Origin of the sequence: Terrimicrobium sacchariphilum (genome assembly GCF_001613545.1) — a bacterium.
Taxonomy (GTDB): Bacteria; Verrucomicrobiota; Verrucomicrobiia; order Chthoniobacterales; family Terrimicrobiaceae; genus Terrimicrobium; species Terrimicrobium sacchariphilum.
Window position 1 is genome coordinate 57,672 of record NZ_BDCO01000002.1, and the last position, 112,290, is coordinate 169,961.

109 protein-coding genes, 1 pseudogene and 1 riboswitch (2 of these 111 running past the window's edge) are annotated in these 112,290 nt (G+C 60.4%); of the genes and pseudogenes, 48 read left to right on the forward strand and 62 right to left on the reverse strand.

Annotated elements, in window-relative coordinates:
- The 6 genes in view from TSACC_RS01005 to TSACC_RS01030 are tightly spaced (at most 48 nt apart) and all read right to left on the reverse strand, a layout consistent with a single transcriptional unit that may run on beyond the window.
- On the reverse strand, positions 1-150 hold the 5' portion of the coding sequence (locus TSACC_RS01005; RefSeq protein WP_075077544.1) for a Txe/YoeB family addiction module toxin. Its footprint begins 129 nt before the window's first position; only the first 150 of its 279 coding nucleotides appear in the window; the start codon lies at positions 148-150; its stop codon lies off the left edge, out of view.
- Complete coding sequence (locus tag TSACC_RS01010; RefSeq protein ID WP_075077545.1) at positions 147-404, reverse strand: type II toxin-antitoxin system Phd/YefM family antitoxin; 258 nt, start codon at positions 402-404, stop codon at positions 147-149. The genes TSACC_RS01005 and TSACC_RS01010 overlap by 4 nt, the downstream gene beginning before the upstream one ends.
- A gap of 48 nt (positions 405-452) precedes the next feature.
- Positions 453-1,967, reverse strand: coding sequence for a uroporphyrinogen-III C-methyltransferase (gene cobA, locus TSACC_RS01015; RefSeq protein WP_075077546.1), 1,515 nt, complete (start codon positions 1,965-1,967; stop codon positions 453-455).
- The gene (gene hemC, locus TSACC_RS01020) at positions 1,964-2,788 is read right to left on the reverse strand and encodes a hydroxymethylbilane synthase (RefSeq protein WP_075077547.1); all 825 of its coding nucleotides are present in this window, start codon (positions 2,786-2,788) and stop codon (positions 1,964-1,966) included. Before hemC ends, cobA begins: the two co-directional genes overlap by 4 nt.
- Complete coding sequence (hemA, locus tag TSACC_RS01025) at positions 2,785-3,807, reverse strand: glutamyl-tRNA reductase (protein ID WP_075077548.1); 1,023 nt, start codon at positions 3,805-3,807, stop codon at positions 2,785-2,787. Before hemA ends, hemC begins: the two co-directional genes overlap by 4 nt.
- Positions 3,804-4,586: a cytochrome C assembly family protein gene (locus tag TSACC_RS01030; RefSeq protein ID WP_075077549.1), complete on the reverse strand. Its 783-nt coding sequence runs from the start codon at positions 4,584-4,586 to the stop codon at positions 3,804-3,806. Before TSACC_RS01030 ends, hemA begins: the two co-directional genes overlap by 4 nt.
- A gap of 59 nt (positions 4,587-4,645) precedes the next feature.
- Here TSACC_RS01030 and TSACC_RS01035 point away from each other — a divergent pair, with 59 nt between their 5' ends.
- Together TSACC_RS01035 and TSACC_RS01040 are read left to right on the forward strand one after the other, a co-directional pair.
- A complete protein-coding gene (locus TSACC_RS01035; protein ID WP_153811188.1) occupies positions 4,646-5,152 on the forward strand; it encodes a 3D domain-containing protein in 507 nt (168 codons plus the stop codon).
- Positions 5,149-5,802, forward strand: a complete 654-nt coding sequence (locus TSACC_RS01040; RefSeq protein WP_075077551.1) for a M15 family metallopeptidase — start codon at positions 5,149-5,151, stop codon at positions 5,800-5,802. Before TSACC_RS01035 ends, TSACC_RS01040 begins: the two co-directional genes overlap by 4 nt.
- Positions 5,803-6,025: 223 nt before the next feature.
- Here the strand turns inward: TSACC_RS01040 and TSACC_RS01045 are convergent, their stop codons facing one another.
- Entirely contained in the window at positions 6,026-6,445 is a 420-nt protein-coding gene (locus TSACC_RS01045) for a secondary thiamine-phosphate synthase enzyme YjbQ (RefSeq protein WP_075077552.1), read from the reverse strand.
- A 115-nt stretch (positions 6,446-6,560) separates the two neighbouring features.
- On the opposite strand from TSACC_RS01045, the gene TSACC_RS01050 reads away from it, so the two are divergent.
- Complete coding sequence (locus TSACC_RS01050) at positions 6,561-6,824, forward strand: type II toxin-antitoxin system ParD family antitoxin (protein WP_075077553.1); 264 nt, start codon at positions 6,561-6,563, stop codon at positions 6,822-6,824.
- A 5-nt stretch (positions 6,825-6,829) separates the two neighbouring features.
- Complete coding sequence (locus TSACC_RS22650) at positions 6,830-7,123, forward strand: type II toxin-antitoxin system RelE/ParE family toxin (RefSeq protein ID WP_075077554.1); 294 nt, start codon at positions 6,830-6,832, stop codon at positions 7,121-7,123.
- 5 nt (positions 7,124-7,128) lie between these two features.
- Here the strand turns inward: TSACC_RS22650 and TSACC_RS01060 are convergent, their stop codons facing one another.
- Positions 7,129-8,091 (reverse strand): cation diffusion facilitator family transporter, encoded by a 963-nt coding sequence (locus TSACC_RS01060; protein ID WP_075077555.1) that lies wholly within the window; start codon positions 8,089-8,091, stop codon positions 7,129-7,131.
- A 93-nt stretch (positions 8,092-8,184) separates the two neighbouring features.
- On the opposite strand from TSACC_RS01060, the gene TSACC_RS01065 reads away from it, so the two are divergent.
- The 5 genes from TSACC_RS01065 (at position 8,185) to ispG (ending at position 13,919) form a co-directional block, all read left to right on the forward strand.
- Positions 8,185-9,069, forward strand: a complete 885-nt coding sequence (locus tag TSACC_RS01065; protein WP_075077556.1) for a phosphatidate cytidylyltransferase — start codon at positions 8,185-8,187, stop codon at positions 9,067-9,069.
- Positions 9,066-10,169, forward strand: a complete 1,104-nt coding sequence (gene dxr, locus TSACC_RS01070) for a 1-deoxy-D-xylulose-5-phosphate reductoisomerase (protein ID WP_075077557.1) — start codon at positions 9,066-9,068, stop codon at positions 10,167-10,169. The genes TSACC_RS01065 and dxr overlap by 4 nt, the downstream gene beginning before the upstream one ends.
- Before the next feature lie 59 nt (positions 10,170-10,228).
- Positions 10,229-10,636 (forward strand): large-conductance mechanosensitive channel protein MscL, encoded by a 408-nt coding sequence (mscL, locus tag TSACC_RS01075; RefSeq protein WP_075077558.1) that lies wholly within the window; start codon positions 10,229-10,231, stop codon positions 10,634-10,636.
- A 113-nt stretch (positions 10,637-10,749) separates the two neighbouring features.
- Positions 10,750-12,156: an RIP metalloprotease RseP gene (rseP, locus tag TSACC_RS01080; protein ID WP_101927809.1), complete on the forward strand. Its 1,407-nt coding sequence runs from the start codon at positions 10,750-10,752 to the stop codon at positions 12,154-12,156.
- A complete protein-coding gene (gene ispG / locus TSACC_RS01085; RefSeq protein ID WP_075077559.1) occupies positions 12,153-13,919 on the forward strand; it encodes a (E)-4-hydroxy-3-methylbut-2-enyl-diphosphate synthase in 1,767 nt (588 codons plus the stop codon). Before rseP ends, ispG begins: the two co-directional genes overlap by 4 nt.
- 678 nt (positions 13,920-14,597) lie before the next feature.
- Here ispG and TSACC_RS01090 read toward each other — a convergent pair.
- The 3 genes from TSACC_RS01090 to TSACC_RS01100 all read right to left on the reverse strand — a co-directional run bounded on the left by TSACC_RS01090 (position 14,598) and on the right by TSACC_RS01100 (position 17,150).
- Positions 14,598-15,338 carry an amino acid ABC transporter ATP-binding protein gene (locus TSACC_RS01090; RefSeq protein WP_075077560.1) on the reverse strand — a complete coding sequence of 247 codons (741 nt, stop codon included), beginning with the start codon at positions 15,336-15,338 and terminating at the stop codon, positions 14,598-14,600.
- A complete protein-coding gene (locus TSACC_RS01095) occupies positions 15,328-16,044 on the reverse strand; it encodes an amino acid ABC transporter permease (RefSeq protein ID WP_075077561.1) in 717 nt (238 codons plus the stop codon). Before TSACC_RS01095 ends, TSACC_RS01090 begins: the two co-directional genes overlap by 11 nt.
- A gap of 290 nt (positions 16,045-16,334) precedes the next feature.
- Entirely contained in the window at positions 16,335-17,150 is an 816-nt protein-coding gene (locus TSACC_RS01100; RefSeq protein ID WP_084400098.1) for a transporter substrate-binding domain-containing protein, read from the reverse strand.
- Between the two features lie 394 nt (positions 17,151-17,544).
- On the opposite strand from TSACC_RS01100, the gene TSACC_RS01105 reads away from it, so the two are divergent.
- The 3 genes from TSACC_RS01105 to TSACC_RS01115 are packed head-to-tail and all read left to right on the forward strand — an operon-like array spanning position 17,545 to position 19,517.
- Positions 17,545-17,856: a hypothetical protein gene (locus TSACC_RS01105; RefSeq protein ID WP_075077562.1), complete on the forward strand. Its 312-nt coding sequence runs from the start codon at positions 17,545-17,547 to the stop codon at positions 17,854-17,856.
- A 47-nt stretch (positions 17,857-17,903) separates the two neighbouring features.
- Positions 17,904-18,470 (forward strand): peptide-methionine (S)-S-oxide reductase MsrA, encoded by a 567-nt coding sequence (gene msrA, locus TSACC_RS01110; RefSeq protein ID WP_202815884.1) that lies wholly within the window; start codon positions 17,904-17,906, stop codon positions 18,468-18,470.
- A 6-nt stretch (positions 18,471-18,476) separates the two neighbouring features.
- Positions 18,477-19,517: a PA0069 family radical SAM protein gene (locus tag TSACC_RS01115; RefSeq protein WP_075077563.1), complete on the forward strand. Its 1,041-nt coding sequence runs from the start codon at positions 18,477-18,479 to the stop codon at positions 19,515-19,517.
- Here TSACC_RS01115 and TSACC_RS21150 read toward each other — a convergent pair.
- The gene (locus tag TSACC_RS21150; RefSeq protein WP_084400099.1) at positions 19,503-20,192 is read right to left on the reverse strand and encodes a L,D-transpeptidase; all 690 of its coding nucleotides are present in this window, start codon (positions 20,190-20,192) and stop codon (positions 19,503-19,505) included. The genes TSACC_RS01115 and TSACC_RS21150 overlap by 15 nt on opposite strands.
- A 95-nt stretch (positions 20,193-20,287) precedes the next feature.
- Between TSACC_RS21150 and TSACC_RS01125 the strand changes: the two genes are divergently transcribed.
- The 6 genes from TSACC_RS01125 (at position 20,288) to TSACC_RS01150 (ending at position 25,894) form a co-directional block, all read left to right on the forward strand.
- Positions 20,288-20,896, forward strand: a complete 609-nt coding sequence (locus TSACC_RS01125; protein WP_153811189.1) for an FMN-dependent NADH-azoreductase — start codon at positions 20,288-20,290, stop codon at positions 20,894-20,896.
- A gap of 22 nt (positions 20,897-20,918) precedes the next feature.
- Entirely contained in the window at positions 20,919-21,788 is an 870-nt protein-coding gene (gene sigJ / locus TSACC_RS01130; RefSeq protein ID WP_075077565.1) for an RNA polymerase sigma factor SigJ, read from the forward strand.
- Between the two features lie 18 nt (positions 21,789-21,806).
- Complete coding sequence (locus TSACC_RS01135) at positions 21,807-22,223, forward strand: hypothetical protein (protein WP_075077566.1); 417 nt, start codon at positions 21,807-21,809, stop codon at positions 22,221-22,223.
- A gap of 290 nt (positions 22,224-22,513) precedes the next feature.
- On the forward strand, positions 22,514-23,593 hold the full coding sequence (gene pdhA, locus TSACC_RS01140) for a pyruvate dehydrogenase (acetyl-transferring) E1 component subunit alpha (RefSeq protein WP_075077567.1): 1,080 nt from the start codon (positions 22,514-22,516) through the stop codon (positions 23,591-23,593).
- A gap of 46 nt (positions 23,594-23,639) precedes the next feature.
- The gene (locus tag TSACC_RS01145) at positions 23,640-24,614 is read left to right on the forward strand and encodes an alpha-ketoacid dehydrogenase subunit beta (protein WP_075077568.1); all 975 of its coding nucleotides are present in this window, start codon (positions 23,640-23,642) and stop codon (positions 24,612-24,614) included.
- A gap of 23 nt (positions 24,615-24,637) precedes the next feature.
- Entirely contained in the window at positions 24,638-25,894 is a 1,257-nt protein-coding gene (locus tag TSACC_RS01150) for a pyruvate dehydrogenase complex dihydrolipoamide acetyltransferase (protein WP_075077569.1), read from the forward strand.
- 50 nt (positions 25,895-25,944) lie between these two features.
- Here TSACC_RS01150 and TSACC_RS01155 read toward each other — a convergent pair whose 3' ends face one another.
- Both TSACC_RS01155 and TSACC_RS01160 read right to left on the reverse strand, forming a co-directional pair.
- Positions 25,945-26,625, reverse strand: a complete 681-nt coding sequence (locus TSACC_RS01155) for a VOC family protein (RefSeq protein WP_075077570.1) — start codon at positions 26,623-26,625, stop codon at positions 25,945-25,947.
- A 161-nt stretch (positions 26,626-26,786) separates the two neighbouring features.
- Entirely contained in the window at positions 26,787-27,653 is an 867-nt protein-coding gene (locus TSACC_RS01160; RefSeq protein ID WP_075077571.1) for an alpha/beta fold hydrolase, read from the reverse strand.
- 52 nt (positions 27,654-27,705) lie between these two features.
- On the opposite strand from TSACC_RS01160, the gene TSACC_RS01165 reads away from it, so the two are divergent.
- Entirely contained in the window at positions 27,706-28,227 is a 522-nt protein-coding gene (locus TSACC_RS01165) for a hypothetical protein (protein WP_075077572.1), read from the forward strand.
- A 160-nt stretch (positions 28,228-28,387) separates the two neighbouring features.
- Here the strand turns inward: TSACC_RS01165 and TSACC_RS01170 are convergent, their stop codons facing one another.
- From TSACC_RS01170 to TSACC_RS01195, 6 genes are all read right to left on the reverse strand, one after another.
- Positions 28,388-29,161 carry a type II secretion system protein gene (locus TSACC_RS01170; protein ID WP_075077573.1) on the reverse strand — a complete coding sequence of 258 codons (774 nt, stop codon included), beginning with the start codon at positions 29,159-29,161 and terminating at the stop codon, positions 28,388-28,390.
- The gene (locus TSACC_RS01175; protein WP_075077574.1) at positions 29,127-29,882 is read right to left on the reverse strand and encodes a PEP-CTERM sorting domain-containing protein; all 756 of its coding nucleotides are present in this window, start codon (positions 29,880-29,882) and stop codon (positions 29,127-29,129) included. The genes TSACC_RS01170 and TSACC_RS01175 overlap by 35 nt, the downstream gene beginning before the upstream one ends.
- 135 nt (positions 29,883-30,017) lie before the next feature.
- Positions 30,018-30,152: riboswitch (cobalamin riboswitch) on the reverse strand.
- A 53-nt stretch (positions 30,153-30,205) separates the two neighbouring features.
- Positions 30,206-33,910, reverse strand: coding sequence for a methionine synthase (metH, locus tag TSACC_RS01180; RefSeq protein WP_075077575.1), 3,705 nt, complete (start codon positions 33,908-33,910; stop codon positions 30,206-30,208).
- Positions 33,911-33,935: 25 nt separating this feature from the next.
- Complete coding sequence (locus TSACC_RS01185) at positions 33,936-34,523, reverse strand: DUF6580 family putative transport protein (protein WP_075077576.1); 588 nt, start codon at positions 34,521-34,523, stop codon at positions 33,936-33,938.
- 165 nt (positions 34,524-34,688) lie between these two features.
- Positions 34,689-35,555, reverse strand: coding sequence for a FecR domain-containing protein (locus tag TSACC_RS01190; RefSeq protein ID WP_075077577.1), 867 nt, complete (start codon positions 35,553-35,555; stop codon positions 34,689-34,691).
- Between the two features lie 3 nt (positions 35,556-35,558).
- Positions 35,559-36,596 (reverse strand): hypothetical protein, encoded by a 1,038-nt coding sequence (locus TSACC_RS01195; protein ID WP_075077578.1) that lies wholly within the window; start codon positions 36,594-36,596, stop codon positions 35,559-35,561.
- 99 nt (positions 36,597-36,695) lie between these two features.
- Between TSACC_RS01195 and TSACC_RS01200 the strand changes: the two genes are divergently transcribed.
- The 4 genes from TSACC_RS01200 to TSACC_RS01215 are packed head-to-tail and all read left to right on the forward strand — an operon-like array spanning position 36,696 to position 38,816.
- Complete coding sequence (locus TSACC_RS01200; protein ID WP_075077579.1) at positions 36,696-36,914, forward strand: hypothetical protein; 219 nt, start codon at positions 36,696-36,698, stop codon at positions 36,912-36,914.
- Positions 36,915-36,949: 35 nt separating this feature from the next.
- Positions 36,950-37,621 (forward strand): hypothetical protein, encoded by a 672-nt coding sequence (locus TSACC_RS01205; protein WP_237763878.1) that lies wholly within the window; start codon positions 36,950-36,952, stop codon positions 37,619-37,621.
- Complete coding sequence (locus tag TSACC_RS01210; RefSeq protein WP_075077581.1) at positions 37,618-38,223, forward strand: hypothetical protein; 606 nt, start codon at positions 37,618-37,620, stop codon at positions 38,221-38,223. Before TSACC_RS01205 ends, TSACC_RS01210 begins: the two co-directional genes overlap by 4 nt.
- A complete protein-coding gene (locus tag TSACC_RS01215; RefSeq protein WP_075077582.1) occupies positions 38,220-38,816 on the forward strand; it encodes a type II secretion system protein in 597 nt (198 codons plus the stop codon). The genes TSACC_RS01210 and TSACC_RS01215 overlap by 4 nt, the downstream gene beginning before the upstream one ends.
- A gap of 55 nt (positions 38,817-38,871) precedes the next feature.
- Here the strand turns inward: TSACC_RS01215 and TSACC_RS01220 are convergent, their stop codons facing one another.
- Genes TSACC_RS01220 through TSACC_RS21575 form a run of 3 tightly spaced genes read right to left on the reverse strand, consistent with a single transcriptional unit; the run spans position 38,872 to position 40,314 of the window.
- The gene (locus TSACC_RS01220; protein WP_202815885.1) at positions 38,872-39,378 is read right to left on the reverse strand and encodes a DUF1579 domain-containing protein; all 507 of its coding nucleotides are present in this window, start codon (positions 39,376-39,378) and stop codon (positions 38,872-38,874) included.
- A 34-nt stretch (positions 39,379-39,412) separates the two neighbouring features.
- The gene (locus TSACC_RS01225) at positions 39,413-39,955 is read right to left on the reverse strand and encodes an SRPBCC family protein (protein ID WP_075077584.1); all 543 of its coding nucleotides are present in this window, start codon (positions 39,953-39,955) and stop codon (positions 39,413-39,415) included.
- Entirely contained in the window at positions 39,952-40,314 is a 363-nt protein-coding gene (locus tag TSACC_RS21575) for a hypothetical protein (protein ID WP_153811192.1), read from the reverse strand. Before TSACC_RS21575 ends, TSACC_RS01225 begins: the two co-directional genes overlap by 4 nt.
- 106 nt (positions 40,315-40,420) lie before the next feature.
- Here TSACC_RS21575 and TSACC_RS01235 point away from each other — a divergent pair, with 106 nt between their 5' ends.
- The 4 genes from TSACC_RS01235 (at position 40,421) to TSACC_RS01250 (ending at position 45,148) form a co-directional block, all read left to right on the forward strand.
- Positions 40,421-42,493: a CHASE2 domain-containing protein gene (locus TSACC_RS01235; RefSeq protein ID WP_153811193.1), complete on the forward strand. Its 2,073-nt coding sequence runs from the start codon at positions 40,421-40,423 to the stop codon at positions 42,491-42,493.
- Positions 42,494-42,548: 55 nt separating this feature from the next.
- Complete coding sequence (locus TSACC_RS01240) at positions 42,549-43,091, forward strand: ribonuclease H-like domain-containing protein (protein ID WP_075077587.1); 543 nt, start codon at positions 42,549-42,551, stop codon at positions 43,089-43,091.
- Positions 43,088-44,359, forward strand: a complete 1,272-nt coding sequence (locus TSACC_RS01245) for a tetratricopeptide repeat protein (protein WP_075077588.1) — start codon at positions 43,088-43,090, stop codon at positions 44,357-44,359. The genes TSACC_RS01240 and TSACC_RS01245 overlap by 4 nt, the downstream gene beginning before the upstream one ends.
- A 129-nt stretch (positions 44,360-44,488) precedes the next feature.
- Positions 44,489-45,148: a YcbK family protein gene (locus TSACC_RS01250; protein ID WP_153811194.1), complete on the forward strand. Its 660-nt coding sequence runs from the start codon at positions 44,489-44,491 to the stop codon at positions 45,146-45,148.
- A gap of 41 nt (positions 45,149-45,189) precedes the next feature.
- On the opposite strand, the gene TSACC_RS01255 is transcribed toward TSACC_RS01250, so the two are convergent.
- Complete coding sequence (locus TSACC_RS01255) at positions 45,190-46,110, reverse strand: ArsR/SmtB family transcription factor (RefSeq protein ID WP_075077590.1); 921 nt, start codon at positions 46,108-46,110, stop codon at positions 45,190-45,192.
- Positions 46,111-46,154: 44 nt separating this feature from the next.
- Here TSACC_RS01255 and metK point away from each other — a divergent pair, with 44 nt between their 5' ends.
- Both metK and ahcY read left to right on the forward strand, forming a co-directional pair.
- Positions 46,155-47,327 (forward strand): methionine adenosyltransferase, encoded by a 1,173-nt coding sequence (gene metK, locus TSACC_RS01260; RefSeq protein ID WP_075077591.1) that lies wholly within the window; start codon positions 46,155-46,157, stop codon positions 47,325-47,327.
- A 39-nt stretch (positions 47,328-47,366) separates the two neighbouring features.
- Complete coding sequence (gene ahcY, locus TSACC_RS01265; protein ID WP_075077592.1) at positions 47,367-48,794, forward strand: adenosylhomocysteinase; 1,428 nt, start codon at positions 47,367-47,369, stop codon at positions 48,792-48,794.
- A gap of 284 nt (positions 48,795-49,078) precedes the next feature.
- Here ahcY and TSACC_RS01270 read toward each other — a convergent pair whose 3' ends face one another.
- Positions 49,079-50,053, reverse strand: coding sequence for a hypothetical protein (locus TSACC_RS01270; RefSeq protein ID WP_153811195.1), 975 nt, complete (start codon positions 50,051-50,053; stop codon positions 49,079-49,081).
- A 147-nt stretch (positions 50,054-50,200) separates the two neighbouring features.
- Here TSACC_RS01270 and TSACC_RS22315 point away from each other — a divergent pair.
- The 5 genes and pseudogenes from TSACC_RS22315 to TSACC_RS01290 all read left to right on the forward strand — a co-directional run.
- A pseudogene (locus tag TSACC_RS22315) lies at positions 50,201-50,632 on the forward strand (low molecular weight protein arginine phosphatase); the annotation flags it as partial.
- 21 nt (positions 50,633-50,653) lie between these two features.
- Entirely contained in the window at positions 50,654-51,904 is a 1,251-nt protein-coding gene (glyA, locus tag TSACC_RS01275; RefSeq protein WP_202815992.1) for a serine hydroxymethyltransferase, read from the forward strand.
- Positions 51,905-52,006: 102 nt separating this feature from the next.
- Positions 52,007-52,378: a BlaI/MecI/CopY family transcriptional regulator gene (locus tag TSACC_RS01280; RefSeq protein ID WP_202815886.1), complete on the forward strand. Its 372-nt coding sequence runs from the start codon at positions 52,007-52,009 to the stop codon at positions 52,376-52,378.
- The gene (locus tag TSACC_RS01285) at positions 52,362-53,672 is read left to right on the forward strand and encodes a M56 family metallopeptidase (protein ID WP_075077595.1); all 1,311 of its coding nucleotides are present in this window, start codon (positions 52,362-52,364) and stop codon (positions 53,670-53,672) included. The genes TSACC_RS01280 and TSACC_RS01285 overlap by 17 nt, the downstream gene beginning before the upstream one ends.
- Positions 53,673-53,729: 57 nt before the next feature.
- Positions 53,730-54,167 (forward strand): VOC family protein, encoded by a 438-nt coding sequence (locus tag TSACC_RS01290; RefSeq protein ID WP_075077596.1) that lies wholly within the window; start codon positions 53,730-53,732, stop codon positions 54,165-54,167.
- 50 nt (positions 54,168-54,217) lie between these two features.
- Here the strand turns inward: TSACC_RS01290 and TSACC_RS01295 are convergent, their stop codons facing one another.
- The gene (locus tag TSACC_RS01295) at positions 54,218-54,697 is read right to left on the reverse strand and encodes a hypothetical protein (RefSeq protein WP_075077597.1); all 480 of its coding nucleotides are present in this window, start codon (positions 54,695-54,697) and stop codon (positions 54,218-54,220) included.
- 65 nt (positions 54,698-54,762) lie between these two features.
- Entirely contained in the window at positions 54,763-55,290 is a 528-nt protein-coding gene (locus TSACC_RS01300; protein ID WP_075077598.1) for a hypothetical protein, read from the reverse strand.
- Between the two features lie 114 nt (positions 55,291-55,404).
- On the opposite strand from TSACC_RS01300, the gene TSACC_RS01305 reads away from it, so the two are divergent.
- From TSACC_RS01305 to TSACC_RS01325, 4 genes are all read left to right on the forward strand, one after another.
- The gene (locus TSACC_RS01305; protein ID WP_075077599.1) at positions 55,405-56,217 is read left to right on the forward strand and encodes an NYN domain-containing protein; all 813 of its coding nucleotides are present in this window, start codon (positions 55,405-55,407) and stop codon (positions 56,215-56,217) included.
- A 7-nt stretch (positions 56,218-56,224) separates the two neighbouring features.
- Complete coding sequence (locus TSACC_RS01310) at positions 56,225-56,761, forward strand: AlkZ-related protein (RefSeq protein ID WP_075077600.1); 537 nt, start codon at positions 56,225-56,227, stop codon at positions 56,759-56,761.
- Between the two features lie 55 nt (positions 56,762-56,816).
- Positions 56,817-58,055 (forward strand): LL-diaminopimelate aminotransferase, encoded by a 1,239-nt coding sequence (locus TSACC_RS01315; RefSeq protein ID WP_075077601.1) that lies wholly within the window; start codon positions 56,817-56,819, stop codon positions 58,053-58,055.
- Between the two features lie 214 nt (positions 58,056-58,269).
- Positions 58,270-59,322, forward strand: coding sequence for an alpha/beta hydrolase (locus TSACC_RS01325; RefSeq protein WP_075077603.1), 1,053 nt, complete (start codon positions 58,270-58,272; stop codon positions 59,320-59,322).
- A gap of 478 nt (positions 59,323-59,800) precedes the next feature.
- Here TSACC_RS01325 and TSACC_RS01330 read toward each other — a convergent pair whose 3' ends face one another.
- From TSACC_RS01330 to TSACC_RS01365, 8 genes are all read right to left on the reverse strand, one after another.
- A complete protein-coding gene (locus tag TSACC_RS01330; protein WP_075077604.1) occupies positions 59,801-60,484 on the reverse strand; it encodes a hypothetical protein in 684 nt (227 codons plus the stop codon).
- 282 nt (positions 60,485-60,766) lie between these two features.
- Positions 60,767-61,189, reverse strand: coding sequence for a tetratricopeptide repeat protein (locus TSACC_RS01335; RefSeq protein ID WP_075077605.1), 423 nt, complete (start codon positions 61,187-61,189; stop codon positions 60,767-60,769).
- A gap of 224 nt (positions 61,190-61,413) precedes the next feature.
- Complete coding sequence (locus tag TSACC_RS01340) at positions 61,414-62,661, reverse strand: L-rhamnose isomerase (RefSeq protein ID WP_075077606.1); 1,248 nt, start codon at positions 62,659-62,661, stop codon at positions 61,414-61,416.
- Positions 62,662-62,679: 18 nt separating this feature from the next.
- Complete coding sequence (locus tag TSACC_RS01345) at positions 62,680-63,288, reverse strand: LutC/YkgG family protein (protein WP_075077607.1); 609 nt, start codon at positions 63,286-63,288, stop codon at positions 62,680-62,682.
- On the reverse strand, positions 63,285-64,691 hold the full coding sequence (locus TSACC_RS01350) for a LutB/LldF family L-lactate oxidation iron-sulfur protein (RefSeq protein WP_075077608.1): 1,407 nt from the start codon (positions 64,689-64,691) through the stop codon (positions 63,285-63,287). The genes TSACC_RS01345 and TSACC_RS01350 overlap by 4 nt, the downstream gene beginning before the upstream one ends.
- A 2-nt stretch (positions 64,692-64,693) precedes the next feature.
- Entirely contained in the window at positions 64,694-65,452 is a 759-nt protein-coding gene (locus TSACC_RS01355) for a (Fe-S)-binding protein (RefSeq protein ID WP_075077609.1), read from the reverse strand.
- A 2-nt stretch (positions 65,453-65,454) separates the two neighbouring features.
- The gene (locus TSACC_RS01360) at positions 65,455-66,930 is read right to left on the reverse strand and encodes a rhamnulokinase (protein WP_075077610.1); all 1,476 of its coding nucleotides are present in this window, start codon (positions 66,928-66,930) and stop codon (positions 65,455-65,457) included.
- 18 nt (positions 66,931-66,948) lie between these two features.
- On the reverse strand, positions 66,949-67,707 hold the full coding sequence (locus TSACC_RS01365) for a DeoR/GlpR family DNA-binding transcription regulator (RefSeq protein ID WP_075077611.1): 759 nt from the start codon (positions 67,705-67,707) through the stop codon (positions 66,949-66,951).
- 87 nt (positions 67,708-67,794) lie between these two features.
- Between TSACC_RS01365 and TSACC_RS01370 the strand changes: the two genes are divergently transcribed.
- The 4 genes from TSACC_RS01370 (at position 67,795) to TSACC_RS01385 (ending at position 75,862) form a co-directional block, all read left to right on the forward strand.
- The gene (locus tag TSACC_RS01370; protein WP_075077612.1) at positions 67,795-69,984 is read left to right on the forward strand and encodes a bifunctional rhamnulose-1-phosphate aldolase/short-chain dehydrogenase; all 2,190 of its coding nucleotides are present in this window, start codon (positions 67,795-67,797) and stop codon (positions 69,982-69,984) included.
- A gap of 170 nt (positions 69,985-70,154) precedes the next feature.
- Positions 70,155-71,717: an IMP dehydrogenase gene (guaB, locus tag TSACC_RS01375; protein ID WP_084400103.1), complete on the forward strand. Its 1,563-nt coding sequence runs from the start codon at positions 70,155-70,157 to the stop codon at positions 71,715-71,717.
- A 142-nt stretch (positions 71,718-71,859) separates the two neighbouring features.
- Complete coding sequence (locus TSACC_RS01380) at positions 71,860-73,407, forward strand: adenylosuccinate synthetase (RefSeq protein ID WP_075077613.1); 1,548 nt, start codon at positions 71,860-71,862, stop codon at positions 73,405-73,407.
- A 64-nt stretch (positions 73,408-73,471) separates the two neighbouring features.
- Positions 73,472-75,862, forward strand: coding sequence for an ATP-binding protein (locus TSACC_RS01385; RefSeq protein ID WP_075077614.1), 2,391 nt, complete (start codon positions 73,472-73,474; stop codon positions 75,860-75,862).
- Between the two features lie 10 nt (positions 75,863-75,872).
- On the opposite strand, the gene TSACC_RS01390 is transcribed toward TSACC_RS01385, so the two are convergent.
- Genes TSACC_RS01390 through TSACC_RS01405 form a run of 4 tightly spaced genes read right to left on the reverse strand, consistent with a single transcriptional unit; the run spans position 75,873 to position 80,659 of the window.
- Positions 75,873-78,113 carry an MlaD family protein gene (locus TSACC_RS01390; protein WP_075077615.1) on the reverse strand — a complete coding sequence of 747 codons (2,241 nt, stop codon included), beginning with the start codon at positions 78,111-78,113 and terminating at the stop codon, positions 75,873-75,875.
- A complete protein-coding gene (locus tag TSACC_RS01395; protein WP_075077616.1) occupies positions 78,110-78,604 on the reverse strand; it encodes a paraquat-inducible protein A in 495 nt (164 codons plus the stop codon). Before TSACC_RS01395 ends, TSACC_RS01390 begins: the two co-directional genes overlap by 4 nt.
- Positions 78,601-79,233 (reverse strand): paraquat-inducible protein A, encoded by a 633-nt coding sequence (locus TSACC_RS01400; RefSeq protein WP_075077617.1) that lies wholly within the window; start codon positions 79,231-79,233, stop codon positions 78,601-78,603. The genes TSACC_RS01395 and TSACC_RS01400 overlap by 4 nt, the downstream gene beginning before the upstream one ends.
- Positions 79,234-79,264: 31 nt before the next feature.
- Positions 79,265-80,659 carry a family 1 glycosylhydrolase gene (locus TSACC_RS01405; RefSeq protein ID WP_169809499.1) on the reverse strand — a complete coding sequence of 465 codons (1,395 nt, stop codon included), beginning with the start codon at positions 80,657-80,659 and terminating at the stop codon, positions 79,265-79,267.
- 265 nt (positions 80,660-80,924) lie between these two features.
- Between TSACC_RS01405 and TSACC_RS01410 the strand changes: the two genes are divergently transcribed.
- The 3 genes from TSACC_RS01410 to TSACC_RS01420 are packed head-to-tail and all read left to right on the forward strand — an operon-like array spanning position 80,925 to position 83,739.
- Positions 80,925-82,049 (forward strand): Re/Si-specific NAD(P)(+) transhydrogenase subunit alpha, encoded by a 1,125-nt coding sequence (locus TSACC_RS01410; RefSeq protein WP_075077619.1) that lies wholly within the window; start codon positions 80,925-80,927, stop codon positions 82,047-82,049.
- A gap of 2 nt (positions 82,050-82,051) precedes the next feature.
- Positions 82,052-82,333, forward strand: coding sequence for an NAD(P) transhydrogenase subunit alpha part 2 (locus TSACC_RS01415; RefSeq protein WP_075077620.1), 282 nt, complete (start codon positions 82,052-82,054; stop codon positions 82,331-82,333).
- A complete protein-coding gene (locus TSACC_RS01420) occupies positions 82,330-83,739 on the forward strand; it encodes an NAD(P)(+) transhydrogenase (Re/Si-specific) subunit beta (RefSeq protein WP_075077621.1) in 1,410 nt (469 codons plus the stop codon). Before TSACC_RS01415 ends, TSACC_RS01420 begins: the two co-directional genes overlap by 4 nt.
- A 59-nt stretch (positions 83,740-83,798) precedes the next feature.
- Here the strand turns inward: TSACC_RS01420 and glmM are convergent, their stop codons facing one another.
- The 12 genes from glmM to TSACC_RS01480 form a co-directional block, all read right to left on the reverse strand.
- Positions 83,799-85,178, reverse strand: a complete 1,380-nt coding sequence (gene glmM / locus TSACC_RS01425; RefSeq protein WP_075077622.1) for a phosphoglucosamine mutase — start codon at positions 85,176-85,178, stop codon at positions 83,799-83,801.
- Between the two features lie 52 nt (positions 85,179-85,230).
- Complete coding sequence (gene cdaA / locus TSACC_RS01430) at positions 85,231-86,106, reverse strand: diadenylate cyclase CdaA (RefSeq protein ID WP_075077623.1); 876 nt, start codon at positions 86,104-86,106, stop codon at positions 85,231-85,233.
- Positions 86,099-86,935, reverse strand: coding sequence for a dihydropteroate synthase (gene folP / locus TSACC_RS01435; RefSeq protein ID WP_075077624.1), 837 nt, complete (start codon positions 86,933-86,935; stop codon positions 86,099-86,101). Before folP ends, cdaA begins: the two co-directional genes overlap by 8 nt.
- Positions 86,932-88,242 carry a histidinol dehydrogenase gene (gene hisD, locus TSACC_RS01440; RefSeq protein WP_075077625.1) on the reverse strand — a complete coding sequence of 437 codons (1,311 nt, stop codon included), beginning with the start codon at positions 88,240-88,242 and terminating at the stop codon, positions 86,932-86,934. Before hisD ends, folP begins: the two co-directional genes overlap by 4 nt.
- A 66-nt stretch (positions 88,243-88,308) precedes the next feature.
- Positions 88,309-89,052, reverse strand: a complete 744-nt coding sequence (locus tag TSACC_RS01445; protein WP_075077626.1) for an exosortase-associated EpsI family protein — start codon at positions 89,050-89,052, stop codon at positions 88,309-88,311.
- Positions 89,042-90,094, reverse strand: coding sequence for an exosortase/archaeosortase family protein (locus TSACC_RS01450; protein ID WP_169809500.1), 1,053 nt, complete (start codon positions 90,092-90,094; stop codon positions 89,042-89,044). The genes TSACC_RS01445 and TSACC_RS01450 overlap by 11 nt, the downstream gene beginning before the upstream one ends.
- Positions 90,095-90,190: 96 nt before the next feature.
- The gene (locus tag TSACC_RS01455) at positions 90,191-91,258 is read right to left on the reverse strand and encodes a glycosyltransferase family 9 protein (protein ID WP_075077628.1); all 1,068 of its coding nucleotides are present in this window, start codon (positions 91,256-91,258) and stop codon (positions 90,191-90,193) included.
- Positions 91,255-92,019 (reverse strand): glycosyltransferase family 2 protein, encoded by a 765-nt coding sequence (locus TSACC_RS01460; RefSeq protein ID WP_075077629.1) that lies wholly within the window; start codon positions 92,017-92,019, stop codon positions 91,255-91,257. Before TSACC_RS01460 ends, TSACC_RS01455 begins: the two co-directional genes overlap by 4 nt.
- An 8-nt stretch (positions 92,020-92,027) precedes the next feature.
- The gene (locus TSACC_RS01465; RefSeq protein WP_075077630.1) at positions 92,028-93,953 is read right to left on the reverse strand and encodes a WecB/TagA/CpsF family glycosyltransferase; all 1,926 of its coding nucleotides are present in this window, start codon (positions 93,951-93,953) and stop codon (positions 92,028-92,030) included.
- Positions 93,946-94,896 (reverse strand): glycosyltransferase, encoded by a 951-nt coding sequence (locus TSACC_RS01470; protein WP_084400107.1) that lies wholly within the window; start codon positions 94,894-94,896, stop codon positions 93,946-93,948. The genes TSACC_RS01465 and TSACC_RS01470 overlap by 8 nt, the downstream gene beginning before the upstream one ends.
- Entirely contained in the window at positions 94,884-95,756 is an 873-nt protein-coding gene (locus tag TSACC_RS01475) for a sugar nucleotide-binding protein (protein ID WP_075077632.1), read from the reverse strand. Before TSACC_RS01475 ends, TSACC_RS01470 begins: the two co-directional genes overlap by 13 nt.
- 66 nt (positions 95,757-95,822) lie before the next feature.
- On the reverse strand, positions 95,823-96,686 hold the full coding sequence (locus TSACC_RS01480) for a class I SAM-dependent methyltransferase (RefSeq protein ID WP_075077633.1): 864 nt from the start codon (positions 96,684-96,686) through the stop codon (positions 95,823-95,825).
- A 517-nt stretch (positions 96,687-97,203) separates the two neighbouring features.
- Between TSACC_RS01480 and TSACC_RS01485 the strand changes: the two genes are divergently transcribed.
- Entirely contained in the window at positions 97,204-97,890 is a 687-nt protein-coding gene (locus tag TSACC_RS01485; RefSeq protein WP_084400108.1) for a putative nucleotide-diphospho-sugar transferase, read from the forward strand.
- A gap of 87 nt (positions 97,891-97,977) precedes the next feature.
- Here TSACC_RS01485 and TSACC_RS01490 read toward each other — a convergent pair whose 3' ends face one another.
- From TSACC_RS01490 to TSACC_RS01510, 5 genes are all read right to left on the reverse strand, one after another.
- Entirely contained in the window at positions 97,978-98,550 is a 573-nt protein-coding gene (locus tag TSACC_RS01490) for a PAS domain-containing protein (protein WP_237763879.1), read from the reverse strand.
- A 91-nt stretch (positions 98,551-98,641) separates the two neighbouring features.
- The gene (locus tag TSACC_RS01495; RefSeq protein WP_075077636.1) at positions 98,642-99,841 is read right to left on the reverse strand and encodes a glycosyltransferase family 4 protein; all 1,200 of its coding nucleotides are present in this window, start codon (positions 99,839-99,841) and stop codon (positions 98,642-98,644) included.
- Positions 99,842-99,856: 15 nt separating this feature from the next.
- A complete protein-coding gene (locus TSACC_RS01500; protein WP_084400110.1) occupies positions 99,857-100,996 on the reverse strand; it encodes a glycosyltransferase in 1,140 nt (379 codons plus the stop codon).
- Positions 100,997-101,059: 63 nt separating this feature from the next.
- A complete protein-coding gene (locus TSACC_RS01505; RefSeq protein ID WP_153811196.1) occupies positions 101,060-102,343 on the reverse strand; it encodes a glycosyltransferase family 4 protein in 1,284 nt (427 codons plus the stop codon).
- Positions 102,344-102,360: 17 nt separating this feature from the next.
- Complete coding sequence (locus tag TSACC_RS01510) at positions 102,361-103,257, reverse strand: alpha-1,2-fucosyltransferase (RefSeq protein WP_075077639.1); 897 nt, start codon at positions 103,255-103,257, stop codon at positions 102,361-102,363.
- A gap of 98 nt (positions 103,258-103,355) precedes the next feature.
- On the opposite strand from TSACC_RS01510, the gene TSACC_RS01515 reads away from it, so the two are divergent.
- Positions 103,356-104,357, forward strand: a complete 1,002-nt coding sequence (locus TSACC_RS01515) for a CgeB family protein (RefSeq protein WP_237763880.1) — start codon at positions 103,356-103,358, stop codon at positions 104,355-104,357.
- Between the two features lie 16 nt (positions 104,358-104,373).
- Here TSACC_RS01515 and TSACC_RS01520 read toward each other — a convergent pair whose 3' ends face one another.
- Both TSACC_RS01520 and TSACC_RS01525 read right to left on the reverse strand, forming a co-directional pair.
- A complete protein-coding gene (locus TSACC_RS01520; protein ID WP_075077641.1) occupies positions 104,374-105,177 on the reverse strand; it encodes a glycosyltransferase family 2 protein in 804 nt (267 codons plus the stop codon).
- Positions 105,174-106,379 (reverse strand): glycosyltransferase family 4 protein, encoded by a 1,206-nt coding sequence (locus tag TSACC_RS01525; RefSeq protein WP_075077642.1) that lies wholly within the window; start codon positions 106,377-106,379, stop codon positions 105,174-105,176. The genes TSACC_RS01520 and TSACC_RS01525 overlap by 4 nt, the downstream gene beginning before the upstream one ends.
- Positions 106,380-106,506: 127 nt before the next feature.
- Here TSACC_RS01525 and TSACC_RS01530 point away from each other — a divergent pair, with 127 nt between their 5' ends.
- Positions 106,507-107,517 (forward strand): glycosyltransferase family 4 protein, encoded by a 1,011-nt coding sequence (locus TSACC_RS01530; protein ID WP_075077643.1) that lies wholly within the window; start codon positions 106,507-106,509, stop codon positions 107,515-107,517.
- Here the strand turns inward: TSACC_RS01530 and TSACC_RS01535 are convergent.
- The 4 genes in view from TSACC_RS01535 to TSACC_RS01550 are tightly spaced (at most 18 nt apart) and all read right to left on the reverse strand, a layout consistent with a single transcriptional unit that may run on beyond the window.
- Positions 107,486-108,637, reverse strand: coding sequence for a glycosyltransferase family 4 protein (locus TSACC_RS01535; protein ID WP_075077644.1), 1,152 nt, complete (start codon positions 108,635-108,637; stop codon positions 107,486-107,488). The genes TSACC_RS01530 and TSACC_RS01535 overlap by 32 nt on opposite strands.
- Before the next feature lie 6 nt (positions 108,638-108,643).
- Positions 108,644-110,197, reverse strand: a complete 1,554-nt coding sequence (locus TSACC_RS01540; protein ID WP_075077645.1) for an O-antigen ligase family protein — start codon at positions 110,195-110,197, stop codon at positions 108,644-108,646.
- 18 nt (positions 110,198-110,215) lie between these two features.
- Complete coding sequence (locus tag TSACC_RS01545; protein ID WP_075077646.1) at positions 110,216-112,129, reverse strand: HAD family hydrolase; 1,914 nt, start codon at positions 112,127-112,129, stop codon at positions 110,216-110,218.
- Positions 112,126-112,290 carry the 3' portion of an MATE family efflux transporter gene (locus TSACC_RS01550; protein ID WP_075077647.1) on the reverse strand. The gene runs 1,182 nt beyond the window's last position, so the window shows 165 of its 1,347 coding nt (coding positions 1,183-1,347); its start codon lies off the right edge, out of view; the stop codon is at positions 112,126-112,128. The genes TSACC_RS01545 and TSACC_RS01550 overlap by 4 nt, the downstream gene beginning before the upstream one ends.

Genomic DNA, 112,290 nt, shown 5'->3' on the forward strand with positions numbered 1-112,290 from the left:
TTCGCGAAGCGGGAGAGGGCGACCAATGCCCTGAGTCGGATGCTTCTGAATGTCGGCAATCAGGTCGTTAATCCGGCGCAGGATCTTGTGATCTGTCTGCTGCCAGTACTCATAGTCCTCCCAGGCGAGGGCGGAAAAACGGGCCTTCATGCTCCGGCTTCGAGGATGCGCTCCTGCGCCTTGCCTTTGATGGTCGAGGCGAAGGCCTTGGTCAGGCGCTTGGCGTTGGCCGGGCTGCGGAGGAGGGTGGCGGTCTCGAGGAGGGACTCGTAGTCATCCATGGAAATCATCACGACGGCCTGGTCACGATTGCGCGTGATGACGACCGGCTCACGGTCGGTACAGACGGAATCCATCGTCGACGCGAGATTCTCGCGTGCAGCGGTGTAGGTAAGGACCTTCATCTGGACACGATGTTGTCCAGATGAAGGCGCGTCAATCTTTAGCGACGGCTATCCCTCAGAAACCACGTATTTCGTGATCGCCTTCACGAGGCCCGGGATGTCGTGCTGCGGAGCCTCGACGTCGACATCGAGACCGAGCTTGCGCACGGTCTTGGTCGTGACCGGCCCGATGCTCGCGACCTTGAGCTTCTCGGGCAGAGGAAGCTTGAGGGCGGCAAAATTTTCCGCCGTGGACGAGCTGGTGAAGGTAATCATGTCTGCGCCTTCCTCCCGGAAGCGCTTGATGCCGCCGCTCACGTCGTCTGTCTCCGGGACGGTGCGATAGGCGACCGCCTCGTCGACGATGGCTCCGAGCTTGGTCAGTTGGGTCGCCAGCACCTCGCGGGCTCCCTCGGCACGGGCGAGGAGGAACTTCAGGTTCTCCACGCTCGTCTCTTTCTGGAGTTCGTCGATGATGGCCTCGGCGACATATTTCTCCGGCTGGACATCGACCTGCAAATGGAAGGCCCTCACACGGTCGGCGGTGGCGGGTCCGATGGCGGCGATGCGGGCTCCGCCCAGGTCGCGGGCGTCGCGGTAGATTTCAAAGAACGCCTTGAAGAAGGCATCCACACCGTTCGGGCTGGTGAAGACGATCCAGTCGTAGATATGCGCATCGGCCACGAGTTCGTAAAACTCGCGCTTGTTCGGCGCGGGCTCGATGCGGATGGTAGGCATCTCGTAGGCATCGGCCCCAAGTTCGCGGAGCTGCCGGACGAGCTCACCCGCCTGCTGACGCGTACGGGTGACTGCGATGCGCTTGCCGAAGAGGGGGAGCTTTTCAAACCAGTTCAGCTTGTCGCGCAGGTTGACGACCTCACCGAAAACCGCGACCGCCGGGGCTTTGAATTCCAGTACCTTTGCCTTGGCCGCGATGTCGCCCAACGTTCCGGTGAGCGTTTCCTGCTCCGGCGTGGTGGCCCAGCGAATGAGCGCCACCGGTGTGTCCTTCGGCATTCCGGCCTCGGCCAGTCCCGCCGTGATCACGCCCAGCCGCTCGATGCCCATGAGCATGACTTTTGTGCCCGGTGTCTTCGCGATGGCAGAGTAGTCGATCGACGACTCGGTCTTGGTCGGGTCCTCGTGGCCTGTGAAAATGGTCAGCGCCGTATTATGGGCACGATGAGTGACGGGAATGCCTGCGTAAGCCGGTCCCGCGATAGCCGAGCTGATGCCCGGAACGATTTCAAACTTGCATTTCGCCGCCACGAGAGCCTCGGCCTCCTCACCACCTCGTCCGAAGATAAACGGATCGCCGCCCTTGAGGCGAACGACGGTTTTTCCCTCGAAGGTCTTCTTCACGAGGAGGGCGTTGATTTCCTCCTGCGAGAGCGTGTGCGTACCGGCCTTCTTGCCTACGTAGATCTTCTCGGCACCCTCGGGAGCCCATTGGGTAAAGAGCGGATTGCTCAGGTAGTCGTAAACAAGCACGTCGGCCTTTTCGATGCAGGCGCGACCTTTGAGCGTGAGCAGTCCCGGGTCCCCGGGGCCTGCGCCCACGAGGTAACAGATTCCAGATTTCATAGCGTGAGGTTTGAAGCGTATTCGGGTGGGAAGGAACGAAGGGTTATCTTCCCGTTGTCCCAGGTGGCAAGCACGCCAACCGGCAGGCTGCATCCGCCGCCGAGCGAGCTGAGGAGCTTTCGCTCGGCGAAGACGCATTGCGCCGTCGGTTCGTGGTGGATGGCGGCCAGCAGAGAAAGCGTATCCGAGTCTCCGTCGCGGCATTCGATCGCGATTGCGCCCTGGCCAGGGGCGGGGAGCATTTCGGCAATGATGGAAACCAGCAGCCCGGCGGGCACGATGTCGCCGAGGCGATCGAGGCCGGCCTTGGCCAGCACGAGGCCCTGCAGAGTCGGGCTCTCCGCCAGCTTGCGCAGGCGGGTCGGCACGTTGCCGCGTATTTCCTCCACCCGCAGGTCGGGGCGGACATTGAGGAGCTGGGCCTTGCGGCGCGGGCTGGAGGTGGCCACGAGCGCGCCCTCGGGGAGTCCGGCGAGGCCGCCGGGATATTTGGAAACCAGCACATCCGACGGATCGGCGCGCTCCAGGATCGCTCCAAGCGCCAGGCCAGACGGCACCTCGGTCGGCAAATCCTTCAGGCTGTGCACCGCCGCATGAATTTCGCCGCGGAAGAGCGCCTCCTCGAGCTCCTTGGTGAATAGCCCTTTCTCCAGGCTGCCGGGAGCGGCCAAGCTGACATCCAGCCGCGCGTCTCCGGTGGTTTTAATGATGCGGGTCTCGATAGCGAGACCGGGGTGCGCCTTTTGCAGCAGCGCGGAGGCAAGACAGGTCTGGGCCAGCGCGAGATCGCTCCCGCGGGTGCCAAATACAAATGAACTCACAGTCGGGAAATCTCGTGGTGGTGGCGCAGCCAGTTGACGAAGCTGCGGACGTGATGGCTGATCATCTGCTCGCAGCGGATGACTTCACTCCGGCGCGTCTCGATGGATTGACGGACGATCCCCTCCAGCGAATCAATGTCGTAGAGAAACACGCCGTCGAGCTTGTTTACGGCGGCCTCCACGTCGCGTGGCACCGCCAGGTCGATGATGAAAAGGGGACGGCCCGGTCGCGCCTTCATCATGGGCGCGAGCTGGTCATGGCGCACGATGGCATGGGGCGCGGAGGTCGAGCAGATCAGGATGTCGATATCGGCAAAGGCATTCTGCCAGTGGTCGAAATGAATCGCCAGCCCGCCGATCTCCTCGGCCAGCTTTGCCGCGCGATCAAACGTGCGGTTGGAGACAATGACGGTCTTAACCCCGCGCGAGACGAGCGAACGCGCGGTGCGCTCGCTGGTTTCGCCAGCGCCGAGAATCATGACACGCTTGCCGGAAAGGTCGCCGAAAATCTTGCCCGCGAGGTCCACCGCCACGGAGCCTACGGAGGTCGATCCCCGGGTGATCTGCGTCTCGGTGCGGACGTGCTTGGCGACACGGAAGGCGTGCTGGAAGAGCTTGTTCAGGTGCCGTGTGGTCGCGCCTAGCTCGGCGGCGGAGGAATAGGCCTTCTTCACCTGGCCGAGGATTTCCGTCTCGCCGATCACCATGGAGTCGAGTCCGCTGGCGACGCGGAACAAATGCTGCACGCTGCGCGTGGTGTCGTGAATGTAAAGCGGCGCGTCGTATCCCGTGCGCTCACGCATCAGGCCACGCAGGCCGTCGATGGTTCGTACCGGACAGATGCTGGAAGCGTAAAATTCCACGCGGTTGCAGGTGGAGAGGATCACCGCACCGGACAGTCCATCAATGGTGCGCACGGCGTCGAGGGTCTCGGCCAGCTCATGCTGGCCGACGGCGAATTTTTCGCGGACCTCGATCGGGGCGTTTTGATGGTTGAGTCCGGCGCAGAGGATGTTCATGGCCGGGACGAAAGATACTGGATGCCCGGCAGGCTCAGGAGCACGAGCGCGAATCCGCTTACGGTAAACAGCGCCAGCCGCCGGGGCGGGGCGAAGCCCAATTTATGCAGGACGAGGATGAGGGCGTACAGGCCCCAGATCGCCAGCGAGGCGGTGTATTTCACCTGGTTCACCGCCATCTGGCTCAGCATTCCGGCGGCGAAGGAAATGGTCAAAAGCACGATTCCCAACCAGAGCAGCCGAACGATCGCAGCGGCGAGATCGGTGATGGGCGGCAGGTTGTAGAGCAGGGACGACACTTTGTGGGCCTTCAGCAGGCGTTCCTGCAGAAGATACATGATCCCGGCCACAGCGGCCAGTCCCAGCGCGCCATAAGCCACGATCGAGAGTGCGGCGTGGGTTTCGATCCAGGCATTCGTCGCCCGCGCCCTCGGCGTCTGGTCGAGCGGACCCACCAGCGCCACGAGGAGCATGAGAAAGGCGAGGGGAGCGGTGAAGGCTCCCAGCAGGGAAAGCCGGTAGGCCGTGCCCACCAGTAGGTAAATGAGGAGAAACGACCAGCTCTGGAAGATCAGGACGTCGAAGAGGCTGTTCAGCGGGCAGGAGCCCTCGAGCTTGCCCCGCAGGTAGAGAAAGGCGCTCATCAGGGCGAAGGCCGTGAGGATCGCGACCACGTTGAAGCGGCCCGGGCGGAAATTTCCGGCCCCGAGCGCGAAGAGCGTGTACCCCAGGCTGCCGACCAGGCTGAGGATGGCTCCGATGAGCAAAATGCGATCCATGTCCCTCTACTGTGTAAAAAACGTCGCCCGCCGTCTAGTGGAGGCTTACTTTCCCGCGAATGTCCACCTCGCGGATGCTTCTGGCCAGCCTTTCCCTCGCGGCGGCGGTCCTCCTTTCCTCCTGCGCCGGGCGCTCCCTGCCACCCTACGAGAAGCCCATCACGCCCGCTCCGGTGATGAAAATCCGTACCACGGCCTACACCCACAGCGAGAGCGACCACCAGAAATACGCAGCGCGCAACGCCCTCGGCACCCAGCTCCAGCACGGCCCGATCAACAGCGCCGCCGCCGACTGGTCGCGGTTTCCCGCCGGAACCACTTTCCGAATCGTCGCCACCGGGGAGATTTTCATGGTGGATGACTACGGCTGGATGCTCGCCGGCACCAATACCATCGACCTTTATAAGCCCGACGGTCGCTCGATGAGGGAATGGGGTGTCCGGCGCGTGACCATCGAGATCATCCAATGGGGCGATGTGCGCCAGAGCTACGCCGTGCTCAAGCCCCGCGAAAAATACCGCCATGTCCGCCGCATGGTGAAACAGATCGAAGATCGCTACCTATGATCCCGCTCCGCCGCATCCTGGCCCTCGGCCTGCTTGTCCTTTCCAGCCTTCACGCCACCGAACCCATGCCCCACCTCCTCGTCAATCTGGCCACCATCGACCGCCCGCCGCTGGAGGAGATTCGCTACGCGACGACGAATAATTTCACCGGCAGGCAGCTTTATCCCTTTCCCGGAGCCTACGCCCGGCACGAAGTCGCCGCTGCCATCGAGAAGGTCCAGAAGGAGCTTGCCGCCGAGGGGCTGGGCCTCAAGGTCTACGATGCCTATCGCCCGCTCTCCGTCCAGCAGCGCATGTGGGACCTCATCCAGGACGAGCGCTACGTCTCGAATCCCGCGAAAAACAAGGGCCGCCACACCCGCGGCACCGCCATCGACGTAACGCTGGTCGACAAGCTCGGCAACGAACTGCCGATGCCGACAACCTTTGACGACTTCACCACCCGCGCCCACCGGGATTCCAAGGAGTGGACGCCCGAGCAACGCAAGAACAGCCTCCTCCTTGAGGCCGTGATGAAGAAACACGGCTTTATCCCGTATCCCTACGAGTGGTGGCACTTCGACTTCGCCGACTGGGAAAAATACCCACCCCTCGACATCAGCATCAAAGACCTCGCCGATGGGGTGAAGGTGGCGACGCCAGTGCCGTAGGCGAAATACGGGAACAGAAGGCAGTAAAGGGAACGAAAGAGAGCGAGCGGGATACCCGAGGGTCCGCTCACGACCTCATCGCCGCCGGGTGTAGGGCTGGCATCTTGCCGACCCGCTCGTAGCCTCACCTGAATCCGAAAAAGCGACTTACCAAAAAGCTCGCCAAACTCGCAGGCCAGCGGGACGCTGGCCCTACGGCTCAAGGCAAAGCGACCGCAACCTCCTATTCCCCGATGATCTTCACGAGGACGCGCTTGCGGCGCAGGCCATCGAATTCGCCGTAGAAAATTTGCTCCCAGGGGCCAAAGTCGAGCTGGCCCTCGGTCACAGCCACCACCACCTCGCGGCCCATGATGGTGCGCTTGAGGTGGGCGTCGGCGTTGTCCTCGCCGGTGCGGTTGTGGAGGTACTGGCTATGCGGCTTCTCGGGCGCCAGCTCCTCCAGCCATTTCTCGAAATCCGCATGCAGCCCGCCTTCGTTGTCATTGATGAAGACGCTGGCCGAGATGTGCATTGCATTGACCAGACACAGGCCCTCTCGGATTTTGCTTTCCGCGAGGCACTTCTCCACTTCGTCGGTCAGGTTGATGAACATGCGGCGCCGGGGAACATCGAACCAGAGCTCTTTGCGATAGGATTTCATGGCTGTTCCTTAACCGAATTTCTGCGCGCCGAAAATCCTTCCTATCTTTCGACTTACTCGCCCAGCCATCGTCAGTCGGTTTGACGTTTCCGATCCGGCTTCGTATCCTCTTGTCATGACTCAACTGGCGATCAAACTCACCGATGAGTTGACGGACTTTGTTCAGGCGTCGGTTCAGTCAGGCGCGTTTCATAGCGCCAGTGAAATGGTTGCCAACGCGCTTCACGCTTTGAAGTCCCAGGATGAAGCCAAGCTTGCAGCCCTGCGCAGCGAGATTGCTCTTGGTGCCGAACAGGCGCTACGCGGAGAGTTTGTGGAGTTCGACGTAGAATCGATCATCGTGGAACGCCGTAAAAAACTTTCGTCCAAAGCCTCCTAGCCGTCGTGGCTCGCCTTCTTCGTACGCCGCAGTCCCAAAAGGACTTCGAGGAAATCTGGGATTTTATCGCCGATGACAATCCGAATGCCGCTGACTCTCTTCTTCGGCTATTGGATGAAACGGCTTCTTTATTGGCGAGAGCACCGGGACTCGGTCGCAAGCGTCCAGAGATTCTCCCGGAGGTTCGATCGTTTCCCGTGGGAAACTACGTTCTCTACTACTTTCCCATCGCAGATGGGATTCAATTGCTCCGGGTGCTCCACGGAGCTCGTGACATCAACACTGATTACTTTTCTTAAGCCGCCTATTTCTCGCATCCGTGGCAGTCGCCGCCGGCCTCAAACTGGATCGTGGCGTGGGCGATGCCGTGGCGGTGTTTGAGTTCCTGATGGATCTGGGCGAGGAGGGTGTCGTCGAGGGTGGGGTCTTTTTTGACGATGTGGGCGGTCATGGCGACCTCGGTGGTGCTGAGCGGCCAGATATGGATATGGTGCACCTCGGCGACTTCCGGCAGGGACTCCAGGTAGGAGCGCACCTTGGCGGGATCAACATTCTCCGGCACGGCATCAAGGGAGAGATTGAGGGAGTCGATGAAGAGGCTCCAGGTGCTCCAGAGAATGATGGCCGCGACGAAGAGGCTCACCACGGGGTCGAGCCACGTCCAGCTCGTGAGCAGGATCAGTCCACCCGAGATCATGACGCCGAGCGAGACGCCCGCATCCGCCGCCATGTGGAGGAAGGCTCCACGAACATTCAGGTCATCCTTGCGGCCAGACATGAAGAGGAGCGCGGTCGCACCATTGACGAGGATGCCGAGACCGGCCACCCACATCACGGTGCCGCCCGCCACCTCGGCGGGATGATTGAAACGGGAAACCGCCTCCCAGACGATGGCTCCCACGCCGACGAGAAGGAGGAGAGCATTGAGCAGGGCGGCCACGACGGTGCCGCGACGCCAGCCATAGGTCCGGCGCTCGGTGGCGATGCGCTTGGCCATCTCCGCCGCCGCCCAGGCGAGGATGAGGCCGAGGACGTCGGACAAGTTATGTCCGGCGTCCGCCAGGAGGGCGAGGGAATCGGCGAAAAAACCAAAGATGACCTCGAGGACGATGAAGCCGGTATTCAGCGCGATGCCGATGAGGAAGGCTCTTCCAAAGTCCTTCGGCGCGTGGCTATGAGAATGGCCTCCGTGACCATGGTCATGACCGTGATGGTCGTGGTCGTCGTGACCTTCGTGCTCGTGATCGTGTGATGCCTCCTCTGCCATGGCCGCAGAAAGGCCGCGAAGAGGCGTTGTGTCAATCGCTTTGATCTGCTTTTCTCGGCGCGACCCCGCATATCAACGCGTTCCGATCTCTCGATGACTTCCACCTTGATGACGTTCTTTCGCCGGCTTGGCAGTACCCTCGGCCTCTGGGCGATCATCGTCGCCTCGGTGTTTATCGGGAGCGATATCGGGTACTTCGCCATCATCTTCTTCATGGCGATGCTGGCGCTCTACGAGTACTACCACATGGTAAAGGCGCAGGGCGCGCCGGTTTTTACCCTCACCGCCATGCTGTGCGCGGCGGTGTACATGCTCTCGAGCTTCTTCCTCTTTCGTTCGGGAGGTTCGGACTACTCGCTCGACCTGGAACTGGGCGTACTGGTCTTCTTCCTGTTCGTCATCTTTGCCCGGCAGATGTTCCGCGCCGCGGCGACCCGCGAACCGCTGGAGGCGATCGCCTACACGGTCTTCGGCCTGCTTTACATCCCGTGGCTCTTTAACTTCGTTACAAAGATCATCTACCTCATGCCCCGCACCGAGACGGGCGAAACGACGGGGCAGTATTACGTCATCTTCCTCGTGGTCGTAACAAAGTTCAGTGACATGGGCGCGTATGTCTTCGGCAGCCTGTTTGGCCGTCATCCGTTTGCCCCGCACATCAGCCCGAAGAAAACCTGGGAGGGATTCTTTGGCGCTCTCTTTTCCTCACTGCTCGGCGGCCTGTGGCTCTACGTCGCGATGGCCCCGCACTTTGGTGCGTTGCGCCTCGGAGATGTCATCGTCCTGAGCATTGCCCTGGGCGGCGCAGCGGTGGTGGGCGACCTCGCGGAATCCATCATCAAACGCAGCGCCCATGCCAAGGACTCCAGCCAGATCCTGCCCGGCATCGGCGGTACGCTCGACCTGATCGACAGCCTGCTCTTTACCGGACCGATCCTGTATTTCTATCTTCGTCTTGTGGTCGGGGCCAATTCATGAAGAGAAAGCGCGTTGTCGTTCTCGGAGCCACGGGCTCCATCGGCCAAAGTGCCCGCAAGGTGGCGCGGGACATCCCGGATCGCATGGAGATCGTCGGCCTTTCGGCGCATTCCAACGCGGAGGGACTGCGGGAGGCTCAAGCCGAATTTCCAAAGGCTAAAGCCGTGCTTTCCTCCGGCCCGGACGGCGAAGAACGCCTGATCGAGCTGGCGCAAATGCCCGAGGCGGACATCGTGCTCATCGCCATCGTGGGAACTGGCGGACTGCGCCCGGCGCTGGCGGCGATCGAGGCTGGTAAGGACATCGCCGTGGCGAGCAAGGAAATCCTCGTCCTCGCCGGCGAGGCAGTCATGACGGCCGCCGCTCGCAAGGGCGTGAACGTCCTCCCGGTAGACAGCGAACACAACGCCATCTTTCAATGTCTCGACGGCCGCGCTGCGGATTCCGTGCGACGCCTGATCCTGACGTGTTCCGGCGGACCTTTCCGCCAGACCCCCGCGAGCGAGCTCGACTCCGTCACGCCCGAGCGTGCGCTCAAGCACCCGACCTGGTCGATGGGCCGCAAGATCAGCATCGACTCAGCCACGCTCTTCAATAAAGGCCTCGAGATGATCGAGGCCCGCTGGCTCTTCGGCGTGCCGATGGACAAGGTCGACGTAATCGTCCATCCGCAAAGCATCGTCCACTCGATGGTGGAGTTTAATGACAGTTCGGTGCTGGCCCAGCTCAGCCACTCCGACATGTGCTTCCCGATCCAGTATGCCGTGACATGGCCCGAGAGGGTGGCGAATTCGCTGCGCCCGCTGGATTTTGCGCAGCTCGCGAAGCTCGATTTTGAGGCGCCGCGCCGCGAGGTGTTCCCCGCGCTCGACCTCGCGCATCGGGCAGGGTCCGAGGGCGGAACGCTGCCCGCCGTGCTCAATGCCGCCAACGAAGTCGCGGTCGATGCCTTTTTGAATCGCCGCCTCGCCTTCCCGGCCATCTGGCAAACGGTCGAGCAGGCGATGAACGAAGTGCCCTTCGTCGCCCATCCGTCGCTGGACGAACTGCTGGAAGCCGACCGGCTCGCCCGCGCGGCCGCCGCTGCGGCGATCGGGTAGATACCGGCCCGGTCGTGAGGCTTGGCGAAAGCCTTCCCGGTCGGTAAACTGGCCGGACTATGGCCATCTTTCAGGAATTTCGGAAGTTCATCGCCCGTGGCAATGTCGTCGACCTCGCGGTCGGTGTGATCATCGGCGCCGCCTTTGGCAAAATCGTCAGCTCTCTCGTGGCGGACATCATCATGCCGCCCATCGGTCTGTTGCTGAAGGGCGTGCAATTCACGGATCTCCTGATTTCGCTGAACGGCAAAACTTACGCGACTCTGCTGGAAGCCCAGAACGAAGGCGCCCCTGTAATCGCTTACGGCTCCTTTATCAACGCCTGCATCCAGTTTGTCATCGTGGCCGCCTGCGTCTTCGCCATCGTGAAGGTGCTCAATACAGTGTACAAGCAGGAGCAGAAAGCAGCCGGTCCGACGAAGACCGAGACGCTCCTCGAGGAGATTCGCGATCTGCTCAAGAAGTAGTTCGCACTGTTTCACGCTCCTTTTCTCAACCTAGCCCGGCTGCTGGAGCCGGGGTGGGGGAGCGATTCCACCCCTAGGGAGGTGATTGCAATTTGCAAAATCCCGGCGAAGCTATGGCTCCACCCGCCATGGTTTTGCAAATTCTCAAGTTCCTTTTCATCTGCATTGAGGTTGTCCTGTTGTTCAACCTCCTGATTCTGGTTCACGAGCTGGGTCACTTCCTCGCCGCCCGCTGGCGCGGATTGGTTGTCGAAAAGTTCGCCGTCTGGTTCGGCAAGCCGATTTGGAAAAAGACCATCAACGGCGTGGAGTACCGCCTGGGTTCGATCCCGGCGGGTGGATTTGTCGCAATTCCCCAACTCGCCCCAATGGAGGCGCTGGAGGGAGAGACGGAAAACAAGCGAGCCAACCTGCCGCCAGTCAAACCTCTCGACAAGATCATCGTGGCTGCTGCGGGTCCGGCCTTCAGCATCGGGCTCGCCTTTCTTATGGCTGCCATCGTGTGGGTGGTCGGCAAACCGGAGAGCGAATCCAACTCCACCACCATCGGCTACGTGGCCGAGGGCGGCCCGGCAGCGAAGGCTGGCCTGGAGGTCGGTGACAAGATTCTCAGCGTCGATGGGCATCGCGTTTCCCGCTTCCTCGGCGGCACGGACAGCGTTCAATGGCGCATCGTGCGCAGCGAGGGAAAGACCATCCCATTCGTCGTCGAGCGCGATGGCAAGGACCTCACGATCGATTCCGGTTTTTTGAAACAGGAGCGGGCAGGATGGCAGCGTCCGTCACTTCGTCAGGTGCAGATCGGGCCAGAAGTCCCGGCGGGTGTCGGCCTCGTCGTGCGCGGTTCCGCCGCGGACAAGGCCGGGTTCAAGATGAACGATCTCATCACCTCAGCCAACGGCACCACCATTACCAATCTGGCGGAACTCGAGCCGATCCTGAAAGCCAACCTCGGCAAGCCGGTGAATTTCGTCGTCCAGCGTGATGGCAAAGACGTCGCGCTCACCCTCGATTTGCCGACTGCCGATTCCAAGACGCCAGATGCCGTGCCCAATTTCGGCATCGGCTGGGGTCGTGTTTTCTACACCCACCCGACACCCTGGCAGCAGGTCTCTGACGCGGCGACGAGCATCTTCCGTATGGTCGGTGCGCTCTTTTCGCCCGGATCGGACGTGAAGGCGGCCCATTTCAGCGGCCCGGTCGGCATCATGCGCCTGTACTACCAGGTCTTCGAGACCGACTACGGCTGGCAACTCGCCATCGCCCTGAGCGTGCTCATCAACGTGAACCTTGGCCTGATCAACCTCCTGCCCTTCCCGGTGCTGGATGGCGGCCACATCACGCTGGCGATCATCGAGGCGATCCGCCGCAAGCCGATCAATGTGAAGGTGCTCGAGACGGTGCAGACCGCCTGCGCCGTGCTCCTCATCGGCTTCATGCTGTACGTGACCTTCTTTGACGTGAGCGACTTTTTCTCTTCCGGTCAGAAGCCCACTGCGGCAGAGAAGACGGAGAAATGAAGTACTGTTCGAGTGTCTACGGATCACCGCGCCGACTGACGCGCGTGGTTGATGTGGGTGGTGTGCACCTGGGCGGATCGAATCCGGTCCGCCTCCAGTCCATGCTCACCTGCGATACGATGGACACCGAGGCCTGTATCCGGCAGACGCTCGAGCTGGTCGAGGTGGGATGCGAGATCGTCCGCATCACGGCCCCCACGGTCAAGGATGCTGCCAATCTCGAAAACGTCTCGAAGGGCCTGCGGGCGAGGGGATGCCATGTCCCGCTCGTTGCGGACATTCATTTTAAACCCGAGGCGGCGATGGAAGCCGCGAAGTGGGTCGAGAAAGTCCGCATCAATCCCGGCAACTACGCCGACTCGAAGAAGTTCAAGATCATCGAGTACACGGACGAGCAATACCTTCAGGAGCTAGGCCGTATCCGCGAGCGCTTCACGCCGCTCGTCCAGTTTTGCAAGGAGCATGGCCGCGCCATGCGCATCGGCACCAATCACGGCAGCCTGAGCGACCGTATCATGAACCGCTACGGCGACACGCCGCTCGGCATGGTGGAGAGCGCTCTGGAGTTTGCCCGCATCGCCCGCGAGCTGGATTACCACCAGTTCGTCTTCTCGATGAAGGCGAGCAATCCCAAGGTGATGATCGCCGCCTACCGCCTGCTCGTCGCCCGATTGAATGAACTCGGCGACGACTGGAATTATCCGGTACACCTCGGCGTGACCGAGGCCGGAGACGGAGAGGATGGCCGCATCAAGAGCGCCATCGGCATCGGCAGCCTGCTCGGCGACGGCATCGGCGACACTGTGCGGGTCTCGCTCACGGAGGACAGCATTCACGAGATTCCGGTGGCCCGCGCCCTCGTTGAGCTCATCCGGCCTGTCGGCGCTCCTGTGGCGGATGCCGAGCCGTCCTACGATCCCTTTTCCTACGCCCGCCGCCCTACCGAAACGCTCCAGATCGGAGACGCCAGGCTCGGAGGCGAAGAGCTGGTGCGCGTGGCGGTGAGGCAGCAGACCTACGATCAGGTGGCCCACAAGATCGACCGCATGGGCGATTACCAGCCAGAGTTCGTCGTCGAATCCTCCGGCGCCATCGCTGTCGATCCCCGCTCGGATGAGGAAATACAGGGACTTTCCGTATTGGCCTCTCCTGCTTTGATCACGGTGCGTGACGGACTCGATCTGCCCGTGGTGCCAGCCTACAGGCTGCTTGCCGCCCGGGTGCCGGGTCGCCATCCCATCCTGCTCAAGGAAACGCTCGCTCCTGCTACGGAAGCTGGTGATTTTCTCCCAAACCTCCTCGGAGCCGCAGCCAATATCGGCGCTTTGCTCTGCGATGGCATCGGCGACGCTGTGCTGGTGCAGGGAGAGCCCGCTCCAGGCCAGTCTCTACGACTCGCCTACAATATCCTCCAGGCGGCAGGAACCCGCATCTTCAAGACGGATTACGTGGCCTGCCCGAGCTGCGGTCGCACGCTTTTCAATCTGCAGTCGACCACTGCCCGCATCAAGGAGGCCACCAGCCACCTGAAGGGCGTGAAGATCGCCATCATGGGCTGCATCGTCAACGGACCGGGCGAGATGGCAGATGCCGACTTTGGATACGTGGGCGGAGCCCCGGGCAAGATCAATCTCTACGTCGGCAAGACGGCGGTGAAGTTCAACATCCCCGAAGCCGAAGCCGTTGATCGCCTGAAAGATCTGATCCGCGAGCATGGCCGGTGGGTCGATGCCCCCGCGCCTGCGGAACCCGCTCACGTCTAATATAACATCCTTGCTATAAATAAGATATGATCTCTTCGGCATATGCCGAGTGATCTCCTTTCAGGCCACTGCCCTTCGATGGATTTCGCCGAAGGCGTAAAAGAATACCGAACTTACCGCGGGGATTTTGATGCTCCCGACCGGTACGGCGCGGAGATTCCGACTAGGGAGGTGCTGCTGCGGTCAAAAAGCGCGAATGTTTTTGGAGATTTGCGCGAATTATCCGTTACCCCGATATGAGGTGGATGGTTTTTGCGGCAATCCTGCTTGCCAGCTTTCTGCTGGTTTCCCTGGCGGAGGAAGCGGTGATCCTCCGATCCAGGCGATTCAGAAAAAGGGAGGGTCCCAATCTCTGACGGATCGTCCTTCTATACCTTCCGAAAAGACGAGACCTTTGATTCAGGGCCTCTTGGCTCGGGCAGAACGATCTCAGGCTGAAGGCCCCCGGACGAGAGCCGACCCAATCCGGCCTTCGTCGTGGATGGAAAGTGGGGATGGATCATTGGACTTTCCAAGTTTGATGATCATCGGCGAATCGCGTTGATATTCGGCCCGGGAAATATCGAAAGGCTTCGGTAGAGGAAGGCCCGTGGTGTCGCGAGATTTTCCAGTGTTATTTCCTGATCGAGGAACTCGTTCCCCTGAGCAAGCCCTAGGAGCGTGTAGCTATCGTGGCTTTCAGTACCGCAGGATCTTCTCCAGGAATTGTGCGGCCTCGGGAGCTTGGGGTGCGGAGAAGAACTCTCCGGCCGGAGCTGACTCTATGATGCGACCGTCACCGATGAAAAGGACATGATCCGCAATGCTGCGGGCAAATCCCATGGCATGGGTGACCAAAACGAGAGGGCGTCCTTCGTTTCGTAGACCAGAGATTACTTCCAAAATCTCGGCTGTCATCTCGGGGTCGAGAGCGGAGGTCGGCTCGTCCATGAGGAGGAAGGCGGGTTCGATGGCCAGGGCTCGTGCGATGGCCACCCGCTGCCTTTGGCCCCCACTCAGTTCCGCAGGGCGCTTCGCCATATGGTCGGCCAGCCGGAAGCGGGAGAGCGCCGTCTTGGCGCGGGCCTCGGCGTCGGGGAAGTGATGAACCTCCTTGAGCGGAAGCATGACATTCTCCAGGGCGGTGAGGTGAGGGAAGAGATTGTAGGCCTGAAAGACGGTGCCGATCCGTTTGCGGTACGAGGCCAGACCAGATTCCACCTTGGCGAGAACCTGGCTGTTAACCTCCACTGTTCCTGCACTGGGAGCGATCAATCCTCCCAGGACACGAAGCAGGGTGGATTTGCCTCCGCCGGAGGGGCCAATGAGCGCGAGGACGTGCGGTACCCGGATCTCAAAGGTGACATCTTTCAGGACCAGCTGCCCACCGAAGTCCTTGGACACCCCGTGACACCGGATATGGAGACCGTCAGTGCTCATAGTGGAGAAGGTTCTGGAGATAGCGGGAGAGAAAGAGAACCGGGAGGGTCAGGATGAGATACCCCACGCCAAGGGGAAGGAAGCTCTCCAACCCGCTGTAGGTTGCAGAAAACGCCTGCTGGGCGGATTGGGTGAACTCCGCCACCCCGATGACCGACAAAAGGGAGGAATCCTTGATCAGGGAGGCGAATTGACCTGCCAGGGGAGGGAGGATCTGCCGGATGGCCTGCGGAAAGACGACGAAGCGGTACGTTTGCCACTTCGAGAGACCGATGGCCCGGGCGGACTCCCATTGGGAGGATGAAATGCTCTCAATCCCCGCCCGCACCATCTCGGCGATGTAGGCTCCCGAGAAAAACGAAAGAATGAAGACGCCGAAGGTAAATCTTTCCACGTTTCGGGTCACCTCGGCGGGCCCATAGAAGAGCAAGAGGATCAAAACAAGGAATGGGAGGCCCCGAATAAGTTCCACGTAGAACAATGCGAGGTGCCGGAGGGGCAAAATGACTGAACGCAGGGCCAAAGCCGCCAGAATTCCAAAGATACTGCTGACAATGAGCGACATTCCCGCGATTTGGACGGTGGAAAGCCATCCTTTCAGGAATAGATTTCGGTATTCCCAGAAAGCCGCCCAGTTCCGCTGTGTTCCGGCCAGGACGCTCCAGCAGAAGACGGAAAGCACCAAAAGAATGACTAGGACGCTCATTACCCGGGCCCAAAAGGGTGCCGGTGCGTCGGGTCGGTCGTGAAATGCTCTGATCAGCCGTTGCAAGCCTCGCAGCTAACGCCGGGAGCGGGGAGAGTGTCAATCCTTCGTCCTCTGACGTAAATACGGGCGTAGACTGCCCCGTTTACTCTCCACTTGCCAGGGCTGTGCCATTCGGTGGCAATTCCCTACCACACGCGGGTTCGATTCCCGCTATCCGCAACCTCCCCACCTTGGAAAAGGCTCGCCCCGGTACCAAAGGTAAAGTCTCCTACCCCCGAAAAGCTTCCCTAAAACACGAAAGGCACACCCTGTTCAGCAAATGCCTTCTTCTGCGCAGGAAGATACTTGTCGCCCAATGCCTGAAAGCCACCCTTCTGCCGGAAGGTGGTCAGGAAGGCGTCGATCTGACTTTTCAGCTCCTCGTTACCTTTGCGAAGTCCAATAGCCCAATGCTGCTCTTCCACGGGTTGGAGTAAGGCCCTGGTGGTCGTGGGATTCTCCTGGCTGTTCTTCCAGACGCTCATCTGGTCATAGATGAAGGCGTCCGCCCTTCCCTGAGAAACCTCCAGTACAGCAGAGTTTTCCTTGTCCACGGCCAGAATCTTCGCCTGTTTCAGATTCTTTCTGGCCCAGATCTCCCCGGTCGTCCCCTGCCTCACCACGATGGTGCGGCCCGGCTGGTCGAGGTCAGCGATACTTTGAACAGGGGAGTTCTTTCCGACCAAAAGAGCGAGACCCACCGTCACATACGGTGCCGAGAACGATATCGCTTCCCTGCGAGCCGGAGTATCCGAGAGAGAGCTAATCACGCAGTCCAGGCGGCCATTCTGAAGAGTCGGTATAAGTCCGACAAAAGGAATGTTCTCGATCTTCAACTCCCGACCCAGACTCTCAGCCAGAGCCTTGGCCAGATCCACGCTCACCCCGGCGGGATTGCCTGAGGGATCCACCATTTCAAATGGCGGGTAGGAGAGATCCATCCCGACGATCAGGGGTTTCTGGCCTGACTCCCCGCTCTTTCCGCATCCTGCGAGCACAGCCGCTATCGCTCCTCCCGTGTAAAAGAGGAAAGTTCTACGTGGAACATTTTGCGTCAGCTTCATGGGAAGATTTCGTGGATGGATTGTGAAGAACTGTGAAGAATACCTGAGTATTATTTCCAGAGGTACCCCGAAATACCAATAACGTGTGTTGCCCTCAGATGTTGTTCCCAACCTTTCCGACCGTGGAACGCTGATTCCAAGCTGCTGGAACAATGGGGGTGGCGGTTATTCACACGCTTAAGAAGAAGAAGAAAGGGTTAACGTTTAATTTCTTCTCTATTCAAGAAGTGAATTACTTTTGAAATCAGCTGTACCGGATGCCGGAGTGTTCCACAGTCTCTCCTCGGTAGAGTAATTTAATACATTATTAATCAATGATTTAACAATTGTACATTATCATGTACTTTTAGCCGTCCTTGAGTCGCAACACGTTTCCTGATAGAGGGTTGAAACCATGGCCGAGCATGGAGCAGAGGATTCGCCAATTCCATCCGTTTTAAACGAACTGGAGCGATTGAAGGGACATGTCCATGAGACGCTGGTTCACTACGAAAAGCGTTTGGAGGCCGAAATCAACGTCGTCCGAGAAATCCTGGAGAAGCAGCTCCGGCAGCAAAAGCTCTCTCATGCCAAGCTCCGCGACCTTCGCGACATGCTCACCCTTTTGCGCCATGTGCAGCTCAAAGCCGACAAGGGTCGGCGCAAGGATCTCAAGAAACTCGAGTCGGTGGTGAGTGATCTCACCATGCTGATCGAGAATTGGTAATCAGGCGAGTTGCGTTCTTTCCCGGGCTGGCCGAGCTTCCGGGAAAAATGCGGTATCTCATTCTCGCTCTTCTGCTATCTTGCTCCATGGCCTATGCGGAAAAAACAGCGGTGCTCGGAGGAGGGTGTTTCTGGTGTGTCGAGGCGATGTACCAGACGGTGCCGGGAATCGATAAGGTCGTGAGCGGCTATGCTGGTGGCACTACGGAGAACCCGAGCTACGAAGAGGTTTGTACCGGTCGGACCGGACATGCCGAGGTGGTCCAGATTTCTTACGATCCCGAGAAGATCTCCTATGAGAAGATCATCGACCTTTTCTGGAAGGCGCATGATCCCACCACCCTGAATCGACAGGGAGCGGACTCGGGAACGCAATACCGCTCGATCATTCTGTACCAGACCGAGGAAGAGAAGCAGATCGCGGAGAAGTCGAAAGCCGTGGCGCAAAAGGATTTCAAATCCTCCATCGTGACCGAGATCGCTCCGCTGAAGGCTTTCTATCCGGCGGAGACGTACCATCAGGACTTCTTTAAGAACAACCCGAACAATCCCTACAATCGGGCGGTCACAGCGCCGAAGGTCGAGAAGTTCGAAAAGGCCCAGCAGCACCAGTAGCGGCGCATGCACGTTCCGGGGCGGGGCGCGACTATCAATCCGCGCGGGCGCTTCGAGCGTCTCGAGGTTGCGTTGGAGGAAGAGGCCGAGCACGAGGCGGGGCGGCCGCGCACCGTCTACTTGCGCGACGACTCACAATCGATCATCTCGACCAACGACAGTCCAGATATCGGATTCCGGTCGAGCATCAATCCCTACCGGGGCTGCGAGCATGGATGCTCGTATTGTTATGCCCGGCCGTATCACGAGTATCTGGGATTCTCCATCGGCCAGGATTTTGAGACGAAGATCATGGTGAAGCCGGACGCGGCGAAGCTTCTACGCAAGGCACTGTCCTCGCCAAAGTGGCAGCCGGAGGTGCTCGCGATTAGCGGTGTGACGGATTGTTATCAGCCGGTGGAGCGCAAGCTGGAGATCACGCGCCAATGCCTGGCGGTGCTGGCGGAATTTCGCAATCCCTGTGTGATCGTGACGAAGAATCATCTCGTCACTCGCGACATTGATCATTTGCGCGAGCTGGCAGCCCATCAGGCGGCGATGGTGTTTGTTTCCGTGACCACGCTCGATGCCGGTCTAGCGTCGGCGCTGGAGCCGCGGGCGGCGACACCAGCGTTCCGTCTCGATGCCATCCGTCAGCTGGCGGGTGCGGGAATACCAGTCGGCGTATTGACAGCGCCCGTAATACCCGGGCTGAACGAGCATGAAATCCCGGCCATCCTGAAAGCGGCGAGGGAAGCCGGGGCGGGAACGGCAGGTTACACGGTGATCCGGCTGCCGTATGGCGTGAAAGATGTCTTTGCAGCCTGGCTGGAAACGCACCTCCCGGGTTCGAAGGAGAAAATCCTCGATCGTATTCGCGACATGCGGGGCGGTCAGCTTAACCGCAGCGACTTTGCCACGCGGATGAGAGGCGAGGGGATCTGGGCGGAGCAAATCCGCCAGCTGTTTCGAACAGCACGGCAACGCGAGGGGCTGGAAGGTCGACGGATCGAGTTGTCCGTGGACCATTTCCGCCGCCTGGGCGGCGAGCAATTATCGCTTTTTTGAAACCGGTTCTGCCATGACGGGCGCCTCGTAGGCGATGGTCACAGGCGTACCGATCTTCACGAGCTCGAAGAGCTGCTTGGCAGTATCATCTTTCAGGCGCACGCAACCGTGCGAGGCGGCATGGCCAGGAACATAGCCAACGTGAAGGCCCACGCCGGTATCGGTGAGACGCATCCAATAGGGCATGGAGGCTCCGACGAATTGTGCCCCCTCGGGCACTTTGTCGACGCGGCTGTCGGCGTCCTCGACGAGCACGAGCCCGGCGGAATCGAAGATTTTTCCGTAGAGATTGGAATGATAATCCTTCTCCTTGGCCCGGACGGTGAAGCTACCCGTCGGAGTCGGATGCGTTTTCTTGCCAGTGGCCACCGGGAAGTCCATGGCGAGAGCTCCGCGGACCAGCAGATAGCCTCGCTGTTCCTTGATCGAGATTTCGATCGCGACATTTTCCGGAGTGGCCTTCTCCAGCAAAGCCTTGTTGCGGTACGTGCTCCGCTTCCATGCGCCCAGGGAGCGGAAAATGGCGTGCTCGGTCTTGGCCGACGCCTGTAGCGCCTTGTCCTCGCGAGAGACCTTTTTCTGAGCAGGGCTTTCCATCGTGGCGCAGCCTGTGATGGCGAGAGCGAAAGCGCCGAGGAGGAGGCCGGAAAAGCGACCGAGGGAGATTGTCTTCATAGGGAAGAGGCGCGCACGATACGCTGATCCCAGGGAAAATTTCAACTGGTTCCCGCGATGTCACATTTCGTCGGGCTGTCTCGTCATCACCTTTGATGAAAACTCTTTTGCGAATCGATGCGAGTGCCCGGAGGTCGGAATCGTACTCCCGCCGGCTAGGTGACCACTTTGAAACGAGCTGGCGCTCCACCTATCCGGAGGGCGTCGTGCTTACCCGCGATCTGGCACTCGACCCGCCTCCACATCTCACGGATGAAACCATTCGCATTTTTGTTGGCGAGGGTTCCGTCGGGGGCGCGGCGGGCGCAGATTTATCGGAGAGCCTGATCGACGAGATGAGAAAAGCGGACGAGGTTTTGATATGCAGCCCGATCTATAACTTTGGCATGCCGTCGACTCTTAAGGCTTACGTCGATCATGTCGTCCGGTATGGCTATACCTTTACCCAGGATGAGAAGGGCTTTCATGGAATGCTTAATACCAAGGCCGCATGGCTGCTCACCGCCCAAGGAGGCATGGCACGCTTCGGAGTTCCCGATTTCCAAGCTCCCGCGCTTGGAGCCGTCCTGAAGCATATGAGCGTCGCTAATATTCATCATATTGCCCTGGAGGGCACGGTATATCCGGACGGCGCCTTGGGCGAGCGGCTGGCAGGTGCGTTGGCAGGCATTGACCGATGGTTCAACCTTGCGGAGAAAGCTTAGTCTGCCGATTTGTAACCAAGTCATGAGCATCGCGCACGATTTCGAAGAGCATCGCCGTATGCTTGAGGGCCTTGCCTATCGGATGACCGGCGAACTGGCCGAGGCGCAAGACATTGTTCAGGAGACGTGGCTGCGATGGCATCGTGCCGAGTCCGATACGATCCGTGAGCCGAGGAGTTGGCTGACCGCGGTCTGCACCCGGCTTGCCATCGATCGTTCAAAGTCCGCCCGGGTGAGGCGCGAGACCTACGTTGGAGAATGGCTGCCGGAACCACTGGTGGAGGAGCCCGGACCTGACGATCGATTGCAGATCGAGGATTCCGTTTCCATCGCCCTGATGCTGGCTCTGGAGAAACTCTCCCCGGCCGAACGCGCGGCATTCATCCTGCATGAGACATTCGGGTACAGGATGGATGAGGTGGCTGCGATTCTGGACAAATCGGAGGAGGCCTGCCGAAAGCTGGCTTCCCGAGCACGCACGGCTCTCCGGGTGGAAAAACCCAGGTTTCATGCCCGGCCCGAGGAGCATCGGCGATTGCTAGCTGGATTCCTGGCCGCAGCGCGATCCGGGGCTGTTGAGGCACTGGAGGCCCTTCTGGCTGAATCCGTGGAACTTCATTCGGACGGTGGAGGTCGGGTGACCACCGCCCCTGGCATACTGAAAGGCCCCGCAGAGGTTGCCGCGTTCCTGGCTGGAGTCTGGGCGAGGGCTCGGGCGGAAGGGCTGGAGTTTGAGGTGGAAGAGCGCTGGTTCAACGGCGGCCCGGGAGCGGTGGTTTTTGCGGGGGGCCAACCGGTGGCCGCGTTACGACTGGAGGTGGAACCGGGTGCAATCCATCGCATCTACGCCCTCCGAAATCCGGACAAGCTGGTGTCCTTTCATAGGGATTAGCAGTTTTTGCGCTTTTCCATGAATCTCACTTCGATCCTTTGTGCGCTTTTGATGGTCTTCGTTCTGAACCGTGGCGTGAAAGGCTCGGAGCCGGATTTCTACCGAACTCGAGGGTACAAAGTGCAGCCAATTCCTCTGGAATGGTCTCGGGCGAATGGCAGCGGCACGATCCCGGATGTCAGAGATGTGGCGGTAGACTTCCGGTGGCCGGCTGGCCGAGCCTTTGGGGATTTCTCCATCAAGGGGTTCATTGCGCGATACGGAATGCCAGACCAATACTGGGTCCGAGAACGCGGGAAGGGTGATTGGGATTATCTGGTATATGACCGCTCCGAGGGAATTCTCCTGGTATACGTTCCCAAGCCACCTGGAGCGAAATTTGGAGCAGTGGCGATTTGGGATCGGAAAGGCCGATTGCTCGATCTCATCAAGTAGACCCTGATCGCGGGTTGTGTTTGTACCATCAAATATCGCGGTTTACCTACCATATATAGCGGTGGAAGGGACGAGGGGGCGGAGAGGCGGTCAGAAACTGGTTGTTTAGGTCCTTGCCGACGCCTTGAAATCCCTACCAGCTTCGTCGCGAAAAAGCGGTCCATTCTCGCATTTCCAGTTGTCAAAACCGGGGTCTGTGAAATTATCTTCGTTTGTCGTCGTCGCGGTCACCCAGGGGGCTGGACGGATACGACGCGCACCATCGAACAACATCCAACACCTGCTTTCGCATGCCAAAAACTGAAGTTCGCTCAACTGATTACGCCAACGCCCCCATCAACGAAAATCTTTCGAAAGAGGACCGCGTCAAGTTGTTGCGAGAGATGATGCGCATCCGCCGCTTCGAGCAGGTGGCACTCAAGTTTTACAACGCTGGCAAGATGGGAGGCTTCCTGCACCTCTACATCGGCCAGGAGTCCATCGCCGTCGGCACCGTCTCCCTCATGGGCGACAACGACCATGTCATCACCGCCTACCGCGACCACGGTCACGCTCTGGCCGTCGGCATGGGCATGAACGAGTGCATGGCCGAGCTTTATGGCAAGGCCACCGGCTGCTCGAAGGGCAAGGGTGGTTCCATGCACTATTTCGCCCCCGACAAGAACTACTGGGGTGGTCACGGCATCGTCGCCGGTCAGACCCCGCTCGGCCTCGGCCTCGCCTACGGCATCAAGTACAAGGGACTCAAGGGCGCAGCCCTTTGCTTCCTCGGTGACGGCGCGGTCAACCAGGGCGTCGTTTACGAGAGCCTGAACATGGCCTCCCTCTTTGACCTCCCGGTCATTTACGTCATCGAGAACAACAAATACTCGATGGGCACGAGCCTCGAGCGTTCCTCCGTCATCGACAAGTGCCTGGCCCAGCGTGCCGAGGCCTTCAAGGTCGACTGGGCGCTGGCCAACGGCGAAGACGTTTACGAGGTCCGTGCGGTCACCCAGCAGGCTCTCGAGCGTGCATACGAGAAGTCCCGCCCGACGGTCATCGAATTCCAGACCTACCGCTACTACGGCCATTCGGTCGCCGACGCCAAGCACAAGGGCGGTTACCGCAAGGAAGAAGAGATTGAGCGTTACAAGAAGCAGCACGACCCGATCGTGATCTTCAAAAACCGTCTCCTCGCCGAGAAGGCCATCACAGAGGAGCAGTTCGAGGCGATCGAAGCCGAGGTCAAGGCCGAAGCCGACGAGTCCGCCCGCTTCGCCGAGGAGAGCCCGTACCCGACGGTGGAATCCATTTACGACGACGTGTACTTCGAGGTCGACCGCCAGACAGAGGCGGGCCGCACGGGTCGTTTCTTCTTCAACAACTAAGGTCCCCTCGGTACCGACTGATCAACCGACTTACTGCGCATCACGTATGGCACTGATTGAATATCGCGACGCCCTGAACCAAGCCTTCGCCGAGGAGATCGAGCGAGATCCCAATGTCGTCCTCATCGGCGAGGAGGTCGCCCAGTACGACGGGGCCTACAAGGTCACCCGTGGACTCTGGAAAAAATATGGCGACAAGCGCGTGATGGATACTCCCATCAGCGAGGCCGCCTTCATCGGCATGGGCGTGGGAGCTTCCATGCTCGGCCTGCGTCCCGTGATCGAGCTCATGTTCTGGAGCTTCGCCACGGTCGCCTACGACCAGATCATCAACAACGCCGGCCAGATCCGCTACATGAGCGGCGGCCTGATCAACTGCCCGATCGTCATTCGCGGTCCGGCCAACGGCGGCACCAACGTCGGCGCCACCCACTCGCACACTCCGGAGAACTGGCTCGGCGCCATTCCGGGCCTGAAGGTGGTTTCCGCCGCGACTCCTTACGATGCGAAGGGCCTGATGAAGGCCGCCATCCGCGACAACGACCCCGTGATGTTCATGGAGAACACCCTTCTCTATGGCAACCGTGGCGAGGTGCCTGAGGAGGAGTACATCATCCCACTCGGCGTCGCTGACCTGAAGCGCGAGGGTTCCGATGTTTCACTCATCGCTCATGGCCGCGCCGTACTCACCGCCCTCAAGGCGGCGGAGATTCTGGCCTCCGAGCACAACATCCAAGCCGACGTGCTCGACTTGCGCTCGATCCGTCCGCTCGACGAAGAGGCGATTCTCAAGACGGTCCGCAAGACGCATCGCGCCGTGCTGGTCGACGAGAACAAGCCCTTCTGCGGCGTTTCGGCCCAGATTTCCGCAACGATCATGGAGCAGGCGTTCGATGACCTCGACGCGCCCGTGGCCCGCGTGTGTTCGCTCGACGCCCCGGCGATTTACTCGCCTGCGGTCGAGCCGCTCCAGCTCCCCACGCCCGAGCGCGTGATCGAGAAGGTCCTGAAACTCGCCTAATCTTTCCGTTTTTATCTGCTGACATGCCCAATGTAACCATGCCCAAGCTCAGCGACACGATGACCGAAGGGACCATCACTCGCTGGCGCAAGAAGAAAGGCGACACCGTCGAGATGGGGGATATCCTCGCCGAAGTCGAAACTGACAAAGCCACCATGGAAATGGAGGCCTTCGACGATGGCGTGCTCCACGAGATCTTTGTCCCGGATGGCGGCAAGGCCAAGGTGGGCGACCCGGTGGCTCTCATCCTCGCCGAGGGCGAGACGGCGGAGTCCGCTGGCAAGACCCCGGCAGCGAAGAACGACCTGACTACCTCGGGTGGCAAGGAAGCCGCTCCCGCCGCCGCTGCTCCGGCAGCGAAAGCCGCAGCTGGCTCGATTGATTCCGACTCGCGTGTGAAGGCTTCGCCTCTCGCCCGCAAGATCGCCAAGGAAAAGGGCATCTCGCTCGGTTCCGTCCAGGGTTCCGGCCCCGGCGGTCGCATCGTGGTGAAAGATCTCGAGGGGGCTTCCTCCGCTCCGGCTCCGGCCGCAGCAGCAGCCCCGGCTCCCGCCGCCGCTCCGGCCATTCAGGCCACGGCTGGCGCTTCCGACACGAAGGTCCCGCTCAGCGGCATGCGTCGCACGATTGCCGAGCGTCTGGTCGCGAGCAAGCAGCAGAACCCGCACTTCTACCTCTCCGTCGAGGTCGACGCCGGTCCGCTGATGAAGCTCCGCACGGAACTCAACAAGGCCAACGAAGCCGCCGGTCAGCCCAAGCTCACCGTCAACGACTTCGTTCTGCTTGCCATTTCCCGCTCCGCGGCAGCTCATCCGTATGTCAATGCCTCGTGGGGCGGCGACTCGATCATCCAGTACGCGAGCGTCAACATCTCGGTCGCCGTGGCAGTCGATGACGGTCTCGTCACGCCGGTCATTCGCAATGCGGCCAAGCTCTCCCTCAAGGAGATCAGCGCCTCGGTGAAGGATCTCGCGACCCGCGCCCGCACGAAGAAGCTCAAGCCCGAGGAATACCAGGGCGGCACCATCACCGTTTCGAACCTCGGCTCCTACGGCGTCGAGCAGTTCTACGCGATCGTCAACCCGCCGCAGGCCGCCATCGTCGCGGTCGGCGCCATCGTCAAGAAGCCGGTGGTCAATGCGAAGGATGAGATCGTGGTCGGCCAGCGCATGGTGGTTTCGCTCAGCGGCGACCATCGCGTCGTCGACGGCGCGGTCGGGGCGGAGTTCCTGTCCACCCTGCGCAAGCTGATCGAGAACCCGGCGCTCATGCTGTTCTAGGCACCGGTTCGCGAAAGCTAACAAAAAATCTCAAGGGCGGCTGCCGATACCTAGGCAGTCGCCCTTTTGTTTTCACCGGCAGCGCGGGCTCTTAGGAGAGGCGACGGCTCCGACACATAAATACCGATGCCATTAGGATCGCGAACCATAAACAGAGTCTCTCCAGCAGTCGTGAGTGGTCCGGTTTCTATGGCAACACCGCCTGCTCGAAAGCGTTCCAGGTCGCGCCTGACATCATCTGTGCTAAAGGTGAGATAAACGCCTTCGCCTGGGAAAGGACGCAACGAAATCGAATGTTTCGGTCGCGACCCGGGCCGCACAAAGCAGAGCGTCCGAATGCCTCGGGGAGATTTCAAGACCAGCCCGTCGGATTCGTCGACCTGGATGCTGTAGTGAAAGAAATTCAGATAAAACCTTCTGGTTTCTTCCAATCTCTCCGAGATGAAGCCGATGAATTCAAGGTTGGCGGGCGCTGGCGCGCTATTTTCCCGCTCGCGCTTGAATGTCGTCCACGATGAAAATCCCTGGCTCCGTGCGATAATCAACTGCGCATCAGCCAGGGTAAAAGTCCGACCCGCGCTCATGGACGATCCTTCCGGATGGAAGTGGCTGAACTCCGACAGGGCGTATTCCTCTCCGGCTCTCAGGGCGCGAAGAAGAGCGCGGGCGCGATTGCGATGATAAGCGAGATTTGGAGCGACGGAATAAACGGCTGCATTTTTCTCATGCATGATGAAATGGCTCCCCGGCCTGCTTACGGAGTATGATATAGGTTATATAAGTCAGACGGGCGATGCCCTTTCCGCAGGCCGGATGTTCTCTGAATGAACGAGGCTGAGATAGTCCATAGCGTAAGACTTTGTCAAGCGCATGGGTGAAACACCCAGGCAGGCTAATAGACCAGAGCAGAACGCTCGGCGACCCAGCCTGAGATGTCGCGCAGGACGGCGTCCTTTTCCCAGTCGTTCCAGAGGAGGTGGTAGGACTCCGGGTAGTGCAGGTGCTGCTTGTCGGTGGACGGGATCAGGTCATACCAGCGGGCGACCTGCTCGGGGCGGATGAAAACATCCTGGCCGGCGGAGAGGACGAGGGTCGGCACCGTGATGCCGGTGGCGAGCTGCGGAGTGGAATCCATCAGGCGGCTGAAGGCGCTGAGGAAGCCAATGGTGAAGACCGGGATGTAATGCGACGAGGCGCGGATGCGCGCGATGTGCTCCTCGTCCCGGGTGACGGGGATGGGCTTCGACTTGCCGGTGACGAACAGGCCAGGATGCAGCCGCAGGTTGGGTGCGAGACGGGCGGCGAACCGGACGATGGCCCGGACAGGTGGCGGGGTGGGATTCTTCAATTCCACCACGGGGACCGAAAGAATCGCTCCGGCGATATCTGGACCGATCGCCTTGCGGTGGAGCAGGTGGGAGAGAAGGAGCGAGCCCATGCTCTCGCCGCACCAGAAGACCGGGCTGCCCCCTGCGCGGGATCGGACGAAATCGCCGAAGGCCACGATGTCCTTCTCCAAGGCTGCGAGATCGAAAAAGGCTCCCCGCCGACGAGTCACGGGGTCGTGTCCCTGGCCGCGCAGGTTCATCGCGTATACGGAAAGGCCCTGCCCCGAGAGATGCCGGGCGAGCGTCTCAAAGTCGGTGGCCGCACCGCCCAGGCCGTGGATGCAGATGACGGTACCGCGCTCGCTGCCGACGGGCTCCCAGTGATGGCAGGGAAAGGTTACGCCATCGGGAGCGATCCATGGAAATTCCATAAAGGGAGTTTCGGATTGCTTTTCCCATAGCGCCACCCGCATTTTTCAAGAAATGCGAAAACTTCTCACCGCCCTAGCTCTCGTCATCGCTGCCACGCCTGTTTTTGCGGGACGTCTCGATATCGCCGTCATCCAGTTTGGAAGCGAACGGACTCCGGAAGAACTCGCTGCGGCCCTTTCTCGCACAAACCTCAGCGAGATCACCAATTCGGATCGTACGATCACGAATGAGAGTGAGCTGAAAGCTGGCAACGTGCTCTTTGCCCAGTCCTTTGTCGCGTCGCCTGGTGCGCGCTTTGCCACCTCCACCCGGCTGGGCAACCAGCGTGCGGATGTCGAGGGTCAGCTCGGCTCCGGTCGGGTGTCGGTCAACATCGACATCATTGAAGGAGTGAAGCTCGGCCTGCGCAACTACGCAACGTCGAACTACAATGGCTCCGGCCCGGTCTCCTCGGCGCCGCAGATCATCAGCATGAAGCAGACACGTATCAAGGGTCCGCAGGTCGAGAAGGGACAGACCAAGATGCGCACGCTGTATCTCACGACGATCCTCGTGGCGCAGTACCAGCCGTGATCCTCGAATCCTCGCAGGCGAGGGATAATCGCTCCGCCTGATTCTTTCCAAGCCAAGGGCCTGAGCGTTTTGCTAGGCCCTTTTTTTGAGCTCAAGGAAGGGCCGAGACGGTATAGCCGCACTTTGGTGGCAGTAGTCCGGGCAGTTCCCCGAGTTCTTTCTAGTTGTTGTTTGTCTGGTTGAGCAGGTATTTCGTGCTGCCGCTTGGAGCAAAGCGACCGACATTGGCCTTCGGTGCGCGCTGGTCGATCGTCGACGGATCAATGGGTAGAAACCCTGCCGAGCCATTGGCAAAGCCCACCATTGCATACCCTGCATTGCGGCCATGCACTGTCACCTCGCGCTGGTCGATCCCGTAAAACTCCTCCAGCATGGGGTTTGAACCTGAAGCAGGTTTTTGAAACGTATTGACTTGTGCCGAAGTGGTGAAGACGACGATCTCGCCGGGTTTCTCCAGGGTCAGGACATTGATGCGTGGCTCCAGGCCGCTCCAGTTGCCACCCAAAAGAACATTATAGCCGATCCCAATGTATCCAAACTTGTACTTCGGCTTGAAGGCACGCCCGGAGAGCTTGAGTCCTGGATCGGGCCGGATGCTCATCGGGACATATCCGCCCAGCGGCCCGGCCTCCGGTCGGATGATCCGTCTTCCCTCGGGAAGCGATGAACTCCCCGGGGGTTCATAGCCAAACCACCAGGTGACGCCTCGCGGCTCGGGTCCGGCCGCACAGTAGGGCCAAAAGACGTTATTGTTCTCGCCGAGGTAAGCAGCGGCTCCGACGGAAAGCTGCCGGATATTGGAGGCCGAGATGGCCAACGAGGAACGCTCGTAGACTTTCCATCCCGCCGCACCCAGCACCGCCGCGAGGGTCGCGACGATGCCAACGGTCACGATTAGCTCAATGAGCGAGAACCCTCGCGTCCTTTTGAGCATGGCGGCGGCGGATTATGATCAGGAAAGCCACTCCCCCGAGAGCAAGCAGGACAGTTCCAGGCTCCGGTACGGCCGCCGTCGGGGCGTCGAACGTGTAGCCGGTGGCCGTCGGCACATATGGCGCATAGGCAAAGCCATACCATCCCCCGTCCGTCAGAGTGAGCGAGGAGATACCCTCGTCGGCAAATGCAAAGAATGCGTTGAAGGAATCACCTGTTGTTCCGATCAGGAAATTCCAATATCCAGCGTTCGTGAATCCGCTCTGCTCGCGCGTGACACTCGTATAGCCCGGCAACCCGGTCTGATTGTAGGAAATACCTTCCATACTGGTACCCCAGGAAGCAGATTCATTTCCGGTCCAGCTTAGCCGGGAATCGCCGGAAGGATTGGTGGTGGTAGTGGGAATGATGGCGGGAATCTCGCTGGTATCGTCCGGATCGGGTGCGTAAATCGTCACCTGCCCGGCAATGGCGTTGAGCATTTGCTGGACGGAGAGGGTTGCGACTCCATCCCAGCGGAATCCCCAGGCGAGCGATACCGGCGTGTTGCCGTCATTCCATTGAATGACCAGAGCGGCTTCGTTGCTTCCCGTCCCATACCAGGACGTGATGTCCGACATTTGCGTGACGACTACGGCCAGGGCCTTTGATCCAGGGCAGAGCACAGATGTGGCCAGGAACGTCGCGACGATCGCCGCGCGGATTCGTGAATAGTAAAACATGGTTCTTGATCTTGCGAGAACCTGGCGCGCCCAGAGGCGTGCCGATCCTCATTCTTTCTTTGGTGCGAAGAAGGTTTTTAGCGCCCGCGCAGGTCGCACGACCGGACCCGGGCGAATGAGTTTTCCGACAACGAAGTATTCTGGCTCCTGGACGCTTTGTATTGCCTCGGCCCCGGCCTTCACCTTTGTTTCCAAAGATTGGCCTCCTTGCGGATGGGACCTCGTTTCCAGTTACAGCAGCGCAACTGCTCCCGGCTTTCACGGGATTCCATGCACTGTCGGATGAGGATGTTTTTAAGTAATCAGTCGATAGGCGATGAGAGTCAGGATTGTTTGGAAAGGGTGTCGGGATCGTAGGTGAGGTACGACTGGAGCCACTTCTCGACCTCGGCGACGCTCATCCCCTTGCGGGCGGCGTAGTCCTCGATCTGGTCGCGACAAATGCGGTTGGCCGGGAAGTACTTTGCCTGCGCGTGGCCGAAATACAGCCCGCTCACGCTGCTGCCCGGGTACATGGCGAGGCTCTCGGTGAGGCTGATGCCCGTGCGCTTCTCGACGTCGAGGATCTCCCAGATCGTGCGCTTCTCGGTATGATCCGGCTGCGCGGGATAGCCCGGCGCGGGGCGGATGCCGCGATAGCGCTCGCGGATGAGGTCGTCGTTGCTCAGGCCCTCGGTCTTGCCGAAGCCCCAGTTCTCACGCGCCTTCTTGTGCAGGTACTCGGCGAAGGCCTCGGCGAAACGGTCGCCCAGCGCCTTCGTCATGATGGAAAGATAATCGTCGTGGTTGCGCTCGTACTCGTCGGCCACCTCGTGAACCTCCGGACCCGCCGTGACGGCAAAGGCGCCGACGTAGTCTATCACTCCGCTCTCGCGCGGCGCGACGAAATCGGCCAGCGCATAGTTCGGCTCGCCCTTCTTGCGCAGCGTCTGCTGGCGCAGGGTGTGGAGCACAGCCAGCGGCTCTTTGCCTTCCGCATCGCGGTAGAGCTGGATGTCGTCGCCGATGGAATTCGCCGCCCAGAAGCCAAAGACACCGCGCGGCTTGAAGAGCTTCTTGCGGATGATCTCGTCGAGGAGCTGCTTCGCGTCCGCGTAGAGCTTGCGCGCCTCCTCGCCCACGACCTCGTCATCGAGGATGGCCGGGAAACGGCCGCGAAGCTCCCAGGCGTGGAAGAACGGGGACCAGTCAATAAACTCGGCCAGCTCCTCCAGCGGCACGTCGTTGAACTCGACGATGCCGACGGTTTCCGGCTTCGCGATCTCACTGAAGTCGGCTCGGAACGGATTGGCGCGCGCCTGCTCGAGCGAGGCGTATTCGCGCTCGCCGGTGCGGTTGCCATATTCCTCGCGGAGCTGCTGGTAGTCGGCCTTGAGCTGGGTCATGAAGCCCGGCTTCTGCTTGGGGCTGAGGAGCGAGCTCACGACATTGACGCTGCGGCTGGCGTCCAGCACGTGGACGACGCCGGGCTCGTAATGCTGCTCGATCTTCACCGCCGTGTGCGCCTTGCTCGTGGTCGCGCCGCCGATGAGGAGCGGGATGGTGAATCCGGCCCGCGTCATTTCCTTGGCGACGTGAATCATCTCGTCCAGCGATGGCGTGATGAGGCCGCTCAGGCCGATCACATCGCAATTTTTCTCGCGAGCGGTCTGCAAAATCTTTTCGCACGGCACCATCACGCCGAGGTCGATCACCTCGTAGTTGTTACACGCGAGCACGACGCCGACGATGTTCTTGCCGATGTCGTGGACGTCGCCTTTCACGGTTGCCATGAGGATGCGACCCTGGGCGCGAGCGTTGGGATTGGCCGCGCGCTCGGCTTCCATGTAGGGCATGAGCCACGCGACAGATTTCTTCATCACGCGGGCGCTCTTCACGACCTGCGGCAGGAACATCTTGCCTGCTCCGAAGAGATCGCCGACGACCTTCATGCCGTCCATCAGCGGACCCTCGATGACGGTAAGCGGCTTGCCGTATTTCAGGCGGGCCTCCTCCGTGTCCTCGTCGATGAAATCCACGATGCCCTTGATGAGGGCGTGCTTGAGCCGTTCCTCGACGGACTCGTTGCGCCAGGAAAGGTCGACCGTGCTTTCGCGCGTTTTGCCGGCGGACTTGTTCTTGATCTCCTCGGCAAAGGCGACGAGCCGCTCGGTGGCGTCGGGGCGGCGGTTGAAAAGCACGTCCTCGATGAGCTCGAGCAGGTCGGCGGGGATTTCCTCGTACACGCCGAGCTGGCCGGCGTTGACGATGCCCATGTCGAGACCGGCGCGGATGCCGTGGTACAGGAACGCGCTATGCATGGCCTCACGCACGGCGTTGTTGCCGCGGAAGGAGAAGGAAATATTGCTGATGCCGCCGCTCACGCGAGCGTAGGGCAGGTTTTCCTTGATCCAGCGCGTGGCGTCGATGAACGCCTTGGCGTACTCGTTATGCTCCTCGATGCCGGTGGCGACAGTGAGCACGTTGGGGTCGAAAATGATGTCCTCGGCGGGGAAGCCCACCTCCTCCGTCAGGATGCGATAGGCGCGGGAGCAGATCTCTGTCTTGCGCTGGAAACTGTCGGCCTGCCCGCTTTCGTCAAAGGCCATCACGATGACCGCAGCGCCGTAGTCGCGCACGAGTCGAGCCTGGCGCTTGAACTCCTCCTCGCCCGCCTTGAGCGAGATGGAATTGACGATTCCCTTGCCCTGGATGCAGCGCAGTCCGGCCTCGATGACCTCCCACTTTGACGAGTCGATCATGATCGGCACGCGCGAGATGTCGGGTTCGCTGGCGATGAGATTGAGGAAGCGCGTCATGGCTGCCGGGCCGTCGAGCATGCCCTCGTCCATGTTGATGTCGATCACCTGCGCCCCGGCCTCGACCTGCTGGCGGGCCACGGCGAGCGCCTCGTCGTAGTTGTCGGCGAGGATGAGCTTGGCGAAACGCGGCGAGCCCGTGACGTTCGTGCGCTCGCCGATGTTGATGAAAGGAATCTCCGGTCGGGCCTCAAAAGCCTCCAGCCCGCTCAGGCGGAGCGTGCGCGTGCGCTGCGGGATGGTGCGCGGAGCGTAGCCCTTCACGATCTGCGCGATGGCGCGGATGTGGTCCGGCGTCGTGCCGCAGCAGCCGCCGATGATGTTGAGCCAGCCCTGCTCGGCCCACTCGCGCAGCTTGGGCGCGAGTGTGTCGGGCGTCTCGGGGAAGCCGGTCGGCGACAGCGGATCGGGCAATCCGGCATTCGGATACGTGCTGACGAAGAACGGCGCCTTGTTGCTCAGCTCCTCGATGTACGGACGCATCTCCTGCGGCCCGAGGGCGCAGTTGAGGCCGATGGAGAGGAGCGGGAAATGCGAGACGGAATTCAGGAACGCCTCGACCGTCTGGCCGGTAAGGGTGCGGCCGCTCAGGTCGGTGATCGTGCCGCTCACCATCACCGGGAGCGAATTGCCCGATTTCTCGAAATACTGCGCGATGGCGAAGAGCGCGGCCTTCGCATTGAGCGTGTCGAAGATCGTCTCGACCAGCAGGATGTCGACCCCGCCGAGGACGAGATTTTCCACCTGCTCATAATAGCTCTCGACCACCTGGGTGAAGGTCACCTCGCGCTTGCCGGGATCATTCACGTCGCGCGAAATCGATAGCGTGCGGTTGAGCGGTCCGATGGCTCCGGCCACGAAAACGCGTCGATCCGTGCAGGCGTCGGCGGCCTCGCGGGCGAGGCGGGCGGCAGCGCGGTTCAGCTCCGGCACGTAATCCTCCAGGCCATAATCAGCCATGGCGATGCGCGTGTCGCTGAAGGTATTCGTCTCGATGATGTCGGCCCCGGCGGCAACGTACTGGCTGTGAATCTCGCGGATGAGCTCGGGCTTCGTCAGCACGAGCAGGTCGTTGTTGCCCTTGAGATCGATGGGCCATTCGGCGAAGCGCTCGCCGCGATAATCAGCCTCCTGCAGCTTGTAACGCTGCACCATCGTGCCCATCGCTCCGTCGAGGATGAGGATGCGTTGAGACAGGAGGTCGCGGAGTTCTTTTTCGACAGGACTCATGAAATGGAAAGAAACGGGTTACAGCTTAGGCCACCGCCGGCTTGAAGGCGGCGGAGGGGCGCTGCAGACGCAGCACCACGATCACAAAGAGGACCGTGAAAAGCGCATCGCTGAGGAGCGAATTGCGGAAGAACATCCAGGTCGGCGGGAAGCCCGGCTGACCAACAGTCAGCGCCTGCACCCAACCGACGGCGGTCTGCGGGTAGTTCGCGTTACCGATCCAGGCGAGGGAATTCGTCACCACGTAGAAAAGGAGGCTGTTGGCCAGGGTTGCTCCCGCCAGGGCGAGAAAGCCGGAACGACGCAGGTAGCCGCCCGCGGTCGCCGCGATCAGGTAGCAGGCATAGACGCCCGCCATGCTGATGCTCACAAGCGGCATGTGGTAATGGAAATTCAGTACGAGATCGCTTGCGAAGAGAATGGCAATCGGCAGGGCAAATCCCAGCACTCCCGGCAGAGCCATGCCGCAACAAAAGGCCATGGCCATGGCAGGCGAAAAATTCGGCAGGTCCGTCCACCACATGCCCGAGGCGACCCGGTACAGACCGGCCGCCAGCGCCAGCGCTACGATGCCCACCCATTTCGCCCTGTTATCCAAAAGTTCGTGCCTCATGGTTTTTGCCTATCGGTTTTCGTTGATTGGGACAAACCTTCGCGAATTTTCCCAAAACATCAAGATATTTGGATATGTGCATATGTCAGGCAGACAGATGCGTTGAGCCGAAACACAATCGGCGGAGCGTGATGGCGCTCCGCCGATGGCGGGAAGGAGATGATATTACAGAGTCGGTCCCGGCGTCGGGGGCGGCACTGTTGGCATCGGTCTCGGCGGTGGAGGGGGCGGTGCCGGAGTGGGAATCGGCTGCGGCGGTTTCGGCGGAGTGCCCACCGGCTTGGGAGGCGCTTGCGGGGGCTTGTTGGCCTCAATGATCCGACGCGTGATCTGGGCCGCCTGCTGGTTGCGGTTCAGCATGTCCGGCAGGGGACGAATCTTGCCCTGCTGCGAATCCGCGATGCGCAGGAGGAGCCGCTGGCCGGGCAGCGGGCCAAATCCCCCGGCCTCCAGTAACCGGCTGGTGGAGATCAGGCGCATGAGGTCGATCGTCGTGCCGAGCGGAATGGTCGAGGACCCGGGCGGAATCGTTACGAGCTGTCCGGCCACAAACATGCGGCGGCTCTTGGGATTGTTCTTCACGGAAAGCCAGACTCGACCTTCCAGCACGACGAGCTTCACCGTTCCATTCTTGAAGCGGGCGATGAGGAACTGCGTGCCTGTCACGGCAGCAGTCACTGCACCCGCCTGCACCTGACCGCCGCCCTCGCCCTTTTGAGAGGAGAACAGCAACGTGCCGGACTCGAGCTCCATGCTGCGGCTGCCCGCTTCGAAGCTGAAAAGTGAGTTCGCGCCCAGACGGAGTATCGTAAGGTCGGGAAACTTCAGCTCCGTGCGTGAGTCGACCCCCGTGCGAACGAATGTCTGCCCGAGGACGGTATCGCCGACCGAGGCCGGACGCGCCTTCTCGTTTTCCACCAGGGAAACGGTGTTCACTGCGCGCGTGACCTCGGCCTTTTGGAAGGGGTCAGCCATCACGCTTCCCCCCAGGGCCAGGATCGTCAGTGCCAGTACGCTGTGCCGGAGTTTCATGGGCTAGAATCGGATATCGAGCCCCAGCGTGCCGCCGAGGTTCACCACGGTGTAGTTATAAAATGACTCGGTCGACGCGTTGCCGCCGAAGTTCGCCGAGGCGGAAATTTTTGCCCACTTCGTCAGATAGTAATTCAGCGAACCGCCGACGTTTTGCGTCAGATCGACGCGGTTGTCGTCGTCCGGGTAATGAAAGAGCGTGACCACGTAGTAGGTCTGGAGCTCCAGCGGTTCGATGATCCGCCAACGCCAGCCGACCCAGAAGTCGTAGGAGTTGCGCGTTGCGCTCGTGGGCTGAGCATAGACGGACCAGGACCCCTGCCAGCCGACCTGGATGGACTGGGTGTCGGAGATGAGAAACTGCTTCGTCACCAGGACATTGACCGCATTGTTGACGTAGAATTCATCGAGATTGTTTCCGTCGAGATACCGCTCGTACTCGTAGCGCACGGAAACCGTAAGTTGCCCGAGATCCTGGAAGACGTAATCCAGGCCGCCGCCCGCATTGAAGCGGGTGAAGTTCAGCGAGGAGAACTGGGCGTATTGGAAAACCTCCTGCGTCACATGCGCGTCGAGGTACAGCCCATCGACGAGATTCGGATGCACGCCCGCCCCGCCGCGAGCGAGGAAATACATGTCCCCGCGTCCCCCGCCATTCGCCAGGGTCGGGTTGGAGGTGTAGAAGAGCCCCGTATCGGCCACCACGTAGGCCCCGAGCCCGCCGCGTACCATGCTCACCGGCAGTTGCTCGCCGAGATCGGTATCGACCTCCGAGTGGGAGTCAAAGGAAAGCCCCTCGTTTGCGGTGGCTGTGGCCGCATCCACCCGCTGCACGGTGGCAGCCGTTCGGGATGCATTGTCCGCCCTTTGGACCTGAGCCCAGGCGCATGACCCTGCGAGGAGCAAAATCCCCGCCGCTATGAGCGTTACCTTCACGCGGCCAAACGCATCGGATTTCTGGGAAAAGTCAAGCCTCCGCAGGCGATTTTTGATTGTCGGAATGACATGCTTTGTGCCATACTCCTGCACCCGTGAAAGCATCCCCCAAGGCATTCACTACCCCAACACAGCGCAAGACCCCCGCGCCCTCCTCAGCCATGGTTGTGTTCCTCGCCTCCGGCTTGGTCGCGTCGTGTCCGCATGCCTGACCCTCATCCCTCCACCCCCAAGACCGTGACCCATCCCCAAGAATCCCGCTCCTTCCGTCTCATCGGCTGCACCGAGACCCATATCGGCATCGGCCTGGCCATCGCCTTTGCGGCGCTGCTCACCATTCATTTCACGGATCATTCCCGTCCGGAAACCACTCGCCAGCTGACGGCCATGCAGACTGTCACGCAGTCGGCCATCCTGAAGTAGCCCTCCACCGCCGCCCAGCGCGGCTCACCAAATTCATGTGTGAACCTCTCCCGCACCAGCGTGTGGGAGAGGTTTGTTTTTTTCCGCGGCGGTTCAACCCGGGTTTACAGGTGAAGGCTTCAGGCGGCTTTTCGGTGATCGAGGCGGCCGTCGCTGTTGCACTGCTCGTCTTTGTCGGACTCGTAGCGGTGACGCTGCTGGCCAGCGTCCCTTTAAATGGCAGCAAAGGCGTGGCGGCGGAGGCTCTCTACAAAATGAAGCAGCTCCATCTCGCCACCCGGGAGATGACTCTCGACTCCATGGATTATAACAATCCTCGGGAAATCCGTGGTACCTGCTCCAACGCCAAGCCGCTCACTTACAGCGAATGGACCAATCTCCTCGTTCGCCAAAACTATCTCACCAGCGGGCAGGTCGCCGACCTGACCACCGTCACCGAACGCGCCCCCTTTTTCCTCCGGTTTCCAACGACCAACGCCTTTTCCGTTTTTGCCTACGACGACGCGGACCCGGACTCGACGTTGTTCCTCGCCAGCAAGAACTGGCACGGCCTTACCGTCCCCGTCCTGAAAGGCCGCCCCTTCGAGACCAACCTCTTCGTCGTCTTCCGCACCGGCGGAGACGGCGCCATACTCAGGCCAAGTCAATGCCAGGATGCCAGCCTCGTGGGTACTGGAGGGAGGTTTGTTTATCTGCCGTTAAAATGAAGCCGGCCTATCTTTCTTCCCGGGCGTTGACGATCAGGGAGACTCTCCTTGGACTTACGCTGTTGATGGTTCTTCTCGCGATGATTATCCCGCTTTGGCTCCGTTCGACTGTCATCCGGCACGGTGATGGAAGCACTCAAGCGCTCTCCAATCTGAGACAGCTTCAACTCGCCACGTACCAGATGACCTTGGATCTCAAAGGCGATCCCAATTCTCCAGCATGGACCTCGCTTAACGGGAAACCCCTTGCCTACGCGCAATGGCGCTCACTCCTGATCGAAGGGAAATATCTCAATCCGCAGGATTTCACCAAGCTCACCACCCTCACCGACAGGGGAGGCTGGTTCGGCGGCAATAGAGCAGTGTCGAATGCCATCACCGTCTACGCCGTCTGCAAAGACGACCCCGATACGACCCTCCTCTTTACCACGAAGAACTGGCATGGCCTCGATGCAAAATCACTGAGCGGCGCCCCCTTTGAAACACGAGGCTTCGCCGTATTTCGCAAAGGCGGCGATGGTGCCATCCTGTTAAACAAACTGTGCCAGAGAGCCGACCTCATCGGCTCTGGCGGGAAGTTCAACTATCAGCCTCTGCAATGAAAGACCGTCCATTCCCTGCTCTTTTACCAGCCTTCACAGTCCGCGAACTCGTAGTGAGCTTGGCTCTGGTTGGGGTTCTGCTCACGCTGGCTGCTCTGGCCGTGCCCAGCATTTCCTGTGGCCCCGTAAAGGGACGCCTCACTCAGGTCCTTTCCAACATGAAACAGCTTCATCTCGCCACGCAGCAGATGACGCTGGATTCCCAAACCGCCGAAACGCCTCCAAACATCCGCTGGACGTGCACCAACGGCCAGCCGCTCAAGTTCACCGAATGGACCAACCTTCTCGTTAGAAATAACTATCTTACCAAGGAAGACCTGACCAAGCTCCTCAAGAGTCCGCAATCCAACAAGTCGACCAATGTCTTCACCGTCTATGCTGTCGGTGATTTCGATCCGCCGGATACCGTATTGTTAGCCACTTCCAACTGGCAGGGACTAAACGCCGCCAACCTGGGTTATTCTCCGTTAGGGCAACCCGGTTTCCTGATTTTCCGCAAAGGCGGCGATGGTGCGATCTTGCAGCCTCGCCAATGCCAGAGAATGGAGATCATCGGCACCGGAGGAAAATACAACTTCCTCCCGCTGCAATAACACCTCGCGAGCATCGGGATGCCCGCAAGGCGCGTATTGCCTGATCTTACTTAACCTACGCCGTGCGCGTAAAGGTCATGCGGACGAGCTGGGTCCAGCCGCCGTCTGCGCCCTGCACCTCGGAGGTGAGAATGCGCAGGCCATCCGGGGTGAACTCGGTGATGTCGCGATAGTTCGCCGTGCCGCCTGAGCCGCTCATGTCGGGGCCGACGGTGTTGAGGACGAGCTTGTTGCCGCTGTCGTCGACCTGACCCTCATAGACCCAGAGGAATGCGGAGACCGAAGCGACGAAGGTGCCGACGTACGCGCCCTTGGCGGGATCGAAGGTGACCGCAAACAGCGAGGTCGACACGCCGCCGCCTGGCATGGTGCCCTTGGCCTCGGCCTGAACCCAGAGGCCGCCAAGCAGGCGGGCGCTTTCGGTGCCGCTAAAGGTCATCGGCGGCTGATCGGGTCCCATCTGGCATTCGCCTTCAAAGGTCCATTCGCCGACAAATTTGTTCAGCCAGTCGTGCTCAGCCTGGGGTTTGGTGGACATGGGGCAGTCTGTATCCGTGCTCATGGTGTGTGGAGTATGTGTGTTGTGGGTTTTGGGGTTACTGGGGAAGTGGCGCGCGCTGCGCGGCCGCGCTGAGATTGGAGAGGCCCTCCTCGAAGGTGCCGCCCATCATCTTGTCGCAATCCACGATGCAGCTCATGGCTTTGCCAATGAATGTCTGCGGGCCGTACATCGACCACGTCACGCGGGTGCCGCCAGCTTCGGGCGTGAGGTTAAAGTCGGCTGTGCTCAGGCCTTTGAAAGGCTTGAAGAACTCCAGCTTGATCCGCACGAGTTCATTCGGCTTGCTCTCGAGGATCGTCATGCGTCCCGCGCCGACCTTGCTGTTGCCCTCCCAGGCGACGGAGGAGCCAATACCGGAGGCAGGACCGGAATAAGTGAGCTTTTGGTCCGGGTCGAGTTTCGCCCACGGCGACCAACCCTCCCAGAGACGTAGGTCATTGATCAGCGGAAAGACCTTCTCCGGGGGAACGGGTAATACTGCCCTGCGCTCCATGCGGAAAGAGGAGGGGCGTGAGGCGATATAGGCGGCGAGAATGCCGAGCGCCGCGACGACGGCGACGAGGATTTTGATGATCATGGGCTGGTGTGGAGTTGGTGTGGGGAAAAGGGGACGGACGACCACAGGCCGTCGAGGTAGACATGCATCTCGTCGATATTGCGCCTCACGAGGCCGGGGCTGTGGCGGGTGCGGGAAAGCAGGCCGGCGCTTTGCCAGATGCTCTGAAAGATCCACGCCAGATCATGCGGGTCGAAGTTTACACGGGGAGGGGCCTCCCGCCGCGCCTCGCGCAGAAGGTCCGCCATCTCCAGGGCCCAGCCGAGATCCACGGCATCGCACACCGCGAGCAGCTCAAGTTGGCCATGCGCCCGGGCCAATCCGTTAGGAAGCTCCGAACCCTGCCGGCCAACTCGTGATACTGTGAATGTATTTTCCATACCGACCAGTAGGTATGTATGAAACGTTGCAGAATCCGTCAATGGAAAATCGAAGAAAGAGGCGGGCTTGCGCGTATACCGGGACGGCAGGTATTCCTCGGGGACGATGTGGCGATTGAAAGCGCGGCGGGTGATCTGGCAGGCGATTGTGGTTTTTGTGGGTGTGACGGCCATATGGACGTTCAGCGCCCATCGTCAGTACCTCTTCGATTCCGAGCTTCAGGTGCAGGATTATCTCGTGCGCAACGCCGCGACAGTAGTGGACGATCGCATGGTCCTGCTCGCCCTCGATGAGCCGACTCTCACCCTCGGCCAGGTTGAGCCGGAGGAAATCGCGCAGTCCAGGTCTCTCCAGCAAATCCAGACGGGCTATCCGTTTTCCCGCGCGGTTTGCGCCGATGCCATTGATCGCGTCCTGTCCGCTGGAGCGAAGGTCGTGGTGGTCGATCTGGTCTTTCCGAAGCCCCGCGAGGGAGACGAGGAGCTCGCGGCAGTTTTGAAGAAATGGCAGGGTCGCGTGGTGCTCGGGAGCAGCTTCGACATCGGTGACTATGTCCGTGGCGGTGTCGCCGCCTATGTCCCGCCCCTTCCCGAGCTGGCTGAGGCTGCGGGGAATTGGGTGGGGTTTGTCACCCTCCCGCAATCGAACGATTCCGTGGTCCGGTGGTTCTATCCCTATGCGACGTTAACGACATTTTTGAAACCCGGCTTGGGCTATGGAGGCGAACATCCCCTCCCCGCGCTGAGCGTACTCGCAGCCAGGATCTACGGAAGAGACCTCTCTCCCATGCTCTTTCCGGACCGAAAGCGGTTCTCCTATTTGAGGCCGGGCTCGATCACCCGTCATTCGCTCTACGAAGTCTTTGTCCCTGCCCTGTGGCAGAGCAATCTCGGAAATGGCAGCGCCTTCAAGGACAAGATTGTCCTCATCGGAGCGACCGCGACCCGACTCCAGGATACCCATCCCACTCCGTTGGGGCCGATGGCCGGACCGGACATTCATCTCAACATCATCTCGGCGATTCTCCGGGATGCTTGGTACTTCGAACCTCGACAGCTGATTACCGTGCTGAGCGTTCCATTCAGCGGGTTGCTCATCTTTCTCCTGGCCGTCCTGCGCCGGAGGACTCTGGGCTTCCTCGCGGGATGGGTGCTTTTCGTCGCCCTCACCGTTTTTGCCTTCTGGCTGGCCTTTGTTACCCAGGGGTGGTTCCTGCCGCTCGTCCATACGCTGTCGACCCTGTTCCTCTGCGGCTTTGGCGCTCTGGCGGTCGATGTCGCGATGGAGCGGCGCGAGCGGGTGCGACTGCGCAGCACCCTCGACCGCTATGTCTCCCGCGACGTGGTGCGAGAGATCGTGGACAATCCGGACTCCTACCTCCATGACCTCGGCGGCCAGCGCCGCGAAATCGTGGCGCTTTTCTGTGATCTGAAGGGCTTCACCTCCGAGACGGAAAAGATGGAGCCCTCCGAGATGGTGGCGCTGCTCAATGAGTATTTCACCGAAATGACCTCGGTCATTTTCGCCCAGCGCGGCACGCTCGATAAATTCATGGGTGACGCCCTCCTCGCCAGCTGGGGAGGTCTCCGCCCGGAAGACCCCGAGTCCATGTCGAAGCAGGCTGTCCAGGCCGCCCTTGAGATGAAGGACCGGCTCCGCGAGATGAATTCCCGCCGCGCAGTCCATGGTGTGAACACCTGGGAATCCGGCACCGGCATCTGCCTTGGCCCCGCTGTCTTCGGCAATATTGGCTCGCGGGAGAAGATGGACCCGACCGTGATCGGCGACACCGTGAATCTCGCCTCGCGCATCGAGGCCCTTACCCGCGTCTATGGCTGTGACATCCTGCTCGACGAACGCGTAGCTGCCCATGTGCAGGGCATGTGCCCGCTCATCCTTGTCGACGTCGCCCGGGTGAAGGGCCGCAAGGGTCACTCCACCCTCTGGCATCCCAGCCGGGCGGAGAACGCCGCCGAGTGGGCCAAGCGCTTCGACGCCGCCCGCGTGCTTTACGTCGACCAGCAGTTTGCCGTCGCCATGCGGGAATTCTCCGAGCTGGCGCGCGATCCCTTCGTGGCTCCAGGGCTGGCTGAGTGCTACCGCCAGCGGTGCGAGGACTTTCTCCGCCATCCGCCCGCCCCCGAGTGGGACGGCGTCTGGGAGTTCCTGACGAAATAACTCCCGCTTCGCCGGTTGAAATACCGCCGGATTTTTCACATGCTCCGCGGTTCTCATGGACATCGTCTACTTCGATCTCGAAACCCAGCGCACCGCCAATGACGTCGGCGGCTGGGACAAAAAGGACCTCATGGGCATGTCCCTCGGGGTGACCTACAGCTCGAAGGACCAGGCGTACGAGATTTTTTCCGAGAAACGCGCGGGCGACCTCGTGGCCCGGCTTCAGCGCGCCGACCTCGTGGTGGGGTACAATATCGTGAACTTCGACTACCACGTGCTGATGGCCTACACGATCCTCGACCTCGTCCACCAGCTCCCGACGCTCGATCTGCTGCTCGACATCGAAAAAGTGGCCGGCCACCGCATGAAGCTCGAGGACGTGGCCCAAGGCACGCTCGGCGTGGGAAAAGTGGCCGAGGGACTTGACGCCATCCGCTGGTGGCGCGAGGGGAAGATCATGGAAATCGCGGAATACTGCTGCTTCGACGTCAAGGTGACCAAGATGGTCCATGAGTACGGGGCGCAAAACGGCGAGTTGTTTTACGACGACCGTTTCGCCCGCCGTCAGCGCGTGGAAGTGAAGTGGAGCCTCGAATGATCCAGCCGCTCAAATCTTCCAAGACCACATGGTTCGTCTACTGGCTCGATCTCGAGGAGCCGGTGCCGGCCAATGGCGACTACTTTCTCCCGACCCTGCTCATCGTGAGCGACAGCAGCGGCGCGCCGCTTTCCGCACCCGAGGTGCTCGAGGAACTCGACCAACTCCGGGTGGAGAATTACCTTCTGAAGCTTTTCGATAAATTCGGCGCGCCCGACCGGCTCGCCGTCGGCGTGAGCGAGGATTGGGACGACGAGGCCTGGACAGCCTTTGCCCAGGAAAACCGGGTCGAGATCCGCTTCCAGAAATTTGACCGAAACGAGCCCGACGACCTGCATGCCCTGGCGCAATCTGTCGTGCTGCGCTTCAGCGGTGACGCCAAGAGCGAGCCGCAGCGCAAGGATGTCGCGCGCGGACTCGTCAATACCGCGCTCCGCACCCGCTCGGCTCGCAAGAAGCTGGCCCTGCTGCGCACTGCGCTCGACCGCGATGCCGACTGCTCGACCGCGCGAATCGAGCTGGCCGACGTGGAATTTCAAAACGGCAACTGGAAAGCCTGCCTCACCGGCTACGACGAGGTGATCTCCCGTGAGATGCCGCGCTGGCGCGAGCGGACCACCGCATGGTGGATCGACCGCGCGACGCGTCCGCTGCTGCGCGCCATCTATGGCCGCGCCATGACGCTCTGGCACCAGGGCCAGCACTCACATGCCGCCGACCAGTTTGAGGCGCTGCTGGAGCTGAATCCCCGCGACAACCAGGGCGTGCGCTTTTTCATCCCGCTCCTGCACCTGCTGGCGGAGGATCAGGAGGCTGCCACGGCCTTCTTTGAGCGTTACGAGAAAAGCTACGCCAAAGACTACGGTGAACCATCCTTCCTCTTCGGCTGGGCTTTCAGCCTGTTTCAGGACGGCCACGAGGTCGAGGCGAAGCGTCGTTACCAGGAGGCGATCCTCAAGAATATCTACATCGCTCCGATGCTTTTGGAACTCACCGAGCCGAACCGCGCCATCTGGCATCCCAACGACCGCGCCGAACCCAATTACGCAGGGGAATTCATCGATTCCTACGCCGTCCTGTGGGACCGCGAGGCCGGAGCGTTGCGGCTCCTCCGCGAGGTGTGGGAGGAAATGCAGCCTCGCATCGAGCGTATCGTCGCCCATCGCGAGCGCATGATCGATTTCCAGGACCAGCGCTTTGAGCCGGACTACAAGAAGCAGTGGCAGCAGCTCGTCGAGGAGGACGAGAAGCTGACGGTTGTGGAGTAGCCATTTTTGGGGAAAGCGCGCCGGTCAGGACACGACCAAGGGTTTGTTCGTCGTCGCGCCTTCGCGGAAAACAGGCTGCTTGGAAACTTCCCCTTTCGCTTCGGGAAAACCATCGTACTGGTTAAAATCGTGCCCGACGAAGATCCAGCCTCCTCCGCGCCCGAACCCCTGCGTCGTCCGGTGTGTCGACGACGGTTTGTCGCGTTGCTGGGACTGGCTGGAGCGGGCCTGGCGGTCTCGCGATATTCCGACCAGTTGCCGGGGGCGTGGAGCCGGTTGAGGGAATATCTTGATTCCCTCTCGCTAGCGATCAATGACGAGGTCGAGCCGTACAATGATGCCGAGGCGGATGCCTATGCCATCTTCCTTGCGACGGCAAATCTGAAGCATGTCCCGATACCTGTCATTCTGCGGCCCCACCGCAATGTGCATGGCACGGTGCGCAATTCCATCCCGCCCCAGCCGCTCTGGCGCAACATCCTGCCGACTTTGCGGCTGGCGGATCGTCTGGCCGGGGAGATGGGGGAGAAGATCGCGATGAATTCGGTCTACCGTTCGCCCGCCTACAATGCCACCTGCCCCGGCGCAGTGCCATCGTCCCAGCACACGCGGAATCGCGCCATCGACCTTTCGCTGCAAAGCTCGCCCCGCGCTGTCGCGCGAGTGGCCCGCCAGCTCCGCGATCGCAACGTCTTTTGCGGCGGGATCGGGCTTTACACGTCCTTTGTCCACATCGATACGCGCGGGCGGAATGCCGACTGGTGCGGCTCGGGTGTGAAGGACGCGTAACCGGCCTGCGCCTTTTTCTGAGCTGCGATCGTCTCCGACGGCTATTTCACCCCCGTGGCGAGGATCGTCTGGAAATGCGGCGCCTGTTTCTCGCGGGCGACGATGCTCACCTCGATCTGGGAAAACCCGGCGTCCTTGAGCATCTGGTAAAGCTCCGCCTCCGGGAATCCCAGCCATACGTGGGCATAAAGTTCGCGGGCCTGCTCGTAGCTGTGGGCGGCGAGGTCGAGGACGACGATGCGGCCGCCGTCGCGCAGGATGCGGTGGGCGGATTTCACCGCCCGGGCCGGGCTGGCCGCATGATGCAGCGCCTGGCTGAAAAGGGCGAGGTCCACGCTGCCGGAGTCGATCGGTGGGTCCTCGATGTCGCCGACGCGGTACTCGAGATTCTCAAAGCCATTATCCCGGGCGAGAGCGCCGCCGTATTCCACCATCTTCTCCGAGTTGTCGATGGCGATGACGTGGCGGGCCGAGCGGGCGAGGAGTTGCGAAAGGGTGCCTTCTCCCGCGCCGAGGTCGGCAATGACCATGGGCGGCAGCAGGCGGAGCAGGCCATGCGCGAGCGCCTGCCAGGATCGGCCGGGGATGTAGGTGCGGCCAAATTTGCCCGCCAGCTTGTTGAAATACTCCGCGGCCTTGTCCTTGCGCTTGTGCAGGGTGAGGGCGAGGGCGGCGCTGTCGCGGGTTGCCTCGGGGAGTTCCCGGCTGGCGGCGTCGAGGATGGGGCGGATCGCCTCCACCATCTCGGGGCGGGAGGAATAAAAGATGTTTTTTCCCACCCGGCGGGCGGCGGTCAGGCCCTCGCGCTTCAGGAGCGACAGGCTGGCCGAGATGCGGGACTGCCCCATCCCCAGGATCTCCTGGAGCTCGGCCACGGTGACCTCCTCCTCGATCAGGAGCAGGAGAAGCCGCAGGCGGGTCGGGTCCGACAGCGCCCTGAGGGATTTGACAAGTGCTGGCATCTGATCTATCAAGATATCCGTATATTTAAATAAGTACAACTCTTATGCCCCGACGCTACATATTCTCCTCGGAGTCCGTAGGCGAAGGTCACCCCGACAAGGTGGCCGACACCATTTCTGATGCCATTCTGGACGCCTGCCTCGCGCAGGATAAGCACAGTCGTGTCGCCTGTGAGACGTTTGTGAAGAGCAACGTCGTCGTGGTCGGCGGCGAGATCACGACCCAGGCCCAGTTTGACTACAACGCGATCATCCGCCAGGCGGTGCGCGAAATCGGCTACGTCAACAACGACGACATCTTCCACGCCGACCAGATCTTCATTAACAACTACATCACCGCGCAGAGCCCCGACATCGCGCAGGGCGTCGACGCCCGCAAGGCCAAGGGCAAGAAGACCGCGGAGCAGGGCGCTGGCGACCAGGGCCTGATGTTTGGCTACGCCTGCAACGAGACGCCGGAGCTCATGCCCGCGCCGATCATGTTTGCCCATCGCCTGGGCCGCGAGCTCACCCGCTTCCGCAAGAGCGGCAAGGTCAAGTGGCTCCGCCCCGACGCGAAGAGCCAGGTTTCTGTCGTCTATGAAGACGGCAAGCCGGTGGCCATCGCCAACGTCGTCGTTTCGACCCAGCACGCCGCCGACGTTGAGCACGCGGAGATCGAGAAGTTCATCATCGAGAAGATCGTCAAAAAGGTCCTTCCGAAGAACCTCCTTACCCCGCAGACCGAGTATCTCATCAACCCGACCGGACGTTTCGTCATTGGTGGTCCCCAGGGTGACAGCGGACTCACAGGCCGCAAGATCATCGTCGACACCTACGGCGGCATGGGCCGTCACGGTGGTGGCGCTTTCTCCGGCAAGGACCCGTCGAAGGTCGACCGCAGCGCTGCCTACATGGGCCGCTACGTCGCCAAGAACGTTGTCGCCGCCGGACTCGCCGAGAAGTGCGAAGTGCAGTTTGCCTACGCCATCGGCCACCCGAAGCCGGTCAGCGTGCATATCGACACCTTCGGCACGAACGCTGTCTCCGAGGAAAGCATCGAGAAGGCCGTCCTCAAGACCTTCAGCTTCAAGCCGGCCGACATCGTCAGCCAGCTCGACCTCCTGCGTCCCATCTACTCGAAGAGCACGAACTACGGGCACTTCGGCAAGGACGACGAGGATCTCACCTGGGAAAACACCGACAAGGCCGCGGCCTTGAAGAAGGCCGCCAAGTAAGGGGCCTGAAAACTGAACCACTGAAAACTCGTAAACTTTATGTCCACAACGCTTGTTAATCCGACAGACGCTTACAAAGTCGCCGACATCAAATTGGCCGACTGGGGCCGCAAGGAAATCTCCATCGCGGAGCAGGAAATGCCGGGTCTCATGTCGATCCGCAAGAAGTATGCGACCGACAAACCGCTCGCGGGCGTGCGCATCACGGGATCGCTCCACATGACGATCCAGACGGCCGTTCTCATCGAGACGCTCGTCGACCTCGGCGCCTCCGTGCGCTGGGCCAGCTGCAACATCTTCTCGACGCAGGATCACGCTGCGGCGGCTATCGCGGCAGCCGGCGTGCCGGTTTACGCCTGGAAGGGTGAGAGCCTCGAGGAATACTGGGATTGCACCTGGGCGGCGGTTTCGCACCCGGATGGCAAGGGCCCGGAGCTGGTCGTCGACGACGGCGGCGACGTGACGCTCCTCCTGCACAAGGGTTATGAGCTCGAGAACGGCGACGGCTGGGTCAATACCCCGAGCGGCAGCCATGAGGAAAAGGTCATCAAGGATCTCCTCAAGCGCATCCACGCCGAGCAGCCGAACATCTTCCACGAGATCGTGAAAAACTGGCGCGGTGTTTCCGAGGAAACCACCACCGGCGTGCATCGCCTGTACCGCCTCCAGGAGCAGGGCAAATTGCTCGTCCCGGCTTTCAACGTGAACGACTCCGTGACGAAGTCGAAGTTCGACAACCTCTACGGCTGTCGCCACTCGCTCATCGACGGCATCAACCGCGCCATCGATGTCATGATCTCCGGCAAGGTCGCCGTGGTCTGCGGCTACGGTGATGTCGGCAAGGGCTGCGCCCAGTCGCTTCGTGGACAGGGCGCTCGCGTCATTGTCACCGAGGTCGATCCCATCAACGCCCTCCAGGCCGCGATGGAAGGCTACGAGGTCACCACGGTCGAGGACACCCTCGGAGTGGGCGACATCTACGTCACCACCACGGGCAACGTCGACGTCATCACCATCGAGCACATGGCCCGCATGAAGGACCAGGCGGTGGTTTGCAACATCGGCCACTTCGACAACGAGATCCAGGTCGACAAGCTCAACAACTACGCTGGCATCAAGCGCACCAACATCAAGCCGCAGGTCGACAAGTACACCTTCCCCGAAGGTCACGAGATCTTCCTCCTTGCTGAGGGACGCCTGGTGAACCTCGGTTGCGCCACCGGCCACCCGAGCTTTGTGATGAGCAACAGCTTCGCCAACCAGACGCTCGCCCAGCTCGAGCTCTGGAAGAACCGCGAGACCTACAAGGTCGCCGTGTACGTGCTGCCGAAGCGTCTCGACGAAGAGGTCGCCCGCCTGCACCTCGAGAAGATCGGCGTGAAGCTCACGACGCTCACCCCTGCCCAGGCCGAGTACATCGGCGTGCCGGTCGAGGGTCCGTACAAGCCGGAGCACTACCGCTACTAAGGAATTTCCGCCGCTTAAAAGTGGCGAATTTCGCAAGAAAGGCCGGGCCGCAACGCCCGGTCTTTTTTTGTGTCCGGAGCTGACTGGAGGGAGCCCCTGAGAGAAAAGGCGCAAGTCCTTGAAATGTAAGGCCAGCGTCCCGCTGGCTTGCACGAAGGGCAAACTGAAGACCGGAAGGAACGTTATTCGCCGGAAGGCTCGTCTGGCGAGAAGGCTGGCAAGATGCCGGCCCTACGATGGTGCAGGGCGAAAACGCGATGCGCGCGAAAGACGCGCACAACGGCTTATTTCGCCGTGCGGCGGAGGAACTCCTCCATATCCTTCTTCTTGCCCGGGAAGGCGACCATGAAGCACACGTCGTCCTCTTCACGGATGGCCAGCACCATACGGTCGGCCTCCGTGATGCGCCACGACTTCTCCGGCACCACGTCGATCCCGAGTTTTTGCGACGGGAAGGAATAGAAAAACATGGTGTCGTCGCCATTCACCGCCGCCGCCTGGGCCACCGCCTCGCCCTCGTAGCGGAACATGCGCACGCCCACGGCGTCGAAACGGTCAAATCCCGGTGGGAGGCGAAAATTATCAAACCCCTTGAGAATGAACCAGTCCTGCAGACCGCCTGTCTTTTCGGTCACCGGATCAAACTGCTCGGCTCCGGCGCTATTGCCCTGGGTGGCGACCTTGATCGCCTCGTCGGGGAAGGTTCCTGCCTTGCCGAGGAAGTTCCACGTCAGGACGGCTACCATGAGAAGAAACCCGATGCCGACCGCGATGGAGGCGGGATTGCGAATGGAGAACTTCTTGTTGGCATGCCGACCCGCTACGGCTTCCGCCGCCTCGATGAGCTGCTTGTCCTCTTCCGGTGTCGGGAGAAGGTGGGCCAGCGCGTCGGCCAGCGCCGGATTCTCAGGAGCGGCGGGAGGAAGCTTTGTCACATTGAGCAGATGCAGGATCTCCTCGGCATCGAGGGCATTCAGCTCCAGGAGCACTTGGGCCGACCGGTCGGGTTCCGCCAGAGCGTGAAGCTCCGCCAGAGGTCCGGTGAGCTCGCACCGTGCCGGAAAGCGCAGGCAGCGCCGTCGCAGGATGCTGTAAAAGAGCATTTCCAGCCGATGCCGGTCATGCACGCCGGGATGCTGCAGGAGTTCGTCAATGGACTCCTGGATGACCTTGGTGGCGCCTTCTTGGCAACCGGTCAGGATGTAGGTCACCCTCCAGGCGGTAACCAGAGAGGGGCATTTCTGGGCAGCTTCACTCATTCGGGCTCATGCTAGATAGCCGTGCAACCGCCCCGGCACAAGCAGGTTCTCGCATCGCTGAGGGAAGCGCCCGCGGCGAGATTTCATCAAACCTGCCGCCTGCGATTGACTTTAGCCCCGGGTGGATTTCAACTTGTACCCTTCTCGATGAAGCACGTCCTCTTTGTTTGCACTGGAAATGTCTGCCGCAGCCCGATGGCTGAGGCGCTTTTCCGTCAGCTCGTGGCGGACCGGGATGACATCGAGGTGCAATCCGCCGGGGTGAGCGCCGGTCGCGGGCAGCCCGCCAGCCTGGACTCCGTGCGGGCCTTGAAGACCCTCGGCATCGACCTCTCGCGTTTCCGCAGCCAGCCCGTCACCGAGGAGCTGGTCGAGCAGGCCACGCACATCTTCGTCATGACCCGCGACCATCGCCGGTTGCTGGAGCTTTTTTTCCCGGAAGCCTCGGGAAAAACCTATCTCGTCCGCGAGTTTGACAACGGCTCGCCGGACGTGCCGGACCCGATCGGCCTCGGCCGCGAGGTCTACGAGCGTTGTCGCGACGTCCTTCGGCGCTCGCTGCCCGACCTTCTCAACTTCATCGACCAAGACACTTCTTCCATGAGCCACGACTCTTCCACTCCGTCCATCGCCGCGATCGACCCTGAGATCGCCGACGCCATCGCCAAGGAACGCCATCGCCAGTACGAGCATGTCGAGCTCATCGCCAGCGAGAACTTCACCAGCAAGGCTGTGATGGAGGCCCAGGGTTCCTGCCTGACGAACAAATACGCAGAGGGTTATCCCGGCAAGCGCTGGTACGGCGGCTGCGAATACGTCGACACCGTCGAGACGCTCGCCATCGAGCGCGCGAAGCAGCTTTTCGGCGCGGAGCACGTCAACGTGCAGCCCCACAGCGGCAGCCAGGCCAACATGGCCGTGTACTTCAGCGTCCTCACCCCGGGCGACCGCATTCTTACGATGGATCTCGCTCACGGCGGTCACCTCACGCACGGCCACAAGGCGAATTTCTCCGGCAAGCTCTACGAGGTGCACCACTACGGCGTCGATCCCGAGACCGAGACGATCAACTACGACGCCCTGGCGAAGCTCGCGGGCGAGGTGAAGCCCCGCATGATCACCGCCGGAGCCTCGGCCTACCCGCGTACGATCGACTTTCCCCGCATGCGCGAGATCGCGGATTCCGTCGGCGCGCTGCTCTTTGTCGACATGGCCCACATCGCGGGTCTCGTAGCTGGCGGCGCTCATCCGAGCCCGATCCCGCACGCCCACTTTGTCACCACCACCACGCACAAGAGCCTGCGCGGACCCCGCGCCGGCCTCATCCTGTGCAAGGAGGAGTTTGCCAAGAAGGTCGACAGCCAGGCCTTCCCTGGCGTGCAGGGCGGTCCGCTCATGCATGTCATCGCGGCCAAGGCCGTCTGTCTCAAGGAGGCTCTCGATCCGTCCTTCCGCACCTACGCCGCGCAGATCGTCAGCAACGCCAAGGCCCTCGCCGCCCGCTTGAACAAGCTCGGCTACCGCATCGTCTCCGGCGGCACGGACAACCACGTGATGCTCGTCGACCTGCGCTCGCGCGGCATCAACGGCGCCGAGGCCTCCCTCACGCTCGACAAGGCCGCCATCACGGTGAACAAGAACGCCATCCCGTTCGACACCGAGCCGATCTTCAAGACCGGCGGCATCCGCATCGGCACCCCGGCCATGACCACCCGCGGCCTCAAGGAGGAGGAGATGATGGAAATCGCCGACTACATCCACGCCGCGCTCGAGGCCCGCAACGACGAGGCCGAGCTGGCGAAGATCCGTAAGCAGGTCACCGCGCTCACCGCGCGCTTCCCGCTGCCGTAAGCCTTTCCCTTCAAAAGGGGGACGCTGGGACATCCTGGCGTTCCCCTTTCTTTTACCGATTATCATTTACAACTGTAAACGATTGGCTATTTACAGATGTAAATGATCCAGATTTCCGAGGCGGAATGGCAGGTGATGGAGGTGTTGTGGGCGCATCCGGGCCGCAATGGCCGGGAGGTGGCCGTCGCCCTGAAAAACACCGGCTGGACGGAGGCGACAGTGAAGACGCTCCTCAACCGCCTGCTGAAGAAAAAGGCCCTCCGGCATGAACAGACCGATCGGCACTACACCTATTTTCCTGCCGTGCAGCGGACCGAGTGCCAGCAGCGCGAGGCGGTGAATTTCCTGCGCCGGGTCTTTGGCGGTTCCTCCCCGGTTCCGCTGGTGGCGCATTTCCTGGAGAACCAAAAACTGACGGAGGCGGAGCTGGCGGAGTTGCGCCGGCTGCTGGACCGGCATGACGACGCTCATTGACCTCACCCTACGTGGGACGCTGGCCGTGGCGTTGGTGTTTGCCCTCAGCCTGATGCTCCGGCGCTCCTCCCGGTCGGGGGCATTGCGCCTGTGGTGGCTCGTGGCGGCGCTGGTCTTTCTCTGCCCTTTGCGCACGCCGCACCTGGGGTTGTGGGGCGGCGATACGCCCACGGAAATGGCCTCCACCTCCGCTCTCCGGTATGCCCCGGCGGAGTCCGTCGCGTCCCAGGCGAGCCGCGTGGTGCAAAAGGCAGTGCCGGTGCTGCAAATCGTCTGGCTGGCCGGCTTCCTTGTTTCCTGCGGGCTTGTGGTCGGGCGCTCCGCCGTCTTTCTTTCGGCTTGGCGGAGGCATCGCCTGTGTACCGACAGCCGCCTCCTCGACCTGCTGGAGGAGTGCAAGGCCTCCCTCGGCATCACGATTCCCATCGGGCTCATCGTGGACGAAAAAATCCCCGCGCCCGCCGTGCTGGGCTGGCTGCGTCCGCGCCTGTTGCTGCCAGCGGTTTTTACCCGCGAGGCGAGCGAGGACTCGCTCCGCCATGTCCTGCGACATGAACTCGCCCACATCCGCGCCGCCGACATCGCGGCGGGCTGGTTGTTTGCCCTTGTCCGCTGCCTGCATTGGTTCAACCCTGCCGCATATTTCCTGCATCGCGAGTGGATTCGCTCCCGCGAGGAAGCCGCCGACGAGGCGGCGGTGCAGGCCGACGATCGCGCTGGCGCCTCCCGTGCCTATGGCGAGACGCTGCTCGGCATGGCTGCGGAAACCTCATTTGCCCCCAACCTCGCCGGGATCGGCGAGAGCTTCCGCCACCTGCGGCGGAGGATCGACCGGATTATGAAAACCCAGCATCGCAAACCCAGAATGCTCCTCACCGCCCTCGTCGCCGTGATCCTCGGCGGCATCGCGACCCTGCAACCCGGCCACGCTGAAAGCCCCAAGGACCAGGCCGTCGCCGCCATGGAATCCTGGCTTGGCGGCATCGACGCCGGGAAATATCCCGAGAGCTGGCAGGCGGCTTCCGCGGATTTCCAGAAAGCCGTCACCGAGACTCAATGGGTCGAGGCCCTCAAAGCCGTACGAGCCCCGCTCGGCGAGCTGAAGGAGCGCAAGCTCGCCTCCGCCTTGCAGCAAACCGAGGTGCCTGGCCCGAAAGGCACGATCAAGGGCAACTTCGTCATCGCGCAGTTCGAGTCCTCATTTGAAAACTTGAAGTTCGCCCTCGAGACCGTGACCTTCGTCGAGGAGGGCGGCACGTGGAAGGCGTCGGGATATTACATCAAGCCCAGGTAGGCCGGGTATTGCCGCGTCCGGCCTTGACCGTGCTCGCGGCGGTCGTAGGCTTCTCCCATGGCGATTCGGCGTATTGATCATGTAGGTCTCGTGGTCGAGGACCTCGCAACCGTCCAGGATTTCTTCGAGCACCTCGGCCTCGAGGTCGCGGGTGATGCCGACGTGGAAGGCGATTGGGTGGATCGCGTCATCGGCCTGAAGGATGCGAAATGCTCCATGGTCATGATGACGACGCCCGATGGCGAGGCGATGCTCGAGATCATCCAGTTCGAGCGCCCCGTGTCGGAGGAAGGCATCCGGCACACGCAACTGAACGCCCCCGGCCTGCGCCACGTCGCCTTCGTGGTCGACGACGTCGAGGCCACCGCCGCCCGGCTCCAACAAAAGGGCGCGACGCTCCTCGGCGAGATCGTGAATTACGAGGGCGTCTACAAACTCTGCTGCCTCCGCGGCCCCGAGGGCATCCTGCTGGAGCTGGCGGAGGAGCTTTCTTGAATTGAGGAATTTTTGCTGCGCAATCAGTGGTCTGCTTGCGCGCAGGCGCTCTATTTTTTGGCAGGCGTTTGTTTACTGGCGTCTTCGATGACGATGATGTCTCCACCTGAAAAAGGAAACTGCGAGTGATATACCTCCCCGGGAGTTCCTGCGATCTGGACGACGGGTAGGGACTGGTTTGCGCGGTAGACAGCAAGGTGTAATTTTCCCGAATCAGAATAGCCCATATATCTAGATAATATTTCAGGATTTCTGACTTCGCTTATCCGAAAAGCTTGGAAGTAGGGAATACTTAGGATGGTTTCCTTGCCGTCAATCGTTCGGGTTTCAATGTTTCGCACTGGTCCCAGGACGATTACGAGAGTTTTCAGATCGAGATTCGCGGCGAGTCTCTCTTTGGCGAGGGTAGCTGCTTGTTCGTAGTTGAACGGCTTGAGTACATCTACCGGCGGCTGGGAGTATGCGAGAACCGGAACCAGAAGCGAAGCCAGTAGAAGGGAACGGAGTTTAACGGCTAAAGAAGTAAGCATATCTTTATGTTGCTGAAAAAGTGTGGCTGTTCTCAGAACAAGGGAGAGCGACTCATGGTGCTTAACTACCGAACAACCGAAACGACAATGAGGTCGCCGTTCTTGAAAGGGAACTGTGAGTGTTGGATTTCCTCAGCTTTTCCCACTAATTTGAAGGCTGGTTGATTTTGATCTGCATGATACACAAGCAATTGGATTACGTTCCCGCCGTATGGTTGGTTTTCAAATACCTTGGGGAGTAAGGACTCTGGATTGCGTACGAAAGCGGGATCAAGGATGCGGCAATAGGGGATGCTCTTTTGAACTTCCTTGCCGTCAATGAAGTAACTCTCATTGGTTTGCGTCGGCCCTGTAACAAAGATGCCTTCAGGCGCAGATTTTTCGGGCTTCTGACCTTGGGCCAGATCACCGGACGGCGTCCTGAACCGAGGGTCATTGGCCATAGCGGCGCGCTGTTGTTCGAGCGAGACAGCCCGCTCCTTCACCAAAGCCACGGTATCCGCATAGCTGAAAGGTTTGGCCGGGTCAGCCGATTGCGCATGTAACATGAGCGGCAGGGCGCACGCGGCGAGGAGGAGGCGGGAGAGCGGCATGGCTAAGCTTAGAGCAGGAACGCCCGGGCTTGGCAAATTCATCCCACCGGAGCGCTGCCGCCGCCTGCCAAGCTTTTGATCGCCAAGGCGGAAACCTCGGGTAGACTCTGGCGCATGAGCGACTCCACCACGCCGGATGCCACGATGGCTGTGTTCCTTGATTTGGAAAATGTCGCCCTCGGCGCGAAGGAGGCGGCGTTTGAGCGGTTCAGCATGAAGCTCGTCAATGAGCGTCTCCTGCTGCGCGGGCACATCGTGGTGAAGAAGGCGTATTGCGACTTTGACCGCTACAAGGAGTTCAAGCGCGACCTGCACGAGGAGGCCTTTGAGCTGATCGAGATCCCGCACGTGCGCCAGTCGGGCAAGAACTCCGCCGACATCCGCATGGTCGTCGATGCGCTCGACCTCTGCTATACGAAGCCGCACCTCGACACCTTCGTGATCGTGAGCGGCGACTCGGATTTTTCCCCGCTCGTCTCGAAGCTCCGCGAGAACAACAAGACCGTCATCGGCGTGGGCGTGAAGAAATCCAGCTCCGATCTCTTCATCAACAACTGCGACGAATTTCTCTACTACGACGACTTTGCCCGGCGGAAGAAACAGCAGCAGCGCCCGAGGGTGCAAAAGCCCGCCGCCAAGCCGCAGGAGAAGCCCGCCGTGAACGAGGGGCCGACGAAGGAGCAGGCCTTTGAGCAGCTCGTGAGCACGATGGAGGCGCTCACCGAGGAGCGCGGCGACGACCCGATCTATGCCTCGATGGTGAAGCCCGCGCTCAAGCGCCTCAACCCCGGCTTCAGTGAGCGGGCGCATGGGTTCAGCTCTTTCAACGAACTCCTCAAGGCCGCCAAGGCCGCGCGCCTCGTCGACCTCGATACCGAGGGCAAGGCGAGCAACAACTACGGCGTGCGCCTCGTGCGCGAGGCGTAGTACCGGCATGGCAGGCATTCGCACCCTGGCGCAGGCCCGCGCCTTTGTGAAGCGGGTGGGCATTTGCGGCATCTTTGCCGACGTCGAGGGGCATTCGCTCTGGGACGCCACCGACCTGCCCGACCGCCAGCCCGGCGAGCGGGGTTGGGGGCAAAAGGTGAGCGCGGTCTGGACGTGGAAAAACCTCCTGCCCGCGCGGCATCCCGACGAGATTTTTTACGGCAAGGTGAAGGGCGGCAAGGCCGTCCTCATGAGCATGGCGCGGCTGCGCGAGCACTACCCGCAGCACCACCTGCCCGTGCGCGAGTGCAGCCCGGTGGCCCAGCGCATCTACCACGCACTGAAGTTTGACCCCATGACGACGCCCGAGCTGCGGCGGCACCTCGACATGACCCACCCGCCGCAGCGCAACCAGTTCGAGCGCGGGCTGAAGGAGCTGCAGATCACGCTCAACATCGCCCGACGCAACTCCGAGGAGGACGAAAACGACACGTGGGTCCTCTTCCGCGAGCAATATCTGGAAATCGCGGCCGACGAACGATAGCTTTTTCCCTTCCCGCCACCCGGTGGAACATGGCATTACCTCTCGTTTTTCCCGTATGGCTCACCTCAACTCGCACTACCTGAAGCTCAAGGCCGGCTACCTCTTCCCGGAGATCAATCGCCGCGTGAAGGCCTTCACCGACGCCAATCCCGAGGCGGCCGCCCGTCTCATTCGCTGCGGCATCGGCGACGTCACCGAGCCGCTCCCGCTCGCCGTGCGCGAGGCCATGCACAAGGCGGTCGACGAACTCGGCACCAGCGAGCACTTCCGCGGCTACGGCCCCGAGCAGGGCTATGAGTTCCTGCGCAAGGCCATCGCGGAAAACGACTACCGCTCGCGCGGCCTCGATGTCGCCGACGACGAAATCTTTGTCTCCGACGGATCGAAGTGCGACTGCGCCAACATCCTCGACGTGCTCGGCCACGAGAACCGCATCGCCGTGATGGACCCGGTCTACCCGGTCTATGTCGACACGAATGTCATGGCGGGCCACACCGGCGCGGCCAGCGACGCCGGGTTCTACGAGGGCCTCGTCTATCTCCCGTGTACGGCGGAGAATGGCTTCATGCCCGACGTGCCGACGGAGAAGGTCGACCTCGTCTACCTCTGCTCGCCCAACAACCCGACCGGGGCCGTGGCCACCCGCGAGCGCCTGGAAAAGTGGGTCGCCTACGCGCTGGCCAACGACGCCATCCTGCTCTACGACGCCGCTTACGAGGCCTATATCACCGAGCCCGGCGTGCCGCGCTCGATCTACGAGATCCCCGGTGCGCGCCAGTGCGCCATCGAGTTCCGCAGCTTTTCAAAGAACGGCGGCTTCACCGGAGTGCGCTGCGCCTTCACCGTCCTGCCCAAGGAGCTGCTCTGCACCTCCGCCGACGGCGAGAAGCGTCCGCTGCATCCGCTGTGGAACCGCCGGTTCAGCACGAAATTCAACGGCGTGTCCTACGTCACCCAGCGTGCCGCCGAGGCGCTCTACTCCAGCGAGGGCAAGGCCGAGGTGGCCGCGCTCGTCTCCCACTACATGGGCAATGCCAAGATCCTCCGCGAGGCCGTGAGCGGCGCGGGGCTGACCGTCTTTGGCGGAGTCAATGCCCCCTACATCTGGGTGCGCGGCCCGCAGGGCGCGACGAGCTGGGACATCTTTGACCGCGTGCTCAACGAGGCCAACATCGTCATCACGCCCGGCAGCGGCTTCGGCAATGCAGGCGAGGGCTATTTCCGCATCTCCGCCTTCAACAGCCGCGTCAAGGCCGAGGAGGCCGCCCGCCGCTTCGCCGCCATGAAGTGGTAGTTAAAAAACGCTTTAAAAGAATTCCCTCCCGCAGAGATAAAGCCGGTTCTTCGGAACCGGCTTTGTCGTGTCCGGGCGGCGTGATCGGAGGCGCTGCCAGTGAGCCACATGCGAAAGTCGGAACAGCCGATGGAGCAGGTAAAACAGGTGTTGCGAGGATTGCCGAGAGGGATCGCTGGAAAAGTGCGCCGGGCTGGTGGAGATTGCTCCTGCCATGAACGCCACTCCGCCGCTCATCGAGCTTTCGCCCCGAGGACCGTATGTTACCGACCTGCCGGATGCGCCAGGGCGCTCGGTCGTCACCCCATCGGAACCCGCCTTTCCCATCTACCGCCTGCTCTCCGAGCTGCGCTCGCCGCTGGAGCTGCGTGAGCTGATGATCCAGCCCGTACGCACGGGGTATATCGGCAAGCCCGGTGATCCCCCGCCGGCGCATCTGCCGCCCGGCGCGGCGGAGCTCTTCCCCGATGTCGCGGTGGGCGAGATTGCCGTGCACGGCGAGGATGGGCTGGTGCATTGCCGCACATATTCCGTGCCTGCGACGGACGACACGCTGCGGCCCATCGTGCTCTACATCCATGGCGGGGGCTTCACCGTCGGCACCTCAGCCGATACCGCCTCGATCACGAGTCGCATGGCGCACGATACCGGCGCGGTCGTGGTGAGCGTGGATTACCGCATGGCCCCGGAGTGGCCCTTCCCGCACGCGGTGGAGGATTGCTTTGCCGTCTACCGCGCTCTGCGGGAGGAGGCAATGCGCCTCGGGGGCGATCCGGAGAAGATCCTCGTCGCCGGGGACTCGGCGGGCGGCAATCTCTCGGCGGTGCTTCCGCTCGTGGCCCGCGACCGCGACGTGCCGGTTCCGGCGGGAGCCATCCTGCTTTGTCCGATCACGAATTTTTGCGCCGAGGAGCACCCCGGCTTTGAGCGCCTCGCCGCGCGGGGCATCGTGTACGACACGGCCTTCTTTGGCTTCATCCGGGGCGCATACCTGCTCCGCAAGTCCAACTGGACCCACCCCTACGCCAGCCCCGCGCTGGGCGACCTGGGCGGCTTCCCGCGCACATTGGTGGTCTGTGGTTCCGACGATCCTGTCGTTGAGGACAACCGCGCCTTTGCCGAGCGGCTGAAGGCTCACGGCGTCCACGCCGAACTCTTCGAGCGGCCGCATATGCCGCACGGCTACTATTTCTTCCCCGGCCTCGTCCCCGAGGGCGATGAAGCGCTGGCGGCGGTGAGCGACTTCATCCGCGCCTGCACGGCATGAGACCTCGCCGGGGTCGGCTATTGGGAAAAAATCGCCTCTTCGGAGAAGTAAACGAACGGCGCGAGAGAACCGCTCTTTTTGCCGCAGGGGTGCGTTGTGTTCGTTTAGCGGATTCCCGAGGGAAAGTGCCGTTCGTTTCCGGCTCGTTTACCGTTTCGTTTACCTTCATTCAGGAAATATCCTCCTAAGGGTCTGAACGAGGAAACGAACGAGGAGGGGAGGGGGGAAGATGTCTTGGAACGCTGTTCCGTTTCCGGTGTGTGAGGCTGAGGACTGCCCGGGTTGGGAAATCGCTTTCTATGAGAAAACCGATGAAACGAACGGACGGGAGAATGCCCGTTTGTTTCACCTTCCCGTTTCCGGTTCGTTTCACACTCTCCGAGGGGGAATGAACTTCGTTTCAGGCTCGTTTCGCATTTCGTTACGCTTCGTTTCTCGTTTCACTCCCTAGGGGAGATTATCGGAAACGAACGAAATGCTATCCCTGGATCATCCGCTTCAGCGCCTGGCCGATGGTGTCGGAGCCGGGGGCGCAGATTTCCAGCGTGAAGCCCATCACGGCCAGGGCGGCGGCGGTGATGAGCACGTAGAGCCAGGTGCGGCGCACGGCTGCGCCCAGCCAGTGCTCCTCGGCGGCAATGCGGAGGCGTCGATACAGCACGCTGGTGAGGAAGATATCCACGAAGATCTCCGCGATGAGCAGCGGCGCGCCTGCGATGGCCATGCAGATCGTTACGGCGACCGCGGCAATGGCCGCCAGCACGATGGCCAGCCCGCAGCCTTCGTCGGGAACGAAGTCCATCCCATCGAGCCAGTCCCACGTGCGGGATTTGGTAGTCTTTAAAATATACGGGCTGGGAGGGGTGGACTGAAAATCCTCCTGCAGCTCCGCGTCGTCGGGGTTGAACTGCGCTTTCTCCAGTTCCACCCACAGGCGGATGAGGAGGAGAAAGACGCCATAAGCGCCCAGCACGGCCGCGGGATAGCGCACGGCCATGTTGGTGATGCCGAGCTTCAGCAGGCCGAGGGAAAGCCCAAATCCCGCCGTGCCGGTGAAGACAAGGATCAGCCCCAGGGTGAAGCGAGGAAGCGCCCTGCGGGTAAAATAACGCTGCAACGCATGGCGTGCGCGGTCGCGCATCGTCTCCGGGTCGTCCGTCATGGCCGGGACTCCACCAAAACCCGCTAAGCTTAGCGATCAGATATCGCGTGTGTCGGCTGCGCCACTGTAAAAGCAGCGCTGCAATGAGCGGAATGAAAAGTGCGCTTTCGTTTACCTCCCTCATTTCCAGTTCGTTTACCGAATCCCCGAGAGAAAGTGCCGTTCGTTTCCGGCTCGTTTACCGTTTCGTTCACCTTCGTTTCCGAAAAACGCCCCTTAGGAGGTGAAACGAGAAACGAAGGATTAACGCTTGGAAAAGAGGCGTGCAGTAGCTCGGACTCGTCATGTGGTCACACCGCGCAAACCGGAGCAAAAGGCGATGGCCTGCCTTTGAATCTCCAAGCGCCTCTTCGCGGCGGCGACTTCCTTTTCCCAGTCGGGATAGTCCGGGGGAACCGTGGCAAAAAGCTCCAAGGCCTCGGCATACGCCCCGAGATTGATCAGGCAGATCGCGATGGTGAATCGCGCATAAGGCACCTTCTTATGACCAGGAGCTCTTTCGATGAATCGAGAGAGCAGCCTGATGCACCCCAGGTCGTCCTTGTCCTCGTAGATGCAGATCGCTTTGTAAAAGATAACGAGCGGGACAACGTCCTCGATTTCCGTCATGGCGTCGATGAGAGGGCGCGCTTCGCTGTACCTGTCTTCCGCGACAAGGTCGGCGATCCGGCAGACGGCTTCGTAGCTGGCCTCGGGAGTGAACATCACTCTTCCCTGACAGGCTCTTTTCTCCGAGCCAAGGCTCAATCCCGCCGCGCAACGAGAGCAGCGGGAAATCGCCCTTTCGTTTCGCTCCCTTGTTTCCGGCTCGTTTCGCGAATCCCCGAGGGAACGGGCCGTTCGTTTCCGGCCCGTTTACCAGTTCGTTTCGCTTCGTTTCCGAAAATCGCCCCTAGGAGGTGAAACGAGAAACGAAGCGTAAAATTGCCTTAGCGCTTGGAAAGGACGCTGGCCTCGTAGGCCTTCACTTCCTTGATCCAGGCGGGGCCGACGGGGGTGCCGTTGCGTTCGCAGAATTCGTCCCACACCGCGCCGAGCGGGAGCGTTTTGGCTTCCTCAAGGAGGGCGAGGCGGGTGGCGTAGTCACCGGAGTTCTCGGCATCGCGGAGCTGCGCGATGGGTTCGAGCAGGGCGGCGAGGAGGCTCTTCTGGGCGTTGCGGGTGCCGATGACCCAGGCGGCGATGCGGTTGATGCTGGCGTCGAAGAAATCGAGTCCGATGTGCGTACGGCTGAGGAAGCCCCCGCGCACGAGTTCCTCCATGATGGCGCGCGTGGCGTCGTCAAAGAGCACGACGTGGTCGCTGTCCCAGCGTACGCCGCGGCTCACGTGGAGCAGCAGCTCGGGGACGAATTGCAGCGTGGAGCTGATCTTGTCGGCGAGGCTCTCGGTCGGGTGGAAGTGACCCGCGTCGAGGCAGAGCGCCTTTTTGCGGCTCACGGCGTAGCCCATGTAAAACTCATGCGAGCCGACGACGTAGGACTCCGACCCGATGCCGAAGAGCTTGCACTCGACCGCATCGACGTGGTGGCGCGTGTTCAGCTGCTCGGAGAAGAGCGCGTCGAGCGAGGCCTCCAGGCGCTCGCGCGGGCTCTTGCGGTCGACGGGCAGATCCTTCGAGCCGTCGGGAATCCACACGTTCATCACGCTGGGCTTGCCGAGCTGGCGGCCAAACTCCGCGCTGATGCGGCGGCAGCGACGGCCGTGCTCGATCCAGAAGGCGCGGATGCCGGCGTCGGGGCTGGAGAGCGTGTACCCGCTGGCCGAGAGGGGGTGCGAAAAATAGGATGGGTTGAAGTCGAGGCCGAGGCTGCGCTCCTTCGCCCAGTCGATCCAGCTCTGGAAGTGGGAAACCTCGATCTGGTTGCGGTCGGCCTTGCCGCTGGAAAAGTCGCCGTAGATGGCGTGGAGATTCAGGCGGCGGGAGCCGGGGATGAGGGCGAGGGCGGCGTCGAGATCGGCGCGGAGTTCCTCGATGGTGCGGGCCTTGCCGGGGTAGTTGCCCGTGGCCTGGATGCCGCCGGTGAGCGAGCCGCCGGTATTCTCAAATCCTCCCACGTCGTCGCCCTGCCAGCAGTGCAGGGAGATGGCGGTCTGGCCGAGCGTCTGGAGCGCGGCTTCGGTATCCACGCCGAGCTGGGCGTAGGTTTCTTTGGCGAGGGAGTAGGAGGAGGACATGAGGTTTCTGGTTACAAGTTAAATAAAAAAGCTGCCCTGGCGGCCGGGGCCGTGAACGCCCTGGATGAGGATGCCCTCGACGTCGGCGGTCTTCGACGGGCCGGTGATCCAGACGATGCCGGGATCGGCGGGGAAGGCGGTGATGGCTTCGCCGATGGTGCGGACGAGCCCGGTGCGCGGGACGACGGCGATGTGCCACCATGGGGCCAGCGCGGCCAGCCGGTCGGGCGTGCCGGAGTCGGTGAGAATGACGGTGCCGGACTCCGCGATCGCGCCATCGGCCACGGTCACGGCGGCGTCAATACGATCCACCGCGTCGCGCGTGTATTCCGGAACGACCTCAAGGTGCGCGGCGAACTCCGCCGCGAGGTGCGCGACCTGCGGGGCGAGGTAGACGCTTTTGGCCCCGTCCTTCTTCAGCCACGCGGCGCAATCGGCGGGCGATGCAAAGAAAAACCCCCCGGTGCCGGTGAGGCGCTTGCGGAAGAGCGTTTCATTGTCCTCCGCAGCGGGAAGCCAGCGCGGGGTGGTCGTGGCGGCGGTGTCGTAATCCGGGTAGGCCGCGCGCTCCGGGAGCGGGGCGAGGGCTTTGCGGATGCCTTGAAAAATCTGGTCGCGGTGGCTCATGGCTGGCGGTCCTTTCCCTTGGCGGGGCGGTTCTTGTACCAGGAGCGGAATTTCCCCCCGCGCCACGCGGGCAGGGTGCGGATTTTCAGCCACTCCTGGAGAGCGGGGACGGGAATGAGCGCCTTGGGCGTCAGGTCGAGGGCGACGCCTGCGTGCATGGCCGTGCGCCACAGCATCGGCGCGGTGGCGAGCAGGGCAAAGGGGGCCATCGGCGGCGTGCCGGGCGAGGGGAGGTGCTCCTCTTTGGCTCGGTTGCGCAGCTTCAGCAGCAGGTCGGGGATCGGGATGTCGACGGGGCAGACCTCGTTGCACGCGCCGCAGAGGCTGGAGGCCTTGGGCAGGTCGCCGAGCTGGGCAAAGCCCTTCCCAGCCAGCATGGGCGAGAGCACCGCGCCGAGCGGTCCCGGATAAATGCTGCGATAGGCGTGGCCCGACGCCTGGCGGTAGACCGGGCAGACATTCATGCATGCGCCGCAGCGGATGCAGCGCAGAATTTCCCGGCAGTCCGACGCCAGGGTATCGACTCGTCCATTGTCCACGAAGACGACGTGCATCTCGCGCGGGCCGGAAGGCTGGGCGGGCAGGGCAGCGCCGGAGAGAAACTCGGTGTAAACCGTGAGCTGCTGGCCGGTGGCGGAGCGGGCAAGCAGGTTGAGAAAGACGGCAAGGTCGCGGTCGTGCGGGACGAGCTTTTCCACGCCGATGAGGGCGATGTGCACGCGCGTGCCCGCGAGGCAGAAGCGCGAGTTGCCCTCGTTGGTCACCAGCACCATGCGGCCAGACTCGGCCACGACGAAGTTTGCCCCCGTCACGGCGGCGTCGGCCTGGAGGTACTTCTGGCGCAGGAAGGCGCGGGCGCGGCGGGTGATCGTCTCGGGATCGTCGTTGTAATCTCCCAGCCCCTCGCGCTCGAAGCTCTTCGCGATGTCGCGTCGGTTCTTGTGCAGGATCGGTTTGACGATGTGGCTCGGGTGATCGTGGTCGATCTGGACGATGTATTCGCCGAGGTCGGTCTCGACGGATTCCACGCCATTTTCCTCCAGGAAGTCATTCAGGTGGATCTCCTCGGAGATCATGCTCTTGGACTTCACCACCTTGCGGCAGCCGGTCTGGTTGAGGATGTCGAGCACGGCCTGCCGGGCGTCCTGCGTGCTGACGGCGAAGTGCACCTTTACGCCATTGGCGGTGAGGCTGCGCTCGGCCTGTTCCAGATACTGGTCGAGGTGCTCGATGGTGTGCTGCTTGATCGCACCCGCCAGCTTGCGCAGCGGATCGGGATCGCCAAAGTCCGCGCCGAGGATCTGATAGCGCTTCTCGGTGCCGGCGGCGCTGTTGGACCGCACGGCCTGACGCACCTCGGGATCGAGGGTGGCGGCGTAGGTGTCGATCTTCTGGTGAGCCATGGTTACGGGGCCTGGGTGAGCGCATCGCGCAGCACCTGGGCGATGTGGCGGATTTGCAGCGGCTTGCCTTCCTTGTTGGCTAGGCCGGAAAGATGCATAAGGCAGCTCATGTCGCCGGAGACGAGGAAATCGGGATGCGTCTCCATCACGTGTTCGAGCTTCAGGCGGCCCATCGAGCCGGAGATATGCGGGAAGGCCACGGAAAACGTGCCGCCAAATCCGCAGCACTGCTCCGCCTCGCCAAAGGCCGCGATCTTCAGCCCCGGGATCGAGCCGAGGAGCTGCAGCGCCGCCGGGCCGCTCTGCGTGCCGCGCGTATGGCAGGCGCGATGAAAGGCGACGTTGGCCTCCAGGCGGCCCTCCCATTTCGTGATGCCGAGGCCGTTGACGATGAAATCGGCCAGCTCCCAGGTGCGATTGGCGAGGGCCTGCACGGCGGGCGCGTCGGCTTCTTTTTCAAACTCCAGCGGTGCGCCATGGAAGAGCATCGCCGCGCAGGAGCCGGAGGGAATGACCACCGGCGCGTCGCCGGAAAAGGTCTTCACCGTATGGCGCATGATCTTGCGAGAGGCGTCCCAGTCGCCCGAGTTGAAGGCGGGCTGCCCGCAGCAGGTCTGCCCCTCGGGAAACTCGATCTCGCAGCCGAGATGCTCCAGCACCTCGACGGTGGCGCGGGCGACGTCGTCAAAGAACGCATCGCACAGGCAGGTGGCCATGAGCTGCACCTTGCGGCCGGTGACAGGAGTGCGGGTGGTTGCCATGGTTAAGTGGAGATCAGTTGGAGAAACCTTGCTTCCTCATCGTTCCACGATTCCGTGTCGGAGGGCTCGAAGGTTTCAAATTCAAAGGAGTTGCGGACGATTTCGCGGCCTTCCTCCAGCGAGGAGATTTCGCCGCGAGCCATAAGCTGGGCGATGATGTTGCCCGTGGCCGTGGCCTCGATCGGGCCGGCCTCGACCGTCAGCCCCGTGGCGTCGGCGGTCATCTGGTTGAGCAGGGCATTTTGCGAACCGCCGCCGACGATGTGGAGGGTGTCCGGCAGGTCGGGCATCCACGCGCGGAGCTGGTTGACGAGCACGCGGTACTTCAGGGCGAGGCTGCGCAGGATGACGCGGGCGATGTCCCCCGGTTTCTCGGAAACAGGCTGGCCGGTTTTGCGGAGATAGTCGGCGATGGCGCGCGGCATGTCGCACGGACGCGAGAAGCTTGCATCATCAGGATCGACGAGTCCGGGGGCCTTGCTCACCCACGCATGGTCGACGAGTTCGCCATAGTGGAGCTTGCTGCCCTGCGCGTCCCAGTTGCGCTTGCACTCCTGGAGGAGCCACATGCCCGCGACGTTCTTGAGGAAGCGCGTGGTGCCGGAGAGTCCCTGTTCGTTGGAGAATCCGGCGGCAAAGGACGCGTCGGTGATGATGGGCGCATCAAGCTCTCGACCGAGGAGCGACCACGTGCCGGAGCTGAGAAAGAGCGGGTTTTTGGAGCGGGCTGGAGCGCCCGCCACGGCGGAGGCCGTGTCATGGCTGCCGCAGGCGACGACATCGACGGAATCGAGCCCGATCTCCGCCGCGAGACTGGCGATGAGCTTGCCGACCTTCGTGCCGGGAGCGGTCACGGGCTTGAGCAGATGGGCGGGGATGCCGACCTTTGCGGCCAGCTCCAGGTCCCACTCGGCGGAGCCCGCCTTGAGCAACTGCGAGGTGCTCGCAATGGTCTGCTCGATCACGCGCTCGCCGCTCAGCCAGTAGGTGAGCAGATCGGGCACAAACAAAAGCTGCGACGCCTCGCGGAGCACCGCAGGATACTGGCGCGCCTCCGCCGCGAGCTGGAAGATGGTGTTGAAAAATAGGAGCTGAATGCCTGTGCGACCGTAGAGTTCCTCCTTCGGCACGGCTTTGGATACCTCCTCGATCAGCCCGTCGGTGCGGCTGTCGCGGTACATCCACGGCAGGCCGAGCAGGCGGCCTCGCTCATCGATGAGGCCGTAGTCCACGCCCCACGTATCGACTGCCACCGAGACGACCTTGTCGCCATGCGTCTTCGCGGCGGCGGCGATCCCGTTTTTGATATTCGAGAAAAGCTCCGTGATATTCCAGTGCCAGCCCGTCGGGAGCTGGACGCCCTGGTTCGGGAAGCGGTTCTGGTCTTCGAGCTGGAGCTTGCGGCCGTCGAAGTGACCCGCGACGACGCGTCCGCTGCCTGCTCCGAGGTCGACAGCGAGATAGGTCTGATGAGACATGGGGAGGAGAGAAATGGTCTACGCGAGCTCGATGCGAACCCCCTGGGCGGTCAGGGCCGACTCCAGCGCGGGCGACGGCTTTTCATTCGTGATCCACACGTCGACGGCGGAGTTTTGCGAATAGAAATAACTGGAGGCCACGCCCGACTTCGACGAATCCGCCAGCAGGTAGACGGACTCCGCACCCTCGACCACGCGATGCTTCAACCGGGCCTGCTCCTCGCTCGCCTCGCTCAGGCCGCGCTCGGGATCGATGCCGCGGCACGACACGAAGGCTGAGTCAATGCGGTACAGGTTGAGCGTTTGCTCCGCCGCCCATCCCGTGCAGGAGAGAGAACTCGACATCAGGTTTCCGCCGAGGAGCACGACATGGACGGCAGGTTTGTCTGCCAGCAAATTGGCGATCTGCAGCGAATTCGTCACCACGGTGAGCGGGATGTCGGGCAGGGCCTCGGCCAGGTGTTGCACGGTGGTGCTGGGATCGAAGAAAATGGTCTGCCCCTCGCTGATCTTGGCGACGGCGGCGCGGGCGATCTGGATTTTCGCCCCGGAATTTTGCGCGGCGCGCTCGCGCACGGGGAATTCCCGGCGCTGTGTCTCCAACCGCACGGCTCCGCCATGGGAGCGCATCAGCATGCCCTCGGCCTCCAGCTTCTCAAAGTCGCGGCGCACGGTCTCCTCGGTCACGCCGAGAGTCTTGGCCACCTCCGTGGTCCGGACGCTCCCGTGCTTCTTCAGCAGGTCGAGCATTTGACGATGTCGTTCGAGGGCGAGCATGTGGGAATCAGTTTGAATGATTTTTCTTGCCCAATCAATAAAAGAAATTCAGAAGCAAACACAGCTAAACCCACATTCCTCCACTTTATGAGCTACAAGTACGTCAATTACCTCTGGGATGATGCCAAGGCGGCCTCCCTCGATTTCGTTTCCCTCCTCGTGTACCGCTCGAACCTCCTCGGCTCGGACCAGCGCATCACAAACACGGGTGGCGGAAACACCTCGTCGAAGATCGTCGAAAAAGACCCGCTCTCCGGTGAGGACGTGGAGGTTCTGTGGGTGAAAGGCTCCGGCGGCGACCTGCGCACGTCGAAGAAGGAGAACTTTTCCTCGCTCTACCAGAGCAAGCTCATCGACCTTCAGAAGGTCTACGGTTCCCAGCCCGAGCGCGGTCTCAAGACCCAGGCCGAGGACGACATGGTGGGCATGTACCCGCATACGACTTTCAACCTGAACCCGCGCCCGTCGTCCATCGACACGCCGCTGCACAGCTTCCTGCCCGGCAAGCATGTCGACCACATGCACCCAAATGCCATCATCTCCATCGCGGCGAGCCGTCGCTGCGAGGAGCTGACGAAGGAAATCTTTGGCGGCGAAATGGCCTACGTGCCGTGGATGCGTCCCGGCTTCGAACTCGGCCTCGCCATGCAGGAGATCTCCCGCCAGCAGCCTGGCATCAAGGCCATCATGATGGGCCAGCACGGGTTCATCTCGTGGGATGACGACGCCAAGGTTTGCTACACCCTCACGCTCGATCTCATCGAAAAGGCCGCCGCGTATATTGAATCCAAGTACGAGGCCAAGGGCGGCCATGCCGGAGCCTTCGGCGGCGCCAAGTACCAGTCCCTCGAGGAGGCGCAACGCCAGGCCGTGTTTGCCCAGATCCTTCCGTGGCTGCGCGGCCAGGTGAGCCAGCAGAAGCGCTTCGTCGGTACCGTGCAGGACGACGAGAAGATCCTCCGCTTCGTCAATTCCAACGACGCCCCGCGTCTCGCGGAGCTCGGCACCTCCTGCCCCGACCATTTCCTGCGCACCAAGATCAAGCCTCTTTACGTCGACTGGAACCCGCAGTCCGAGGACGTGGCCGCGCTCAAGGCGAAGCTCGCCGCCGGTCTTGAGGCCTACCGCGCCGACTACGCGGAATATTACAACCGCTGCAAGCACGCCAACTCGCCCGCCATGCGCGACGCGAACCCGACCGTGGTGCTCATTCCCGGCCTCGGCATGGTTGCCTGGGGCAAGGACAAGAGCGAAAGCCGCGTCACCGCCGAGTTTTACAACTGCGCCGTCGAGGTCATGCGCGGCGCGGAGGCGATCGACGAATACGTCTCGCTCCCGCAGCAGGAGGCTTTTGACATCGAGTACTGGCTCCTGGAGGAAGCCAAGCTCCAGCGCATGCCCGCCGAGAAGGAACTCGCCCGTCAGGTCCACGTCGTCATCGGCGCGGGCAGCGGCATCGGCAAGGAAGTGGCCCACCGGCTCGTAAAGGAAGGCGCGCACATCGTCTGCGTCGACCTCAACCTCGCCGCCGCGGAAGCCACCGCCAAGGAGATCACCGATAAATACGGCCTCGGCATCGGCGTGGCCGGCACGGGGATCAGCGGATGCGGACCGGCCATCGGGCTTTCCGCCAACATCACCGACCGCGCCAGCATTCGCGCCGCCCTCGACCAGGTGGCCATCGCCTACGGCGGATTTGATTCCATCGAGGTCACGGCGGGCATCTTTGTCCCGAGCGACACGACCGGGCACATCCCGGACGATAAATGGGCGCTCACCTTTGGCATCAATGTCACCGGCAGCTACTTCGTCGCCGACGAGGCCTACAAGATCTGGAAGGAGCAGGGCCTCCGTGGCAACCTCGTCCTCACCACCAGCGCCAACGCCGTCGTCGCCAAGAAGGGCAGCGTCGCCTACGACACCAGCAAGGCCGCCGCAAATCACCTCGTTCGCGAGCTCGCCATCGAGCTTTCGCCGCTCGTCCGCGTCAACGGTGTGGCCCCGGCCACCGTCGTGCAGGGCAGCGCGATGTTCCCGCGTGACCGCGTCATTGGCTCCCTTGCGAAGTACAACATCCCGTACGCCGACGATGAGGCGACCGAATCGCTCGTCAGCAAGCTCGCGCAATTCTACGCTGACCGCACTCTGACCAAGGCGCCGATCACTCCGGCCGACCAGGCGGAGGCGTATTTCCTCCTCGTCACGAACCGTCTCAGCAAGACCACCGGACAGGTGATCACGGTGGACGGCGGACTGCACGAGGCGTTTCTCCGGTAGTTCCCAGCCCGCCCGGTGTGTGGAGGCGGGCTGATCTTGGGGATCCCGCGGGGCGCTGGTGGAACTTTTCCATCGGTTTCCCCGCGGGAGACTACCTCGCTCGCGAGGAAGAAAATCACTCTTCGCAAAATCTCCTTGTGCAAAGGGCGGCACTTCGGTGAAGGTTGCCCATGGAAGACCTGTCAGCCTTTTTTCCGGACGCGGATACGTTCTTTCCCCGGAATCTGCCCGTCGGCTTAACCTTCGACGATATTTCGCTCGCGACTCGCTACACCGAGATCCTGCCCCGCGACGCCAACCTTTCAGTTTCCCTCTCGCCCTCGCTGCATCTGCAGATTCCGATCCTGTCGTCGGACATGGATACCGTGACCGAGTCGCGCATGGCGATTCGCATGGCGCTCAACGGCGGCCTCGGCCTCATCCACTACAACATGACGGACGAGGCGCAGATCAAGGAGGTCGCCCGCGTGAAGAACCACATCCACGGTTTCATCCGCGAACCAATCAAGGTCATGGCCAACCAGACCATCGGCGAGGTGCTCGACCGCATCACCCGCAAGGACTTCGGGTTCCGCACCTTCCCCGTCGTCGATGAGCAAAACCGCCTTCTCGGCCTGCTCTCCAGCAGCACGGTGAAGGAGCGCTATCGCGAGCGTTCGGTCCTCGAGGCCATGACCCCGCGCAGCGAGGTTTACACGCTTCCGGTCAGCGCGATCAAAGACCACCCGATCGAGGTGGCGGACAAGTTTTTCTCCGAGCACATCGGCATTCACAAGCTGCTTATCGTCGACGATCAGGAGCGCCTGTGCGGCCTCTTCACCCTCAGCGACATCGAGCGCATCGAGGACGAGGCCACCCGCATCGTGAAGCCGGCCCGCGATGAGCGCTTCCGCCTCGTTTGTGGCGCGGCCATCGGCTCGCATCGCAAGGCCGACGGTTCTCTCGACGCCGACCGCATCATCAATCACGTCGGTCGTCTCGTGGAGGAGGGTGTCGATGCCATTGCCGTTTCCACCGCGCATGGATTCTCCAAGGGCGTCGGCGACACGGTGAAGCTCATTCGCGGCCAGTTCCAGGATCTCACCATCGTCGCGGGCAACGTCACCAGCGCCGACGGCGTCGAGTTTCTCGCCAAGGCCGGGGCGAACTGCATCAAGATTGGCCAGGGCCCCGGCTCCATCTGTACCACGCGCGTCGTCGCGGGCGTGGGCATCCCGCAAATGACCGCGCTTTACGTTGCCTCCCGCCAGGCGGCCAAGGAAGGCGTGACCATCCTCGCCGATGGCGGCATCACGAAATCCGGCGACATGGTCAAGGCGCTTACCCTCGCCGACGGCCTCATCTGCGGCGGCCTGCTCGCGGGTTGCGACGAGGCTCCCGGCCGCATCATGGAAATCAACGGCAAGCTGTATAAACAGTACCGCGGCATGGGTAGTCGCGAGGCCATGAAGGACGGTTCCGCCGCCCGCTATGGCCATGACAAGAAGGATGCCGTGGCCAAGGCTGCTCCTGAGGGCATCGAGGCTCTCAAGGAAGCCGCCGGTCCGCTGGATGTCGTTCTGCGCGAACTCATTGGCGGTATCCAATCCGGCATGGGCTACCTCGGCGCCGCCGACCTCAAGACCCTGAAGGTCAACGCCCGGTATATCCGCGTTAGCCCCGCCGGCCAGAAGGAAGCCGCTCCGCACGACGTCATCACCGTCAAGACGACGCCCAACAACAGCTCGGAGTAGGCCGAAGGCGGAAGTTTGAAGTGGGAAGTCGGAAGGAATCGCTCCGATGCCGCCTGAGCGTGGCAAAACGGACCTTCCGACTTTCGGGTTCCGACTTCCGACTTTCGCAATCCGTGATTAGCTGTAACATTCCCGCTCCTTCATGGCCCTTACTCCGTTTTCCAGCCTGCTCATCGCCGATACCGGAATCTCCACCGGTGACGAAGGGAAAGGCCGCCTCATCCTCGAAATCATCGACGAACTCCGCGAATCGACCGGCAATCCGGACGCTGTCGCGGCGGTGATGAAAGTCAATGGCGGCTCCAACTCGGGACACTCCGTCGCCGATGTGAAGCTCAACCTCATCCCCGGCGGCGTGGTCGACACCACCCTCCCACACCTGCTCATCGGCTGCGGCGTCGTGGCCGATCCGCGCAAGTTCCTCTGGGAGGCCGCCTATGCCGAGTTGCATGGCTACCCGACCCTGAGCCGCCTGCGCATCGACGAGCGTACCCTCGTTTCCGACCTCTCCCACCGCCTGCTCGATCTGGCCTGGGAGGATTATCGCGTGCATGTCCTCAAGGAGGAGCCGCGTGGGTCCACCGGCCGCGGCATCACCCCGGCCTATACCGACGAGATCGCCCAGTTTCAGATCACCTACGCCGACTTCCGTTCGGAAAAGGCGGTCTTCGCCCGCAAGGTGCGCGCCCGTGCGGATCGCGCCGTGCGTGTGATTGAACATGTCTGCCAGCTCCGCCCGGAGCGCTGGCCGGAGCTTTTCGACACCCTTTCCAACGCCGAGACGCGCGCCAACAAGGAGACGATCGACGCGGGGATCTTCGCGGCGGAGGAGTTTGATTTCCGCAGCTTCAAGGGGCCGCAGCCTTTCACCCTCAATGTCGACCTGCTCGTCGACGCCTACTGGGAGGCGGGGCAAAAGCTCGTCGCCTGTGTGACTGACGTCCGCGAAATCGTCCTGCAAAGCGTCGAGGCGGGCCGCAGCATCATCGGCGAGTTCGGCCAGGCCTACTGGCTCGACAAGCGCCACGGCTTCCCGCCCAACGTCACGGCCTCGCACACCTTCACGCCCGAGTTTTTCCAATCGGCAGGTATTCCCGCCCAGCCTGTGCACACCATTGGGTGCTGCAAGGCTTACGATACGAAGGTCGGCACCCATGTCTTCCTCACCGAGCTGACCGACGAGCACCCGCTCGGTCGTACTCTGCGCCGCATTGAGTTTGGCTCGACCACGGGACGCCAGCGCATGGTCGGATGGTTCGATGCCGTGGAAAAGGGCGACGCCCTCCGCTACGGCGGCTACCAGGATCTCGCGCTCAACAAGCTCGACGCCCTCTCCTACGGCGGCGATTGGACGGAAGGCGAACTCGCCATCTGCGTCGCCTACGAGGCTCCGGACGGCACCCGCGTTTCGCATGTCCCGCGCGACGATGCTTTCCGCCGTACGCTGAAGCCTGTCTACAAGATGCTCCCCGGCTGGAGCGAAGATCTCTCCGGCATCCGCCGTTACGCCGATCTGCCCGCTGCCGCCCGCCGCTACGTCGCGGAGGTGATGGCCGCGATCGTGAATATCGCCTACGGCGAAAACCGCCCGTCGGTATTGCCCAATCTCCGTTATATTGGAGTCGGCCCGCTCCGCAGCCAGATCATCAAGGATGTCCCGACAACAGGGGAACTCCTGAGCTCGCTATAGGGCGTATTCCCTAAGTGGCAAAGGGCTTGAGAGACGATCGAGCCCCGCTTAGCGTGCAAGGTTCATGCCGGGCACGCGATTCACGTCATTCCGCGCACAAGGGCTTCGGGCTATCGCCACTTCGGCGGGGCTATTCGGAGTCCTCGGCGGCTTTTTGACCTTGCTTGGCTGGGCGCTCGATGTCCCATGGATGACGGACTGGCTGCGCAGCGGCATTAGCATGTTTCCGAATGCCGCGATCTGCGGGATGCTTACGGGCACGGCTTTGATCGTCCTGGCTTGGAGTGGGCACAGCCGGATGCTCAGGAGCCTTTCGAGGCTGGCTGCACTGCTTTGTGCGCTCCTCAGCGGGCTGGTGCTTTACCAACACCTTGCCGACGTCAATCTGGGTATCGATACGGCTCTTATCTCCCGCTCGTGGGGGCAAAAAGCCAGCGCCGCCCCGATGCGGATGGGTATTCCGGCCAGCGTTTCGTATCTGATCCTGGGAATAGCTGTGTTCCTGGCATCATGGAATGGGCTCGCCCGACGCATTGCCTCCCTTCTCGCACTGGGTACAGTGGCTGTCGTCTCGCTCTCGCTCATGGGCTACTGGTTTGGCGCGGATCAGCTCTTCGGTATCGCGCACTATACCGCCATCGCCTTTCAGACAGGACTCATCATTTTTGTCCTGAGTGTGGCCATCATCGCCGTGATCCCCGAGTACGGTCTCGCCGAGATGCTCCTGCGAGAGGATGCGGGAGGAGTTGCTGCCCGCCGGCTGCTGCTCCCCATCGTCATCATCCCACCCGTGATCGGATGGCTGCAAATCATCGGCCGGCAGTATGAGATCTACGATGTGGCCTTTGGCACTGCGGTGCGCACGCTGTGTGAGACGGCCCTGTTCTTCCTGCTGCTCTGGTGGACAGTCAATACCATCAGCAGTCAGGCCTCTGTCGCCCGGCAGGCCCGATCCGCCCTGCGAGTGCTGGACGAGCGATTCACCCGCTTCATGGAGTCCGTGCCCGGCCTCGCCTGGATCAAGGATGCCGATGGCCGCTACGTCTTTGCCAACGAATCCGCCCTCAAGGCCTTCCGGTTATCCCGGACCGAACTCTATGGTCGCACGGATGCCGATGTATTTTCTCCCGAGACAGCGGCGACCTTCATGACCAATGACCGCCGGGCGATGTTATCGGGCGAGGGCATTCAGGTGATCGAGAAACTGGAGCACGGCGACGGTGAACATCATTCGCTCGTGGCGAAGTTTCCCATCGAGGAACCCGGCTCGCCCCGCCCATTCGTCGGTGGCATCGCCATCGACATTACCGATCGCATCCGGGCCGAGGAGGCGCTGAAGCTGGCCGACCGCCGCAAGGATGAATTCCTCGCCACCCTCGCGCATGAGCTGCGCAACCCCCTCGCGCCGATTCGCTACGCCGTGCAGCTCATCGCGCAACCCGGGGTGGATCGCTCCACGCTGCAATACGTCCATGGCGTCATCGACCGTCAGGTCGGCCACATGGTGCGCCTGCTCGAGGATCTGCTCGACATGTCCCGCATCTCCTACGGGAAGCTGGAACTGCGCAAGGAGCGCGTCGAATTGTCCGTCATAGTAAACTCCGCCCTCGAGGCCAGCCGTCCTGTCATCCAGGCCGCCGGACATGAACTGATCGTTGAAATGCCGCCAGAGCGCGTCGTGCTCGAAGCGGACCCGGTGCGGCTCGCCCAGGTGTTTTCCAACCTGCTCAACAACGCTTCGAAGTTTACCACGGCCCGGGGACGTATCGTCTTTTCCGTACGTTGTGAAGACGGCGCGGTTTCAGTCTCCGTATCCGACAATGGCATCGGCCTTACTCAGGAGTCGCTGCACACGATTTTTGACATGTTCTCCCAGGTGCACCGCGGCGGTGTGCAGTCGGGCCTCGGCATCGGCCTCGCGCTCGTCAAGGGTCTGCTCGATCTCCACGGATCCACCATCGAGGCCGCGAGCGAAGGTCCGGGGCAGGGCAGCCGGTTTACAGTACGTATTCCCTTGCCCAAGACCCCGCTTGAGATTGCTTCGCCCGATGCGCTGCCCGTGGTGCATGTTTCCCAGACCTTGAAGATCCTCGTTATCGACGACGTGCGAGACATCGCAGACAGCATCTCCAGCCTGTTGCGCAGCATGGGATACGATGCGCATACAGCCTACGGCGGCGATGAAGGACTCGCCGAGGCGGATGCGTTTCGTCCGGACGTCATCCTCCTCGACATCGGTATGCCGGGGCGGGATGGTCACCAGGTCTGCCGGGAGATACGCAAGCAGACCTGGGGGGGATCGATTTACATCATAGCGATCACCGGCTGGGGCCAGGAGTCCGACCGCCGCCTTTCCCGCGAAGCCGGGTTCGACGAACATCTCGTCAAACCCGTCGATGTCTCAAAACTCGTCGACCTTATCGAGCAAGCCCGCGGCTCGCGGGCCACAGGCTGAAAACCGCGCTCTACTTCTGCCGGAGCGGCTTGCCGAGTTCAAAGACCTGGCCGGGCTTGGCCGGAGGGCCGGGCTTGTCGGGATTGCCGAAGGCGATACGGCCTGCGATGCCGGCCAGCGTTGGCGCGTCGACCTTCAGGCGGAGGAAGCCGATCTTGGCTTCAGGTTCGCTGGCGTTCCAGAAGACGGAGTTCTGGCGTACGAGGTCGCGGTACTTCGGATCGATCACGACGGTCAGGAGGACGCGATCGTTGTCGGGTGACAGGGTCTTGGTCGTGACATCGCCCACCTTCACATCGCGGTAGAGGACCTGTGCACCGAGGCCGACAGTCGTGGCCGGAGTGGATATCTTGATCGTGAAGCCGCTGGCCTCGGCCAGGGAGGGATCCGTGATCATGCGGCCGGAGAAGACATTCCCATAACCGCCGGAGCCGGGGATGCAGTCAATATACACTCCGCTGATGATGGTCTCGAGACCGGAGATGCCTTGCAGGGAGATCTGCGGCTCCACCAGGGAGAAGATCGATCCCTCGCGGCGCAGCTCCTCATATCCCGGCTGGATGCGGGCGATCACCTCGACACGGCCGCGGTCCGTGCGTACTTCATCGACCAAACCGACGCGCACGCCAAGGTAGCGGAGTTCCGTGCGGCCAGGCAGGATGCCCTGGGCGCTGGCGAAGCGGATGCGGATCGGAGCGGAGGTCGCACGGGCCGAGGCCTCGTCGGCGTAAAGCTGGTATCGCTGTCCGGCCTGGACGGGTGAACCCGATGTGCCGAAGTTGTCGAAGGTCACTCCGCCGTTGAGGAGTGAGGTAATACCCTCCACGTGAATGTTGATCACGCCTGGCCCGGCCATCGCGGAGGTGGCGGGGGTGCGCCAGAAACGAGAGGTGCTCATGAGCGCGGATTGAAACTCTGGCTTGATCGAGGCGATAAGTGCCGGCTCGCCATTCGAGGTGAGAGTCTTTTCCTTGATCGCGCCGGCCACGAGGCCGCGATAATACACCGGCGCGCCGGCTTCGATCGTGGGCAGATTGCTCGCCGTGAGCGTCACGAGCAGATCGTTCTGCCGGGCTGCGGGATTGCCCACCGTGATCCCGGCAAATGTCGTCGCGGGTTCACCCTCGCCAGCTTTGCACTCGATGTACGGACCCGTAATGATGGCGTCGAGTCCTATGACGCCGTCCAGGTTCACCGTCGGGCGCACGAGGGTGAACTGCGACTGCTTGGCCGCGAGGAAGTCGTAGGTTGGTTCCAGTCGGGCGGTGGCGACAGCCACCTCGGAGCCGGAGGGAATGGCGACCTTGGTGATGATCCCGACGGGTTGCCCGAGGTACATGATCCGCGTCTGGTCGGCGACGATGCCGCGCGAATCTTCAAACTCGATGTTGATCTTCTTTCCCGACGCGCGTGCCGTGGACTCGTCGGAAAGCAGCTCAAATTCCTTCCCGTCATCGACGGGCTGGCCAGTGATCCCGAAGTTATCAAAGGCGATACCTCCCTGGATGAGAGATTCCAGCCCGGCGATGCTGAGAGAGAGGCCGCCTGGGCCGGCCTTGAGCGAGGTTGCCGGGATCAGCCAAAACCGCGAAGCATCAGTGACCATCTGAGCGTGGTTTTCGTCGATCACGACCTGCACGTAGGGGCGACCATCCGTGTCGATGTCCTTCTCCACGACCCAGCCGACGGGTACGCCGAGGTGGTAGATTGGCGAACCATGGTCGACCATCGGGATGGAATCTGCGTGCAGCTTGATGAGGAGCGTCGGTGCGTCGAGCGGTGAGAGCGGGGCTTTGGCCAGGCCGGCAAAGCGCGTCTCATAATTGCCATTGCCGGGACGCTGCCGGGCGCGGATCGAGTTGCCCTGGATGATGGCCTCCAGGCCGGTGAGCTGCTGGAGGGAAACGACGGGCTTTTCGATCCAGTAGTCCGTATTTGACCGGGCGAGCGAGGTGGCAAAGGCTTTCAATCGCACGGAGACGATCACGCCGTTGAGCTTGGGATCGAGATGCACGGCAGTGACCTTGCCTGCATGGACGCCGCGAAAGACGAGAGGTGTTTTGCCCGCTTCGATGCCCGGGGCTTCCGGGAACGCGATATGAATCTCCGGCCCCTCTTCGCGCCAGTTGTTCCAAAACAACCACGCAGTCGCGGCGGCAGCGATGATGGGGAACACCCAGGCCCAAGGGAACGTCCTGCGGGTGGCGACGATTTCTCCGGCGTCTTCTTTGTCGATGGGTGCTTTGCTCATGTGGTGCGGCGGTCTTTCCAGATCAGTGAAGGGTGATAAATCTCGGCCGCGAAGAGCGTGCATAGCAGCACGGCGGCGAAAAACAGTCCTCCCGGCTCGGCCTTGACGCTGGCGAGAATGCCGAGCTGGCCAACGGCGGTGAGCACGGAGAGGAGAAAAATGTCGATCATCGACCAGGATCCGACCTGGTGGAGGATGCGGTACATGGTAGTGCGCTGACGGCGCAGCTCGCTCGACCCATGCAGGAGCAATATCCAGCTCAACACGGCGAGCTTCAGGAACGGGACGACGATGCTGGCGAGAAATACGACTGCTGCCACGGGCATGAGGCCGGAGTCGTAAAGTTCCTCCACGCCTCCCATGATGGTCAGCGGCTCGACTTGCCCCGTGATCGTGATCGTCATCACAGGCAGGATATTGGCGGGGATGTAAAGGATGAGTCCGGCCACGACGAGAGAGCGAGCCATGCTCAGGCGCGTCTCGTCCGTCATGGTCTGCCCTCCAGTCTTCGCTCGGCGGAGTCTTCGTCAAAGACCCGGGACAGCCCGAGGGAGACCGCCGCCAGCAGGACGATCCAGCCGATGCCGACCTTCCACGCGACCGTGCCGATCATGTCGAGCTTCACCACGGCCACCACGCAGGCGATGGCAAAGACCGGAATGAGACTCCAGGACTCCATGAACCCCGCCACGTGCAGGGCAAAGCGCCCCGCCGGAAGCTTCCAGCCCAGGCAGCAGGCGGACACATAGGCGACCGAGGCAAAATACAAAGCGGGCGCCGCGATGGCGCAGAAAATCACGAGTACGGAGATCGGCCAGTACCCTTGATCGATCAGTTTCTGGCCTCCGGTGATGATGAGATTGGACTGGGTGTTGCCAGCCACGGCGAAGGTCATGATAGGGTACACATTGGCCAGCAATGCCATGCATACGCCGGTCATGCCGAGGGCGCAGGAGGCGTGGAAGGAATCGTCCGTGCGGTGGATCATCACAACCTCGCCGCAGCGCTTGCAGCGCAGCGACTCGCCGCGCTTGAGCACACGCTCCCGGATCGAGACTCCGCACGTCCGGCAGGAAAGCCATCCGGCCTCCTTGTCGGGACTCGTGGTGCGGGGTCTCATTTCACGGTGCTATCCTCCTTGCGGGGATGAGTCAGTTCTTCTTCGGTGGCTCCTTGTCGAAGCCGTGGCGGTGCTCGATTTTCGGGACGGATCCGACCGTGCGGTGATCCTTGATCACGTCGGCAAACCAGTTCGCCGAGGGCTTGAGGATGCGGTCCTTCGTATCGGGGTCCATGTGCGAGAGGCCGAAGGTGGCGGTGTAACCCCAGTGCCACTCGTAGTTGTCGGCGAGCGACCAGGTGAAGTACCCACGCACGTCATAGCCGTCCTGGATGGCGCGGCCGATCTCGTGGAGGTGATTCTGGAGATACCAGATGCGCTTGGAGTCGTTCGACGTGGCGATGCCGTTCTCGGTGATCATCATCGGCTTGCCGTAGCGATCGCCTACGCGCTTGATCTCGTCGTAGATGCCCTTTGGGTTGATGACCCAGCCCATCATGGTGAAGTGCTTGCCGCGCATGGATGGCCCGGCCAGCAGGGTGAGCGGTCCGGGAGCCTGCGAGTAGTAGTAGTTGATGCCGAGGATATCGCAGACATCATAGATGCGGTCGAGGTGATCCGTGTTACCATGGATCATCGTGTTGTAAATCAACCCGCCCGGGTCGAGCGGGGCGCGCTGCCACCACGGCAGGGCCTCGACGCTCACGATCTTGGCGGAGGGTTTGATCTCCTTCACGATCTTCGCCGCATCGCGGAACATCGCTGTGCTCGCGTCGATCGCCTTCCAGTAGTGCCCGATGGCCAGGGTCATGGCCGGGGGCCACTGGCCCACGATGTAGGCCGTCGTGATCTGGCCGTTGGGCTCATTCTGCGGCGCGTAGTATTTCACATACGGCGACGTCGCCTTGACCATCTTCTCGACGTAAGCCTTCCAGCGTTCGCGGGCGAGAGGGTGCAGCCAGTTGGAGTTGCCGGGGTTCTTCTTGTCGTAGAGCCAGTCGGGGAAGGTGAAGTGCCACAGGCAAACGACTGGCTCGATGCCCATTTCCTTCAGCTTGCGGGCCATGCGGACGTAACCCTGGATGGCCTCCTCGTTATAGACCCCGGGCTGCGGCTCGACGCGGGCCCACTCGATGCTGAACCGATAGTGCGTCGGACGGATCTTTTTCAGCGCCGCGAGATCCTTGTCGAAGTCGCTCCAGCTATACAGAGCATTGCCGCGCGGCGGGGCCTTGTGCTGACTCACCAGCACGTCCCAGTCGGTGGAGAAGTAATCCTTGTCACCCGGTTTTACTGCCGGGTCCTCATACTGGTAGCTCGCTGTTGAAATGCCCCAGGCAAACTTCTCCGCCATTTTCGGAGAGGGCCGGCCGGAGACCTTGGGAGTCGGATCAAATTTACCGAGAGGGTTGATCGGGTTGACGCAGCCGGACAGCAAGGTGGCGCAGGCAAGACCGACCGCGAGGGTGAGCCGTGTTGGATTCATGGAGATTGGTTTGTATTCCCTAACGTTTCCGCTGGCGGTCGCGCTATCCACTTCGAGCAACACGACCGGAGGCTCCTTCATGCACGATGGACCCTCTCGGGGGCGGATTCTGTCCATGCGCCACCTGAGGCGTCAATCCGCAAAGCGCGTCCGGGCAGAGGGTTGAAACGAAACTAAACGAAAGGGGGAAAGCCAATCGGCGGATGCATTGCAGCAAGCGAGGGGTATACCCGGGAACCGATTCTTCTATGATGGACGGTCTGGAATGAAGATTTCATCCCCCAAAGAATCTCACCCTGGGGAGACACGGGCTCCGCTCACGCCTGACAGCGTAGCCAAGCTCGTCAAACTCGGCGCCGAGGTATCGGTCGAGGCTGGCATAGGGCTGCCCGCAGGTTTCCCCGATGAGATGTATGCCAAGGCTGGCGCGACGATATCGACGGATCGCGCCTCGCTCCTGAGCTCCGCCGATATCGTCCTGCGATTGCGCAAGCCGCCCATGGAGGAGATCGATCTTCTCAAGCCCGGCAGCCTGCACCTCAGCCTCCTCGACCCATTCAACGAGAAGGAGTTGCTGGCGAAGTTTGCCGCTCGCGGGGTCAGCGCGATCAGCATGGAGTTCGTTCCCCGCACCACCCGGGCGCAGAAAATGGATGTGCTTTCCTCGCAGGCGAATCTCGCCGGTTACGAGGCCGTCATCCTCGCTGCCCGCTACTCCAACAAGATTTTCCCCATGATGACCACTGCCGCCGGGACCATTCTCCCGGCGCGGGTCTTCATCATTGGCGTGGGCGTCGCCGGTCTCCAGGCCATCGCCACCGCCAAGCGCCTCGGCGCGAAGGTCACCGCCTACGACACCCGCCCCGTGGTGGAGGAGCAGGTGAAGTCGCTCGGCGCGCAGTTCCTCAAGGTCGATCTCGGCGAGACCGGCCAGACGAAGGACGGCTACGCCAAGGCGCTCACCGACGAGCAGATCCAGAAGCAGCGCGATACCATGACGAAGACCTGCTCCGAGTCGGATATCGTCATCACCGCCGCGCAGGTCTTTGGCCGTCGCGCTCCCATCCTCCTCACCAGTGCGATGGTTGCCGCCATGAAACCCGGCAGCGTCGTCGTCGACCTCGCGGTCGAGACCGGCGGCAATGTCGAGGGCATCGAATACGACCAGGTGACCACTCGTGATGGCGTGCTCCTCGTCGGGACGGCGAACCTCCCCGGTCGCGTTCCTTTTCACGCCAGTCAGGTCTACGCTGCCAACCTCGTCGGCTTGCTCGAGGAGTATTGGGACAAGAAGGAGAAGACCTTCACCCTCAACCTGGAGGACGAGATCATCCGCGGATGCCTCGTCACCCACGGCGGTCGCATCGTGAACGAAAAACTCAGCTCATAGCCATGGATACCAACGTCCTGTTTATCTTCATCCTCTCGGTTTTCGTGGGCTTCGAGGTCATCTCGAAGGTTCCCTCGATGCTGCACACGCCGCTCATGTCCGGCACCAACGCCATTCACGGCATCATCCTCTTCGGCGGCATCCTCGTGCTGGCCGGGGCGGACAGCCTGCTCGTGCAGGTGCTCGGCTTTGTCGCCGTGGTCTTCGGCTCTGCCAACGTGTTTGGCGGTTTCATGGTCACGGATCGCATGCTCCAGATGTTTCGAAAGAAAAAATCCCAATGAGTTCTCCCCTGGCTCTCGTCTTTATCGGCGCGTCCGTCCTCTTCATCCTCGGCATCAAGTTCCTGAGTTCGCCCAAGACGGCGCGGCTCGGCAACCTCGTGGCTGCTGGCGGAATGCTCGTCGCGCTCCTCGCTTTGCACAAGCCGGAGGGCGGCTCGGTCTGGCTCTCGGGGTGGAATACCAACTTCACCCTCATCATCGTCGGCATCATCGTCGGCCTCGGCATCGGCGCGCTCGGCGCGTACTCGGTCAAGATGACCGCGATGCCCCAAATGGTCGCTCTGTTCAACGGCCTCGGCGGCGGCGCTGCGGCGCTGGTCGGTGGGCTGGAGTTCATGCACGGCACGCATGGTGGCCTCCCGGCCTTCATCGCGGGAGCGATGCTCTTTGCCACGCTCATCGGCTCGCTGTCCTTCTCCGGCAGCGCCATCGCCTACCTGAAGCTGGAGGGGAAATTTGAAAAGCCCTTCACTTTCCCGGGCCAGAATTTCGTGAATGGACTGATCCTCCTCGCGATCCTGACCCTCTGCGGTTGGCTGACCTTCAACTCAACCGGCAGCATCGCCGTCGCGATCCTCGCGGTCGTGGCTGTGCTCGCCCTCATCTTTGGCGTTGCCATGGTGATGCCGATCGGTGGCGCGGACATGCCGGTCGTGATCTCGCTGCTGAACTCCTTCACCGGCCTCGCCGTGGCGGCGGATGGCTTTGCCATCAACAATCTCGCCATGATCGTGGCGGGTACGCTGGTGGGTTCCTCTGGCACGCTGCTCACCCTGCTCATGTGCAAGGCGATGAATCGCCCGGTGACGAATGTCCTCTTCGGCGCGTTTGGGTCCGGCAGCTCCGCCAAGGGTGGAGGCGAAGGCGTCACCGGCACGATCAAGCCCATCCAGGCCGACGAGGCCGCCGTGCTTCTGGCCTACGCCCAGCGCGTGGTGGTCGTGCCCGGTTACGGCATGGCCGTGGCCCAGGCGCAGCATCAGGTGCGCGAGCTGAGCGACGAACTCGGCCAGCGCGGCGTGGAGGTGCAGTTTGCCATTCACCCCGTTGCGGGCCGCATGCCCGGCCACATGAACGTGCTGCTCGCTGAGGCCAATGTGCCGTACGACCAACTCTGCGAAATGGAGGTGATCAATCCCTCCATGGATCGCGTCGACGTGTGTCTCGTCATCGGGGCCAACGACGTGGTGAACCCGGCAGCCCGCGAGGACAAATCGAGTCCCATCTACGGCATGCCGATCATCGACGCCGATCACTCTAAGACCGTGATCGTGATGAAGCGCTCCATGGCGGCGGGCTTCGCCGGTATCGAGAACCATCTCTTCTACCGCGACAACACCCGCATGCTCTTCGGCGACGCCAAAGCATCCCTCAACGAACTCGTCGCCGCCGTAAAGGCCAACTGACCCGGTTTTCACCATGAAAATCGAAAGGCGAACTTTCGATTTTCATGGTTGTCGGGACTCTACACCCCGATTGTGCTGGTGAGTTCCCCGGCGATGCGGTCGGCGTGGGAGTTGATCACGTCTTGTTCGCGGCCTTCGATGAGGAGGCGGATTTTCGGTTCCGTGCCGGAGTAGCGCAGCAGGACGCGGCCCTTGCCGTCGAGCGCCTTTTCGGCTTCGACCAGCAGGGTTTGCACGCCGGTCAGCTCCTCCAGCGGAGGCTTCACTCGCACCTTGAGGTTGCGCTGGGCCTGCGGGTATTTGCGGAGGACCTTCTTCAGTTCGCTCAGCGGCTTCCCGGTTTCGATCATGATGCGCAGCACCTGAAGCGCACTCACGATGCCGTCGCCCGTCGTGGCGAAATCGCGGAAGATCATGTGGCCGCTCTGCTCGCCGCCGACATTGTAGCTCTCGCGCATCATCTCCTCGATGACGTAACGGTCGCCCACTTTGGTGCGCAGGACGCGTCCGCCGTGAGCCTCGAGGGTTTCGTCGAGGCCGAAGTTGCTCATCACCGTGGCGACGAGCGTGTTGCCGATAAGGCGGCCGTGCTTGAGAAAATCCACCGCCGCGATGGCCATGATCTCGTCGCCGTCGACGAGCTCGCCATTTTCATCGCAGAGCAGCGCGCGGTCCGCGTCGCCGTCGTGGGTGATGCCCACATGCGCGCCGGATTCCTTCACGAGACGCTGAATCTCAGCAGGGTGCGTGCTGCCGCAGTTTTCGTTGATGTTCGTCCCGGTCGGCTCGTAGTGGGCGATGATCGAGTCCGCCCCGAGCTCTCGCAGAATCCAGGGCGTGCTCTTGTAGGCTGCGCCGTTGGCGCAATCGACCGCGATCTTGAGCGATTCCAGCGTGAGACCTGCGGGGAAGCTGCGTTTCGCAAACTCCACATACCGGCCCAGCGCGTCGTCGATGCGGCGGGCCTTGCCGATCTTGCCGGCGGTCGGGCGGATGTTCTCGATCTCGCCGCTGAAGACGAGCCGCTCGATCTGGGCCTCGACCTTGTCGTCGAGCTTGTACCCGTCGTGGCGGAAGAACTTGATGCCGTTGTCCTCGTACGGATTGTGCGAGGCGGAAAGCACGATGCCCGCGTCCGCGCGGAGTGACCGGGTGATATAGGCCACGCCGGGAGTCGGCAACGGCCCGATCAGCATGACATCCACGCCGAGCGACGTGATGCCGGCGACCATGGCGTTTTCCAGCATGTAGCCGGAGAGCCGGGTGTCCTTGCCGATGACGATGGTGGGTTTGGTGCCGGGCCGCGCCTGATGGCGGGTCTGGCTGAAAATGTGGGCCGCCGCACGGCCCAGCTTGAGGGCGGTCTCGGCGGTTACGGGTTCGATATTCGCCACTCCGCGCACCCCGTCGGTGCCGAAGAGCTTGCGTTGATCACTCATGAATAAAAAAAATTACCGCGAGCTGCGTGCGGATTGAGGGGCTTCCTCCCGCTCAGGACGCCAGGGGATTTTCTGGACGTTCTGCTGGATCAGATACCACAGAGCGGTCGCGAGCAGGACGCACGTGAGCTTGGGTTTCCAGTTTTTCAGGATTACTTCTTTGATCGTCATCGTGCAGGAGGAGCTGGCTAAGGCGGCGGCGGAACTTGTCCACGCTCAGGTTGCGCTCAAGCAGGCCGCTGTGACAAATGGAAACCTGACCGGTTTCCTCGGAAACGACAATCGCCACGGAGTCCGACTGCTCGCTCAGGCCGAGCGCGGCGCGGTGGCGGAGACCCAGGTTGCGGTCGAGATCCTCGCGCTGGGTGAGAGGGAAGATGCAGGCGGCGGCGACCACGCGGTCGTTGCGCACGACCATGCCGCCATCGTGCAGTACCGTCTTGGGCTGGAAAATGGTGAGGACGAGTTCTTTCGAGTAGTCGGCGTCGATCTGCACCCCCGTCTCGGTGAAGGGTTGCAGGCCGATTTCGCGCTCTACCGCCAGCAGCGCGCCGAAGCCCTTGCTGGACAGCTCGAAGACCGTGTCCGTGATGTCCTCGATGGTCTCGCGTTTCTCGAAGGCCGAGGTGAAAAACGGATGACTCCCGAGGTCGGTCAGCGCGCGCCGCAATTCCGGCTGGAAGATCACGACCAGCGCGATGGCCAGGAAGACGGACAGGCTGCGGATGATCCACCCGATGACCTCGAGGTTGAACACCTGCGAGATGAAGGTGAGCGTGAGGAAGATCAGCGCGAGACCGATGAGGATGCGCGCGCCGTGGGTGCCCCGTAGGTAGATGTAAATGTAGTACAGGACAACGGCGAGGATGCCGATCTCCAGCGGAGTCCTCCAGTGCTGCCCGACAAAGGAGCCGATCGCCTCAAGCATGGAGTATCGCCTCCGTCATGCGCAGCGCCTCGCGGTGCGGCTTGGGTTCGTGGACGCGGAAGATATGCGCCCCAGCCTCGCGGCAAAAACTGGTGACGGCCACGGCGGGCCAGGCGCGATCCTCCATCGCTGCGGTGCCGGTGATGCGGCCAAGGAAGGACTTGCGCGACACTCCGATGAGCACCGGGCGGTCGAGCTCGGCCAGCCGACCGGTTTCACGCAGCAACGCGAGATTGTGCTTCTGCGTTTTGCCGAAGCCAATTCCTGGGTCGATCGCCAGCCTTTCCGCCGCCATGCCGTAGCTTAGGGCGAGGGAAATGCGCTGTCTAAGAAATTCCCGCACCTCCGCCACAACATCTTCATAGTGCGGAGCCACTTGCATGGTGCGGGGTTCCCCCTGCATGTGCATGAGGACGATCCCGGCTCCGCTGCGGGCGGCGACTTCCGCCATGGCCGGGTCTCCGGTGAGTCCGGTCACGTCGTTGATGATGTCGGCTCCGGCTTTCACCGCTTCGTCGGCGACGAGGGCCTTGGAGGTGTCGATGGAAATCAGCACATCGCTCTCGGCGCGGATGGCGCGAATGACCGGACAGACGCGGCGGAGTTCCTCCTCGACGGAAACGGATTCCGAGCCGGGGCGGGTGGATTCCCCGCCCACGTCGATGATGTCCGCGCCGTCGGCGATCAGCTCTCGGGCGTGATCCAGGGCCGCCGCCGCGTCGAAGTAGCTCCCTCCGTCCGAGAACGAATCCGGCGTGACATTGAGCACGCCCATGATGAGTCCATGGCGGGAGAGGTCGGCAACGCCGCGGCGGTGCTGCCAGATCATTTCTTCTTGGCGGCCTTCTTCGTCTTTTGCACGCGGATCGAGGCGGAACGCCCATGGGCATCGAGTCCTTCGATCTTGCTGAACGTCTCGATGATCGGCACCGAGGCCTTGAGCGAAGGCTCGTCAAACATCACCACGCTCGTGCGGCGCTGGAACTGGTCGGCGGTCAGGCCGGCGAAGGACTTGCCTGCGCCGCCGGTCGGCAGTTCGTGGCTCGGTCCCGCGAGGAAATCACCGCCCACCACGGGCGAGATGCCGCCCATGAAGATCGCGCCAGAGGAGTTCAATTGCAGGGCGATTTCGCCCGGGCGCTTCGTTGCGATGGAAACGTGCTCGGAGGCAAACTCATTGGCGAGGCGGATGGATTCGTCGAGGTCCTTTGTCTGGATGAGCGTCGTGTGGGCGAGGGCCTCGGCCAGCTGCTTCGGGCGCTGGGAGAGTTTCACCTGCGCATCGACGGCCTTGCCGACTTTCTCAATCAGTTCGGCGTCGTCCGTGAGCAGCACGGCGATACTGCCGTGGCCGTGCTCGGACTGCGCCAGCAAATCGGCGGCGATCCACTCGGGATTTGCCCACTTGTCCGCGATCACGAGCACCTCGCTCGGTCCGGGCAGCAGGTCGATGGCGGCCACGCCGAAAACCTGGCGCTTCGCCTCGACGACCCAGGAGTTGCCGGGGCCGAAGATCTTCTGCACCGGGCGGATCGTCTTCGTCCCATAGGCCAGCGCCGCCACGGCTTGGGCTCCGCCCACGCGGTAAATCTCATGCGTGCCGCACGCGGCCAGCGCCGCCAGCAGGGCGGGATGCACCTTGCCCTCCTTGTCGGCGGGGGTCACGGCCACGATCTCGGGCACGCCAGCCGCCTCGGCCAGCGCGCAGGTCATGATCGCGCTGGAGACGAGCGGCGCAGTGCCGCCCGGGATGTAAATGCCTACGCGCGGGAAGGGGTCGAAACGCTCTCCAACCACGGCGCCCTGCTTGTTCTTGGTGAACCAGCTTTTGCGCAGGCTCTTCTTGGCAAAGGTGCGGACATTGGTGCGGGCGGCCTTGATGGCGTCGCGCGTTTCCTTGTCGATGCTTGCCTGCGCGGCCACGATCTCGGCTGGGGTGACGTAAAGCTGCCCGACCTCGAGCTTGGGGCCGCCGAATTTCTCGGTGTACCGGATGAGGGCTGCGTCGCCCTCCGTCGCCACGGCGGCCACGACCTCCTCGACAGTGGCGCGGACGGCGGGATCGGGGATCGCACGGCGGTTGAGCCGTTGGAGTGCTTGAGCGTAGCCCCGGTCTTTCGGACGGAAAATCTTCATCGCAAACACATACGAAACGCCCCGGCCTTCGCCAAGGATGCGTTGCAGCTTTGCGCGGGAAGGGAGCTATTTGTTGAGTTTGACCTCCGGCTTGAGGAGCTCCGGGGCGACGTCGCCGATGAACTTCTTAAGCATGTCGAGCGTCTCCTCCTGGTTCTTCGCCCCTGGGACGAAGCCGTCGAGCACGTTGGCATTCACGATCACATAAGCCCAACGGTGGTTCACATTGTGAAAGACGCGGTCGAGGTCGGAACGCAGGATACGCTGCCAGTGATATGGGGTGGTCGAGTTCTTGCCGACGAACCAGTACAGGAAAAGCCCGGTGAGTTCTTTGCGCACGCCGGGCTGAACCTCGACCGGGCGTGAGATCACGAGCTTCATCACTGGCAGCACGCGACCATCGTCGAGCTTCACATCGATGACCTCGGCACTCTTTTTCGTCCATCCCTGGCCCGGCAGGCAGACCTCGGGGCGGTGAATGCTTCGCTTCTCGCCACCGGAAAGCACGATCTGGCAGTTTACTTCCTCGCCCTTGAAATTCTTGTAGTTCATTCGGGCAAACTGGGTGTCCGGCGGCAGGATGGCCTTTTCCACCGGCGTGATCTCCATCGATTTACCGACGAAGCTGCCGACTGTTTCTGGCAGCTGCATGATCACGCCGCCCTCGCTCGGGACGTTAATGTTGGGAGTATTCAGGCAGACGGCGATCACAATGCCGACGAGTGCCAGCACCACGGCGGCGCGAATACCCATGGCGATCGACCCCTTCACGGGATCGGTTTCGAGAAAGGAAGAGCTGCTAGTATTCATCCTGGCGGGGTTTGCGCGGGGCAGGCGCTTCATTTTTCGGAGTGGTCGGCGACGGCGGGGTATGCTTCAAGCCCGCAATCAGGCGATTCTTCAAGGCGACGAAATCCTGATTGAGCAACCAGCTCACGCCGAAAAGTCCGCCGAGGCCGACCGCAAAGACAATATAACCTGCAAGCTCGTGGAAGAATGACGGCTTCTCATTCGTGCCAATTGCAACCTCTGCACCCATGGCCAGCGTGCCAATCGTCAACATAAGGATGCGAATGAGATTTGCGAGGACGGCCAGGGGAATCGACGAAAGGAAGAGAAACCCCTGACGAACGAGTCCTTTTTGGGTGAGATGGGCGAAAAGCGCGGATACCATCATCAGGGCAAAGAGGGATCGAATACCGCTGCAAGCAGCTGCCACATCCACCGAGAATCGAGCTCCGATCGGGATGCCCGAGACCGGATCGGACGCGGAAAGGATGGAGCTTCCGCTCTTGACCGCTCCAATGCCGAGGAGATTCAACGCATGCACGCTGGCCTCGGACATCACGAGTCTCAGGGGCAGCGCCACCCAGTTGTCGAGAAAGGGCAGGGGATAAATGAAAACGAGAAATGCCCAGGCAAAGGCCAGCGTCCACATCCACTGGAGTCCGAAAAACCACAGGATCAGACCGGCGATGATGATCTGGAAGCTGATATAGCCCAGATAGACATTGTCCGCCTTGAACCCCACCCAATAGACCAGCAGACTCAGGATCACGACTGCCAGTCCCACCCATGAGCCGCGGATCGGTAACGCCGCCAGCTTCTGCCGCTGGACGTATACGAGAAAGCCGAAGGCAAAGGGAACCAGATAACAGTGCTGCCAGTCCTTCTGCCCGTCCGCGCTGGTGGTCGAATCCCAGATCCATTTCGCGAATTGCAGGATGTCGATGCGGGAGGAGCCGTAACCGGACGCAAAATTGACCCAGGCGAAAAGCACATACAGTACCGCGAGCGAGGTGAGAACCGCGATAGCGACTGGTACGTAGGGTTTGTAGCGGGAGAGAGTCACACGGGAGAGCGTTTGGCCCGCTGGCGCAGGCCGCATAGACTTCGTTCAGACGGCGAGGGATTTCAAATCAAATCTGCCATCCGATTTGCCATCTATTCAACTGGTTGTTTTGTCGCTGATCTCAGACAATGCCGACAGCACCTCCGACTCGCTCACGCTCGCGAGGCAGACGTAGGAGGGCATCTGGCAGCGGTCGATGCAGGGATGGTAGGGACATGTATCCTTCCACACGACCTGATTGCGGTCTCCAAAAGGAGCGAACCAGGCCGGATTGCCAGAGCCGAAGATCGTGACGACTGGCTTGCCGAGGGCGGCAGCGAGATGGCCGGAGTATGAGTCGTTGGCGAGCAGGTAGTCGATACCGGAAAGCAAATCCGCCAGCTCCCGGTGAGATGTCGTCTCGACCATGACCTGGCTGGAGGCTTGAGGCATGGGAATCGTCGTGTCCGGCCCTTGAATGATGAGAACCGGAAGGTCGCGGGTTGCGAAAAACTCCTGGAGGATCGCCACATAACGCTTTACCGGCCAGCGCTTCGTCGGCAGGCGGCCGCCCGCGTGAAGCGCCCATACGGGTTTTCCGGCTGCCTTTGCCTCCCTGATGAGTTTTTGCGCGTCTCCGGGCAATTCCGACGATTTCCATGGGAACCATGGCGTGCGCAATGGCAGGGAAAAGCCGAGTCGCTTGGCGAGTTGCACCCAGTTTTCCAGATGGCGGCTCTCCGGATCGCGAAAAACATTTTCCGTGAGCAGGGGATCACCAATGAAAAGAGCCGCAAATTCAATGACCCACCCCGCCCAAAGCCTCCGCAATCGCCATCCGAGATGGGTCGCGTAGTAATTTACCTTGCTCACCGGAAACCCGATCCGACGTCGGGCTCGTGTCAGGCGAGCAGCGATATGCACGCGCGTATCGCTCCATGCGCTGACCGTCGCGTCTGGTTCCCAGGCGCGAAGCTGGGTGCGGCATTGCCGCCAGCGGGCTTTCCAGCCTTCCGCCGCTTCAAAGATCTGTAAATCTGGCAGGAACGTGCGCAGCATCCCCGCCGTGGAGGGGGTGACGTAAGCGGCGACCTCGTATCTTTCCGCCGCCTCTCGCAGGAACGGGATCGCAAGCACCGCGTCGCCGAGGTGGTGGAGTTCCAGTACGAGGAGTCGTGGTCTCATTTTCGCAGCCTGCCGATCAGGGCAAACACCCGGCGTTTTAAAGTATAGTACCTCGCCCCGGCAACGCGCATCCAGAGCGCATCCCAGGCCGGGCGGCCATGTATCCCGTAGCGGGCCTGCATCCCGACAGCCTCCGCCCAGGCGAGAGCGAGGGCGCGGGAGGTCTTGGCATCCGCGTGCAACCGACAGCTCGCCAGAGGCTCTGCGAAATAATGCCAGACTGTATCCCCGCAGGTACGGAGCCAATACTCGTGATCCATGCAGTATTGCAGCGATGTATCGAAGCCACCGTGCCTTTCATAAACCCGCCGCCGCCAAAATACTGCGGGCTGGAGGAGGAAATTTCCCCGACGAAGGCGTTCGATCGAGAATGCCCCGGCTCGCTTGAGCCGCTTCCATCCCGAGTCGGACTCAAGAAAATATCCATCGCCGTAGACGAAGTCGGCAGCAGGATTCGCGGCGAAAATCTCGGCGATTCGACTCAATACGCCGGGTTCCAGAAAGTCGTCGGCGCAGAGATAGCCGAGGATGTCTCCCGTGACGCGCTGGAGTCCCTTGTTGATCGCGTCGGACTGGCCCCGGTCGGGTTCAGAGATCCATCGTGCGTCAGGTCGGGATCTCAGGATGGAAAGCGTCTCATCCATGCTGCCTCCGTCGATGACCCAGTGCTCCGTTTCAATATCCTGGGAAACGACGGAATCCAGGCACTCGGCGAGATAGCGGCCCTGGTTGAGCGAAGGAGTAACGATGGAAAACCGCATGCCCCGCGTCACGCTGTGGGAGCCGGTTTCGTGGCCCCCACGCCGAGCTCCTCGAAGAGACTCTCGTATTCGTCCACGACGTGATTCCAGTCAAAAGTCGCCTTGGCCCGCGCCATCGCTTTTCGGCCCAGTTCCGCACAATGCTCGGGATGATCGGCCAGGTAGGTGATCTTGGTGGCGAGTGCCTCCTCGGCATTATCCGCATCGAAGGGCTCTGCGGCGTCACCTACGACCTCCCGGGTCGCCAGGCAGTCATTGTAGAGAATGGCCGACCCCATACCCATCTGGTCCAGCAGAACGAGGCGCGTGGCCTCGATCGAGGCGGGCATGACAAAGAAAAGAGCGTTCTGGCTCAACTCCAGATAGCTGTCGCCGTACCGTGCGCCGGTAAAGATCACGCGATCAGTGGCGAGGCTCTTGAGATACTCCAGATGACTCTGCTCATAGTTGGCTCCGCCGCAGATGACGAGAGGGATATCTACGCTGGTCCTGGCATAAGCGCGGAGCAGCAGGTCGGCTTCATTCTCCGGCGTGAGTCGGGAGACAAAGAGGAGATACCTCCGAGGTTCGAGCTTCCAATGCTCCAGCTCTCCACATTTCACCGGCTGGTCGCGAATGATGCAGCCGTAGCTCAGGTAGAGCGGACGCGTCTTGTACTCGCGCTCGTAGCGGTAAACGATCTCGTGGTTGTCCGCGATGATGGCGTCTGCCAGCATCGTCGCCCAGCGCTCGCTCATGCGCAGCCACATGCGGGCAAAGGATCCCCACTTCTGGCGGCGAAAGTCCGCGCCATCGACATTGATGATCACCGTCATCCCTGCCGCCCGGAGGATGCCGCCGATGATGGCATTTCCCACGCCGCAGAGATAAATAATGTCGTAACGGTGGAAGATCGCGTGGATCGCCGAGATGAAAGTATGCGCGATCGTGTCCAGCGTCTTCGTCGGGATGGTCGGCAGCGTGATTGTCACCATCCCGCGGTAAATTTTCGTCGGTGCCTGGAAACGCGGGAAACGGTTATACACTGTGACGGCATGGCCTTTTTCCGCCAGCCTCGCCCCGAGTTGCTCAACCACGACCTCAAACCCGGAGTACCGCGCCGGCACGCCACGCGAGCCGAGAAAGGCCACCGAGGGCAACCCCTTGCGGGGCTTGCCACTCCAGCGTTCGGGAAGGCCAAAGACCTTGTCGCGTGCCGTAAAATAGAGGAACAGGCTGTTGTACTTGAAATACCGGGCCCACAGCCGGCGTGGCTCCTGCACGAGGCGGTAAAGCCACGTCAGCCCTTTCTTCTGCATCCACTCGGGGGCGAAGGCCCGCCCTCCGCCGAGTAGCTCAAAAGCATCCCCGATTCCAAAGAAAACGCCCCGGCTATGACGGTGGAGATTCTGCACGATCCAGCGCTCCTGACGCTCGCCTCCGAGGGCCACCCAGATGAAATCTGCACCGCTTTCCCGGATGCGTCGGGCGAACTCCTGCTCGTCATGCTCCGTCCATTGCCGAAACGGCGGCGAAAGCACGTCGGCGACGTCGATATCGGGTTGGATCTCCTTCGCCGCTGCCACCAGGCGCTCGAGGCATTGTGGCGTTCCGCCGAAGAAGAAGTGCTTCCACGGAGCAGGCGTATTTGCCAGCACATGGCGCATGAAATACGGGCCGTAGACGCGATCCTGGAGCTTGGCCCCGGCCGCGTTCAGGCTCCAGACCAGCGGAAAGCCATCCGGCACGATGAGGTCAAACCTCTGCATCACCCGGTGAAACCGCACGTCATTGCGCGCCAGGGAAACAAGATGCGTGTTGCAGGCCGATACCGCCGCTGGCCGCTCGCCGCGAGCCAGCTCGATCACCCGGCGCAGCCCTGTCTCGTAGTTGGCGCAGTGCACGCGCGTGCTCAGGATCGTGCGACTGTCCAGCGGCGTTTCCTGCTCAACCATGGCGGTTGCCTATCTCCCGGCGCAGCCTTTGTCCGATCGATCCCCCGGCTGGTTGGCCCTGCACGATGCCGCCCAGCAGGCAACGCGTCGCGTCGGCGATCTGTGTCCATCCCCAGCCGTAGGTACGGAAAAACCGACGATAGTTGCCCGGGAGATAACTGCGCATGTGCCGACTGTGGGATGAGTGAAATGAGAGATAGCTGAGATTTTGCAGAAGAGAACAAAACTTCACATACCCTCCTCGCCTTGCTGCCTCTGTATCGTCTGAGGGAATCGGTAAATGCGGCACTGCCGTGCGACAGGTGAAGGCGAGTCCTCCCTCGCTGGCGAGTCGCATGGAATACTCCAGATCCTCGCCAAGCAGCCAGAAATCCGACCTATGGCCCCCCGTCCGCTCGTAAGCCCGACGCGTCACCAGCAGACAGGCACCTGTCGCCCAGCAGGCGGGATGCGGGGCATCACCGATCAATAGTCGGGCCTCGGCGGGCGTGGCAGCTTTTCGGATCATCCGGCGGAGATCGGGTTCCTCTGGTTCCGGAAACGCCCAGAGTGCTCCCTCTGTATCGGAGAGGAGCGGAGCGATCGCCGCTGCTCCTTTGATGTCTCGCAAGAGGATCTCCAGGCAATCCGATGCCGGCACCACGTCGTCATCGAGATACCAAAGCGCTGAAACCTCATTGCCAAAATGCTCAATCGCCTTGGCAGCCGCATTGCTCCAGCCCGCGCCGGGACCAGGGTTCGAGGGATCTTCCCGTACGACAATCTCCAACCCCCTCGCCTCGTTCGCCAGTTTTGCCACCGAACCATCCGGCGAATGATCCGAGATCACGCATCCTAGCAACGGTATCGTCGAGCGCCCGAGGCAATCCAGTAGACGCCTCAACTCCGGCAGGCGCCGGTAGGTCACCACCACCGCCACCACACCCTGTGTCATCGCGCCCATTTCCAGTTCCGTAACGTCCAGTCCAGCGCCTCGTGAATCGGGCGTAGCGGCAGCCCCAGGGAAGCCAGCTTGGCACTGCTCAACTGGCAGCTGGCCCGGCGCACATGGGCGGAATCCGACAAAAACTCTGCCTCATCATGGAAGAAAACAAAGTCCTTCTGCGTCAGCCCCGCCCGTCGCAACGCCTCGGCCACCTCGCTCGTGCGAATGGCACCGGGGTTCGTCACGTTGTACGTCCCGCCCGGCAGCCCGCGCAGCAGTGTCTCGACGCTCACCGAGGCAAATTCCTGGAGCTGCGAGATCGTATTGGTCACCTCCAGCAGCCGCTCATAGCGCATGATCTTCGTCAGGTAATTGCGCGGATGGTCAAACTCATCAAATGGAATGCGCAGCCGCCAGATCAGGCAGTTCGAGTAGTCGCGCAGCATGATCTCCGCCATCGCCTTCGTCCTGCTGTACCAGCTCGCCTCCGGATAGCCGAAGGGAAAATTTGGCGCATCCTCCTCGGTAAAAGGCGCGCCATCCGGGCGGGTTCCCTGAAAAATACACCCCGACGAGACATGCCCCCACGGGATGTTACGTTCACCCAACACCTCAGCCAGGATGCCAGGCACCACGGTATTCTCCGTCAGGCAGCGCATCTTCTCCCGTTCCGTCGAGTCGATATTCGGCCGTCCGGTGTATCCGATGGCATTGATGACAAATCGAGGCTTCACCTTCGCCACGATCGCCGCGATCTGGTCGCGATTCGCCGCATCCAACTCCTGCCGCGAAGGCGCAACCACCTCCAGCCCACGCTCATTCAGAGCCCGGGCAAACGCCGCACCGACATAACCGGAACCACCCAGCAGGAGGATCATTGCGTGGAGACTAGTGGGACGAACGAAAAAGGCCAATCTCTTGAGGTTTGGGGTATATTTTCGGAGCTATTGGGCTTTATCGCTGGCGATAGCTATCCCGACGCGTCCGTCATCTGCTAGGGGAGCAAGTCCCAGAGAGCTGATGTTTAAAAAGATAGAGCGAATTTCTTCCCATACCATATTTATGTCGTCGAGAATAACCAAGCCTCCAGGCTTCAGTAGTGGCTTCACGTTGTGAATCTCCTTCACGAGGTAGTCCGCTTGATGGTTGCCATCCATCAGGACAAAATCACATTTGGATGTAAAAAGTTTTGTTAAGTTTTGAATGGCATTTGATGAGGCCGCTTCAAGCTGAAAGTGTGTGGTTGGATCATAGTTTCCAAACACAAATCCATCATTGCTAATACTTTTTTCTCCGGAGTACGCGGCTAATGGGAGAACTTTATTGCTCAAATCGCATGCCTGAAGGAGTTGCAGTACGTAATTTTGTGGATTCTTTATGCCTCGATGGGTCAAGTTTGGATCGATCGCGATAACCAAAGAGTCCGGGTGGATTTGGACGGCTGATGCTGTGATATGAGCCAATGAAACGCCTACGAAATTTCCTATATGTAAGCCAAGTAGGGGAAGGTTGTTGTTGAGGGTCTGGCGCAAGACTGTGCTAATGAATTTAAGGGACGTTTCAGAAATGCTTCCCTCTATAATCTGATCTTTCGGCAGGCCAAGGTCAGCGAGGAATTGCGTCGTAGCATGCCAGTCATCTCCACGGATATGATTGGAATTTTGCGCATTTATGATGCTCTCATCATTGATTCTTTGATACCTTTCGGTGTGAAGAGATCGAGCACGGTCTATCCATCGTTTACTCCTTTGAATACGGAGCCATTGTAAGAGACCGTGAGGGCACAAGTTTACGATAAGATCTTTCATGATGTGAAGGAGATGATTGGCTGACGAAATGGGGAATTCAAGGATCTAGGAATTGACATGCCTTTAATTGCCGATCTTGGGTGCTTTTTTGATGAACTCTATGGCTTCGCCGAGATGTGGAAATCAATGCTCGTTAAGGCATTGGTATGCATGATAAGGTGCAAGCTTGTAGCGAATGAGTTCTGTGTCAATCCGGGGCTAGCAAGTTGCAGGGAAAATTTGGGAGCTCCCATCCTCGATGGTCGGGCGATGGTTGGTCGCCGTGAGAGTTATCTGGAAATACTTCGCTCGCCCAGTGGCCCCTTTTCACACCCATTTCTTCAATATGGCCTTGGGCGTATGGCTCGGCATTTGCAATCTGGCCAATTTGCTGGGGTCCGGCCCGTAGGGAAATGCTGCAGCTCACGCGTGCTTCCGGCGACATTGCTGGGACCGATCAGTTGGGGCATACGATGTGTTCTTGCAATTTCTCAGGACCATTGGAAGGGTGGGTTAGGATCATGCATGGGCCCCTGCTATGAAGGTATTTTGCTGTTACACCCCGGCGCATAATGTGCTTTTCGAAAAATACTTCAGGCCTTCCATTCCTCACGGCTTGACCTTGGAGGCTATCCAGATCGATATCTCGGGAGCGGGGGATTTTTTGAGCAAGGAGTTCCTTCGTTGTATTCGCAAAAAGATCCTGCTGATTCAGGAATCGATAGAAGCCAATAGAGAATCCATCATCATATGGTCGGACGTTGATATTGCCTTTTTCGCGTCGCCGGAGCGCGATCTCGAAGAAGTATTTCAAGAGAGATCGGAACTGCAGGTGCTTTTTCAACGGGAGGGTCGGAGGATACCCGACGTCAATACGGGCTTCATGGCATTGAGGTGTACGGAGGATCTTGCGAGGTACTTCGAGAAGATCAGCCACCGGTTGGAAAAACATGGGGAACTCAATGAGCAGGCAGTAATCAACCAGAACCTGCATGAGGGCCTCAAGTGGGATTATCTACCTTGGACATATTACGCGAGAACACAGGGATGGCCTCCACCGCGTGACTTGGTGATCTATCACGCGAACTACACGAAGGGTCGGGATGGAGTCGGACAGAAGATTCGCCAACTTGACGAAATTCAGCGGATCCAAAAGAACGGCTGGCCTGCCTACTTTTGGGCCTACGTCAGACATGGCCTTGCCAAGGCGCTTCGGAGAAACTGAATTTCGTCCTAAATGGGTGCTGATGCGAGCCGGTATATTTCTTTCGAACTAAAAAACGATTGATCCCCCGCGATCAGATTTGGTCGCCTAGAACTGGGTGATAAGGTAACTTGCTGTGCCGATTTTCACCGGAAAACATCTCGCGCTGCGGCGTTCGGGCTTCCCATCGGAATGGACGAGGAGATCCAATGTTTCGATCTCGTTTGCCGATGCGAATACCGACAGGTAGTGCTCAATCTGCCGACCGCGATTTGTTTGATCCGAAAACAGGGAAAAATACATCGTTGATGTGATTTCCGGGAGAGATGTTTGCAGGATTTTGCAGGCGGCGCGATTGGCAAAAAGGATGGCTCCATCAATGTCCGACACCAGAAGCGGAACGGGGATGTGATCGAAGATTTTCAGGAGATTTACGAACTGGTTCTCCCAGTATTCTTTAAAGGAACTGATAGCCACCGCCATTCCCGAGCCGATGGCGTAGGTAATCAATCGCAGTGCGATTACCGGTTCTTTCTCGGGCGTTTGCCCTGAGAGAGGGGATGTCAGGCTCCAAATAATGGGAATAAGGAAAATAGTAGCCCATATCGCGACCTCTTTCCTGGAGAGTACCAACGAGAGGACCGCTACTACGATCAGAGTGAGTGAGGGGGTGACCCGCATCTCGTGGGTGACGATTTCCGCTGTGAGGACAGCGACCTCCAGAAGAAGCGGCAAGGCGATTCGGAGACGGAGGGGAATGGGGGTTTTCTGCCTAAAGGGGGAGCTCATTGCCTACCTTATGATACAGGTTGCGTAACTTTAGCACCCATTCCTCCCGATTGTAACGAGATTTTAACTTGTTGTATCCTTCCAGCCCCATTTGGGAGGCGCGGTCTGGGTTCCGGAGCATCTCATCCATCTGGGAAGCCAGGGCTTCGGGGGAAAATGGTTGGGCCAGCAGCCCATTGACGCCGTGATCAATGATCTCTGGGAGAGCTCCAATCCTGTTGGCGATTACAGCCCGCCCCTTGGACCAGGCTTCGAGAACAACCATTCCAAATGGCTCTTCCCAAATGGAGGGCACCACGCTCGCTCGGCTTTCCCTCCAGAGAGCTGTCTGTTCATTTCGATCGATAAAGCCTCGGAATTCGACATTTTTTGCATCGAGTTTTTGTGCCAACCTCTCCAAGGCAGCTCTTTCCGGTCCATCACCAGCAATGATGAGGCGCTGCTTTCCTCGAGTCTTGAGCAGACTCCAGGCTTCAATCAACTGTGCAACACCTTTTTCCGAGGAAAGCCTTCCTAAAAAAAGGATGGATTCACTGGAGCCAGGGGGTAGGGGCGATTCTCCGGCTTCATAAAAATGAGGAATGACCTCGATCTTTTCGCGCGGGATACCCCAGGAGGCATGAATGTCTTTTTGGCGCTGGCTGATACTGATCCAGGCGGCGGTCTTTTCAAACAACCCGAAGGCACGCATTTCGAGAATGACAGCGCTCATCAAACCGCTGTTGAGTCGACTATTTCTCCAGCATGCGGTCTGCACGGCGGGAAGGAAATTGCCCCCGGCGCATCGCATACAAGGCTCTCCGTGGTTGAGGAAAAAGCCGTTCGCGCAAAAAAGGCGGTAGTTGTGCAGGTAGTGAACCACCGGTATGTTTGCACGGAAAGCCTCTCGATATACCAGCGGAGACATGGTGGGAATGACGTTGTGAATCTGCCAGACATTGAATCGGCCGATCTTCTGGTACCTGCGGAGACGGCGCACGATTTCCAGATTTGCAAACGTGTCCGCGAGCATGGCGATCCTATTGCCGCCGCGCCTGGCGATCCAGCTCTCCGTGGATGTCAGAAAATACTCGACGTCGTGAATACTCTGCATCGCATCGCCGATACGATAGACAGACCCCTCTTCACCGCCGTACTGCATATAGCGGTTGAAGATCTGGAGAATTTTTAGACGCCTAGCCATTTCCAGACAGTTTCCTCATGTTTCGAGTTGTGGAGGCTTTTTAAGGAAAAGCAAATGCTCGATCCACTTTCTCGTTTGTTTTCCAAGACTTTCTACGTCGAATTCCTTTGCAAGTTGCAGGGATTCCCTGCGGAACCGGTCGTGGTTCGTTTCCTTCAAAACTTCGAGTAGCCTGGCGCTGAAGGTCTTGGTGTCATAAGGGTCTATGACATAGCCGTTTTTTCCCTCCTGGACGAGTGTTTCCGATGCACCTGCGAACTTGCTAATCACGAGCGGCAGGCCACTAGCTGCCGCTTCATGAACGACGACGCCATAGGTATCAAGTCTTGAGGCAAGGACAAATGCGTCAGCCGCTCTATATTCCAGAACTACCTCTGGAGGCTGCAAGAATTCCTTGAAGATGAGATAATTCTCGATCCGCAAGGTGCGAGCAATCTCCGAAACATGTTCCTTGTCGCCAGAACCAAGTAATACAAGCTCGACATCCGGGTTGACCTTGACTACCTCCGCGAAAGCGGCAAGGAGAAGATCGACCCCTTTGCAAGGAATGAGGCAGCCTACCTGTAGCAACCTCCTCTTTGAAGGACGACATTTTCGGGGCGTGGTCTCCTCGATTGCAAAGGGCAATATCGAGATCGCATGGGGAGCAAGGAGTGTCTCTTTAGACAGCTGCTGTCCATAATTCCGCGCATCGGGTGTGCGGGCGATTACACCATCCGCCAAGCTGAGAATGCTTTTTTGGATGAACCTGTGCACTGAAGAAAACTCCTGTTGCTTAACTGGGCCGACATCCGTACTCAATATGCAAAGTCGGTTATGTGCTTTTGCCCATGCCATTCCGCTGAATACAGCATAGGGTGAGAACTCATGAATAACCACGACCTGTGGGTTTATCTGGTTAAGCAGTTTCCACATCTCCCAACTGGGCCAAGGCGTACCAAAAATCCGGTGTCTGGGCGGACAGTGATGGAGAATGGTCTTTTTGGGCTTTAGGTAATCAGTCTTCCAAGGGTGGAGGCTATCTGTGTGCAGCTCGGCGCAAATGAGATGCGTTTCACCCAGATCTTGCCAGGCAGTAGTCATGCCATCAAGGCCGCTGATCCAGTAAGGGGCTGGAGCCCGTAATATGTAGACAATATTTGTCTTGTTCATCATTGCTGCATCGAACGTCGGCTTTGTTGATAAATGGGGCTCATGGCGCTAGAGCCAGGATGGAGGTCAGGAGGGGTCACTGGCTGCGGCTAACTCACGATAGCATGAAGATATTCGCTTCGCTTTTGCCGTCCAGGACAGAGCTTCTCGCCGTTTTATCGCGCCAATAGATAGCTTGGTGAGTAAATCGGAATCTCGTTGTGCGAGCTTGGTGATCGCGTCAGCAAATCCATGGGCGCTGGTTTGCGGATCTACGACCGGTATCTTAATTCCACAGGTATCATCGACCGCCACAGCCATACCGCTGCTATTATGGCAGACAACGGGTAGGCCGAATGAGATTGCTTCGAGTATCACAGCGGTGGAGGCCTCTTTTAGGCTGGTATGCACCAAAACATCACACGAATTAACGACTTCCAGCGCATCTTTTCTGGGCAATGATCCATGCCAGCGAATGGTGCCGCGAGATGCGAGAGGCCTGGCTAGAGCATGCCAGAGTGATCGGAATGGTCCATCGCCAAGAATGTCTAGCTCCCATTTGACCTCGTTCGTCAAAAGAGCCAGAGCGTCGAAAAGAATCGGAAGTGCCTTACGCGCTTGAAAAAGTCCGCTCCATACCATTCGTAGAGGCCGCTGGCTTCTTTCGCGGACTCTAGTTGGAAACGAGAGATCAGTTCCTGTTTCCAGAAGGAGCTCTGGTGGTCTATGCGTCCATCTAGTCACCATTCGGTAATCTTCGGGACTTCCAACAAATGTCTTCATTGTTCTTGATGCAGCTAATCGGCATTTCCTGGAAGTTCGCTGCTGCAAATAATTCAGGAAATCACGACTTAGTGGCCGATAAAATGACTTGAAGCCAAAAAGCTTGTAATAGGGCCAGGGAATATTGACGCTTCCGCTGATTGGACCCCAGACATGAGGTATTCCTAAATTGAAAAGCTTGCCTGGGGTTCTATAGCTGAGATACGTAAATTCATGGCTTACATCAAATGGTTCTCGCAGATGGGCTTTTTTCGCATGGCTAAAAACATCCCGCTGCCAGATTTGATAGCTTGTATAGTAAAGCATCCAAAACAGAGGGAATCGGTGTATATACTCAAAAATTCTCGCCGACTTTGTTGGAGCAACATATTCAAAGGCTAGATTTTCGGGCTTTCTTGAGTTGGAGTAGTACAGTTCGATCTCACGGGCTGACTGACGAGAGGCGGTTAGGTCGCCGTGTAGCACAGTGACCGAGATGTCTGGATCGAGTCGGCTAATAATATTCCATCCGACGCTGCTCTCTGACCCGCGAAATGGAGAACAGGCGAAGGCTGATATAACAACGCGCGGAGATCTTTTGGTGTTCACTGCGAAAATTTCGTGACTTAGTTATCAATAGGAATCCATGAAGGCAAACGGAGATCGCGATAATCGCTGTCGGCTGATCCCCACCAGTTGCGTGGACATAGTATGTGGCGGTGAGGGGAGTCGCCTAGAGCTCCTCCCCACCAGGAAAATGAGCTGTTTGCGATTATGCCGCCTTTGCATGCAGCCATGAGTTGAATTTCCTCGATATCATTATCTGGTGAAGAGCATGAAACGTATGAGGCATTGCCCAAGAATCCGAGATTCTCCCGGCACCACCCCTGGTCGTCTGAAAATACGTGCCATCTGACGGGTCCCATCAAGGACTCAAGGGTTTTGGCCGCGACTTCGTAGTAATGCATCCGCAGTCCTCCACCGCTGAAGTTGAGATAGTCGCCGCGGCGCACGTGGATAAATGCAGACTGAGTTGAATGAATGCGCGAGAGCCACTCTTGTGCATCCTGTGACATTGTAAAGGACGGCCGAAAGTACTCCTTGAGCAGGGCACTGTTCTTCAGAAAGTGATCACAGGTCTGCCAGTAGCCGGAAAGAAGAATTGAAAACTTATTGGATGGGGGCAAAGCAATCGACGGGTCGATCACCGATCGTTTGGATTCACTGCGAAGCTCCAGCTTTAGTGATTTGAGAAATGGATGTGCAAATGGAGCTATCCATGAGCTATTGACAGTTGCAAGGCCGATGGCAAACCGCTTTGTTCCCCGTGCATACTCGTTGAGATGCGGGATATTAAGTCGATCGAGTCGATATTTGCGCTTAACCGCATGGCGCTGAAAGTAGTCAAACCACGAGGTGTCCAGTTCAAGCTGGGCGTCGAGAACGGATGAAACATGCAACCCGCATGCGTATTGGAAAAGCTGATTTCCAAGGCCGGAAGTGATCCGAGAAATGACCTTCATAAATTTGTGAGAAAAGTTGTTACCGATATCAGGTGGCTGGCTGGAGTTCGAATTGCGCTTTTCTCCCTTGGCCGATTGGGTACCATCGTATGATGGGAATGCCTATCTGCCATATTGCCTGTCTCGACGCAGTGGATTTTTGCGTGCTCACAAACATGGCGGCAATGTGCCGTCGATTAGGATTTCAGGTGACATGGTCGAAAACCGTCGAGCCATGCAGTCTGCTCGTGGTAATGCGGGGAGAGCGATTCTCACAGAATGATATCGGATGTCTCCCGGAGGGGACGCCGGCAGTGGTTTTCGGCTACGTAGGCAAGTCGTGCGAAGAAATTCTCCACTCGCTCCGAGATAGAGCTGGCAAGATTCTCTTCCTGCCGACAAGTCAAAAACTTGTGCCACAGGACATTGCCGGAATCAACGTTCATGTCGCACCGCCTCCGGTGTATCCTGAGTTGTGGAAAAAAGAATTGAAGGCAGGGAAGTATCCCTACACCTATCTTGGGAATCGCAAGAACCTGGGGGATGATCCATGGCAGAAAAGGCTGGAGGGCTGGATAAAAGGCGGCGACGTGGAAGTGTGGGGGCGATGGTGGAACGGGCATTGCCCTGTGGTAAAGCAGCATGGACCCGTGACTATTTTCACGGTCCCGGAAATATATCGTAGCACGATTTACTCATTAGGGCTCATGTACCCCTTTCAGCGAGACACGGGGATGTTCTCCGGTCGATACTGGCTGGCGCCTCTCTGTGGAGCGCATGTCCTTGTCGAGTGCGAAAACTATTGTGAGGCGCCGGGTATCGTCCTGTATCAGGGCGATGTGCTTCCTGATGCACTCGATGATCTCGACGCTCGCCGAGCTCTGCAGGGGGAAGCAGTGTCTTTTTGGCGACAGAAGACCGCGGCTCTGGAACGTGTCATTCAAGATTGGCTGAAGAATCTGGATGGGAAGCTTGATCTCTCTAGGCGGCCGCGACGCGCAGTGGGTCTCAAAGGTGACTTGGTGACAATGGGACTGAAAGCATCCTCGATTATTGAATCTATAGCCCTCTCGCGAGGTAAGGATCTTTCTCCGCTTACAAAGCTTGGCTTTTGGAAATAGATTCAAGCTGGCGTGCTTACTTTCCCAAGAGAACCTTGATATAGGGTGAGAACAGGTAAAGGATCCAAAACGGGCCTGCATTCCGGCGCGTGTAGCAAAGCCACTCTATAAAAGGAAGGCCTTTAGGACTGCAGAGTTTTTTAAGTCTGGTCCATCGATCCAGCTTAACATCCTGCCAGGTTCCTTCCTTGTTATTCTGGCTGCATGTGCCGACAAACTCTGCGGTTTCAATTAATTGGAACCCTTTCCTGCGGGCTGTATATCCGTAGTCAAAGTCTCCCATGCCATGGGTATAGGCAGGGTGAAAACCACCGATGGCATTGAAAACTTCTCTTGGAACGAGCGCACAGTTTGCGTTCATCGTACGGCACAGGTTGCCGTTCTTGTGGTCGCAATCAACTCCGCCGTAGGTCCACTCACCCGTTACTGGATCACAGACCGCGCCGAGAGCGATGGTTGGCGGTCGTCTATCTGCACAGATGGCTAAAAGAGCAGAAACCGCCTCTGGAAATAGTGTGGTGTCGTCGTTGAGTAGAAGATAGTAGTCTGGATCGGATTTTGCAGCCTCTTTCCAGGCGACGCGCATTCCTCCGCACCAAAAGAGGCTGCCATCTCCGGAAATGATCCTTGCCTCCGGAAATATCTCCTGAACTGCGGTTGAGGTTCCATCTGTGGAGCCATCATCGACAAGAAAAACCGATATCGTCCCCTGAGGGAGCTCCTGCCGCGACAGGGCTAGCAGGCATGCAGAGGTTTTGGCTCTGCGATTGTGACAGGTCAGGACTGCAGCGATGCGGGGGCTTTGTGGGAGAACGTTCATGAAGCGAAAAGGTCGGTGCGAGCGAGAACACGGGTGTAGGCCTCCAGGTAGCGAGAGGTCATTCTCGAGCTGGTAAATTCGCGATTGGCGAAATGCCACGCATGCTCCGCACGCTTTTTGACTTCCTCGGGTGATGATAAAATCTGCTGAATGGAGCTGACTACAGCTGCCGGATTACGCATATCGCACAAGAAGCCGGCTTTGCCGTTATCGAGAGTAAAGGGGACCCCACCACTCTTCGAGCCTCCGAGGATGGAAAGCCCGAGCGCCATGGACTCACATAAAGCCATCGGATGCGCTTCTTCCAGAGACGGATGAAGGAGGAGGTGAGTTTCTCCAGTCAGATCTGAGAACAGCCGATCTTGGGAGACTTTTCCGATGAATTCCAGGCCATCGAGAGATCCTTGGGAAGATGCCCAGGCCTGGGCTCTTTCACCGGGTCCAAAATCCACCCCATATAGCCGTAAACGGATGTCGGGATGACGTTCTTTCAAGATCTGAAAGGCTTCGATGGCAGTCTGCGCATTTTTGCGCAGACCAAATCCCTCGAGGACGCAGGCCATTGTGAAGGGAGATTTGATCTCCGGACCGTCGAGGCGACACCTGCCGCGGGAAAATAGACTTTCGTTCACTCCATTTGGTATTGTGACGAGGTCTGCCCCCGAGCTGCAGACGTAGCGTAGGTGATCTTCCACGTAGGGTGATACAGCAGTGAGGAATTTTGCATTCCTGACTACATTCAGTCCGAGCATGCTCCGCATGGTCCAGTAGAGAATAGCTTTGGTGCGCAAATAGTACCGGCAAACCACAAGTGGTGAATCGTGAGCGGTGATCAGAGATGGCTTGCCGCTTTCCTGCGCAGCTGCTGCAAACTCGTAGGTCCAATGGGCGTGAACCAGCTCGCAGTTTGAATCTCGCATGGCTTGCGCCAGATGCCGGCGCTCCTTCTGAAAGAAGTCATAGGCATCTCCCCGCTTCCGGCGAGGGAGTATGTGGAGTTTGATTCGATCGGTCTCGATCAGTATGGGAGAGGCGACCTCCGTGCTCAGGGAAAATAGCGACAGGGTATGACCGAGATCATGGAGTTCTCTGGCGAGGACGCCGATCAATGGAAAGCTATAGAGAGCAGGAAGGGAGCGATTTGCCGGAAGTAATTCACGGATTGGTCCGATAGCAATGGGACCAGCGATGCCAATATGCATTTATTAAATGAATCAGGGTTTGCCCGACCTGGTATGTGATCGGCGGATTTTAGGCTCTGACAAATCTGAGAAGATGAGCTAAAGGAGAGGGTCTTTTGCCACTAAACAGCGCGCAAACGAAAACAGAATGAAAATACTGATTGATCACCACCAACCGTTTCTTTTGGCCCATGGAGGCTTCCGTGTGCAGATCGAGCAGACAGCGCGCGCGCTCGGGGAGTTGGGATGCGAGGTGGAGTATCTTCGATGGTGGGATGCGAATCAAAAAGCGGACCTTATTCATTTTTTCGGCCGGCCTCCGTCAGGAATGGCCTATTTTGCTCATCAGAAGGCAATACCTTTGGTGATTTCGGATCTCCTGACGGCTCAAGGATCCCGGGGAATCTGGCAAATTCGTTCGCAGTGCATGGCGCGGTCGGTGATCGAGAAAGTCATGCCCGCTTCCTTGCTTGATCGAATGAGCTGGCGGGTCTACCGAGAGGCGGACGCCGTGGTGGCATTGACCAACTGGGAGGCTCGACTGTTTTGCCAACTTTACGGCACGCCAAAGACGCGTCTTCACGTCGTGCCAAATGGAGTTGATGAGGCATTCTTTATGCGTGAGGAAACCTCTGAATCCGTCGATTCATCCGGAGAGTATCTTTTATGCACGGCAACGATCACGGAGCGAAAGCGCGTTTTGGAGCTCGCCGAAGCGGCGAATCTGGCAGGCCTGCGTCTCCTGATTTGCGGCAAGCCATATTCCTTCACTGATCGTTATTTTCAGCGTTTCCTGAACGAGGTGGGGACCCCGCGCTCGGTTGTCCAGTACGTGGGGGAGGTGGTCGACCGTGGAGAAATGGCTGCTCTCGTCCGAGCGGCGCGGGGTTTTGTCCTGTTGAGCACGATGGAAAGCCAGAGCCTGGCTGCGCTGGAGGCGGCTGCCAGTGGAGTGCCCTTGTTGCTATCCGATCTGCCATGGGCTCGGGAAACGTTCGGAGATCACGCGCAATATTGTGGTTCGAGGTCGACATCTCGAGAGCTTGCCGGGCACTTGACCAAGTTCTGGCATTCACCGGTGATCAAGCCAATACGTCCTTCCACGTGGAAGGAGGTGGCTTCCAGGCTCATCGATGTGTACCGCTCCGTTTTGCCGTGAGATTTTCGTATAAATCCAGATGTTGCTTCGCGACAATCCGCGGAGCATGAGTCTTTTCAGCGTGATGGCGAGAGTTCCGAGCCAGTTTTGCGCGGAGTTGAGGGTCTTCCAAAAGTGTCGACAGGGCTTGTCTCATGGAGCCGGCATCTTTGGGATTGCATAAAAGGCCGTTTTCTCGGTCCTGGATGAGTTCCTTCGAACCAGAGCAATCGCTGGTGATGACGGGAATCCCGGCAGCGCTCGCTTCCAATACAGCCATTGGGCAGTTTTCTTCCAGCGAGGGGAGGACTACGATTGCCGCCTTGGTAAGTTCACTTTCGATGGTATCCCGTGTGGCAGCTCCTCGATAAATCAGATTTGAATGGGAGTGGAGGCACTCATGGAAGCTCTGGACATAGGCATCGTCTTGCGGGGCGACTCCGAAGAAATGAACTTCAAATGGAAATCTGGCGAATAGTGGTTTGATCGCATTGATCCAGGCGACCTGGTTTTTTCGCTCCTGGATATTGGCGATGAATAAAATGCGGAGCGGGCTTGTTGGCGCCGGATTGATGCTGAAGAATCTCGACTCCACCGCATTGGGAATCACCGGAAGTTCACCGCTACGGGCGGACAAATGCCTTTTGGTGTAATGGCTCAGGCAGGTGACGGCATCAAATCTCGAGATGCAGATGCGCTCCAGCAGTTCTTGAACGCGCCAATAGGAGCGCGGCATTAGCGGAGTGATCTTGTTAATCAGACGGATATTGCCATGAATAGTCAATACACGTGGCGCCCGGGCGGGAAAAGCTCCTGCCACGGCACACCAACGTTCTGTCCCTTGCGCGTGAATGATGTCTGGTTCGAGAGCCTTGAGCGCCCTTCTGACTTTCAGTGAGCAGCCTAGATAGGCGCTTCTTAACCAGCCCTGAGACGAGACATAGATGGGGTGATATTGAATTCTGGAACCGATCATGCATGTACGGAAAGATCGATTTCGTACGCATGACAGGACATCCACGTTGACCTCAGGAAGTGAATCGAAACCCTCCAGCAAGGCGGCGACGGCGCTGCCAAATTGAGGGGTCTCGCTTTTCTGGCCAAATTCGCGATTGTCTACTGTTAGGAGGGCGATGCGCATGATGCGCTATGACGGGATTGCTCCGGTGCTTTCCAGCTTCGCGTCTTTGCGAGCCTGGGAGCGATCCTGAAGGTAATTCTCGATCGCGCTGAGCGTGCCGGTGGCGTAAATCATCGCGATCAATGTTGGCGGGTAATCTCCAAAGATTACGATGTAGCCAAAAGGCAGATACACCAAAGGCATGGCTGTATAGATCGCCCAGGCTGCAGCAGGCGTGCCTGTCGCCTTGCGCACGAGCCGGATACTTTGCACAAAAAGGGCGAGCATCCAGACCAGCATGAGCGCGAAGCCGACGATGCCGACAAACCGTATGGCAGAGAGTGGGCCGCTATGAAATGAACCCTGCAGCATGTGAAGCTCGTAGGATTTTGCGCCGACCATCTCTGTGCCCGACATGAGACGCTGCATGATCAGACGGAGGACATCCTGCCGAAACCCGAATCCATCACCCAGCACCTTGTTGTTGATGACCTCGGGAGTGTTCCAGGCATCCTTCCACATGTCGACGCGCCACTCAGTGGTCTCGTCGGCGTTGGCCTTTGCTGCTTCATCCAGCCCGATGGGGAGGAAGGATACTGCTCGCTGGAGGCCGTACGGCAGTTGGACCCCTGCCGCATGGAGTCCCACGAGTCCGACCAGGCTGATAGTGCCGATAGTCACGAGGATAATGAGTTCGGACCATCTTTTCCGTAGGATTGTGCCGACAGACATGAGTCCTACCAACTGAAAGATGGCGCTTCGAAAGCCGGAGAGCGCGATGGAAACAATCGCAACGCAAAGGCCGATGAATCCAAGAAAATTGAAGGGATTGAGCAGCGTGATCGGACGAAAGTATGCACACAAAAGCAAGATCAGCGGGTAGGTGACCATGCCGTATGCGGTGAGGCGGGAGTTTTCAGACGAGGTATCCGCAGCGATGAGATCCGAGACGTCGACGCCCGAATAGATCGGATAAATGACACGACCTAACACGGGAAAGTGCTGAGTGATAACGTTGATCCCAGCGTGGATCAGGTAGGGAATGGCGATGACCAAAGGAGCCCACCTCACAAAGCGACTCGAGGGAAACACATTGCGGAGGACAAAGTAGCCCATCATCGCAATGACAACGGTGACATAAGCCCTACCTCCGACGATCTCGGTCTCGAAGATGCGAACGCCCGCTGGATTTCGCACCCAGACGGTTACGAGGTACGCAAAATTGATCAGCAGCAGATAATCGCTCCATTCCCAGCGAGGATTGAACCGTACCCGCTTCAACGCGATGTAGGGGATCATCAGCCCGAATGTTGCGAGAGTCCCGAGTTCGGCAAAACTAAAGGGCAGCGGCAGGACGGAGGCAGAACCCGAAAGCCCCATCGTGGCAAAGATCAACATCCAGTAGTTGCGGCCGAGCGTCAGCGCGATCGTGAGACCGACGAGGACGACAAAACCCATGGCGAGGTACAGTTCATTGCCGCGGGCAACGAAAACGCCTGCAAATAATGCTCCGAAGAGGCCCAGGGCAATGACGACGAAGGCGACAAGAGCGTTTTGATTGATTGGTGCGTTGGGCGACATGGCGCGTGAAAATGAGATCTATCGGTGAAAGCGTAGGGTTTTCAAACGCCGAAGCAGGCGCAAACGTCGGAAAGTTGCGAAAAGGAAGTATTTTCCCGGCCCATTCGCGACGCGGAGTCCGCTGGGCCAGTACTCCCGTACGATACGCGTGCCGAGGCCGGCTGCAAGGATGTCTGAGACACGGATCGCCGGGAGAAAGGGGTCGGCCGTCGCGCGATTTTGCTCCGACTGGCATGGCCAGGAGGAGAGACAGCGCACGTGTGCCGGGTTGGGTCGACGAATAAAGTTCAGCAGCAGATCCACGGCATCCTCCTTCCCGATCAGGACGTTCTCTGTCTCCAGCCGCCTTGCACTGGCGACGATGGCGTCTTGCAGGGTTTTTACCCCCCAGTCCATCTGGGGGCGCCAGGACTCTGCCGGGCGGAGGACGGGATGCACAGAGCCATCCGCTTCCGAGTGGAATCCTGTCACTCCGGCGTGGTCGGCCGAGAATATCAGTTCCAGCAGTGACACCGCCTCGCGCCAGATTTCCGCATTTTCTTGGCGATGGTCGAAAAGCAGGCCGGTGGCGTCGCCCGAGCGAACGGCGGAGTTGAGGCTGAACAGCCCCAGGTAATACCCCTTGAATGAGGCATCTCCGTCCCGATCGGCGAGGATCGCCTGCAGAGACGCTTGCAGGTTACCCCCCCAGCCAATGTCCACGATGGCAGGGCACGGACCGAGTGCGAACTGGGCAAAGTATCTCTGGATCAGGTCGCGCTCCGCCTGGGCCTGCTGCAGGATCGCCTCGGCGATCTCGGGTCGGGTCAGAAATGCCCAGACAAGATCCTGCCTGGAGCCCACGAACGAGTCCTCCCTCAGGTCATGGGGCTGCAAAAAGGCAGAAAACTCCGTGGCGAGCCTGTCGCGCAGGTGCAGTCTATCGAGCACATCGATCGCCCTCAAGGTCTCGGGTTCCGCAAATAACCACTGCTTGATCCGGTCATCGATCGCGCGTACTCCCGCCAGATGGAATGCCTGCCGGGAAGCCGCCACATAGTGGCACCGGATGCCTCCATGGCGCGCCGCGAGGCTCTGGGAGAGCCGGTGAAGGATCTGCCCATCACGTGCCAGGAAGCAGAGATCGGTGACACCCTCGCGCTCCGCCGCCCGGAGGATTTCCGTATATAGCCAATACACGATGGGACCCGCGATCTCGGCGCCAAAATCCCAGACATTGCGGAGATGGGCGCTCTGGTCCGCTGGCCGGTCGCTGCGTCTGGCGAGTGCGAGGGCGCCATTGGCGCGGTACTGCGATTCTTCCCGGCTCCTGATTAGGATCACATGTTGGGATGGAGGTTCCAACAGGATGCTCCTGATGCCGAGCGCGGCAGGAGAATGGCCATCGCTGTGGGGGTTGTCGCCGACATGGGTCCAGTCCGAGTAGTGTGCCCCGCAATCATCCTTCACACGTTGAAAAAGCGTTCCTTGATGTTTCGATGCGCCGGTTTCGCACGACATCCACAGTCGATCGCCCACCTGCCAGAGTCCGCACTTTGCCAGCAACTGCTTTACAAAGTCGCCGGGCAGATACATATCGGAAAGGAACCCTCCGAACGTATTATCGGCGCGGGCTGCTTTTAGCAGGGAGGCGCCTGGAGGATGAGGACGCACATAGTCCAGCTCCAGCGCAAGCTCTTCGCTCAATATGGCAGCCATCACCTCGGCGTCGATATGCAGGAGGGCTTGCAGCTCCGAGTAGATCTCATCGAGGCGCGGGTCTCGCTCGTGCCGGAGCCTTTCGCCGGCCAGTTTCTCCGCCTCGACACGGGCTTTGGCCAGGCCGCGCACGGGATATCCGTGCGCGAGGCGCTGCTCGAGCACATCGAAAATGTGCCTGGGAGCAGCGACGGCGCGAGTAATGACCGTATCGAAGATGTCAAAAGTCGTCATGCGACCTGGGGCGAGCCTTCCGCCTTCCAATAAGCGCCGAGCGCTCGCTTCATCAGCCAGGGAGCCGCGATGAGCACGGCGAGGCTCGGGAGGAATAGTGCCAGGGCAGCGCCTTCCGCTCCCCAGGTTTTGGCAAAGACCAGTTGCAGGCCGATGATCGC

Coding starts and splice junctions, on each gene's coding strand:
- TSACC_RS01010 (WP_075077545.1), bottom strand. CDS start 404: ATGAAGGTCCTTACCTACACCGCTGCACGCGAGAATCTCGCGTCGACG.
- cobA (WP_075077546.1), bottom strand. CDS start 1,967: ATGAAATCTGGAATCTGTTACCTCGTGGGCGCAGGCCCCGGGGACCCG.
- hemA (WP_075077548.1), bottom strand. CDS start 3,807: ATGAACATCCTCTGCGCCGGACTCAACCATCAAAACGCCCCGATCGAG.
- TSACC_RS01030 (WP_075077549.1), bottom strand. CDS start 4,586: ATGGATCGCATTTTGCTCATCGGAGCCATCCTCAGCCTGGTCGGCAGC.
- TSACC_RS01035 (WP_153811188.1), top strand. CDS start 4,646: ATGTCCACCTCGCGGATGCTTCTGGCCAGCCTTTCCCTCGCGGCGGCG.
- TSACC_RS01040 (WP_075077551.1), top strand. CDS start 5,149: ATGATCCCGCTCCGCCGCATCCTGGCCCTCGGCCTGCTTGTCCTTTCC.
- TSACC_RS01045 (WP_075077552.1), bottom strand. CDS start 6,445: ATGAAATCCTATCGCAAAGAGCTCTGGTTCGATGTTCCCCGGCGCCGC.
- TSACC_RS01050 (WP_075077553.1), top strand. CDS start 6,561: ATGACTCAACTGGCGATCAAACTCACCGATGAGTTGACGGACTTTGTT.
- TSACC_RS01060 (WP_075077555.1), bottom strand. CDS start 8,091: ATGGCAGAGGAGGCATCACACGATCACGAGCACGAAGGTCACGACGAC.
- TSACC_RS01065 (WP_075077556.1), top strand. CDS start 8,185: ATGACTTCCACCTTGATGACGTTCTTTCGCCGGCTTGGCAGTACCCTC.
- dxr (WP_075077557.1), top strand. CDS start 9,066: ATGAAGAGAAAGCGCGTTGTCGTTCTCGGAGCCACGGGCTCCATCGGC.
- mscL (WP_075077558.1), top strand. CDS start 10,229: ATGGCCATCTTTCAGGAATTTCGGAAGTTCATCGCCCGTGGCAATGTC.
- rseP (WP_101927809.1), top strand. CDS start 10,750: ATGGCTCCACCCGCCATGGTTTTGCAAATTCTCAAGTTCCTTTTCATC.
- ispG (WP_075077559.1), top strand. CDS start 12,153: ATGAAGTACTGTTCGAGTGTCTACGGATCACCGCGCCGACTGACGCGC.
- TSACC_RS01090 (WP_075077560.1), bottom strand. CDS start 15,338: ATGAGCACTGACGGTCTCCATATCCGGTGTCACGGGGTGTCCAAGGAC.
- TSACC_RS01095 (WP_075077561.1), bottom strand. CDS start 16,044: ATGAGCGTCCTAGTCATTCTTTTGGTGCTTTCCGTCTTCTGCTGGAGC.
- TSACC_RS01100 (WP_084400098.1), bottom strand. CDS start 17,150: ATGAAGCTGACGCAAAATGTTCCACGTAGAACTTTCCTCTTTTACACG.
- TSACC_RS01105 (WP_075077562.1), top strand. CDS start 17,545: ATGGCCGAGCATGGAGCAGAGGATTCGCCAATTCCATCCGTTTTAAAC.
- msrA (WP_202815884.1), top strand. CDS start 17,904: ATGCGGTATCTCATTCTCGCTCTTCTGCTATCTTGCTCCATGGCCTAT.
- TSACC_RS01115 (WP_075077563.1), top strand. CDS start 18,477: ATGCACGTTCCGGGGCGGGGCGCGACTATCAATCCGCGCGGGCGCTTC.
- TSACC_RS21150 (WP_084400099.1), bottom strand. CDS start 20,192: ATGAAGACAATCTCCCTCGGTCGCTTTTCCGGCCTCCTCCTCGGCGCT.
- TSACC_RS01125 (WP_153811189.1), top strand. CDS start 20,288: ATGAAAACTCTTTTGCGAATCGATGCGAGTGCCCGGAGGTCGGAATCG.
- sigJ (WP_075077565.1), top strand. CDS start 20,919: ATGAGCATCGCGCACGATTTCGAAGAGCATCGCCGTATGCTTGAGGGC.
- TSACC_RS01135 (WP_075077566.1), top strand. CDS start 21,807: ATGAATCTCACTTCGATCCTTTGTGCGCTTTTGATGGTCTTCGTTCTG.
- pdhA (WP_075077567.1), top strand. CDS start 22,514: ATGCCAAAAACTGAAGTTCGCTCAACTGATTACGCCAACGCCCCCATC.
- TSACC_RS01145 (WP_075077568.1), top strand. CDS start 23,640: ATGGCACTGATTGAATATCGCGACGCCCTGAACCAAGCCTTCGCCGAG.
- TSACC_RS01150 (WP_075077569.1), top strand. CDS start 24,638: ATGCCCAATGTAACCATGCCCAAGCTCAGCGACACGATGACCGAAGGG.
- TSACC_RS01155 (WP_075077570.1), bottom strand. CDS start 26,625: ATGCATGAGAAAAATGCAGCCGTTTATTCCGTCGCTCCAAATCTCGCT.
- TSACC_RS01160 (WP_075077571.1), bottom strand. CDS start 27,653: ATGGAATTTCCATGGATCGCTCCCGATGGCGTAACCTTTCCCTGCCAT.
- TSACC_RS01165 (WP_075077572.1), top strand. CDS start 27,706: ATGCGAAAACTTCTCACCGCCCTAGCTCTCGTCATCGCTGCCACGCCT.
- TSACC_RS01170 (WP_075077573.1), bottom strand. CDS start 29,161: ATGCTCAAAAGGACGCGAGGGTTCTCGCTCATTGAGCTAATCGTGACC.
- TSACC_RS01175 (WP_075077574.1), bottom strand. CDS start 29,882: ATGTTTTACTATTCACGAATCCGCGCGGCGATCGTCGCGACGTTCCTG.
- metH (WP_075077575.1), bottom strand. CDS start 33,910: ATGAGTCCTGTCGAAAAAGAACTCCGCGACCTCCTGTCTCAACGCATC.
- TSACC_RS01185 (WP_075077576.1), bottom strand. CDS start 34,523: ATGAGGCACGAACTTTTGGATAACAGGGCGAAATGGGTGGGCATCGTA.
- TSACC_RS01190 (WP_075077577.1), bottom strand. CDS start 35,555: ATGAAACTCCGGCACAGCGTACTGGCACTGACGATCCTGGCCCTGGGG.
- TSACC_RS01195 (WP_075077578.1), bottom strand. CDS start 36,596: ATGCTTTCACGGGTGCAGGAGTATGGCACAAAGCATGTCATTCCGACA.
- TSACC_RS01200 (WP_075077579.1), top strand. CDS start 36,696: ATGCCTGACCCTCATCCCTCCACCCCCAAGACCGTGACCCATCCCCAA.
- TSACC_RS01205 (WP_237763878.1), top strand. CDS start 36,950: ATGTGTGAACCTCTCCCGCACCAGCGTGTGGGAGAGGTTTGTTTTTTT.
- TSACC_RS01210 (WP_075077581.1), top strand. CDS start 37,618: ATGAAGCCGGCCTATCTTTCTTCCCGGGCGTTGACGATCAGGGAGACT.
- TSACC_RS01215 (WP_075077582.1), top strand. CDS start 38,220: ATGAAAGACCGTCCATTCCCTGCTCTTTTACCAGCCTTCACAGTCCGC.
- TSACC_RS01220 (WP_202815885.1), bottom strand. CDS start 39,378: ATGAGCACGGATACAGACTGCCCCATGTCCACCAAACCCCAGGCTGAG.
- TSACC_RS01225 (WP_075077584.1), bottom strand. CDS start 39,955: ATGATCATCAAAATCCTCGTCGCCGTCGTCGCGGCGCTCGGCATTCTC.
- TSACC_RS21575 (WP_153811192.1), bottom strand. CDS start 40,314: ATGGAAAATACATTCACAGTATCACGAGTTGGCCGGCAGGGTTCGGAG.
- TSACC_RS01235 (WP_153811193.1), top strand. CDS start 40,421: ATGTGGCGATTGAAAGCGCGGCGGGTGATCTGGCAGGCGATTGTGGTT.
- TSACC_RS01240 (WP_075077587.1), top strand. CDS start 42,549: ATGGACATCGTCTACTTCGATCTCGAAACCCAGCGCACCGCCAATGAC.
- TSACC_RS01245 (WP_075077588.1), top strand. CDS start 43,088: ATGATCCAGCCGCTCAAATCTTCCAAGACCACATGGTTCGTCTACTGG.
- TSACC_RS01255 (WP_075077590.1), bottom strand. CDS start 46,110: ATGCCAGCACTTGTCAAATCCCTCAGGGCGCTGTCGGACCCGACCCGC.
- metK (WP_075077591.1), top strand. CDS start 46,155: ATGCCCCGACGCTACATATTCTCCTCGGAGTCCGTAGGCGAAGGTCAC.
- ahcY (WP_075077592.1), top strand. CDS start 47,367: ATGTCCACAACGCTTGTTAATCCGACAGACGCTTACAAAGTCGCCGAC.
- TSACC_RS01270 (WP_153811195.1), bottom strand. CDS start 50,053: ATGAGTGAAGCTGCCCAGAAATGCCCCTCTCTGGTTACCGCCTGGAGG.
- glyA (WP_202815992.1), top strand. CDS start 50,654: ATGAGCCACGACTCTTCCACTCCGTCCATCGCCGCGATCGACCCTGAG.
- TSACC_RS01280 (WP_202815886.1), top strand. CDS start 52,007: ATGATCCAGATTTCCGAGGCGGAATGGCAGGTGATGGAGGTGTTGTGG.
- TSACC_RS01285 (WP_075077595.1), top strand. CDS start 52,362: ATGACGACGCTCATTGACCTCACCCTACGTGGGACGCTGGCCGTGGCG.
- TSACC_RS01290 (WP_075077596.1), top strand. CDS start 53,730: ATGGCGATTCGGCGTATTGATCATGTAGGTCTCGTGGTCGAGGACCTC.
- TSACC_RS01295 (WP_075077597.1), bottom strand. CDS start 54,697: ATGCTTACTTCTTTAGCCGTTAAACTCCGTTCCCTTCTACTGGCTTCG.
- TSACC_RS01300 (WP_075077598.1), bottom strand. CDS start 55,290: ATGCCGCTCTCCCGCCTCCTCCTCGCCGCGTGCGCCCTGCCGCTCATG.
- TSACC_RS01305 (WP_075077599.1), top strand. CDS start 55,405: ATGAGCGACTCCACCACGCCGGATGCCACGATGGCTGTGTTCCTTGAT.
- TSACC_RS01310 (WP_075077600.1), top strand. CDS start 56,225: ATGGCAGGCATTCGCACCCTGGCGCAGGCCCGCGCCTTTGTGAAGCGG.
- TSACC_RS01315 (WP_075077601.1), top strand. CDS start 56,817: ATGGCTCACCTCAACTCGCACTACCTGAAGCTCAAGGCCGGCTACCTC.
- TSACC_RS01325 (WP_075077603.1), top strand. CDS start 58,270: ATGAACGCCACTCCGCCGCTCATCGAGCTTTCGCCCCGAGGACCGTAT.
- TSACC_RS01330 (WP_075077604.1), bottom strand. CDS start 60,484: ATGACGGACGACCCGGAGACGATGCGCGACCGCGCACGCCATGCGTTG.
- TSACC_RS01335 (WP_075077605.1), bottom strand. CDS start 61,189: ATGTTCACTCCCGAGGCCAGCTACGAAGCCGTCTGCCGGATCGCCGAC.
- TSACC_RS01340 (WP_075077606.1), bottom strand. CDS start 62,661: ATGTCCTCCTCCTACTCCCTCGCCAAAGAAACCTACGCCCAGCTCGGC.
- TSACC_RS01345 (WP_075077607.1), bottom strand. CDS start 63,288: ATGAGCCACCGCGACCAGATTTTTCAAGGCATCCGCAAAGCCCTCGCC.
- TSACC_RS01350 (WP_075077608.1), bottom strand. CDS start 64,691: ATGGCTCACCAGAAGATCGACACCTACGCCGCCACCCTCGATCCCGAG.
- TSACC_RS01355 (WP_075077609.1), bottom strand. CDS start 65,452: ATGGCAACCACCCGCACTCCTGTCACCGGCCGCAAGGTGCAGCTCATG.
- TSACC_RS01360 (WP_075077610.1), bottom strand. CDS start 66,930: ATGTCTCATCAGACCTATCTCGCTGTCGACCTCGGAGCAGGCAGCGGA.
- TSACC_RS01365 (WP_075077611.1), bottom strand. CDS start 67,707: ATGCTCGCCCTCGAACGACATCGTCAAATGCTCGACCTGCTGAAGAAG.
- TSACC_RS01370 (WP_075077612.1), top strand. CDS start 67,795: ATGAGCTACAAGTACGTCAATTACCTCTGGGATGATGCCAAGGCGGCC.
- guaB (WP_084400103.1), top strand. CDS start 70,155: ATGGAAGACCTGTCAGCCTTTTTTCCGGACGCGGATACGTTCTTTCCC.
- TSACC_RS01380 (WP_075077613.1), top strand. CDS start 71,860: ATGGCCCTTACTCCGTTTTCCAGCCTGCTCATCGCCGATACCGGAATC.
- TSACC_RS01385 (WP_075077614.1), top strand. CDS start 73,472: ATGCCGGGCACGCGATTCACGTCATTCCGCGCACAAGGGCTTCGGGCT.
- TSACC_RS01390 (WP_075077615.1), bottom strand. CDS start 78,113: ATGAGCAAAGCACCCATCGACAAAGAAGACGCCGGAGAAATCGTCGCC.
- TSACC_RS01395 (WP_075077616.1), bottom strand. CDS start 78,604: ATGACGGACGAGACGCGCCTGAGCATGGCTCGCTCTCTCGTCGTGGCC.
- TSACC_RS01400 (WP_075077617.1), bottom strand. CDS start 79,233: ATGAGACCCCGCACCACGAGTCCCGACAAGGAGGCCGGATGGCTTTCC.
- TSACC_RS01405 (WP_169809499.1), bottom strand. CDS start 80,659: ATGAATCCAACACGGCTCACCCTCGCGGTCGGTCTTGCCTGCGCCACC.
- TSACC_RS01410 (WP_075077619.1), top strand. CDS start 80,925: ATGAAGATTTCATCCCCCAAAGAATCTCACCCTGGGGAGACACGGGCT.
- TSACC_RS01415 (WP_075077620.1), top strand. CDS start 82,052: ATGGATACCAACGTCCTGTTTATCTTCATCCTCTCGGTTTTCGTGGGC.
- TSACC_RS01420 (WP_075077621.1), top strand. CDS start 82,330: ATGAGTTCTCCCCTGGCTCTCGTCTTTATCGGCGCGTCCGTCCTCTTC.
- glmM (WP_075077622.1), bottom strand. CDS start 85,178: ATGAGTGATCAACGCAAGCTCTTCGGCACCGACGGGGTGCGCGGAGTG.
- cdaA (WP_075077623.1), bottom strand. CDS start 86,106: ATGCTTGAGGCGATCGGCTCCTTTGTCGGGCAGCACTGGAGGACTCCG.
- folP (WP_075077624.1), bottom strand. CDS start 86,935: ATGATCTGGCAGCACCGCCGCGGCGTTGCCGACCTCTCCCGCCATGGA.
- hisD (WP_075077625.1), bottom strand. CDS start 88,242: ATGAAGATTTTCCGTCCGAAAGACCGGGGCTACGCTCAAGCACTCCAA.
- TSACC_RS01445 (WP_075077626.1), bottom strand. CDS start 89,052: ATGAATACTAGCAGCTCTTCCTTTCTCGAAACCGATCCCGTGAAGGGG.
- TSACC_RS01455 (WP_075077628.1), bottom strand. CDS start 91,258: ATGAGACCACGACTCCTCGTACTGGAACTCCACCACCTCGGCGACGCG.
- TSACC_RS01460 (WP_075077629.1), bottom strand. CDS start 92,019: ATGCGGTTTTCCATCGTTACTCCTTCGCTCAACCAGGGCCGCTATCTC.
- TSACC_RS01465 (WP_075077630.1), bottom strand. CDS start 93,953: ATGGTTGAGCAGGAAACGCCGCTGGACAGTCGCACGATCCTGAGCACG.
- TSACC_RS01470 (WP_084400107.1), bottom strand. CDS start 94,896: ATGGGCGCGATGACACAGGGTGTGGTGGCGGTGGTGGTGACCTACCGG.
- TSACC_RS01475 (WP_075077632.1), bottom strand. CDS start 95,756: ATGATCCTCCTGCTGGGTGGTTCCGGTTATGTCGGTGCGGCGTTTGCC.
- TSACC_RS01480 (WP_075077633.1), bottom strand. CDS start 96,686: ATGAAAGATCTTATCGTAAACTTGTGCCCTCACGGTCTCTTACAATGG.
- TSACC_RS01485 (WP_084400108.1), top strand. CDS start 97,204: ATGAAGGTATTTTGCTGTTACACCCCGGCGCATAATGTGCTTTTCGAA.
- TSACC_RS01490 (WP_237763879.1), bottom strand. CDS start 98,550: ATGCGGGTCACCCCCTCACTCACTCTGATCGTAGTAGCGGTCCTCTCG.
- TSACC_RS01495 (WP_075077636.1), bottom strand. CDS start 99,841: ATGGCTAGGCGTCTAAAAATTCTCCAGATCTTCAACCGCTATATGCAG.
- TSACC_RS01500 (WP_084400110.1), bottom strand. CDS start 100,996: ATGATGAACAAGACAAATATTGTCTACATATTACGGGCTCCAGCCCCT.
- TSACC_RS01510 (WP_075077639.1), bottom strand. CDS start 103,257: ATGAAGGTCATTTCTCGGATCACTTCCGGCCTTGGAAATCAGCTTTTC.
- TSACC_RS01515 (WP_237763880.1), top strand. CDS start 103,356: ATGCCTATCTGCCATATTGCCTGTCTCGACGCAGTGGATTTTTGCGTG.
- TSACC_RS01520 (WP_075077641.1), bottom strand. CDS start 105,177: ATGAACGTTCTCCCACAAAGCCCCCGCATCGCTGCAGTCCTGACCTGT.
- TSACC_RS01525 (WP_075077642.1), bottom strand. CDS start 106,379: ATGCATATTGGCATCGCTGGTCCCATTGCTATCGGACCAATCCGTGAA.
- TSACC_RS01530 (WP_075077643.1), top strand. CDS start 106,507: ATGAAAATACTGATTGATCACCACCAACCGTTTCTTTTGGCCCATGGA.
- TSACC_RS01535 (WP_075077644.1), bottom strand. CDS start 108,637: ATGCGCATCGCCCTCCTAACAGTAGACAATCGCGAATTTGGCCAGAAA.
- TSACC_RS01540 (WP_075077645.1), bottom strand. CDS start 110,197: ATGTCGCCCAACGCACCAATCAATCAAAACGCTCTTGTCGCCTTCGTC.
- TSACC_RS01545 (WP_075077646.1), bottom strand. CDS start 112,129: ATGACGACTTTTGACATCTTCGATACGGTCATTACTCGCGCCGTCGCT.